This is a genomic window from Paenibacillus terrisolis, from assembly GCF_056171975.1.
The window spans coordinates 517263-614180 of record NZ_JBKFGG010000001.1 but is presented as its reverse complement, the minus strand read 5'-3'; the positions used below and the strand labels follow the sequence as shown (position 1 = coordinate 614180).

Below are 96918 nucleotides of genomic sequence, written 5' to 3'. Positions count from 1 at the left end.
TTTGCCATACCTATAAAATAGTATATCAATTAACCTGTCGCATTCCAACAACGGGTAGCTTGACAAGTATTAGCTGGTTTTATTGTGTTTTCAAATTTGAAGATTTCCAATATGTCATAGTTTTTGATCGAAATATTAATCCCATACTCAGGCTTGCTAGTCTGACCAGGATTGTCATAGTTTCGGTCAACGAAAACCTCGTTCGGAACTTTCCAGGCTTCAGAGGGGATTAGAAAGCAGTCAGGCATATGACCTTCTTTGAAAATCAGGAGCGTCATGTACAAGTTATGGTTATCAATATTGAATTTACTCTTTTAAGCAAAAACGTACCCATTTCCCCACAGAGATTTAACTTGTACTTCCAGGAATTTTCCATTCTTGTCATTTACAATGAAATCAATGCCTCGATCATCTACCTCAGACGAAAATACTTCAAGACCATAAGATGCAAACTCCATTTTGGCAAGGTATTCAGCATGCCGTCCCAGTTGCAATGAATTAAGATCTCCCCAATTCTTATTTGGTATGTACAATCAATCCTCCAAAGTATTGACTTTTCGACTAAAGTAGCTACTCCACTCGGACAAGTCCTTCTTCATTCACCCAGTAGATTTGAAAGCCCATGGCCTCTTTAAGCCATTCGATGCGTGGAAGTAAGTTTCCATATGTAGAAAACCCATCTGGCAAAGCAATACCGAGTTTAACTTTGGGGTTTTCTCCGTGATATAACACTAGGTCGAAAACTGCCCCGGAAAACCAGTGGCGGGCCTGTGTGTTTGGGCTCTTTTCGGGATATCCTTTAACGCTTATCCAAAGCTCATCCCCAACGGAACTAAGGGCAATGATGTCCTTACCGGATGTACGGGATGCCGTATCAGCGACGCTATGGATTGTAAAATCGTTTAATAACAGGAAGTTTACAACCTTGCTTTGAACATTGCCTTCCCAAAACCATGGTCGAACAAGAACATTTGAGAGTTCTTCTTTCTTTGGAGCCTTTTTATTAGCGTCTAGCAGACTGTTAGTTAATTTGGTTTTATGGCAATGGTCACATATTCCATGATGGCGGTAAATAGTCGAATTTCCGGAGAGTGAACGACAAATTGAGTAAACTGTTTGTCTTGGGACCACACCAGATGAAGCAGACAAACAGTCATCACAAAGTTCCGCATTCAATAAAGCAGCAATTATTTTATCTTTGTTTGCCATGTTTAGCCTCCATGCCGTGTTTATAAAATTATTATATCATAATAATTTGTAAAAATTACCCAGAATAATGTTTCATAGCAGCTTAATAACTGTGTTTAACCAGATAGAGTTAGACATTGTTGTTAAGCCAAAAAATTGCTAGACTAGATTACATTTTTTTGTGGTATTTTAAATAAAAAAGGAGGCTGGTTATGATAACCTTTGAACGCGCTAGAGCGTCTGTTGGTCTATCGAACTTCGTTGAATTCTACAAGGATTACCTTCAATATTTCGATCATCAAACTTCAAAGAATAAGGAGTGTTTAGCAAAAAAATTGCTCGAGTTGAATCCAAGAGCCTCGTCTATCGCTGCTCAAAACACTAGGATCAACTATACAGTTGCAATTTTCTCGAATCGGTGGGATAGGGAAATGTTAAAAGGTGCAATCGAGTCTGTTCATCCGAGCATTACAAACGGGATTAAAGTAAAAGCAAGATGTCTACTAAGTAGTCAGCAATAGTTAGGTAGTCATTTGCTACTATGATGTGGAATTTCTTTTTTAAATAGGAGAGCCCCTTCCGCCAATAAACGGCGGAAGGGGTAGCGCTGTTATCAAAGATAGATCAGGAATGCAAAGTTAGTGGCTAACCAGTAGGTTTGAGTTGCTCCTTTCGTCAACGTAAATACAAAATTGTTGTCAGAAAGTAACGAGAAAACAACTTGCTAATGTATCCGTTAATGAACAAATTTAAAAAAATGTTTCCATTTGGTTACATCCGTACTATAATATTTTTTGGAGGTGTACTATGAACTCTATTGGCGGTTTTATAAAAGATAGACGGCTTAGTAAGGGCTGGTCTAAACGAGCTTTGGCTGAGAAAGCAGGTATAAGCCACTCGGAAGTTCACCGCATTGAAAACGGTGAGCGAGTAAATCCTTCCGTTCCTGTTCTTAATGCACTTGGGGAAGCCCTCGGCGTACCGAAAGATGATTTGCTTCGCCTTGCCGGATACAAAAGCGACGAGGGTGACATCTCCATGATAGAGCGTGTGTTTCCTGACCTTAAGACGGAGAAGCAACAAAAAACCGTCCAAAAAATAATCGACGGATTGGCACGTAACGGTGATATGGATGACGTCGATTATGACAGGCTCGTTGACCAAGTGGAGATGTTTTTCGACTATGTTAAAAAGAAGAACAATACCTATTAGACCACGATTTGCTTATATCGCAAAACGAGTTTACGAAGACTGGCGCATATCGGTGTCACTGAACTTCCGATCGACCCGGTCAAGATGGGTGAGTTCTATCCAGAGAATCACATCATATACCGAACTCAAGATGAATACAGGTGAAGCTGATCCTCTGGTTTTTTAAGAGAAATGCCCGATACGATATACTTGAGAGTTTGTACATACGGGCAGAAGTTCCATATCGACGTCGAAACCAGACGTAGCTGTCTTAACCGCAACTTTTATATTTGTTTAAGAAGGACGAACCAACCCAACGTCACAGCTTTCTCCCCGATGTTGGACGGCTTACCGCAAAAGTACGAGGACTACGCCGAATATGACTACTGGAACTATGTGGTCGCTTCTATTGGTGAACGTGAGAAGAACACCGAACTCAGCTCAGCCCTGATGAACAGTATTGCGCTGTATGATAGTGTTGATATGCTGTTAATCATTGACATAAAAAACAACAAGGAGAAAACGGATAAATACGGCGTGACAATACTTCGCTATCTCGAAAAATATAGAATGACACGCATTGAGAGCTTTTCCTCTCTTAGTATAGAAGCTTTTAATATGTTGTGTTCGAAGGAGAATAAATCATGGCAAAACTGACTATTTCACAACTCGAGAACCATCTTCTTAAAGCAGCAGACATTCTGCGCGGTAAGATGGATGCTTCCGAGTTTAAGGAGTATATTTTTGGTATGCTCTTTCTCAAACGATTATCTGATAATTTCACCGTTAAACGGACAGAACTTTTAAAGGGTTTTCAGGCAAGGGGATGGTCAACTGAACGTATTGTACAGGAACTCGAAGAACCTATTAATTACGGAAATGTTTTTTTTGTGCCGTGGGAGGCTCGTTGGACGTGCGAGGAACACGAACTCGGCACGGCGGCAAAGCCCGAAAAATGGACGGGCATCCTGCATCTTAAAACGGAGGTTGCCTCCAAGCTGAAGCGTGCCCTTACGAAGATTGAAAAGAGCAACCCCACACTCGAGGGTGTTCTTTCAAATATAGATTTCGGGAAAAGAGTAAAATCCAAGCAGATAATCAACGACGCGAAACTAATTAAGCTGATTGGTCACTTCAACAAATATCGTCTGACAAACGAAGACTTCGTATTCCCCGACCTCTTAGGCGCGGCATACGAATACATGATTAAAAACTTTGCCGACAGCGCGGGCAAAAAGGGCGGAGAATTCTATACCCCGTCTCCGGTAGTGCAACTTATGGTGCGCCTGATTAAACCAGCGGCAGGTAATCGTGTTTATGACCCGACGGTCGGCTCTGGCGGTATGCTTATTCATAGCAAGCATTATGTCGAGGAGAACGGCGGCGGAGCCGACGATTTATCGCTGTTCGGGCAGGACGACGCTGCTTCCGTATGGTCAATCTGCAAGATGAATATGATAATGCACGACATCAAGGATGCGGATATTCAACACGGTGACACCATAGGTGAGCCGCATTGGATGGATGAAAAAGACCCGTCCCTAACGCGCCAGTTCGACCGCGTAATCGCCAATCCACCGTTCTCGCAGAACTACTCCCAAGTGGGAATGAAATTGCCGAATCGCTTCCAGTACGGCTTTGCGCCTGAAACGGGCAAAAAAGCCGACCTTATGTTCGTGGAACATATGATAGCGTCAACCAGAGACGACGGCATTATGATAACGGTTATGCCCCACGGCGTACTTTTCCGTGGTGGCTCGGAACAGCGTATCCGCAAAGGAATTCTGAATGATAAGCAGGACATCGTGCAGGCAATTATTGCTTTACCTCCGAACCTTTTCTATGGAACGAGCATTCCAGCGTGTCTGCTTGTGATAAACAAAAAGAAGCCAAAGCGATTGAAAGGCAGCGTCCTTATCATCAACGCCGATGCGGAGTTTGGCGAAGGTCGCAATCAGAACTTCCTGCGACCGGAGGATATTGAGAAGATTGTCTACGTCTTTGACAACTTTCTCGAAGTGCCGAGATATTCAAGCATTGTGCCGATAAGCGAAATCACCGACGAGAAAGGAAACGACTGCAACCTGAATATTCGCCGCTATGTTGATAATACCCCACCCGCAGAACCCCACGATGTGAAAGCACACCTTTTCGGCGGTGTACCAAGTTCTGAAATAACTGCCCTGAACGGTCTGGTCACTAAGTACGGCATCGCCGAAAGAGACCTCTTCACCGACCGTGGAGACGGCTACGCCGACTTTGTCCACGCCGACAAAATTGCTATTAAGGAAGCTATACAATCGAACGCGGGCGTGACTGCCGCCAACGGCAAGGTTACTGATTGCGCCAACGGTTGGTGGGTGCAGGCCGCCGCCGAAATCTCACAAATTGGCAAGACGGTGCAGGTATACGAATTCAAGCGGAAGTACACCGAACAACTGCGTGAAATGCTTGAACCGCTCGGCGTGTTGGACAGATTCCAATGTATCGGTGTGTTCGCCAACTGGTGGGAACACAGCTATACCGTGCGGGAATCCACTGAAATTGAGTCGGATGGTGACAGCAATACCAAGGTGACCGTCAAAGAGGTCATCTCCATCAAGAATGTGTTTAAGACCGTCAGCTCAGAGGGTTTTGTCGCTGCGCTTGTTTCCGACGAAAAGATAGCAAAGGAACACTTTTCCACCGAACTGGATGCCCTTGAAGTTTTGGAGCGCGATGCAGAGAACGCTGCCGTAGAGCTGCAAAGCTACGCCGAGAGCATCGACATGGGTGAGGGCGATGACGATTCCGAGGGCGAGGAAGCGGATGAAGCCAAGGAAGTCAAAGTTTCGGACGTTGAAAAATACCTGAAAGCTCTAGGGACGGAGGAAGCAAAAGTGTCCTTAAAGAAGATTAAGGACTTGAAGTCCGAAAAGAGCAAAGCAAACAAAGCCCTGAAAAAGGCACAAACCGAACTGCAGCAGAAAATCGACGCAATCCGCAAGGATCTAACCGTCGAGCAATGTGAGACGCTCGTGATGGAACTTTTACGCGAGGGCTTCGTTGCCGAACTAGATAAATATTTGAAAGCCGAACTCGACAAAACGGTCAAAGCCGTGCAGCACCTTTGGGAGAAGTACGCTGTATCAGAGAAACAACTTACGGAAACACGCATCGCCGCCGAGGATAAGCTGAACCGTTATTTAAGGGGGTTGGGGTATTATGGGTGAGTGGAAAACTGTGCGGCTAGACGAATATGCTGATACAGACTCTGGAGGAACACCGTCTAGAACCGTAGTAGATTACTTTGGTGGCGATGTACCTTGGATAACCACAAGCGAGCTCAAGGATACTTATATCGGCCAGACAAACGAATGCATAACGACAAAGGGGCTAAACCATTCTTCTGCTAAGCTATTCCCTAAAGGCACGCTACTGATGGCTATGTATGGTGCAACTATCGGTAAGCTTGGAATTCTAAATATCGACGCTGCCACTAATCAGGCTTGTTGTGCAATTTTCTGCAAGCCAACGCTCGACAGCAAGTATTTGTACTATCGTTTGTTGTCTATGAGAAATACCTTGATTGCATTAGGCAGTGGCGCGGGTCAACCCAATATTAGCCAAACGATAATTAAGAGACTGCATTTCCGACTACCAGATATTGACGAACAACGGCGCATTGCCGCTGTCCTTACCGCTGCAGATGAAGCCATCGCCGCAAGTCGCGTTCTGGTGGAGAAGTACGCGGCAGTGAAGCAGGGGCTTATGCAGGATTTACTCTCCGGCAGAGTTCGATTGGCGGGATTTACAGATGAATGGGAATCGTTGAAAATTGGAAATCTCCTCGACTTCAAGAACGGCCTCAATAAAGGTAAGGAGTTCTTTGGGACTGGTACCCCGATTGTCAACTTTTTGGACGTTTATGCGAAGCCCAGTATTCGCGCCGCAAGCCTTGTGGGTAGAGTAAACTTGAACAAGGATGAGATAAAACGGTTTGAGGTCAGAAAAGGCGATGTGTTTTTCACCCGAACTTCCGAGACAGTAAACGAGGTTGGCTATGCGAGTGTCCTACTTGATGATGTTGAAGATGGAGTATTTAGTGGGTTCGTACTGAGGGGGCGACCGAAGAATGACAAACTTGATATTTTTTATTGTCAGTATTGCTTCTCTACGCCGGAAATCAGGCGAGCGATAATAGTAGGCGCTACTTACACCACACGCGCACTTACAAGCGGAACATATCTTTCAACAATACCGATTCTGCTGCCAAATCCCTACGAACAACGCGCTATCGCCGAAGCAATAATGGCCGCAGACGAGCGACTAACCGCCGAGCAGGAGCGGCTGAGAAAACTTGAGGATATCAAACGCGGTCTTATGGACGATCTTCTGACGAACAGAGTTAGTACCGATAAATTATAAGGAGTGGGAGGGATCTGAGATGGCAAACGTAAAAGCGAACAACGAGCTTACATATGTCGAAGAGCCATTCCTCGCCCACCTTGAAAAGGTAGGCTGGACTGTTGAGCGTTGGAAAGGTGGTAAAGGCTGCCGCGTTGATTTCGGCGACATGATACTAGAGAGCCATGCGAAAGGCGCTCTCCTCGACTTGAACCCTTGGCTGACTGATAGCCAAGCGGACGACCTTATCACGGATTTGTATAGCTTTGAAAGTCTTTCCCTCATAGACCGTAACCGCGAAGGCGACGAGCGTTTGGCGGTCGGTCTTTCTGCATATAACGAGGAAACTGGCGAGGATAATCAGCCTGTGCGACTGATTGACTACGCCAAGCCGAAAAACAACAGCTTTCTCGCCGTGTCGCAGTTCCGCATCCAACGGCTCGAAAAGGAAATCATTCCCGACATCGTGCTTTTTGTAAATGGTCTGCCCCTTGTTGTCGTGGAGTGCAAATCGTCCACACTAAAAGAACCGTTCTTTGACGGCGTAGCGCAGATTGAACGTTACAAGCGGGACTTTCCCGACTTGTTCAGCTATAACCAGTTTGTCATCTCTACTTGCCGCCAGATGGCGAAGTACAGCACCATTACGGGTAGTGTGGATAACTACCTCGAATGGAAGGAACCATATCCGTTTCCTCTTTCGGATATTGACCCATCCGGCGGTATCGTACCGAGCCAAGAGAAACTCGTGTGGGGTATGCTGTCGCTCGGTAACTTCCTCGACATTGTCCGTAACTACACTGTTTGGGACGGAGTAATAAAGAAAACGCCGCGATATATGCAGTATCGTGGTTCGCGAAAATTAGTGGAACGTATTCGCACCGACCGCAAGGGTGGCACGATTTGGCATACGCAAGGCTCAGGTAAAAGCTTATCGATGATGTATGTCATTCGGCAGATGTACCATTCCGATGACTTAAAGGATTGGAAAATCGTACTTATCGTCGACCGTGATGACTTAGAGAAGCAACTGCGCCAGACGAGTGCGGTTTTGGGCTATACGGTCAACGTAGCGAAAAGTATTGAGGGTGCGAAGCAGCTTATCGCTTCCGAAGCGAGCGATATTACTCTCGCTATGATTCATAAGTTCGGTGAAACGGCTGAAAAGGATGGCCAAAAGAAAAAGGTCTCCGTTTTCCCTGAACTGAACAAGTCCGATAAAATCCTCGTAATGATTGACGAGGCGCACCGCAGTGAGTACGGGGAACTTGCCGCTGGTATGATTAAGGCGATGCCGAACGCTGTCCGGGTTGCGTTCACAGGGACACCGATAACGGCGACTACTAACACTTTCGGCGGTGTATTTGATACATACAATATGCGCCAAGCTATAGAAGACGGCGTGGTTGTGGAAATTCGCTACGAGGGTCGGGCTGCGAACAGCACCGTCATTGATGAGGAAGCCATGAACGGCAAGTTTGTGGACATCTTCGGTTATGCGGACGATGATGAAAAACAGGACATCATGCGCCGATATACCCTCAAGGGCTATATGGAGGCTGATGCTGTTATCCGAGCCAAAGCCGCCGATATGCTAGAGCATTACATAGGAACAGTATTTCAGAACGGCTTTAAGGCTCAAGTCGCAGCGTTTAACCGCGAAGCTGCGTACCGATATAAAACGGCGTTTGAAGAATTGCTTATGACCAAGATTACCGCTCTCAAAGCGGATAACCCCGACGGCATTAACATTGCCATATTGGAGAAATTGAAAGTCGAGTGCATCATCTCGTCCGGCACCGACGACGCAAACCGTCATCGGCACTTGAAGACTCTCGTGGACAGTACTGATAAGGACGCGATTGTCGGGGAGGAAGGCAGCTTCAAAACGCCGTTTTCCAAAGGTGGATACACGGGTATCGTCGTTGTGTCAGATATGCTGTTGACTGGCTTTGATGCACCTATCGAGCAGGTTCTTTATCTCGATAAGAAACTAACTAACCATAACCTTTTGCAGGCAATTTCCCGCGTCAACCGCACTTGCGGCAAGGATAAGACCTGCGGCTATGTCGTTGATTATGTTGGTATTACCCAGCACCTCAAGGAAGCCCTTTCGGAATACGCCTCGCTTGAGGGAGTTTCTGAAGAGGATAAAGACCCAATGTTATCTGTTGCGGAGGACGTTGACCGCCTTAACTCCGCTTACAACGAAATTCTGACTTTTGTCCGTGATGAGGTCTGCTACGATATTTCCACCCAGACCGAATCCGTTATAGAGGAGCTTGTTGCGGTTGAAGAGCTGCGTGACGAGTACAACGACCTTTTCAAAAAGCTGTCGAAGTATTACGACCGCGTTCTGCCGAACCCTGTGGCGCTCCAATACCGTGATGGCTACAAGCAACTGACGTTTATCCGTGAGTCGGTGGCAAACCGCACCCGCGACCCGCGTTATTCCATGAAGGACGCCAGCGCCAAGGTTCGGGCAATCATCGAAGAGTACCTCGCCGTCAGCGGCGTGGGCGTAGAAGTGCCGCCTATTGATATCCTCTCCCCCGACTTCATCGCCGGGGTTGAGAAACCTGACAAGACCGACCGCGCCGTGGTGGGCGAACTGGAATACGCCGTCCGTGAGTATATTATTGAAAACACGCCGCGTGACCCGGAACTGTTTGAGCGCTTTAGCGAGCACCTGAACGAGATGTTGGAAACTCTGAAAGGTAACTGGAAGGAACTTCGCAAAGCACTCGAAAAGTTCATCAAGACCGACCTCTTCAACGCACGTAGCGCTGAAAATACATACGGGTACGAAGCTGTAAAAGAGATGCCATTTTTCTCGTTGCTCCGAAAAGAAGTCTTCGGTGACAAGAAGTTTGAGGACTTGACCCAAGTTGAATTCAATGCCCTAAAATCGCTGGCGGACGACTGCTTGTCACGGCTTAAGACGGACACCGCCAAGCGGGACTTCTGGGACCATGATATGCAGATTCGGCAGACCAGGGCTGAAATTCGCTCCAAGTTATTGGATATGGAAGTAACCGCACCGAGTATCGGCAGCAAGATTAACGACATCGTCCAGAAAATTATCGAATTGGGGAGGAAGCATTACAAATGAACGAAATCCCCTATGAAATAGTACGCTCCAATCGAAAGACACTGGCATTGACTATCGACAGTGAGGCAAAACTTGTAATCCGTGCCCCGATTCAGTTAGGCGAGGATGTTATCCGTGACTTCATTAAAAAGAAAGCACGGTGGATAACCGATAAACAACGGCATGTGAGCGACTACGCAACGAAGCAGAGCGCGTTTGTCTTGGAAGATGGTGAGAACGTCCTGTACCTCGGGAAGTCCTATGCCATCCTACGCAAAGCCGTGCAGGAAGTCGCAACCGAGGGCAACTTCCTGCTTGTGCCGGAGGACATGATGCTTGAAGGCTTTGCAGAGTGGATGAAGACACAGGGCGAAAGAGTTATCAGCGAACGGGTGGACTACTATGCCAACCTGATGGGTGTAAAATACGCCTCTGTTAAAATGTCGGAAGCAAAACGCCGATGGGGTTCGTGCGGAGCGTGGAATACTTTGAACTTTGCTTGGAGGCTCGTGATGTGTCCTCAATCGGTCATTGATTACGTGGTGGTTCACGAACTTTCCCACATTACTTATAAAGACCACAGCTCAAAGTTCTGGACGCGAGTTGCGACCGTAATGCCAAGCTATAAAGAGGCGCAGGATTGGCTACGGTTAAACCGTAAGTTAATGGAAGTAATATAGCAAAAGAGCTAACTTAATGTTAAGGAGGAGATGTTATGAGTTTACAAGTTTTCAGCAAAGAGGTCGACGTAGCTGTAATAGGTCTTACAAATTCCGGAAAGTCTACTTTTATTACGTGTATGATTGACCGAAGCAAATTTGGTGATACTGAACTTCTTAAAAAGTTGTGCGACAATGACGGAGGGTTGACGAAAGTTACAACTTTTTATGCTTTGACTGAATGCGATTCGGCTTCTGTCGACAAAGTGGACTTTCACGACGATTTCGTAGAGGAAAACCCCAATAAGACAGTTGAAATCTTAAGGAAACTAAAAATTGATGTGCAAGGCGCCGCGGACAAAGAGGAAGAAGCTAATCAAATATTGTCTGCGTTAGATGAATTTCGCAAACAGCTCGAGGGCGATTTGGCGTATACTATTCAGACGATAAATAAAAAAGATGCGGATAAAATAATTCGTTATATAAAAATCAAGGTTCCTGCAACACAGCACGCTCTAGAACTAATGAGCAACTATGGATTTGATACAGTAGTACTACGGGACACAAGAGGGTTTTTGGATGATAGTATGTCATCGGGTAAAAAATCTCCTAATTTAGCCGATAGCGGGTTGGATGGAATACAGGCGTGCGTATTAATGAATGGACGTGACTCGGTTATGCCAAATTTGGCACGCGACATGTATGGCGATTTTGTTAAGTCTATATTTGAATCCGTTCCTACATTTATCATTGAACAAAGCGGTTATTTAACCAGTAAATTAGAAGACTGTGCTGATGAGAATAGTCTGGCTAAAGCATACAACGATTCAATGGAAAATCCGAAAGTAGTAAACCATAACTTTACAGAAATCAGAAAATTCCTTGAGCATTTAGGGGTTGTCGACAAAGATGGCGAAGCAACAAACCAACTCATCCAAGCCAATAAAAGACAGCTTTTGTTGCCGGAAATTATAGAGCTAAAGAACAAAGAAAAAAATTATGATTCTGAAGACTATAAACTCTATATCGTATGCGAGATGGAAGTGTTCAAACGTCTATTAGAAAGCCTCTCCGACTTTCGAGAATTGCTGAGAAAAATAGTTTTTTTCTTTGATGACGAAGGTAATGTTTCTGGTTTTCAAAACAAAGTTTTAGAAACGTTTGAAAAGCTGCACTTCTCTGACATTGTAACCGATTATTTAAACGGCGACAGAACCAGTAGCGTCTATGTTAGGCCCATAACGAATGACTTCCATATGACAAGTCGTCTGGACGACTTAATAAAGAGATCCCTGTTAGGCCCACGTGGAGGAATCACTGCAAAGACCAACGGTTACTACGATTATGGTCATACTGGGACATTTGCAGTAACAGCATGGAAAGCCTTGAATGAGATTATCGTTGACTTTGATTTAGTTGACAAATATACGGATTTGGCAGAGTTAATCGTAAACTCTATCGAGGCGAAAGAACGCAATAACAAAAATGTTGTCAATACCTATATACTTGAAGTGAAGCAATGCTTGAAGTATGTGTTGCAGAATTCCTGCACGGATACCAGAGCTACTTTTTCAGGTTATTATTTCGTATCAAGGTATAAAGTAGTTGATTCTATAAAAAAAGTGAAGGAGCAATGGAAAAGCTACGAGCCGAAATTTGGGGTTAACGCAATAGATGTTGTGTTTCTTGAAAAAATAAAAAAAATTATGACAGAAGAGCATCTTGTAGATCAGGTTAATTTAGCGAGAGTATCACAGCTTTACGTTGCGTTCCGAAATGTGATAGAAGTATTTTTTTCCTGTGTGTCAAACAGTCACAATTACCTCGGCATCAGCAACGAAGTAAGCGTATAAAAAATGCTACTATAACCAAGCATCTCACTATCATTGTGTGTCGATCTATGTGATAAACAAGGACGTGTTTAAGCTGATTTTTGAAGCTATGCAGCAGGAGCAGCGCTAAAATATTATGATGAGCGAGGATATAGAATATTCGCCATTGGTGGCGGCAAAAGTTGTGGATAACGCATTACAATGGCTGCCGTTTTCTTTTGAGATAAAACTGCCTGCACTGGCTTGTGATATGGGGACGGATTGGGGACTAACGTCAACCAAGCAGAGCCATAGTGATATTGAGAAAACCTTTATAGAATAAGGCCTCTTTCGATTATAGAATAATAGAATCAAATCGCCTATGTTCCCGCATACGGTGCATGTGGAGTGCCTAATATTGATGGAATGGGGGAGCGAGCCTAAATAGGCTACGCTCCTTGTTATATGAAATGTATAATGGACTTAATATAGTCCGGGAGTGTGTCAACACTACTAGGATCAGAATAAATACAGTGGATTAGCAAACAAATCACTTAAGTGCTTGTTAGAGGTTAAGTTTAGTGGTAATCAAAGGTGAGGGTTATGTTATGCCAAAAAATGATAATATGCTAACAATTCTATGGATGTTGAATTCGGGAGAGAAATGGACTGCAAAGCAAATATCGGAAAAGTTAGAGATAAATATAAGAACAGTTTATCGGTATATTGATGCACTATGTGCCAGTGGCGTCCCTATCATCTCCGACACAGGGCACAATGGCGGGTATAGCTTGCTGCACCATTTTATCAAATCTCCTCTGCTATTTAGCATTGATGAAAAAAAGACACTGCTTCATGCTGCCCTATTTGCAAAAGAAGCCGGATATCCTTTGAGTGAGGCATTAGAGAAGGCAACATCCAAGTTGAAAATGTATTCGAATCAGGAGCAGGAAAGGCTGCTAAGCCATCATTTAGCCGAATTTGAAGTAATAAACCGCAGGGGATACCCCGCTGTTCAGCCGGTATTGCGGGAATTGGAGCACGCTGTAGCAAATGAATGGTCTGTAGAAATTTCTTATCGTAACCGTCATGAAGAGCAGTCTCCCAATAGGGTAATAGACCCCTATGGCGTGGTTAATTGGAACAATAAGTGGTACACAATTGCATTTTGCCACCTGAGGAATGAGATCCGCAGCTTTCGGGTAGAACGAATTCTGAACATCACACGCACGTCGTTCTCATTTAGGCGTCCCGATGATTTTTCAGCGCGTACTTTTTTTATGAAAAACCTGTTACCAGATGTAGTGGGTGGATCCGGATTAATTTCTTTAATTATTGGCGGCAGGGCAGAGGCGTTGGATGATTTATGCCTACATTGGTTTTTGGAGCATCATTTGCAGGAGCGGACATCAACGCAAGCCATTTTTTTGCTTGAGGAAGAATCACTGTATACGCATGTTCCGAATATAATTCTTCCCTATGGGAAATCCATTCAAGTTTTAGAGCCACAGAATCTAAAGAATAAGCTTGTGGCGGTTGCTTCGGAGTTAATGGAATATTATCAAGTTTAACAACTTCACTGACAGCGGTTGTCAGTGAAGTTGTTTTATTATAATGATAACCACTCATTAAAGATGAATGGTTGCTGTTACCTAATGAACTTGATAAGGAGCGCTTAGCAATGAATAATACCGTATATCTTTATGTATTTGATACCATGTCCGATTGGGAAATAAGTTATTTAACCGCCGAGTTGAACTCTGGAAGATACTTCAGAAAGGGGCTGGCTCCAGTAAAAATAGTCACCGTTGGAATAGAAAAGACTCCAGTAACTACCATGGGCGGACTTACAATAATGCCGGATGTTAAAGTGGATGAGTGCAGCATTAAAAGCATAGATGCACTGATTTTACCTGGCGGAAATACATGGACAGAGGCTGTTCACATACCCATATTAAAAATTGCCGAGATGTGTTTGAAGGAAGGGATAGTAGTTGGAGCAATTTGCGGTGCTACCTTAGGACTTGCTCAAACAGGATTGTTGGATTCACGTTGGCACACAAGTAATGATCTGGCCTACCTTAAAATGATTTGCCATTCTTACACGGGCGAACAATATTACAAAATGGAATCTGCTGTCACTGATGGGAGATTGATCACTGCACCCGGAGTAGCTCCATTAGAATTTTCTGTTCATGTTTTAAAAGCGCTAGATGTATTTTCATCCAAAACATTGGACGCCTGGTATTGTCTTAATAAAACTCATGAACCTAAATATTTCTACGAGTTAATGGATTCAATCCAATGACAGTATAGGGATATAAGCATGGGGAGTGCGTGGCGCTGCTATCCCTTGAGGAATAGGATAAACAACAGCGTTTGACAACCTTTTGACAACACATTTAAAAGCCGACCGAGAATTAGGGATTAATTTACTTCTCGAGCGGCTTTTATTTGTTCTCCCTAATATCATTTGCTATGAAACCTAAGATGGAAAACGCCCCCTGATTAAAATCAGTAAGGGGGCGTTTCATTCATTTAGGAATCTAATTCACCTGGCTTGCCGTTATTCGAACCTTTGCCGTTTTTGTCCGGTATTACTCCGTTAGGTCCGCCCATCGTCATGTTGATGTCGAGAACCTCCAATACCGGCTCTTTCCAAGCCTTCTTATCCTCCATTTTTATCACCTCCTTTCCGTGGTAATCGGCAGTCATGACTAGAATTGTTGCAAGAATCGGTATGCGATCAAGCCTTGCATCATTAATCGGACGTGAGGATTATAAGCCATTTCCGGCTTCGGGGATGCCCCGACAAGCGACATGGATTCCCGAATCTGCGCCACGTTAAGATAATGGGAAGCGGCGGGATCTTTGCACAATTGCTTCAGTTCGTCCAAGAAAGCTCCCCACTTCGGAAGCATCCGGTGAATCCAATCGGCACCCTGTATTCCGCTGATCCGTTGATTCATCCGAACTTCATCGGGCAGGCGGCCCTTGGTCGCCCGGCGAAGAAGTGACCGGTCGATGCCGTTCTGAACGTACTGTTCGACGGGGAGAGACAGGCAAAAGCGAATAACTCTCGGATCGCCGGTCGGATCTCGTTCCCAGAGACGATAGCGCAAGGAAAATTTTGTGCTCGAAACCCCCTGATGATTAGAGACCGACAGATCGCGAAACTGATATTCCCTCGCCTGAAATTCATTCATGGAACTTTCGGAAAGCCCGACATCATGGGAGATGAGCTTCTCGAATGTTTTCGTTTTTGCGGCAAATTCAGGATGAATAAGCCGCGGTCCCACAGACGGACGGTTTGATGACAAAGATCCGGCAATGCTCGGGAAAGCCTGCTTGCCGATCGCCCGCAGAAGCCGGGATCTTCGGTATCCCATCCGCCGGCTGTAGAGATTAAGCTCCCGGTACAGGCGCATCAAACGCAGCCTGCGAAGCAGCAGCGCGTAATAATCGACGGCGGGCCCCCATGATATCGTATAGTTTCCTCTGGCCCCATTCAGCAGAACCCCAACGTCCTGTTGTGCTGCCGCCTCGAGAATTCCTTTTAACCAGAAGGAATTTTCAAGAAACTTATAGGGCCCTTCCATAAGATCGATCAAGTCGTCAATTTCCGCGTACGAGTCCCGTCCCGGGAAGTCCAAGTAATTTTCGGCGATGTTGCCTACGTGCTTTGCCGTAGCTTGTATATAAGGACTTTCGTCGGCTGCAGCTCGTTTAGAAGTCCAATCCGTAAAATCCGCAGGCGGTACATAGCTGTAGCCGTACAGCTTTTTCCCCCGATCCCGGAGTGAGCTGGCGGCGAAGCTTGCTACGGCGCTCGAATCCAGCCCGCCGCTTAAACTGATGCCGACTTGCCTGAAAGTCCGGAGTTTCGAGTCTACAGCTTCCTGAAAAACATGACGGAAAGCCTCTTCGTATTCGCCGTTTGATCGAAAGCGAAGCTCTGAACCGGGAGGCAGCAGCGCATCGTATTGCTCCAAAACGACTGCTCCGTCCTGAACGGTGAAGGTATGAGCCGGAGGGAGCAGTTCTATGCGGTCATAAGCCGTAGCGTGAACTTCTACGCAATCCTGAACAAGCGGGATGGCCAGGAATTCGGCAAACCACGATTCGTTCAATTTGGCCTGGATGTCCTGCATTGCCAGAAGAGGCCGCATCGTGGTGCAGAAGGAAAACCGCCTATGATCACGATGATAATAAAGCGTTCGGTTGCCCAGCAAATCCCGTGCTCCGAACAGCAAGCGCCGCCGTTCGTCCCACAGGACGAAAGCGAAGTCTCCTATTAGGTAACGCGGGGCTTCCTTGCCCCATCTGAGATAAGCCAATAAGATAAGCTCGCTGTCCGTGATCCGGCTCCGGCGATTCCGGTCAACCTGCAATCGCTGGAATAAATCGTCCCGATTGTCTATGATCGCATCCGCGGTGATGGCCAGTCCGTATGTCCTATCATAATAAGGCAGGCTTTCGAGAACAGACTCGGGGGTAATCCATTGTGCATGGCAGCCGAAGCTTACTGTCTCCCCGTGCCATATTTGCACGGTATCGGCAGGATATTTTTGCAATTCATGCATCATTGTCTCCAGCACCGAAGTAACGGGAGGCCCGCTACCGTATCCATAGACGCCAGCAATAGCGCTCATTAGTCCACCGGCTTTCTTCGAAAAATTCTTGGACTCATTGTAACCATCCTAGTTAGTGAGGGCAATCAATCAATAGGACCAAATCTCCTTGAATGCCTGAACCTCCCAATCGGCCATAAAGTTGGAATTAAATCCTACTCCGGGTCGTAGCTCACTGATCGGCTCTGTACTAAGATAAGGGTGTTATAGAGGTTGTTCAAAAAGTCATCTTTCCAAGACGAAGCAGTACATGAAGTAGATTCGACGTCGAATCTTGAATTCAGCCGGGCCTTCCGTTGCTCACGTAGGTCTGCCAAGCTTATGCTTCCGAAGCCGTTTTCTTCGAAAACGTGCAGCTCCGCTACTCAGTCCCTAGCTTTATCCAACTAAAAGCGTTTTGAAAAAACGCTGCATCGTAAGCATAAGCTTCGGTCCTGTAAACCTGACTTTTTGAACACGCACTTAAAGGAAAAATTGGCGCTCTTGCACAAGCACTACGCAAACAAAGGAGATGGGATGGGACTTATGCTGTTTAATAAAGCGAAAGCGGTCATGTCGAGATTGAAAGGATACGCGATTTTCGGAAAAGTCCAACCTTCGCTGAATATGCTGCCCCGTGTAAGAGGCAAAGTATATTTGAACAAGTTCGGCGAGCTGCAGGTCGGGAAACGGCTGCATATTATCGGCAGGCCGTGGGGAACCCAGCTTACGGTGCTGAAAGGAGCGAAGCTGACGATCGGCGACGACGTGCTTATTAACGCGGGGGTCGGCATTGCGGCCAATCTAGAAGTATATATCGGGAACAACGTAAAGATCGGCCCCCGGACAAGCATATTTGACAGCGTCTATCACGCGGTGGAGCCGGCCGGCGAAGAGAAGGACCTGCGGAAGAAAATAACGATTCATGATAACGTCTGGATCGGGACGGGAGCCTTAATATTACCCGGCGTTACGATAGGCAAAAACGCAGTCGTCGCGGCCGGCAGTACGGTGAAGAAAGACGTGCCGGCCAATACGCTTGTTTCCGGTACCCCGGCCAAAACGATAAGAGAATTGTCAATTCCTGACGGATGGATAAGAAAATAATTGAAATAAGTATGTCGAATGAGGAAAAGCAACCCATCCAAAAAATAGGAATCGTTTCATAGAATACCATTTTGAAAATGAATACGAAAGACTTATATAAACATGTCTTTTTCCTCTCATTTTTTTATGACAGAAATGTAATACTCTAATACAAACGATAGTCTTAGCGCACTCGCCCCGAGATCAGACATGCATAAAAAAGGCGGGCGTCGGCCCCGTAATCACGTGTGGACGTATGCCGTCAGCCCAACATGGATGGAGGTAAGTGAAGATGAACCACAATGAACTCCAAAGCATGAAGAAGGAAAGGCTGAAGCAATTTCTGGCGCGTTTGGCGAAGGACCCGTCGCTGGAAAGAAGAAACCGTAAGCTCCCGGCGATCTCCGAGTTGTTGCAGGCATCGGGCATGCCGTACTCTAACGGACCTCTGGACACCTCGAAGTTGCTGGGATACGCACTTCGGCAGAATGGCATCTCTGCCGGCCCGGAAGAAATGATGGAGCATGTCATGCAAGGCGGGACGGTCGAACAATTTTTGAATTCGGCTGAAAGAAAGAGTAGTTATGCAAACCTGCATTTAACTACGCTGCCTGGGATGACATGACATTTTTATGCCCAAAAGTTCTCGAATTGAATAATTATATATAAAACAATTATTCGATATGAATAGATAAATCGAACCATACTACAAAATCGCGGAGGAACCGCTCTTGGAACTGAAACTTTATTGGCTTGTCGTAAAGAAGAGGCTGTGGATTTTAGCACTTATCGTCATCGTAAGCTGTGCGGCTGTCGGCTACTTTACCGTTTCCTACATGACGCCGCAGTATGAAGCGCAGTCCTTGCTGATCGTGAATGACTACAAGGACAGCAACTCCTTGGTGAAGTCGATGGACGTCGGCTCGATCAATTCAACCGTGCTGCTGATCAAAACCTACAAAGAGGTTATTAAGACGCCGCGGATTATGAAAGACGTCGCTCAGGCATATCCGCAGTTGAATGCGACGTACGGCGAGCTTATGAGCAAAGTATCGGTCGGCACAGTCAGCGAGACGCAGGTGATGTCCATTACGGTACGGGATGACTCATATGAGCGGGCAGCGCGGATAGCGAACGCGGTCGCCGCCGTTTTCCAGAAGACGGTGCCGGAGCTGATGAAGGTCGACAACGTCGCGATCCTGAATCAAGCCGATCCGGAGGAAGCGCACGGTCCCGTCTCTCCGAACATCGTCGTGAACGTTGCGGTCGCCTTTATTGTGTCGTTCATGGCAGGTTTAGCCGTCAGCTTCTTGCTTGAATTTCTGGACGACACGGTGAAGAACGAACGGGACGTGATCGAAGCATTGGAGCTTCCGGTGCTGAGCTCGATCGCGAAGATGAAGCGAAAAGATATGAAAGACAACGGCTCCAACGAGAAACCTATGTCAGGGAGGGAGAACCATGTTTCGCTCGGATCCTAACTCGAACCGTCTGCTTATCATGAACGCCAATCCGGCATCGCCGATCGCCGAGGAATACCGCATTTTGCGAACGAATATCGAATTCTCCGCCATGGACAAGGTGATGAAGGTCATCACGGTTACGTCTTCCGATGCCGGGGAAGGGAAAAGCACCACATCCGCCAATCTGGCGGTCGCTTTCGCGCAGGCGGGTAAACGGGTGCTGCTGATCGATGCCAACCTGCGCAAACCGATGCTGCATCACATCTTTGCGGTCGGCAATCATGAAGGCTTAACGAATTTGCTGGTCGGCCAGTTGGACGGAGCGGATGTCATTAAGCTTACCGATACGGACAATCTGGCGATCCTGCCTTCGGGACCTACGCCTCCCAATCCGGCGGAGTTGTTGTCATCGAGCCGGCTGGAAGAGCTTCTGCACCGAGTGCGGGAGGAGTACGACGCAGTCATTGTCGACACGCCTTCGATCATGAACAGGGTGGACGCCCAGTTAGCGGCGAGCCTAAGCGACGGTGTCGTCTTGGTCGTCCATTCCGGCAAGGCCAAGAAAGAGACAGTACGCAAGGCGAAAGCCAATCTGGAACACGTGAAGGCACGAATTGTCGGCGTTGTGCTGAACAGGACGAAGCCGAAAAAACAACCGCTATACGGCTAAACGGCCAATATCCGGTTTTCCTTCCCGGCACTTGTCTTTTTGAACAACCTCTTTAAGACGATTCGAAGGAAAGGTAATGTCTCCCGCACCTTTATCACTGGAGGCACTCGGTCATGCTGTGGGCCTAACAGGCCTTAGACGTTTAGCGTCGAGGGTGTGACGTGAGGGGGGGTCAGATGCCCCATTTCAGAAAGCAAGAATGCTCGGACCGCAAGATTTCTAAAGGTCCGAGCTATGCTTTCCGGATTGGCTTGGAGAGCATAGCTCGCATTTTTAGCATCCTAGATTTTGCACAAAATAAAAAAAATGGATATGGAGAGTGGTTCGATGAAAAAAGTGAGAAAAGCCATTATTCCAGCAGCAGGACTAGGTACAAGGTTTTTGCCGGCAACGAAAGCGATGCCGAAAGAAATGCTCCCGATTGTCGATAAGCCCACGATTCAGTACATCGTAGAAGAAGCGATCGAGTCGGGCATTGAGGACATTATCGTCGTAACGGGGAAAGGGAAACGGGCAATCGAGGATCATTTCGATAGTGCCTTTGAATTGGAGTACACGCTGGAGAAAAAAGGAAAGCTCGATATTTTGGAAAAAGTTCGCAAATCCTCAAACGTCAATCTTCATTACATCCGGCAGAAAGAAGCGAAAGGGCTTGGCCACGCCATATGGTGCGCGCGCAACTTCATCGGTGATGAGCCGTTTGCCGTACTTCTCGGCGACGATATCGTGGAAGCGGAGATTCCTTGCACCAGGCAGCTTATCGAGCAATATGACCAAACCGGTTGTTCCGTGATTGGAGTTCAGCCGGTCAGCCCGGAACAGACCGACCGCTACGGCATCGTCGATCCCGGACAAACGATGGGACGCCTCGTGCAGGTGAACCGCTTGGTGGAGAAGCCGCCGAAAGGAGAAGCCTTGTCCAATCTTGCGATCATGGGCCGTTATGTGCTCACGCCGGAAATATTTGAATATCTCGGCCGGCACGAGATCGGCGCAGGTGGTGAAATCCAGCTAACCGACGCCATCCAGAAGCTGAACGTGGATCAGGGTGTATACGCCTATGATTTTCAAGGGAAACGTTACGACGTTGGCGAGCGGCTTGGCTTTATTATGACGACCGTCGATTTCGCGCTCAGAAATAATGAGTTGAAACATCAACTGATCACGGAGTTGAACGAACTGCTTGACCGTGTACATGAGGAAAAAATTCATCAGATATGAGGGGGAAATAAATCATGCAACTGAAATATCGTGAAGAAGCGGTGTTGAACTTTCGTACCTCTGATCGTTACTCTGATTACTATCGGGTTGCTACACCCTATTTTATCGTCAAGCGATTGTTTGACATTGTCGGCGCATCGTTAGGCCTGATCCTGCTAAGCCCGCTGTTCGTCTTGGTCGCGGTCCTGATTAAACTGGAGGATCCGAAAGGATCGGTGTTCTTTTACCAGACGCGAATCGGCAAAGACGAAAAGCCGTTCCGGATGTTTAAATTCCGTTCGATGGTGATGAACGCGGAGGAGCGGCTTAAGAGTCTGCTCGACAAAAATGAGATTAGCGGCGCAATGTTCAAAATGAAAGATGATCCGCGGATTACGAGAGTCGGGAAGTTTATCCGCAAGACAAGCATCGACGAGTTGCCGCAGCTCTACAATGTGCTTAGAGGCGACATGTCGCTGGTGGGGCCAAGACCCCCTCTCGTACATGAAGTGGAGGAATATACGGAAAACGATAAGCTGCGTCTGGCCGCTACGCCCGGCTGTACGGGATTGTGGCAGGTAAGCGGACGCAACAACCTCAGCTTCCATGAGATGGTCGAACTCGATTTGACCTATATTAAAAACCGCAGCATTCTAGGCGATCTGAAAATTATATTCAAAACATTCAGACTATTATTGGGAGCCAGTGATGCTTTCTGAGGTGGGGAACCGATGAAGAAAATCGTATTTATCACCAATCGCCTGCCATTCCCGAATACGGACGGCAGAAAAAACCTGCTTCAGCAATACATCGAGCAAATGAAAGAGATTTATCCCGATTGCGAAATTATCAATCTATCGTTTGTAGACGATCGAAAATATTTGAAGGACCGTCCGTCCGTCATCTCCCGTCTCGTCTGTCTGGAGAGTCCGGGTATGGCGGAGAAGCTGTACAACGTCCTTGTCTATTCGCTGCTGCTGCGGCTTTGGCCGCTTCAAGTATCGGCGTATTACTCCCGGGCTACGCACCGGAAGATCAAAGCATTGATTCGCGAGGAGCAACCGGATGTCATTCTGTACGATATGGTGAGGGTGGCCCAATATTTGACCGATGGAGCGGGACAGAAAGTGCTCAGTTACGACGACTTGCTTTCCCTGCGCTATGAGCGGCAGTTGGAATGGTTCCGGTATATCCCTTCCGTCTTCGGCGGTTTCGCGGACAAGCTGCCGGCTGCGCTCAAGCGGTTCGCCGATTTGAAATTTTTTCAGAAGCGGCTGATCGCTTACGAAAGCAAGCTGCTCGGTGAATACGAGAGGAAGGTGGCGGCCAACTTTCAGCATCTTGTTTTTACATCTCCAAAGGAAGCGGAAACGTTTGGCCATACGATCCGCCACCGTTCCTGCCTCGGCATTCCGATGCGCTTCGATCCGGACAAGGCAGCGGGGAGAGGCGCTCGGTCCTACGACCGGAACAAGGTCGTGTACGTCGGCAAGATGGACATCCCCCACAACAGCTCGGCCGTCGTCTACTTCTGCGAACGGATATGGCCTGACGTAAAGCGCAAAGCGCCGGACGCGAAGTTCTATATTATCGGCAAAAACCCGAGCCCCCAAGTGGTGCGGCTGCAAGAGGTTTATCCCGATATCGTCGTGACCGGCGAGGTGGACGATGTGAAGCGCGCGATGGGAGATGCGGCCGTCATGATCGCTCCGCTGCTGTTCGGCACCGGCATCAAGACGAAAATCGTCGAAGCAATGTCGCTCGGCGTTCCCGTCGTGACGAATCCGATCGGGGGCGAAGGCATCGACGCCGTCAACCGGGAGGATTTATTCGTCTGCGAGTCCGACGAGGAGATGGCGCGGATGGTGCTGCTCTTGCTTGACAACGAAGAAATGAACGAGAAGTTATCGCGCAATTCGATCGGTTATGTGTCAAGGCGCTTCAGCAGTTCGGCAACACGTAAAAAATGGGAGTTGATCTTATCTTAGGAAAATTGCGCGTGGGGCAGGTGGCAGGCGTTCGAAATTTAGTTATGGCGATGTTTTTTTTATCTTTGTCGCTGCTCACCTACGACAGCTTGCCATATATCCCGTTTACGGTCTATCGGCCGGTCGCGATGTTTCCGATGTTTGCGGCCTCTTTGTTGATCCTGTTTACCGACTTCAGGTTCAAAAAAGGGGATTTATTTTTACTGTTTTTTTTCATGTATAGCATCGGCCATTCGCTGGTTGCGGCCACGATGAACGGTGATCTTGGCAGCAGTTTTTCGCATGTCGTCACGCAAGTGTTCGGCTTGTCCATGTACCGGGTATCGGTATACGCGGCCGAGCAGATCAAGCAAGAACCGGAGCTGCTGGGAAGCGTCGCCCGATGCGTTGCGGTCGCTTTCGTGCCGCCGCTTATTGCCGGTTTCATACAGCTTGCGGATGCATTTATCGTGAAGAACGGATTTTCCGCTGTATTGACCGGATTGTTCTCCGAGAAGGTGTATACGCGGCGGATCCAAATGCTGTCGGGCGAGCCGTCCTGGGCGGCAATCCATATGCTGAGCGGCGGAGTACTGATGTTCTTCCTGTATAAGCGGGGATTTCGCAAGCAGTTTATCCTGCTTGCCTCCACGGCACTGCTGCTGATGCTGTCGTTCTCTTCTTACGCTTATACGGTGCTGCTGCTCGCGCTATTGTTCTACGTATTGACGACCAGCAAAAATAGAGGCCGTATGATTGTTATTCTGGGAGTATGCGTACTCGTAATCGGATTCGGCGCGCCGTACCTGATCAAAACGTTTCATATCAGCGGCTACTTCACGGATCGGTTCCAGTTTAACTTCACTCAGCTATGGCAGAACGATAACTCCGTTTTCGTTCGCATCGCGTATCCGGCGATCGGCTTCATTGAATTTATCCGGCACCCGATTTTCGGCTTGGGCGGGGGCTTCTATTATATGGAGGCGTCCGAATTACTTCAGCAATATTTCAGCAGCGGGCTTCATTTTTCGGAAGTGTATTCTTTAGTAAATCTTCATCCCGAAGCGGCGACTTCCCGGGCGTTGATCTCGAAGGTGTTCGCTGAAGAAGGATTAATCGGCGTCATCCTTTTCGGAGGGTTCCTTACCACCGTATTTCGCAGTTGCGGAACGAATCCCTTCGCGAAATTCGCCTTTGCCCTATGCTTGTCGCTTGTGATGAATTTCGATTCCTACGCATTTTTGAATTTTTGGCTGTTAATCGGCTTCATCCGTGGCGGATTGTTCGATATGGAGACGGTGTTTGAAGAAGCTCCTGCGCTAAATCCGGTATAGGTGAACAGGCTAGGCTCGCCCGGGAAACCTGTCGACGGCGAAAGGAGAAGTGAGCTATGAAAACCATGAAAATCGTAATAGCTAACAGTTTGTATAGCCCGTATATGATTGGCGGTGCAGAAATTTCAACCCAAATTTTAGCTGAGACGCTGACGGATGTCGCAGAGGTTCATGTATTGACGACGGGCGGGCAGAAAAGAAGCGGCGGCGTAACGACCGATTGGGTAAACGGGGTGAAGGTACACCGCGTTCCGCACAATAACTTGTACTGGATCGGTGCCGGGGAGGGCAAAAGCACGCTGCAAAAAACGGCCCGCCGGCTCATCGACCTCTACAATCCGGTTCAGATCCGCGCGGTGGCAAAGCTGATTGCGGAGATCAAGCCCGATCTCGTCCATACGCAAAATTTATCCGGCTTCGGGGCCGGCATTTGGTCAGCCTGCCATCAGGCGGGCGTGCCGATCGTTCACACGCTGAGAGATTACTCGTTGATTTCGCCCGTCAGCTCGCCGATCTCGAATACGAGGTTGGCTTCGGTTTATAAAAGAACCTCGCTTGGTTTCAGCAAAAGAGTTTCGGCCGTCGTAGGCATTTCTTCGCATATTTTAAACCGGCATACCGGCCTGGGCCTGTTTCCGAACGCGGCGAAGAGGGTCATTCCGAACGTTGTCGACGGAGACATTGCCATGGCCGCAAAGGATTTCACCGTAAGGCCGCTTCGCGTCGGCTATTTCGGAAGAATCGAGGCGGAGAAAGGCGTTCGCGAATTGGTCGAGGCGGTTCGCATGCTGCCGCGCGAAGTGGTCGGAACGCTGTACGTATGCGGGGAAGGCAAGCTGAGGGAAGAACTGGAGGAGGTGTGCCTAAGCGACGATCGGTTCGTCTTTACCGGCAAAGTGAAGCCGGCCGAGGCGCGGGAGCTGATGGGCCGCATGGATGCGACGGTGGTTCCCTCGATCTGGGAGGAGCCGTTCGGCAGGGTCATCATCGAATCGTATCAAGTCGGTACGCCGGTGTATGCCGCTGCGGTCGGCGGAATCCCGGACGTCGTGGTGAACCGCGGCCACCTGTTTGCCCCCGGCAGCGCGGAGGCGATCAAGGAGAAGCTGGAGAGCCATTATGCGATGCCGCCGGAGCGAAAAAGCGAGCTGCAGCGCCAATGCCTTGCGCACTGCCGCGGGTTTACAAAACAGTCGCTGCTTGAGCGTCATCTGGAGCTTTATCGTTCACTGCTATCTCCGGCAGGCGAAACGGCGGTTTTCGGTGCGGCTTACTCCAACGCAAGCGGTCACACAATAAATGCAGATATAGGCAGGTAGTTTATGGCACAATTGGCGATTCAAAAGCGGCTGAAAGGCAGCGGCATCGTCCGGACGATTATGCATACGAGCGCGGCCAATCTAATGGTCATGGTCTTGACGACGCTGATTTCGATCATTACGGCCAGAATGTTCGGCGTCGTCGGCAAAGGCGAATTTACGGCAATCCAGTTCTATGCCACATTCCTCGCCGGCATGATCGGCTTTGGGCTTCCAACCTCGCTTATTTATAACATGAAGCGGAGCAGGGGCATGGGAGGGGAATTGGTCAAGGCCGGATTTCTGTTCCAAATTCCGGTCAGCATTATCGTCGGGATCATATCGTGGACATTCATGCCGGTGTGGCTCGGCAATTACCCGGCCGACATCATCCAGACGGCAAGGGGTTACACCGTTCTTATGCTCCCGATGCTGCTTGCGGTCAACCTGATCGCCGCGCTTGCGCAAAGCACGGATCATTTCAACGTATACAACGGGGTAAGGCTGTTCGTTCCGCTGTCCAATCTGGCGGGCATCTCCTTGCTGTATGCCGCCGGCATGCTAAGCATCCATGCTGCATCCACCGTCTTTCTCGTCACCACGTTTCTTGTCGTTGCGTGGTCGCTTTATCGACTAAGGAACGAGCTGAGGATCGGCTGGTTCCGCCGGATGGTGGACAAGGCAGCGGCAAAGCTGCTGTTCGGTTACGGAAGCCGGGTGTTTGGCGTAGATCTGATCGGCACGCTGTATTCACAGTTCGACAAGATCATCATCCTGTCGCTGCTCAGCTCGCGCGAACTTGGGCTCTACAGCGTCGTTTATGCGTTGTCCCGCGTATTCAACACGGTGCAGATGGCGATATCGAGCGTGATCTTCCCCAAGCTGACCGGACTCGATAAAGACAAAATTATTGCGACGATTGGCCGGGCGTTCCGTCTCTCGCTGATGCTGATGACGATCGTGGTCATTCCTTGCATGCTCATCGGAAAGGTTATGATGGGCCTCTTGTACGGCAAGGAATTTCTGGAGGCAAGCACCGCTTTCTATCTGCTGTCGATCGAATGCATTATCGGGGGAGGATCGTGGATATTGGCCACTTCGTTCAACGCTTTGGGTCGTCCCGGGCTCGTATTGATCAGGCAAATCATCGCGCTGGCCATTACAATAGGGCTGTTCTTCCTGTTCACTCCGATGTTCGGGCTGAACGGCATCGCGCTTGCGCTGCTTGTCGGCGGGCTGGTACGAATGGTCATCACGATCGTGGCGATGCGAGTGGCCTTTGGGGTGCGAATCCTCGGCATGCTGTTCGATAAAGACGATTTTCGGTTCCTGATCGACCGGTTGAGAGAGAAAAACGTGATTAAAAGCAAAGAAAAAGCAGGTGGAGTCGATGGGTAAACCAACTGTATACATGTGGCCTAAAGTCAGCCCGTACAACAAGTATTCGGAACTGCTGACCAAGTCTGTCGAGGACAAAGGGCTCCATGTAGAGCATTACGACAAGAGAAGCATGTTGAAGCCGGTCAAAGGCGACATACTCCATATGCATTGGCCCAGCTATTCCTATCGTGCTTCCTCGTTCCCGCTGACGGTCGCGAAATCGTTCATGTACGCCGCTCTGCTGTTGTTCTTCAAGCTGCGCGGCGTTCGTCTGTATTGGACGGTGCACAATATATGGCCGCATTCGAGCGGTAAAACGAACTGGGATTATTGGATGCGCAAATATATATTGGCCGTCTGCAACAAAGGGTTTGTACTCAGCGAGTCCGTGAAACGGGAAGCGGTCGCGATATTCGGGCTGCGCCCGGACAAGCTGGTCGTCACACCGCACGGCCATTACGTCGGCGCTTACGCCGTGAACGGAATCGATATCCGCAAACGATTCGGCATTCCGCGCGAGCAGTTTTTGTTCCTGTTCGTCGGGCGAATCAATCCGTACAAAGGAATCGAAAACTTGGTTGAGGCGTTTAGGGCTTTGAAGCTCGATTACGTCGGGCTGCTTATCGCGGGCAAGGTGGACGACGGCTACAGCCTGGACTTTATCGATCAGTTGAACGACCCCAGAATTAAGGTGTATCCGCATTTCGTAGACGATAACGAACTTGTCGACTATTTGGAGGCCGGCGACATCATGGTGCTGCCGTACAATCAAATCACGACTTCGGGCAGCGCCATCCTGGGGCTGTCGAATTATAAGCCGGTCGTTGCGCCGAGGCTCGGCTCGCTCTCCGAATACATTTCCGAAGGCTGCGGCATTTTGTACGATCTGGACGATCCGGAAGGACTTCGCAAGGCGCTGGAGCAATCGGTCCATTTAAATATGGAGGAAACGAGGAGGCAAATCGCCAAGAAGCTGGCCGAGCTGGACTGGGGGAAAATAGCCGATCATATGATCCAAATTTATACCGGAACGAAACAAGCCGGAACGAAACGGTGCGAGGTGAATGCATGAAAGCGACGGTTGCGATTTGCACCCATAACAGAGCGGCGGATGTGGAGGAAGCGATATTCAGCCTTATCCGTCAAAATTTTACGGAGCTGTTCGAGGTCATCGTCGTGGACAACCGTTCCACGGACCATACGAGGCAGGTCGTTCAGGCCGCCGAACGGCTCACGACGATTCCGATCGTGTACGTTTATGAAGAGCGGCTTGGCTTATCCGTTGCGCGAAATCGCGCCATCCGGGAGGCTAAAGGCGAATTCGTCCTGTTTTTGGATGACGACGCGGTGGCTAGCGAAGGCTGGATATCCGGCATCGTTTCTTTGTTCGAATCCGATCCTAGGATCGGCTGCATCGGCGGCAAGATCGAACCGGCCTGGGAAGGCGGGGAGCCGGATTGGCTGCTTCCGGAAAATCGGACGCTTTATACGATTTTGGATTACGCTGACGAGATTGTAGAGATGCCTAAGCCGGCGATGCCGTTTGGCGCTAATGTGTCGTTTCGCAAGTCGGTGTTCGATACGATGAAGCCGTTCCGCGAAGACCTGGGAAGGGTAGGGAGCAACCTGCTCTCCAGCGAGGAGACGGAGCTGATCGATCGGATTCGCGGCAGCTATACGATATACTATACGCCTTACGCATGGGTACGGCACAAAATCCCGCGCAGCCGGATTAGCCGGAAATGGCTGCTGCGGCGCATTTATTGGCAGGGCGTCAGCAAGGCGGTCAGCTCGGAACGGAAAGCGGGTCTGTTCATGAAGTCGCTGCTCAAGGTGCCGATCTTTATGCTGCTTGCGATCTGTTTCTTTTTCGACAGGCGCCGGATTTTTCGAAACGTCAGCAAATTGATATATAACAACGGTTTAATCAACGGGGTACTGCGGACAAATCATTGAAGGAAATTTAAGGGAGGTGGGAGGAAAATCGTGCACAGAACAAGCGCGTGGTTATCCCTAACGCTCGTCGCGGGCATGTTTCTCCTATTAGGAATGTCCGGCAGCATTACATCTCCTGAAATTCAAGTCGACGATTTTACGGATTGGAGCCACGTTTATACTCATTCGAACAGTTTGTCGCTTGTAACCACAGAAGATGATGTTGACGGGACTCGTGTAAAAAGCGGAGGAGTGCCCGGCGAATCGATCGAATACCGGATGGATACGCCAATGAGGACCTTTTCTGTATATGCGTATGTCAAGGCGGGCAGCGATGCGTATAACGGCTTGAATTTCTATGTGTCGAGCGACGGGAAGGGTTATGAACAGGTAACGCCCGCCCTTTACAGGGACGGAGACCGAATCACATACGAAGGGCGCGACTTTCCTTGGTCGACCCGGTATTTCAAGATTGAGTATTCCGGCGGCGATCCCAGGCAAGCCCCGTCTTTGGCCAAGGTCGTGCTGAACGGGGCGAACAGCGTCAAATCCAGCTTGCCCTCGGGCGATGTCCCTTATGGCAGCATGGTCAGGCTGATTCGCGGACATGAAGGAGATACCGTCTATTATACGCTGGACGGAAGTGATCCGCGGTTTTCGTTGACGCGCAAACATTACGACGCTCCCATCGAGGTGCTGGAGGAGATGACAATCAAGGCGACAGCCGTCAATCATTCGGCTTCCGGCAGGGCGGCGGCCAGCCGTGTCTCCGCTTATCACTACGTGCCGGACGGCACTCTTGAACTGGGCGACGGATTCGAGGACCCGCTCGATTCCTTCGATTTAACGTCCAGCCGCTCAAGCGTATACGTGCTTGGCGATAATCCGTCCATTTATGGCGGGGATACGGGCAGAGCGGTGCGCACGACAACGAAACCGGGATATCTGTTTTACCGGACGGACTACGATATGTCCTCCTTTTTGGTTCGAGGCTACCATTTTACAGGTTACAAGATCGAAGAGCCCCAATTCTCCGTTTCTAAAGACGGAAAGACGTATGAGGAGGTTGCCGTCGAATCCTATACGATCGGCAAAGCGGTTTCTAACTGGCAGCAGTACGCGTACGAGATGGACTTGCTTCCGGCCGGGACGAAATACTTGCGCATCCAGATGAATGGTTCCACCAAGGCGTGGACGCCGCAAATTTCAAACGTGCAGGTCAACCTCAACACGGCGTCGTCCACGATAAAAACAACGAGGGACGATAACGGCATGAAAGTCGAGTTGTCCTCCCTTTCGGAAGGAACCAATATTTATTACCGGCTGAACGAAGAAGACGCATTCAAGCCGTATGTGGAGCCGTTTCGGCTTACGTCCTATAGCGAACTGGAAACTTACGCGGTAAAGAAAGGGAAAGAACCTAGCCCGGTTCGGAATTACGCCGTCAACGGCAGCGTCAATATTCAGATCGACCGTTTCGGCCAGATGGCGAAAGCGAACTTCTCCGGCAAGGTCAAAAGCGTGGACGATCTGAAGGCCGATGCCCAGCGTGATGAGGCCTATTACGGCGGCTTGGGCCCGCCGACGGATTTAGACGCTTACGGCGGATTGGCCGGAAGCAGCGACAAGTACGGGCTTAAAGCGACGGGTTTCTTCGACATTCAACAAATCGGCGATCGAAAAGTGATGACGACCCCCGAGGGCAATCTGTTTTTCAGCCTTGGGGTGAACACCGTTACGCCGGCCGAAACCTACACGATGGTGAAAGGCCGGGAGGAGATGTTCGAGGAGGTTCCTTCCTATAACAGTATCTTTAAGCAGGCATATATAAGCGAAGGCAACTATTCGTTTTATGTGCAGAACAAATATTACAAAGACGGTGTCTTTCCGACGGAGCATTCCATCTATCTGGAGGCGACGGACCGGCTTAAGAAATGGGGCTTCAACAGCGTCGGCGGCTATTCGCCGACAAAGTACAGCGCCGAGAGCAATACGCCGTATACCCTGATGATTCCGGTGGATAGTATGGATTGGGCTAAAATCGACGGTATTCAAATTTTCGATATCTTTGCTCCGGAAGCGGAAACGGTGCTCGAGAAGGCGATTGCGGATACGGTTGAGCCGAACAAGGACGATAAAATGCTGATCGGCTACTATCTTGGCAACGAGTTCGAATATCACAAGTTCTATTCGGACGTTCCCAAGCTGAAGGCAAGCAAAGCCGCGATCAAAGGGCGACTGGTCGACAGGCTGGAGGCAAAATACGGGAGCATCAAGGTGTTCAACCAAAACTGGGGGACGAAATTCGATTCGTTCGAGCAAGTGAAGGAAGCGGGGCTTACGCTTAACACCTCGCAATCGTGGAAGGATATGGATGAGTTCTTTGAATACTACATCGATACGTTCTACGGCACGATGGCGGGCCTGATTCGCAAGTATGATCCGAATCATCTGCTGCTCGGCGATCGCTGGATCACGTCGACGTTTCATAACGATAAGATTCGGGGACCGCTTGCCGAAATTGCCGGCAAATATATGGATGTCATCAGTATTAACTATTACAGCTATAAGCTGGAAACGGATTTGTTTGAAGAAGTGGTTGAGAAATCGGGCGGCAAGCCGCTTCTGATGAGTGAATTCGGATACGGCACGTCGGAGCAAGGGTTGAATGCGCTGCTGCCGAATTCGGCGCAAAACCAGTTCGAAAGAGGCATGCGGTACCGGAACTACGTAGAAGGCGTCGCCAGCCTCAACTATGTCGTTGGCGCGCATTTGTTCAACTACGTGGATCAGGCAGGTTCCGGCAGGTATTGGCAAACCTATTGGGGCGAGCATTACAATTCCGGTCTCGTTAACGTAGCCGACCGTCCTTACAAGGATTATCTCAAAGGCATTATGGATACGAATTACGATATCTATAAGATCATGCTGAGAGAACGGCCTAAGTTCTATTACGATTTCAGCAAGCCATAATTCATCGATGAGGGAGAAGAGAGAACGATGCCAAAAGAGAGGACAGACATGCAAAGCACCTCGGATGCCCATCCGATGGATGGACGGAAAAATGAGCTTCGCCAAATCTTGAAAGTCATTCCGCCGGGCTCGAATATTTATTTCCTCGATGTTCCCGTCCATAGCAATGGCGGCGACTTGCTCATCATGAAAGGGACCGAGGCTTTCTTCAAGGAATACGGCATTCATGTCCGTGCAAGGTACAGCGTGCTCGATTTCCCGGATTCATTGCTTATTCCGAGAGACCATATTATCGTGCTTCACGGCGGAGGGAATTTCGGCGATTTGTACCCGCAGCACCAACGGCTCCGCGAGAAGATTGTGGCCGATTATCCAGACCACCGTATCGTGATGCTGCCGCAGACCATTTTTTATAAACTGGAATCGGAAGTTGACCGAACGGCACAAATTTTAGGCAAGCATAAGGATGTTCATCTATACGTCCGCGATATGCCGTCCTTCAAGCTGGCTTCGGAGAAATTTGGCCGCTGCTTCGTTTACCTGTCACCCGATATGGCTCATCAATTGTGGCGAATCCGGCATACAGGCAGACCGACCAAGGAACTGCTGTGCTTCCTTCGCACCGACATCGAGAAGACGAAGGAGCAGGAGAGGCTGGAGGCAGAAGGACGCGGCGATTATTTGGACTGGTCGTCGCTGTACGGCCGATGGGAGCAGAAGTCGATCAAGCTGATCGCTCGCTTGATTCGAAGAGGCAGTCCGCTTCCGATGTACGCGATCTGGGCTAAATACACCGACTATCTGGTGAATAAAGCGATCAAGCGTTTCGGCAGCTACCGAAGCGTGCAAACGTCCAGGCTCCACGGTCATATTTTATCCTGTCTGATGGATAAGCCCAATACGTTGTTCGACAATTCCTACGGTAAAAACTCGAATTATTATCAAACCTGGACAAGCGGAATTGAAACGGCAAACCTGGTCGTGGAGGAGCAAAGCCCAGCAAAGTTTAAGGAGGGATCGGCATGAAAATTGTTCTTCTGTCCGGAGGCTCGGGCAAGCGCCTGTGGCCGCTGTCGAACGATTCCCGTTCGAAGCAGTTCCTGAAGGTGCTGAAAAACGCCGAGGGCGGGTTTGAATCGATGGTGCAGCGCGTATGGGGACAGATCTCGAATGCCGGATTGGGCGGCAACGCCTATATCGCGACGAACAGGCCACAGGTCGAAATGCTCCACAGCCAGCTTGGAAGCGATATCGAAGTCATCGTTGAGCCGGAAAGAAGGGATACGTACCCGGCGATTGCGCTTGCGGCGACTTACCTGTATTCGGTGGCGGGCGCCGGGCTAAACGAGACTGTCGTCGTCATGCCGGTGGACCCCTACGTTGAAGAGTCGTTCTTCCATAAAACGAAGGAACTGGAAAAGGCGCTCACGCGGTCGGGTGCGAATATCGCGTTGGTGGGCGTGAGGCCGACTTATCCTTCGGAAAAATACGGCTATATCGTACCTCAAGACGGAACGGCGCAGGATGCGACCTGTATTCAAGTAAACAGCTTCCGCGAGAAGCCCCGCAAAGAAGAAGCGGCTGCCATGATTGAACAAGGCGCTCTTTGGAATTGCGGGGTTTTTGCCTTCAAGCTGGATTTTCTGATCAATATCCTCATTGCTCGCGGGTTGCCGATCCAATACGAGGAGATGGCGCGCCAATACGGCAAAATGAAGAAAACCAGCTTCGACTACGAGGTGGTTGAGCAGGCTAGCCGGATCGTTGCCATTCCTTACGACGGCGAGTGGAAGGATCTCGGCACGTGGAACACGCTGACCGAGGAAATTGAAGATCCGCTGATCGGCAAAGGCATCATTGCCGAAGGCGCCGGCAATACCCACATCATTAACGAACTGGACATTCCGATCACGCTGCTCGGCGTCTCGAATGTCGTCGTGGCGGCCAGCCCGGACGGCATTCTCGTATCGGACAAAGCAGCGAGCCCGCTCATCAAGGACGTCATGAAGCATACCGACCAGCGGCCGATGTGCGAGGAGCGCCGATGGGGCTCCTACCGGGTGCTCGATTATTGGAAATATCCGGACGGCAACGAGGTGTTGGCCAAACGGATCATGATCTCGCCGGGTAAAAACTTGAGCTACCAATACCATCTGCTCCGCGACGAGGTATGGACCATCGTGTCCGGCAACGGGATGATGGTGCTGAACGGAAAGCAGTTTCCGGTAAAGGCCGGCGACGTGCTCGCGATCGGCAAGGCCTGCAAGCATAGTTTGCGCGCGGAAACTGAGATGGAAATTATCGAAGTGCAGACGGGGACGGAGCTTATCGAAGAAGATATCGTCAGGCTCGCATTGGATTGGAACGAGATTACGGCGACAATAAACCAAACGATGGGGTGATCGAGGATGAAAATTACAGTTATCGGCACGGGCTATGTGGGTCTTGTATCGGGCGTTTGCTATGCGGAGCTCGGCAATGAAGTCATTTGCGTCGACAAGGACGCGGATAAAATCAAGATGCTGCTGGAGGGAACCATTCCGATTTACGAACCCGGCCTGAAGGAGCTGGCGGACAGAAACCGTTCCGAAGGCAAGCTTGCTTACACGACCGCCTTGGACGAAGCGGTTCGCCTATCCGACATGATTATTCTGGCCGTCGGGACGCCTCCGATGCCAAGCGGAGAGGCGAACCTGACCTACATCCAGCAAGCCGCTTTGGAAATCGCCGATGCGATGAACGGCTATAAAATCATTGTGATCAAGAGCACGGTGCCGGTCGGCACGAACGAGCGGGTAGCCGACTGGATCCGCTCGCACACGTCCGAGCCGTTCGACAGCATTTCGCTGCCGGAATTTTTGCGCGAAGGCTCCGCGGTCAAAGACACGCTCAATCCTGACCGGGTCGTCATCGGCGCGGAGGACCGGGATGCCGCGGACGTGATGGTACGGTTGCACCGGTCGCTCACCGATCGGATTGTCGTGACCGATATCCGCAGCGCGGAGATGATCAAGTATGCGTCGAACGCTTTTCTTGCGACGAAAATCTCGTTCATCAATGAGATTGCGAACATTTGCGAGAAGGTCGGGGCGGACGTTACGAGGGTCGCGGAAGGGATGGGTTACGACAAGCGGATCGGCTCATCGTTCTTGAAGGCAGGCATCGGTTACGGCGGCTCCTGCTTTCCGAAAGACACCCGGGCGCTTATCCAGATCGCCGGCAACGTCGATTACGAGTTCAAACTGCTCCGTTCCGTCGTGGAAGTGAATCATGATCAACGGATGAATGTCATCCGCAAGCTGGAAACGATCTTCGACGGCGAGCTGCGGGGAAGAACGATCGGGATTTGGGGGTTGGCCTTCAAGCCCAACACCGACGATGTCCGCGATTCGCCGGCCTTGGAGATCATGCAGTATTTAGCCGATAACGGCGTAAAGGTAAAAGCTTACGATCCGATCGCCATGGACAATTTTAAAGTCTATTACGGCAAGGAAGGCGTTGTCTGGTGCGAACAGGCGCTTGATGCCGCTCAGGATTCGGATGCGCTGTGCTTGCTGACGGAGTGGGATGAATTTGCGGAAACGGATTTGAATCTTCTGCAAGAGGCCATGAAGCAGCCGATTTTGATCGACGGGCGCAACGTGTTCAAAGAAGAGGATTTGCTCGGCACGGCCTTCATTTATTATTCCGTCGGCCGCCCAAACCTGGATCAAGGCATCAAACAACAAATTCCGGTTATGCAACTGTAATCTGAACGATAGCGGGGTTGGGGCGCTCATGAATAAAGCAATGAACATCGATGTAAGCCGTCTTTCCGGCGAAATGTCTTTTTTGCTGCTTCTGCTGAGAAACGAACCGGCTTTAGACGAGGAAACGGTAAAGCGTCATACCTCGAACTTGGATTGGAACGCCTTCATGGAGCTTGCGCTGCATCACCGCGTCTATCCGACGCTGTACCTGAAATTGAATCGTTTTGCTTCGATGGTTCCTGCCGATACGATGAAGACGCTCCGCGGTCATCATCATGCCAATACCTTCAAGATGCTGGAGCTGACGAAGGAGATGAGCCGCATTAGCGAGGCGCTTGCGGAGAAGGGGATCCGCGCGATCCAACTGAAGGGGCCGGTGCTGGCGGTTCAGCTCTACGGCGACCTGTCGCTTCGGACTTCGAAGGATCTGGACATCCTGATCGATCCGGATGATGTCGGGCAGGCGGAGGCCATCATGGCCGAGCTTGGTTATGAGGCTACGGATAAGCACGATTCCGATCCCCATTGGAAAAGAAAATACCACCATCTCAGCTTTGCGCATAAGGAGCACTGGGCGAATGTCGAGCTTCATTGGCGGCTCAATCCGAATCCCGTCGACAAGCATTCGTTCGGGCAGCTGTGGGAGCGTAGGGAGACCGTCCCGGTGGGAGGATTGCTGTTTTATTCCCTTGGGAAAGAACACCTTCTTGATTATTTGACCGATCACGGTGCCAGACACGGATGGTTTCGTCTGCGCTGGCTGGTCGACATTGCTCGTCTCGTTCCGCATATCCGCCCCGGGAAGATGGATGTGTATTTCGAAAAACACGGCGGAAGGGCCTTTGCCGGGCAGGCGTTCCTGCTTGCGTCCGCATTGCTGCGGGCGGATATTCCCGCTCTGCTGCTTCAAATGACGAACGGCAGGAAGGCGCGGCGTTTCGCCCGGAACGCAATGTTTTTTATATCCAGAATAGTGAAGCTTAACCCGGTACCCGAAAAAAACGCACTGTGGCCGTATTTGAAATATACGCTGTCGCTGATGACACCGAAACAAAGATGCATGTACTTGCTTAAAGCTTTGGAGCCGAACGCCCGGGATCGGGAGCAACTGCCGCTGTCCAGACCGTTTCATTTTCTTTATTTCCCGCTGCGCCTGTTCTTGTGGATGTGGCGGCATGTGATCAACGAATGAATGATACGCTTTCAATAAGAGTGAGAGTTCAAAAAGTCGGATTTTGAGCACCGAAGCGTATGCTTTCGATGTGCGTTTTTTCAAAACGCTTCAGTTGGATGAGGCTAGGGACTGAGTAGCGGAGCTAAACGTTTTCGGAGAAAACGGCTTCGGAAGCATAGGCTTGGCGAACCTACGTGAGCAACTGAAATGTTTCCGCAGGAAACATACTTCGGAAGCATAGACTTGGCCCGGCTGAATTCAAGATTCGACGTCGAAAATGCTTCTTGACCAGCTTCGTGATCAGAAGACGACTTTTTGAACAACCTCTAAAAGGAGTGATTTTCGTGTATTACTACCGGTTGTTCGGCCTGAACGTACGAAGTGAGATCGATTTGCCCGAAGGTTTCGATCTGCAAGAGACGAATATACCGATGGATGTCGAGATCCGGCTTAAACCTAGATTGAACGATTTCGAAGCACACGAAGATCAGGCCGGTTTTCAGATCACGGACGGAGAGGTACGGTTCAGCCTGCCGGAAACCGCCGTTTACCGGATTGCGGGCGACAGCCGGATCGAAGTAACCCCATGGCCCGGAGCGGACGAAGCGAAGATCAGGCTGTATCTGCTTGGAAGCTGCATGGGAGCGCTTCTTATGCGAAGAGGAATCCTCCCTCTGCACGGCAGCGCAGTTGTCGTGGGCGGCAAAGCGTATGCGATCGTCGGACAATCCCGTGCCGGCAAATCTACGCTTGCCGCAGCGTTTGCGAACACCGGCTACCCGATAATGACGGATGATGTCATTGCGGTATCCGTCTCTTCTATGCAGGAGGCTTCGATCGTTTATCCGTCTTACCCGCAGCAGAAGCTGTGGGAGGAAAGCATAGAACAGCTGGGGCTTGCTGCCGGTGAGTACACGAGCATCTATCAGAGAGTCAACAAATATGCCGTTCCGGTCGGATCCCGGTTTCATCCGGAGCCGCTGCCTCTTGCCGGCGTTATCGAGCTGGTGAAGTCTCCGGAGCCCGAGCCGGTTATCCGCACCTGCAGCCGCCTGGAAGGACTGCATATTCTGAATGTCCATACTTACCGAAACTTGCTTGTTCCTTTGCTAAATTTACAGCAATGGCATTTTCAAGCCATCACCCGGGTCGCTTCCCAGCTTCCGGTTTACCGGCTCAGCCGCCCGGAGAAAGGCTTTACGGCCTTTAACCTGGTGAACAGAATCGTCAACTTATAATTGGGGAGGTGAATCGTCATGAGTGTGAATTACAGTGCCGTCAATGAGCTTGTCACACAGTCGGAAGGTTATCTCGTAAGCGATATGAACGGGGAAAAAGTGATGCTGAGCATCGAGGACGGCAAATACTTCAATCTTGGGGAGACCGGAGGACGGATCTGGGAGTTTTTGGCGCAGCCGATCTCCGTGCCCGCGCTCGTAAGCCGGCTCGTCTCCGAGTACGATATCGAGTCAGCCATTTGCGAACAGCAAGTTCGCTTGTTTCTTCGGCAGATGGAATCCGAAGGGCTTGTACAGGTGAAGAGGGGGTAGCCTCTTGTACAAAAAAGCGGGAAAAACGTTAAGGAAAATCCGGAGGTTTATGTCCTATTCCGCGAAGACGAAGGGGATGTATATCGAAGCTCACTTCTATCTGGCGTGGGGGAGATTCATCAAGCTGCTTCCATTCGCCAAAGTCGCGCCAATGCTTGGCGAGCATATGCGGGAGACGTCTTACGCCTGCACGCCGGAGCAGGAGCTCCTTCAACGGCAGGTGTCCAAGGCCGTCCATGCGATGAGCCGTGTCACCTGGTGGGAAAGCCGGTGCCTGGTGCAGGCGGTGGCAGCCATGAAAATGCTGGAGCGGCGAGGGGTTTCATCCACGCTATATTTGGGCAGCGGCCGCGATGACTCGGGCAAGATGATCGCACATGCCTGGCTGCGCAGCGGTTCGTTTTACGTGACCGGAAACGAGGCGCTTGAGCGGTTCTCCGTAGTCGCGGTATTCGGCAAAAACGAAAAAACCGCCAATCGGCGGATGAGAGCAAAGCCTTACAGTTAACAGCGGAATCGTCCGGCAGGGCAAGAAAGTCCGCGGGTTGGAGATGGCTTATGAAATATCTCTTCTATTACATTCAAAAACTGCGCAAAGTATCAGGCTGGCGCTTGTATATAAATATGGCGACGACGATCGCCATCAGCAGCTTGGATGGCATCGGCATTTATTTAATTGTTCCGCTGCTCGGCATGATGGGCATGTTTCAGGCCGATTTGGGCTCGGTGAGCCTGTTGTCTTCGCTGGAGGCGTTCGCGGATCATCAGTCGATTGCGCTAAACCTGCCGTTCGTGCTTGCCATCTATGTGCTAATCGTCGGAGGCCAGTCGTTCCTGCAGCGGTTCCAGACGGTGCAGAACGCGCGGATTTTGCAGCGATATGTCCGCACGCTCCGCTTGGAGATGTACCGGGGGCTGCTTTTGGCAAAATGGGAGTTTTTTCACCGTAAGCGAAAATCCGATTTTAATCACGTGATGGTGAACGAGCTTGGGCGGGTCAGCTACGGCACCTCTTTGCTGATGCAGATGTCGACGGGCATCCTGTTTACCGTGATCCAGATCGGGCTTGCGTTTTGGCTATCTCCGCTGCTGACGTCGGTCGTCATCGGGAGTGGAGCCTTCCTGGCTTTATTCTCCCGGAAGTTCGTCCGCAAGGCGGAAAGCATCGGCGAGAAGACGACGGAGTTGTCCCAAAGCTTTATGGCCGGGATCAGCGACCATTTCAACGGGATTAAAGACATCAAGAGCAATCGGCTGGAGAAATCTCACCTTGCCTGGTTTGACAATCTGAGCAGGGAGCTGGAGACCAACGTCGTCGGCTTTATTAAGATCAATTCGCTCTCTCAGCTTACGTACCGGGTCGCTTCGATCGGACTGATCGCCGGTTTTGTCTACTTGGCGCTCGAAGTATTTCATACGCCGGCCGAGCAGCTCCTTCTGGTTGTACTGATCTTCTCGCGGCTATGGCCGAGATTTATCGGGATTCAGTCGAATTTCGAGCAGCTTGCGTCTAGCTTTCCCGCATTCAAAGAGATGCACAAACTGCAGCAGGAAGCGGACCGGAACAGGGAACTGGTAGACTCCGGCTCCCCGGGCGAAGGAGAACGCTGCCTGCCGGCCCTGGGAATCGAATGCAGGCGGGTCTATTACCGTTACGACTCAAACGAACCCGATTATGCGCTGCGCGATATTAACGTCAAAATTCCCGCAAACCGGATGACGGCGATCGTCGGCAAGTCGGGCGCCGGGAAAAGTACGCTTATTGATATGTTGATGGGGCTCATCAAGCCCGAGAAGGGCGAAGTGCTGCTTGACGGCGCCGTTCTTAGCGAAGAGCTGCAGCTTAGGGCTCTCCGAAGCTCGATTGGTTACGTGGCGCAGGACCCATTCCTCTTTAACGCGAGCATCCGGGACAATTTGAAACTCGTCGCGCCGCAGGCTGAAGACAGCGAGCTGTGGGAAGCGTTGAAGTTTTCGGCCGCCGAATCGTTTGTGCGAAAGCTGCCGCAAGGGCTGGATACCGCTATCGGCGACCGGGGCATCCGCTTGTCCGGCGGCGAGCGGCAGCGGATCGTACTCGCGAGAGCCATCTTGAAACGCCCTTCGATTCTGGTGCTGGACGAGGCGACAAGCGCGCTGGACAGCGAGAACGAGCGGCTCGTTCAGATGGCGCTTGAGGGCCTGAAAGATAAGATGATGATCATCGTGATCGCCCATCGCCTGTCGACGATCCGCCATGCGGATCAAGTCATCGTCATGGATCAAGGGGAGATTATTCAGCAGGGCGGCTACCAGCAGCTTTCGCAAGAGACGAAGGGAAAGTTCAGGCAGTTGCTGAACTATCAGTCGGAAACCGTGACGGCGGGAGATGAGATGGCATGAGCGTAATCGTCGGATTCGTGCAGAGGGACAACAAGCCGCTCCATTTGCCTGGCGGCCCGGAAGCGTTGCTCGAGGCCATCAAGCTGTATCCCGGCGACGGCTTCGGTGCCTGGGACGACGGGCGTGCGATGCTCGGCTGCCGGGCGCAGTGGATCACGCCGGAATCGGTGCATGAGCGGCAGCCGTACCGCGACGGCCCGTCCGGGCTTGTGATCGTCGCCGATGCGATCATCGACAATCGCGCGCAGTTGTTCGACCAGCTGCAGGTGGAACGGGAGCGCAGAAGCGGGATGACCGACAGCGAGCTTATCGTCCGGGCTTACCGGAAATGGGGGATGGAAGCTCCCCGTTACTTGATCGGCGACTTCGCCTTTGTCCTGTGGGACGAGGATAACCGGCTGCTGTTTGGAGCGAGGGACTTGCTCGGCAGCAGAACGCTGTATTACCGCAGCGGGCCGGACGGTTTCTCCTTTTGCAGCGTCATCGAGCCGCTGTTCTCTCTGCCAGGGATGCGGAAGAAGCTGTGCGAGGAGCGTTTCGCCGAATTTTTGGCCATTCCGACGCTGCTTGATGCGGTCGATCTGCATACGACCTATTACGAGCAGATTAAGCAGGTGCCGCCGGGCCATGCGTTTCAGTGGTCGGATGGGTCGATTGCCGTACGGCCATACGGAAGCGTAATCCCGGAGCGGCGGATCCGGCTCGGGTCCGACGACGAATATGTGGAAGCGTTCAGGGACATTTACAGCGAAGCGGTCCGCGCGAGGCTCCGAACCTTCAAGCCGGTGGGCGTTACGCTCAGCGGCGGGCTCGATTCCGGCTCGGCAGCCGCGTTTGCCGCCGGGCTGCTTGCGAAGCAAGGAAAAAGCCTGCAAGCCTACAGTTATATGCCTGAGCCCGATTTCGTCGATTGGACGCCGAGAAGCGTCCAGGCGAACGAAAGCCCAACGATTCGTACGGTCACCGATTATATTGGTCATATTCAGGGGAACTATCTCGATTTTGCGGGCAGAAGCTCCTATACCGAAATCGATGAATGGATCGGGCGGATCGAAGGCCCTTACAAAAACTTCGAAAATTCATTTTGGATTAAAGGCATCCATGAAGAAGCTTCGCGCCAAGGGCTTGGCGTCCTGCTCACGGGAGCGAGAGGCAACTATTCCGTCTCCTGGGGTCCGATGGTTGCCTATTATAGCCTCTTACTGAAGAAACTGCGATGGCTTCGGTTATACCGGGAAATGACGCTGTGCGGGAAGCAGCTCGGCACCGGTCGCAAACGGATTGCGCTCGCCGTCAAGCAACAGGCTTTCCAAGGCAAGGGGGAAGCTTTCGTATCGGACGTGCCTTCCATGATCGCACCGGCGTTTGGCAGCCGTACGGGCGTGTTCGAGAAGCTGGCGAATTATGATGTCGGCCTGCGTCCTTCGGAGTACAACCTGCTGAAGGACCGGGAAAACTATTTCGGCAATTTGTCCGTTCTCGGCATGCAGGGCACGATCTCGGCGAAGGCGTCATACCGGCTGGGCATTTGGGAACGGGACGCGACCAGTGATGCGCGCCTGATCCGGTTCTGCCTCTCGATTCCGGTCGAGCAGTACGTGAAAGACGGCTTCGGGCGGTCGCTTATCCGCCGGGCGACCGCAGGGATGCTGCCGGACGACGTCCGTTTGAACCAGCGGACCCGCGGCATTCAAGGAATGGATTGGGTGCACCGGATTATACCGCAATGGCCGGCCATTCGGGAAGAGCTGAACGGGCTCTGCAAAGACGAGAGGGCTGCCCGCTACATCAACGTGGGGAGGGTGAAACAAATCATAAGCCAAACAGAGTCTCCCGTTAAGCCGGAGTATGCCAACGACCCTCACCTGAAAGTGCTGATGCGGGCGTTGATTGCTTATCGTTTTTTGAAAACATTGGAATAGAAAAGCTGGAAAGGAGGTGAAACGAATGGAAAAGAAACAATGGATAGCCCCTTCCTTAGAAGTGCTGCCTGTTTCGGAAACAATGGCAGGACAAGGTCTTACGAATATTGATTTTACTTACGTTGACGGCAAACTTGTAGACATCGACGTGTCCGACTCGTAGAATTTATTCCTTGTGTGTTGGTTGATTAAAAGTGCCCCGGGAGGAAACGCGAATAGCCTTCGCTTTCCCTCCCGGGGCAAAGTATTTTTATTTCCGCTACTTTCGAACGGACATGCGGGAAGTGTCTTATTTCTCGGATGGAGTGTCGGACTCCCTCGACCGGTCGCGCAGCACGCGGTTGAGCAAGCCGCGAATCAGTTCGATATCTTCTTTCTCCAGCGGGATGCCGTCCCAATGGAGTTGCTCGTAATTGAGATATTCTTTGGCGTTGTGGTTTGGTTCGGGAGGATCCGGGGAATCGGTCAAGCCAAGCAAATAGTCGGCCGAAGTGTGCAGTTTTCTCGAAATAGTCTGGATCGACTCTATTGTAGGTTGCCTGTATCCGGATTCATAGCCGGCATACGTGCTTTTGGCCACGCCAACGAAATCCGCCACCTCTTGCATCGTCAATTTCCGCTTCTTCCTTAGTTCTTTAAGCCGCTTAGCAAACATGCCCTTACCTCTCCCAAATCATTTTCTCCGTTTGCGTTTTCTTCTGTAACATGATTATAACATGATCGTAATTGTGTTGATATAATTCGGGCATGAAATATATATCCGAAATCTTCCTACTCATAGAGCCATAAATCCCTAAATATAGTCTGGTTTGATCAAGATTCGTTTCCAAACTAACATTAAAAGGGATCGAGGCCAAAATTAAAATCGGTTTCAATAACACGAGATAAATGAAGGATTAAAGGTGATTTTGATGCAGCCGCATTTTTGAGTAGCGGTTGAGGAGATAAAAAAATGGCATGGGGATTTGATGCGGGTATTTCAAGCTTCTCAGCACTTTGATATGTCCAAATTCAGATATATCTTTGATTTGAGGTTGCTAATATGACTCGGTAGAACCTTTCCCTCGATGCACTTGTAAAATAAATGCATGGTCTATGGGGAGGCATATGATTCAGGGGACGGCTTGCTTTCTCTTAAATTAATGGACACCGTCCCCTTGTATCTATTTTCAGCAATCAATTCTACTTTCTGTTTTGAAGGGACTTCCGTCGTTTCTTCAAGATTCCGATTCTCATGTCGTTCCGATGTTCTTAAAGCAAATGTCCGCCAGATACTTCAATGTCCTGGGCTGTAACCCAGCCGAAATCATCGGACAATAGGTTCACAATGACCTTCGCAAGATCTTCGGGTTGGCCGATTCTGCCAAATACAGATTGATCTGCCAGCGGCTGGATGAATTCAGGATGTTTATCGAATGCTCCATCGCCAAAGTTGCTGAGCGTAGGACCGGGAGAAACTGCATTGACCCGAATTTTGCGAGGTGCAAGTTCTTTGGCAATGTAGCGAGTCCAAGTTGAAAATGCTGCTTTTAATGAGCCGTAGGCGGAGTATCCCGGAAAAGATTGGTTCTTGGATGAACTCGTGGTGTTTACGATGGCTCCGGCATCATCCATGAACCGGACGAGGTGTTGTGTTAAAAAAACGGGTCCTTTGAAGTTCGTATTAAGGATCTTGTCGAAGTACTCTTCGCTCATCTCATTGAACATCATTGGCCCACCAACACCGCCATTATTGACTAAGTAATCAAAAGACGTTCTGTTCCAAATTTCTTTGAGGCTCTTTTTCACTTCTTGAACGAAACCTTCGAATGTTGGTATTTGAGTCAGATCCAACTTCAGGGCTACAGCCCGAACTCCATTATTCTTCTCAATTTCCTTAACGACGGCTTCAGCGCGATCCTCATAGGAGTTGTAGGTGAGAATGACACTAATTCCGCGCTGGCCAAGCTCAAGCGCGGTCGCTTTTCCAATGCCATTACTTCCGCCTGTTACGATTGCAATTTTCATAAGATCCTCCTTTTTTGTGTTCGATCTGGATTCTATGTTAGTCGTTCCTGCTGAAACAATCTAGATTTAATAATGCCTTTTGATTGCCTAAAACCACCGACACTCATTTCTGACCACTCTAATTCTCCCCTGATTTCATTTTATAAAGAGCCTAAAAATGCCAAGTTGTTTCAGGGTTGTGTTGAGGAATAGAAAGTCGTGTGGTAGAATATGCGCATGAATAAAGCATTGGATGAGATTATTGATTTAATGAAAAGTGCAGGCACTCGACCCATTGAAACCGGTGTACCGGGGTTAAGTATGATTAAGGGAGACATTCCCACACATCAACTCGCAGCGCTCTACGAGCCTCGGATTGGTTTTACGGTTCAAGGTACAAAGATTCTTTCAATCGGGGGGCGCAGCACTACCCTGGAAGGGCCTTCATATTACGTGTTACCGGTACATGTTCCCGCAACGGCGAGTGTACATCCGGACCGTGATGGCCGTCCTTACATGTCCCTTGGTCTTGAGTTGAATCAAAACGTTCTTCAGAGTTTATTAAGAGATCTTCCTGAAGATCTAATACCAACTACTCCTGAACATTTCGCGGCTTGTGAAATGGATATTGAATTTATGGAGGCATGGCTGCGCTTATTGCGATTAACGAAAACATCAAGAGATATTCCGGCTCTCGCACCAGCTTATGAACGCGAAATCCTTTATCGCGTTCTGATGGGACCACAGGGATGGTATCTGAGGCAGCTTGGCCTGCGAGAAAGTAATTTCTCTAAGATTTCTCAGACTGTAAAATGGCTTCGCGATAATTATACGAGGCCAATAGACATCGGTGAGATGGCATCAAAATCGGCTATGGCTGTAAATACCTTTCACCGTCAGTTTAAACGGGCAACGGGATTAAGTCCGATTCAATTTCAAAAGCAATTAAGGCTTTTGGAGGCTAGAAACCTCATTGCATTTGAGGGCTATGCAGTAGCCAGCGCCGCATATCAAGTTGGCTATCAGAGTCCCTCACAGTTTAATCGAGAGTACTCCCGCTTCTTTGGTTCATCTCCAGCTCGGGACACTGAGAAACTAAGACGTATCGAAAGCGCGAGGGACTAGCTAGTCGCTTCTATCGAAGTAGGGACGCTGGGGGAATGATCCTGGCGTCTTGACGGAAAAAGTTAGAAAGGAAGTGGCGTATGGTTACCATTTATGATTGGTTTGGCTATGAATTGCCGATAAAGGAACGCTATCAGTTAATAAAGGATGCCGGATTTGATGGCGTTTTACTGTGGTGGAGTGATGGCTTTGGCCGTGACAGCTATGGTCGGGGCGATTATCGTAACGGACCGCAAATGGCGCGGGAAGCAGGTCTTTTTATAGAAAATATCCACACACCCGTCCAAGATCAAAACAACCTCTGGCTTGACAATCTGGACGGTGAAGCCTTAACCGATTGCTATTTGCAGTGTGTTGCAGATTGCGCTGAATTTGGGATTCCGGCCATGGTGGTGCACCTGCCGGATGATAACCATCCATACAACGCATTGGGATTGGATAGAATCAAGAGGATCACTGAAAAAGCTGAACAGTTTGGCGTCAATGTTGCGATGGAGAATTTACGGAATCTTACCAATTTGGCGTATGTGCTGGAGCAAGCAGATTCTTTGCGTATCGGATTCTGTTATGACTGCGGACATCACTACAGCAACCATTCGGCCGGTGATTTATTATCCATGTACGGTTCCCGGCTGATGGCTCTTCATTTACATGATATTGGCGGAAGCCATGCCCAGCACCAGCTACCCTTTGACGGCCCGATTGATTGGTCAACCACCATGAAAAAAATTGCGGGAACGGGTTATTCAGGAGCGACTGCACTAGAGGCCATGAATTGGGATTATGAAGATTTATCGGCTAAAGAGTTTTTACATAAAGCGTTTGAACGAGCAAAAAGGCTGGAAGCATTAAAACTATAGTTTTTTCGCCAAGGCCTCACCAGGTTCAAGCGTTCGCTAAAGTTTTTTATTCGACCGATACTTAGAATCCTGCCGGTAACCCCTTTTATTTTGCCCGCTGAGCGTTCGGATAGGGAAGAAACCTCCCCAGCCAAACGCTCAGCAGGGCAACAAAATTTCAATTTTTGTGCCCAGCCCTACTTTGGATTGGACCTGAATTTCACCGCCGTGCGCCTCCACGATAGCTTTGGCAATGCTCATTCCGAGCCCGGAGCCAAACGTCGATTCTTCCGTATTTGTTCCCCGGTAATAGCGATTGAACAAATGACGCAGCGTTTCCTCGTCCATGCCTTTTCCGTTATCAATGATTCGTATGCAGGCCTTGTCGTTCATCCTGCCGACAGAGACAGTGACGGCCACACCCGGCGGGTTATGCTTCACGGCGTTGGACAGCAGGTTGTCCATTAACCGCTGCAGCCAAGTTTCGTCGGCTTGTACCAGGAGAGGACGTTCTTCCCCGATGTAGTGAAACTGATACTCGGACATGGTGGCATCGTTGACGTACTTCAGCACGGAGTGGCGCACGAGATGGGCCAGGTCTATCTCCCGAAGCTCCATGATCGAATGGCCCTGCTTGAGCTGATGAATCATGGAAAAATCGGAGATCAGTTCAAGCATATAATCCCCCTTTTCCCGAATTGTCGAACCCATGATCCGCATCTCTTCCCGGCTCCACTCCTCAGGCATGCTCTCCAGTATATACCCGTAGCCTTGAATCGTGGCCAGGGGTGTGCGCAGATCGTGGGAGATCCCCGACATCCACTCCGCTTGCGCCTTCTCCAGCCTCTCGCGTTCCTTCTCGGTTTCTGCCAATTGATGGGTCATCTTATAGAAGGATTCAATCACTTCCTTGTAAAGTTTATAGCTGGTCCGCATCGAGCCGTTGCGGCGGAACACCTTGCGTTTGTCCTTGGCGGTCAGCACTTCGTCATATTGCCCTTTGCGCATGCGTTCGAACCAGCCGGCGAACAAAATGAGAGGCTGACCATAGCGATAACCGTGCCAGATAGAGACCGGAACCGCCAAGAGCAGGATTAGTCCTGCAAACCATACGAGATTACGCGTTGCCGTATCCAGCGCGGGATGCTTCAGTGGACCTCCCGCTGCATTGGGCGTATAGAGAATCCAGGTCATCCCGCTCAGCTTGTCCCGATGGGCGACTATATTCGTGTCATAGTTGCCGGGCGATTGCTGAATGGACAGGATATCCAGTGGACGATACGCCTTCTGCACGTATGCTTCATTGCCGATGCCTTGTACGGTCTGTCCGGCGGAGTTGACCACCTGCAGATAGCCGCCGGTGTCTTGCAGTCTCTGTTCCAGAAGGGGAACGGCGTTACTCTGTACCAATCCCTGCTGCCCGTAAGAGTCAAACAAGGCCACAAGCCGGTCAAGATCAGGACTATGGTAGCCTAACATGTACAGATGCGGTTCGTTAAAAGTAAAACTCAGCTCAGTGTTCACGGTAAATGTTCCAAACGTCCGTGTCTCTTGAATATCGAGCAGCTCGGCGGTGGAGTAAGAGACCGGCAGCGCAGGATGCGAATTTGTATTAATGGCGTAGGTCACGGTTCCTTCGGCATTGACAACCTGCAGCCACATTCCTTTCTCCTCGATGAGCTTGACCCATTTAGGGGAGATCTGAATCGTCCCGTCCTTGGAATTGGCTTCTTGAGCAATCAGTTGCAGAGCGCCAACAGGGAAGTTCCGGCGCAACTCATTATTCTTCATGTTCTGGAAGTACATGATGCAGGCAACCAGAGTAATGGCCAGAATCAGCAGGGAATAGAAAATCAATTGATACGTGAAGTGAAAGGCCATGCGCTGTTGTATTTTCATGGCTTCTGCGGCTCCTTCACCAGCTTGTAACCGAGCCCCCGTACGGTAACGAGCAGCTTCGGATTGCCGGGATCGATCTCGATCCGCTCTCGTATGCGCCGGATATGCACCATCACGGTCGAGTCATCGCCCTGCCCGTTAATCCCCCAAACCTTGTCGTAGAGCTGTTCTTTGGAAAATACGATTCCGGGATGCCTGCAAAAGTGCAGCAGCAGTTGGAAGACCTGGGCGGGACACGGAACAGGTTGTCCTTCTACAGCCAGCTCACCCTCCGACTCGTTCACGGTAAAACGGCCGAACCGGTAAATCTCCGAATCAGGCTGCTTCACAGAGCCAGTTGCAGGTATTTCCGGCTCCAATCGGCGTATACGAGCCTGAATTCTTGCGGCCACCTCCAGGGGATTGAAGGGCTTCGTGATATAATCGTCTCCGCCCATGGCGAAGCCTCGAAGGACATCCAGATCGGTAGCCTTGGCCGTCAGGAAGAATATATGCGGATTCCCGTATTCGCGGAGCTTGGAGCAGAGCTCCAGTCCGCTGCCGTCGGGGAGCATAATGTCGAGCAGAATGATATCAGGGGCAACGCGTGCCGCTACGTCGAGCGCTTCCGCACAAGTGGATGCCGCGTACAAGTGACGGAAGCCTTCCCTGCGGAGCACCATTTGGAGCATCGTAACAATCGAGGACTCGTCATCGACGATGGCGATTTTTATATCGGATAGACTTTTCATGGTTATCACCCTTATTCATAGTAACATGCTCACATTAACGGAACCTAAACGCCGGGAGCAAAATTAAGCTGTTGTTCATCGATTCGTTTAGGTTCTGTTTCAGTGACGCAGGTAGGATAGGAAATGTGAAGCACAAATCTTTTTATTCCTGGGAGGAAGACACTTGATTATTACAACAACCGCAATCATTGAAGGTTCCCCGGTCAGGCAGTATATCGGCGTGGTCACCGGCGAAGTCATCATGGCTGCCAATGTTGGGCGAGACCTTCTCGCTTCATTTACCGATTTGGTAGGCGGGCGTTCGAAAGCCTATGAAACCAAGTTAAGGGAGGCGAGGGACGAAGCTTATAAGGAAATGACGCAGCAAGTATCGCAAATGGGAGCCAATGCCGTGATCGGCGTCGCTATCAATTACGAGGTTGTTCGTCAAGGCATGCTGATGGTCGCTGTCAGCGGAACAGCAGTCATTATCTAAGCTTCAGCCAAACACCACTGGTATCCGGATCAACTTCATCATTTCAACGAAAATTTCAACGAAAAGGGGCTTTACGCAAATGAAAAAAACGGGCGCTTTAATTCTTTCCCTATCTTTGCTGGCATCCGGATTCTCATCCGTTCATGCAGCTGAAGCAGCTTTATCCGTATCGCTAAACGGAGATCAGATCCAGTTCAGCAGTTCTGCACCGATCGTAGAAAAAGGAGTAACACTCGTCCCGGTGCAGCCTGTTTTGGAGAAACTGGGCTTCAACTTGAAATGGGATGAATCCTCCCGTACCCTCAGCGGCACCCGAAATGGCCTTGCCTTATCCCTGGTAATGGGCAGTAATTATGCAACTGTGAACGGCAAAGCCGTTAAGCTGGATGCGGCGCCTAAGCAAATCCGTAACGCAGCGTATGTGCCGCTCCGCTTCGTCGCTGAAACGGCAGGCTATCAAGTAGCCTGGAATAAATCGCGGCTCCAGGTTAGTCTCACCTCCAAGCAGCCGGCCAATGAAGCGGCATCAATCAGACCACAAGACGACTTATACGGAGCCGTAAATGCAAATTGGCTGACAACCACGGAATTGCCGGCAGATAAAGTAATCATGGGCGGCTTGGTGGATCTCGATACTAATGTGAAAAAGCGACTGTCCACGGATATGGCAAAAATGGCAGCCAAAGGACGAGATAAAACGGATGACGAGATCGGCAACATGGTTAAATTTTATAAACTTGCCGCCGACCGAGAACAACTTAACAAACAGGGATATGAAGCCATTAAGGCGGATATCGATAAAATCAAATCGATCAACAGTTTGGACGATTTTGCAAAGGAACAAAAAGACCTCTATTTTAAAGGGCTTGCTCTGCCGTTTAGTTTGAATCTTTTGTCCGATATGAAGAATGCCACTATAAACGAACTATACATCGAGGCTCCTATACCTGCGATGCCGGATAAGAGCTACTATTCTTCGGAAAATCCCCAAAGCGAAGTGTATTTGGGAGTATACAAGAAAATGCTGGCGGACCTGCTGGTGATGGTTGGGGAAACCGAAAAAGACGCGGATCGAATTGCCGGTGAAGCCGTAGATTTTGAACAAGAGTACGTGCAATATACATTAAGCTCAGCGGAAGCAAGCAATTTTGAATCGTTTTATAATCCCAAAACCATGGATGAGTTAAAAGCTTACAGCAAAAATATTGATCTGGAAAAATTCTTGATAGATGTCGTCGGCAAAGCCCCGGAGCATATTTCCGTCATGTCCCAAGCGTATTTTGAGAATCTGGATAAGATTATTAACGAGGGAAATTGGGAAAAGATCAAAAGCTGGACTTATGCGACCTTTGTTTTGAAATCCTCCTCTTTGCTATCCGATGATTTTGTAGAAACATCCACTCAATTGAGCCGGGCATTGTCCGGTCAGGAAAAAGCGGCATCCACTGAAGAAACGGTTTACAATACCGTTAATTCAGCATTCAAGTATGTTGCCGGAAGCTATTACGGGAAGACGTACCTTGGGCCGGAAGCAAGGCAAGATGTTACGGACATGGTTCAGCGTATGATTGGAATTTACAGAAACAAGCTGCTGAACAATGACTGGATGTCCGAGAAGACCAAGACGGAAGCGGTTAAAAAGCTGGATAACTTGAAAATACACATTGGCTATCCCGACAAGCCGAATGACATGTATTCGTTGTTGAAAGTAGATGCAAATAAGACATTGTTTGAGAACAATCGATCCATCCAAACCATTATAACTAAAAACAATTTTGCCCAATTTGATCAGCCCGTTGATCGGGACGAGTGGAGAATGGCTCCGAATTTGGCGAATGCGTCCTATCAACCGCTGACAAACACAATTACGATCCCTGCTGCGGCCCTTCAAGCGCCATTTTATGATAAAAATCAAAGCGCAAGCCAGAACTATGGAGGGATAGGTGCTATTATTGCGCACGAAATCTCTCACGCCTTTGATACAAATGGAGCGAAATATGACGAGATTGGAAATATGGTCAATTGGTGGACAAATGAAGACTTCGAGAAATTTGAAGCAAAGGCAAAGGCAATTGTTGACCAATACAACAAGGCTGAGTATCTGGGCCAAAAAATCAGCGGACAAATGACGGTATCGGAAAATATTGCGGACATTGGCGGACTCATGGTTGCTCTTGAAGCGGCAAAACAACTGCCGGATGCAAATCTGGAACAGTTCTATAAATCATGGGCAACCATTTGGAGACAGAAGGCTCGTCCTGAAATTGAACAATTACTTCTAACCATCGACGCTCATGCGCCCAATAAAGTTAGGGTAAATGAAGTCGTGGCTAATACCGATGATTTCTACTCAACCTTTGATGTAAAAGAAGGCGATGCCATGTATATAGCTCCAGAGGACCGAGTGACTCTTTGGTAAAGCACTGTACTGAAAAATAGAATGAGGTGATTTGATTATGAAAAATCGGACTGGGCGAGGGCTGCGGACTGTGCCGGCAGGAGTGCCGTACCATCGGGTACTTGTCAGCGATAAGCGTAGAATAGGACGCGACATACTTGCTCTTTTACTTCTCATCGGCGGATTGTTTTTCTTTAGCTTGTTGTCCCCTATAATCGGAGGCGTAATCGACACCCACGTCTTTGGGCGGGATAATCCCATGTCTGGCGGTACGGACTTCACCCCGGTTTACGTGGCTAGTAATTTTGTTGGGGTCGCTTTGCTCATCCCGTGGAGCATGTTGATACAGCGCTGGCTTTATGGCGTAAAGGGAGCCACGCTGCACTCGGTACGCTCAGTCTTCCGACTAGCTGTGTTCGGTCGCGCGGTGTTGATTATTCTTCCCATTTGGACGATCTATATGGTCTTCTTCAACTGGTTCTCGTCGTACAACACCACGGAATTTCGGGTCGCTGATTTACTGGCTATCTTCGCGGTAAGCGTGCTGCTGGCGCCGCTCCAAAGTGCCGGTGAGGAGTATACCTTTCGGGGGCTGATATTCCGGATCGCTTCCAGTTGGGTCCGTGGTCCGAGAGCGTCGCTTATCGTCGGCATCGCGGTCTCGAGCGTGTTGTTCGCCCTCGTGCATTCGTCGACCGACCCGTGGTATAACCTGTATTACTTAGTTCTCGGCGTCACGTTTGCAACGATAACCTGGCGAACAGGCGGTCTGGAGAACTCGATTGTTATCCATGCAGTTAACAATACGCTCGCCTATATCTTCGTTATACTCCTGCGCGTCGAGTATTTGACCGCCATCGACCGTTCGGCTGGAATGGGCTCAAAGATCATGCTGATGCCTTGTGCGGTGCTTGTGTTTGTCACCATAATTATATGGTTCGGCACCCGTCGCACCGGTCCTGACCTGACACCTCAGAACATGACTTCAGTCAATGAAATAAATTGAAAAACTCCGTAACCCAAGAGGTACTGGTTCTCCGGATTTCCGGGGAGCAGTACCTTCTTTGCGGCCCGTATATTGTTGAATCCCATTCGATTGTAATCTGCCCCGCGAAAACGCCGAATCTGCCATTTGCATTCTTCGGAATTTTTGCTATCTTTTTCTCGTGTCAGCGGCCCATATTGTCAAGGCAGGATATAATGATTTGGAAATATAGCGGATTCAGTTCAGGCAGGCGATTGAGCGGTTTATCCCTCATTGGCCTGCCTTTTTTTCTTTTCAAGCTTCACCGGTTCCCGTTCCAATGATTCGATATTACAAAAATACAAATATTCTTAGATTTATATAAGAGACCGCTTTCACTTATTGCTAGCATGTGAGTGGAGCATAGCATTTTATAAATACGGTAAGGGGGATGACGCGAGATGCATTATACCGATCTTGCGGGAAGTTGGACGTTAACCGAGCGAAGAACGCAAAGGAAATATCCGGGACAACTTCCGGGCAGCAACTATATTGATTTGTTGAACCATGGGGCCATTGAAGATCCGTTCTGGGGTTTGAACGAGAATGAGGCTCGGAAAATCTCTGAGAAGGAGTATGTTTACTCCCGTCATTTTTCCATCGACGACGAGTTGTTGAAATGCGATCGAGCGGTGCTGGAAATCGCCGGACTCGACACGTTTGCCACTGTGAGGCTCAACAACCGGGAGATCGGTCGGGGCGATAACGCTCACCGTGAGCTCCGTTTTGAGATCAAGCCATACCTGGTTGACGGCCAAAACTACATCGAAATCGAGTTTGCGAGTCCCATTCCCTACATTCGGAAGATGGGACGGGAGATGCCGCTTTTCCACATGTCGTTTGGAGAAATTCCGTCCTATGTCCGTAAGCCGCACTACCATTTCGGCTGGGATTGGGGGCCGTGCTTGCCTCCGGTCGGCATCAGCGGGAGAATCGGCATCCGGGGCGAGAAACAGGCCCGTCTGGAGTGGGTGAAGGTGAAGCAGCGCCATGCGGACGGCAAAGTGGCTTTGCGTATTACCGGCAGCGTGGAGCGGCTAGGCGAATCTCAAAATTCCACGGCTTGTCGAATTAAATTAGTCTCGCCAAACGGTACGGCGCAAGAAGCGGTTGGCATTTTGGGCAAGGGGCTTTTGGAAGCCGAACTGATCGTAGACAAGCCCGAGCTTTGGTGGAGCAACGGGCTGGGCAAGCAGCCGCTGTACGAGGTGGAGGTTTCCCTTTATACGGAAGGCACCAGTCAACCGCTGGATGTATGGAGACGTCAGATTGGCTTGCGGACGATCCGTTTGGATACGTCGGCCGATGCGTATGGCAACAATTTTCGTTTCATTGTCAATGACGTGCCGATTTTCGCCAAAGGGGCGAACTGGATTCCTTCCGACAGCTTTGTAACTCGAACGACAGCGTCGGATTTGGAATTCTATCTTCGCAGCGCCAAAGAGGCCAATATGAACATGATGCGGGTGTGGGGCGGAGGCTACTACGAATCCGATGCGTTCTACGAGCTGTGCGACCGGTATGGATTATTGGTGTGGCAAGACTTTGGATTCGCCTGCAATGAATATCCGTTGTCCAATGCCGCATTCATGGAAAGCGTGCGGCTCGAGGTAGAAGGTCAGGTTCGCCGGCTAAGTCACCATGCCAGTCTGGCTCTATGGTGCGGCAACAACGAGGTTGAACCGTTTTACCTGTTGATGAAACGGAAATCGGTTGCCGTGCATAAGCAGTTCTTTTTCGAGCAGCTGCCGGCCTGGATTTCGCAGCACGATGAAGCGACGCCGTACTGGCCGGGGTCGCCGAGCTCCGGGGGGCCGCAGGCCAAAGCATCGTTGCTTCACAAGGGAGACAGCCACCTGTGGCAAGTATGGCACGGGATGAAGCCGATTGAATATTTGGGAGAAATGCCTGCGCGCTTCTGCTCCGAATTCGGCCTTGAATCCATGCCCGCTTTGTCCACGATCCGCAGTTTCACGGATGCCCAACCCATTTCCATTTCAAACCCGGAAATGAAAGCGCATCAAAAATCTCCGGCCGGAAATGAAAAGATGCTGTTCTACATCTTGTCGAAATACAGGAATCCCGCAAGCTTCGAGGATTTCATTTATTTGTCCCAACTGATTCAAGCGGAGGCGATACAGGCTGCAACGGAAGGATGGCGGCGAAAGACGGGCCAATGCAACGGTGCTCTGTATTGGCAATATAACGATTGCTGGCCGACCGCCTCATGGTCCGGGGTGGACTACGAAAAGCGCTTCAAGGCACTGCAGTACAAGGCGAGACATTTTAACAACATGCTTTGCGTATCCGCCCATATGCGTAAAGACGCAGCTGAGGTATACGTTATCAACGATTACGCGGCATCCTTTCGCGGAAGGCTGCATTGGAAGCTAACCGATTTCGACGGGACAATCCTTGCCTCGTCCGAGCTTGAAATTTTGGCGGAACCGACGGGAGCCACGCCGGTCCTTTCTCTGGATTTTGGACGCATTCTCGGGCGACGGGCGAGAAACGATTTGGCGCTGATTTTGACTATAACGGACGAGAACGGCGCCATCCTCTCCAAGCAGAATAAGCTGCTGGTGCCGGACAAGCAGGCACTGCTGCGCAAACCGCGCATTCGTCAGGAGCTTGCTCTCGCGGACGGAAAAGCGACGCTGTCGGTGGCATCGGACACCTACGCCCGTTATGTGCGCATCGAGATTGATGGCCTCCATGCGCCGCTCTCGGACAATTACTTCGATCTGGAAAGCGGCGAGTCAGCAGCCGTGACGTTCCCTCTGGAGAAAGGGATGGATGCGGAAAGCCTGACCGGACGAGTGCGGATCAAGTCTTTGGCGGATGTCAACTACGAAAGCAGCCCGCTTGGCGATAAAATGCGCAGTCTGCTGTTCCGCTTGCGGCCGATTAACTTTTTAACCTGGATAATCTACAAATTCGTGTAGAGGGGGATTCATTGTGGAGACGACGAGATCCGAGAGACTCTCCTATTATAGCTACTCGTTTGGACAAATTATGATTTATATGCTGATCAGTTCCTTTCTGCAGCTGTATTTGACGGACATTGCCATTCCGGCCGCGGCTGTGGGCACGATTTTACTAGTTACCCGCATATGGGATGCCCTCTGCGATCCGCTGTTTGGCACGATCGTCAACAAAAGCAGTTTTAAAAGCGGAAAATACACGCCTTGGTTGCGAGTATCCGGTATCCTGATCGCGGGGTTTACGGTCCTCTTGTTTGCAGTGCCCGCATCGCTGTCCCAAGATTTGAAAGTCTGGCTCGCATTCCTCCTGTATATGGCGTGGGGAATGAGCTATACGCTGTGCGACGTTCCTTATTTCTCTCTGGTTACGGTCATGACCGGAAACGTAACGGAACGCAATACGATTTTGTCGCGCGGCCGCTTGCTTTCGCTGATCGGAACCGCCGTCATCGCTGCGGTGTTCCCCCTGGTTTACCCGAAAGCGGGCTGGTTCTGGAGTGTTTTGACCATCGCGGTAATATCTTTCGCCTGTATGTCGCCGCTAGGCCGGGTTGCGCGGGAGCGTCATCGGAATACGGAGCCTGTTCCTCCGCTGAAAACCCTGTTGAAGGCGGCAGCGCGAAATAAATATCTGATGGTCTTCTGCTTGTCGTTTATCGTTGCGAACCTGACCAATACTCTGTTGACGATTAACGGATATTTCGCGATTTATTGCTTGGGCGGTCCGGAAATGATCGCGGTCACGATGACCATTCCGATGCTGTTCGCCGGCCTGTTTTGCGCCATGGTACCCGTTATTATCAAGAAAATGGATAAATTCAATCTATATATGATTGCAACGGCAGTGGGTGTGTTGACCAGCATCGTCATGTATTTTGCAGGTTATGACAACTTCGCGGTCTACATGGTCCTGTCGACGATCCGTATCGTAGCGACGACTTATACCAGTTCCTTTATGATTTTGTTTGTCATCGATTGCGCGGAATATGGAAAGTATAAAACGGGAGAAGACTGCACCGCGATTGCCGTATCGCTGCAAACGTTCGCGGCTAAAACATTGGGAGCGCTCTCGGCTGCCATCGGCATGTTTATTTTGGGCATGAGCGGCTTTGTGGATGGAGCGTCGGCGACGCAGCCGCCCGCCGTTATAGACACGCTTTGGCTGCTCGTCTCCATTCTCCCGGCAGTTGGACTTGCCGTCTCCTTTTTCATCTTGCTGTTCGGATACAAATTGCGTGACAAGAAAGTTCAGATCATGTCCAAGGTCAATCGGAACCTGATGAGCAGAGAAGAGGCTGAGCTTATTCTGGCAAGGAAATAAACATCGTGATTTAGAGGGGCGGGGCGGCTGGAACCGCTGCTGCAAGAGGCTGAGCTTCTTCCTTGATAATGTCCCGAATCTTCTCCGTGGACAGTTGCCCGTACCGATTGGCCGTGAGAAGGTTGTTATCCGGTTCCTTCATATTCCATACGTTAGCTGCGACATAGTTTCTGGGGCTGCTTTGGTAGGCCTTATGGAAGTCCTTGGAGAAATAGGACAGGCTGCCATAACCGAGCATTTCGGCGATTTCGGTGATGGAATAGTTGCTGTTAAGCAGCAGCCTCTTAGCTTCCTCCAACTTGACGCTCTTCACATATTGGGTGAGAGATATGGCTGCTTCGGATTTGAATAAAGCCGATAAGTAGTTAGCATGCAAGCCTAGCGCCTGGGCGATATCTTTGACGCGGCATGGCTCGAACAGATGGCTGTGGATGTATTGGATGGTCCGCACGACAGGCAGCGAATAAGACTTGAGCCGTTCTTCCTTGACGAGCAGCGAGTAGTGGCGGATAAGGTCAACGTTCAATTCGCATACGGATGCCGGAGTATTCATTTTTTCCAGCTTATTGATGTAGTAGTCGCTGAGCGCAAAGCATTTCTCGGGTTCAACGCCTGCATCTGCAACCGCCCTGCATACCACGGTGATTACGCAAATGACATTATTTTTAAGCGAACGCAGGGAATCATCGGCAAGCGGATACGTATTCAAGATGTCCGGCGTTAAATGAGCGAGGAAATCCAGGTCGCCCTTCAGCACAAGATCTACGCAATATCGCTCGAACTCTCTTGAGAGATGATGGTATCCGGCGATTTTCATTTGTTTGATTTCCCATTCCGCGGTTCTTTTTGCCATATCTGATTGCCTCCGTTCGCTTTTGTTAAATGAGTCAAGATGAGATTGGAATAATGCAAAATTCCTTGCTTTATTACAACTATCATACAGAGGAAGCTGGTATGATGCAAACAGAAATCGGTAGCAATAAATGGTTAGAAGAATAAGAAAAAACCCGGTTATAAATCATGAAATCCATGAACTGATAAGGAGGAGCATTCATATGAAGCCGCAGGGTCATTCCGTAATGGGAGCCAGTCCTGAGCATTATGAACATCTAGGCATCTTGCGGAAAGAAATCCGGCCATGGGAGGACGGATTCCGTACAAAGGGCGAGAAGGGCACATACGAGTGGTGGTATTTCGATTCGCAGATGGATGACGGCTCCACGCTGGTCATCGTGTTCTACTCCAATAAGTGGACACTGGCGCCAAGACGTGGGCCTTCACCGCAAGTGACCTTCGACTTACATACGGCGGAGGGACAACATTATTCCGAGAAGCTCGAGTTTCCCCTTTCCCGGTTTAACTCTTCTAAGGACTGCTGCGACGTTCGGTTGGGCGATTGCTCTTTCGTCGGCGACTTAAACGAATATCATATTCGGTTTAAACACGGGAATTTGGAAGCGAAAGTAAGTCTTGCAGGCAATGTCCCTTCCTGGCGTCCGGAAACGGGCTATTTCTATTTTGGCGATCAAGAGCAGCATTATTTCGCTTGGCTGCCTGCCGTGCCTGAAGGAAAAGTAGAGGCCGAAGTAACGGTAGACGGATTGACATCCCGTTACACCGGAACCGGATACCACGATCATAATTGGGGCAACATCTCGATGATGAGCATTATGCGGCATTGGTATTGGGGACGAGCGAAGGTGGGGCCTTACCAGATCATCTCTTCTTATATTACCGGGGAGAAAAAATACGGAAGCCGCAAATTCCCCATCTTTATGCTGGCTAAGAATGGCGTCATCCTTGGTGACGACGCTGCAAACTATTTGCGCTTCCGGGAAGAGGACGCTTATATCGACGAGACGACCGGACAGACGTTCTACAATCGTCTCATCTACGATTACAATGATGGCCGCCAGCATTACCGGGTCACTTATCGGCGGGAGAGGGATATTGAATTTGTTCGGGCGCTGGACACCTTGTCCAAGCCGCTGCAGTTGATTGCGAAAATGGTCAGCTTGGACGGCGCATATATCCGCTTTACCGGCCTTGCCACCGTCGAATGCTTCGATGGAGAGCGGATCGTGGAGAGCGTGTCGGCTCCGGCGATTTGGGAGCTTACTACGAAGCTTTAGCTGCGAGGAGAACAAATGGCATGAAGCTGTACCGATTAACAGAATACTGACAAATAATGTGCGGAGAAGCCTCACCATTATGGTGAGGTTTTATTATGGCTTAAGCCAGTTGTACCCGAAGCGCAGGAAACAGAAAACCGCCCGCTATGCGGGGGTGAGGCTTAGCTGATGCAGACGTTATATATAGGATTCTTCCAACCTCTATTATAACGAAACGAAAAGGGGGGAATGGCAGTACCTCGTCAACTTAAATATAGACTCTTCATACCGCTTTTCGACGATGGAACCGCACTAAATGGAAATTCTCCCGTTAATCGCCCCCTTATTGAATCTGGTCGAACAATAACTGGAAATCCTCCAGCTAAATCATCGACTTAGACCGCAGACTGCCTCGTTTGCCGAAATTAGCTGGAGTATTTCCAGTTAAATTGCCGTGAATCCCCATTTTGCTTAAATTAGCAGGAGCTTTTCCCTTTATTGGATCGTAAATAAGCTAACTGAAGATTTCAAAAAGATGACTCCTACATTTTCTGTCAGAACATGGTATGGTAAATAAGGACGAATTCCATATAAATCGGAGGGTTCTTATGTTAATTGATATTCATGCTCATGCGGCAGGCGATTACGGCACAGTAGATTCCATAAAAAATATGGCCGAAAAGTACAATCTGGAGAAAATTGTTCTGTGCACAAGCCCCAAGAATATTCAAAATCTTCAGAAACCTCCGAGTATGCCCTTCAAACAGAAGCCCGACAGCATATATATGATGAATCGAATGAACCGGCTGGCCTATAATCATTTCTTCAAGGAGAATGGGGACGGCAATCAGTTTGTCTACGATTTGAATAACCGGCTCCCCGAGCTGGTTATTCCGTTTCTCTGGGTAAACCCGCTTAATTCCGGGCACATGGATAATCTGGAAAACAGTATCCGCACATATCAACCCAAAGGAATCAAACTCCATCAAGCATGGGATTCCTTTAAAATTGACGGTATAGCCTTTAAAAAGCTCGTCGATATTGCCTCGTCGCATCATCTGCCGGTGTTCATTCATTTATACTCCAAAAAAGAAGTCCTGAAACTGCTGCGCTTTATAAAGGAAAACCCAAACGCGGTTTTCATTATCGGGCATTTGACCGGTACCGACCTTTTCAGCGAAAGCGGCGTAAACCTAAAAAATGTCTACTTTGATACTTCAAGCTCCAAGAGAATTCAGGGCAGCGATATTAAGCAGGCCATCGACGCTTTCGGGTATGAACATATCGTTTTCGGTACGGATACGCCTTATGCCGGCATTGAGGAACAGATTGACAGAATTGAACAGTTGAATCTGTCCGATCATGTAAAGGAGCATATTTACAGCCTGAATGCAAAATATATTTTAGCTTTAGACAAATAGAAGGAGGCTACAATGGATTATAACGATTTGATATCGGGCATGAAGCGTTTTGGCGCCACGGATGGGGATGTATGTGTGAATGGCTTGGGAATCGCTGCAAACATGATTCATGAGAATGTCGTAATTACACCCGGTTGGGAGCCGGAAACAGTGCCCGGTCTTGGCAAAGCGGAGCTGCTCAGCTCAGCCGGATTATTTTCCTCCTTCAAAGTATGGAACATGAAGAGCGATGACATCGAAATGACTTTTATCAAAACCGGGTTTGGCGCACCCGTGCTCATGGACGCTTTATTGTCTTTGGGTGTTTCCAACTGTAAAAAAATCATCTTTGTAAGTTCCGTCGGCGCTTTGGACAGTCAAATAGGCATAGGCGATATCGTTATCCCCGAGTACTCCATTTGCGGTGACGGTGCAAGCCGGTACATCGCCTCAGACCAACTCGAAACGGATGTTTTTGGCGAGAAAGCTTATCCCGATACGTCCTTGCTCAGGCAGCTTAAGATAGAAACAGAGAATATTTGCAAAGAACATCACGTCAAGTGGCATATGGGCAAAACTTTCTGCACGGACACGATCTTTGCTCAATTTGCCCATATTGACAGCATTATTGGCACGGGATGCAATACCGTTGATATGGAAACGGCCTCAGCATTCAGGGCGGCGAAATTGATGAAAAAAAACCTAGTCGCCCTATTCAGCGTTTCCGATAATACGATGGCAAACAAATCCCTAATAAGCGGAAGAACGCAGGATGAGATAGATTACCGCAGATTCGTCAGGGGAGAGATTCTGCCTAAAATTATACTCAATCTCATCCAAGCGGATTAAGGGAAAATGGAGGGTAACGATGGGAAACACGGATAAGTTTGAAATGATAGCCAATATATATGACACCTCTGAAAGAATTCAAATTGCAAAGGTATCATCAAATGCCATTCGTGAATATTTAGCTGATGCTAAAAGGAAGAACGCCATTGATTTTGGATGCGGAACCGGCCTTGTCGGAATGAACTTGATCAACGAATTTGATTCTATGCTTTTTCTGGATACGTCACCAAACATGATCCATCAGATAGATCAAAAAATTTCCGGTTCCAATATACAGAATGCGGCAACGTTATGCTTTGACTTTGAAAAAGACAGTCTTGCGGATTTACATGCCGACTATATTTTTATGTCCCAGGTTCTTCTCCATATTGCGGATGTTGAACTGGTTCTAGCAAGATTATATGAGGTTCTAAATGAAGGCGGACATCTGCTGATCGTTGATTTCGATAAAAATGAAAACGTTGTTTCGGATATGGTTCATAACGGATTTGATCAGACAGAATTAACGGATATGATGACAAAAATAGGATACAGAGATGTTCAATCGAAAACTTTCTACTCCGGAAGCAACATATTCATGGGGCAGGATGCATCTATGTTTATTCTTGATTCACGGAGATAGAGCATCCGTCAGGACATGTGGTGGCCGCAACCCTGCTCGCGAAGGCAAAAAGAATGGACATACAAGAAGAAGACGCCCGGGTTCGTTCAGCCTGAGCGTCTTTTTGGCCTGCTTATCTTTACGAGGAGCGAATTTTTGCCTAATAGCTCGAAAATCCATTGAATCTTCTGAGGATTTGAATAAATTCCTGAAGCTGCGCATCATCCCAGTTTGAGATTCGTTCGAAAAAAACGGACCCTTTTTCATTGAGGGCATGTGCTGCCTGTTGCTGTCCTTCCTCAGAGAGCGAAAGAAGAATGGCTCGGCCATCATGAGGCGAAGCTTCTCTTTTCACATACCCAAGCGACTCCAATTGCTTAACAAGGCGGCTTACGGAGCTCCGATCCATCGCGGTTGAATCGGCTAAGGCCGCAGCACTTGTCGGCCCATAAGAGTAGAGCCAACGAATAATATGGAAAGCGGCAGGCTGTAAAGACGAATCGAATCGGACAGCAGCCTTGACGTTTAGGGCATGCGCAGCGCTGATCAGAGCATTAAGCTGCTCGCCTAAAGCGATCTCCAATTGCTCTCTCGGCTCATTATTGTGTTGATTATGCTCCATTATTATTCACCTTTCCGTTATACAAAAATAATCCGTCCATTTGATTGACATATATCCATTAAATCAGTATAGTGGACATATGTCAATCAAAATAATGACTTGACACCGTTTCTTCGGATTTCTTTTTCAAAATATTGTATCACATAAGGAGAATGTTCATGCCGAAAAATCCAGTTGTTGTCATAACCGGTGCCACGAGCGGTATGGGACAGATTGCGGCTATTGAACTGGCGAAACGGGGGTTCCGCCTGGTTCTGACAGCCAGAAGCAAAGAGCGTGCGGATGCAACGAAGAAGCTCATTCAAGAAACCACGGCTTCGGCTGAGGTAGACTTTTTTTTCGGAGATCTGTCGTTAATGAGCGATGTCATTCGAGTTGGCCAAGAAATTGCGGCGGCGTACCCTGTTATCGATGTGCTTTTGAACAATGCGGGAATTCACGCCTTTAAGCAACGCGTCACCTCTGAAGGATTTCCGGAAATGACCGCTGTCAACTATTTGGCGCCCTGGTTGTTGACGCATGTCTTGAAGCCATCCTTACGGAACGCGGGAAAGGCCCGTGTGGTTAACGTGGCCTCGGAAGCCGCGCGCAACCACGGCGTACTAAAGCTGCCTGAGGATTTAACTGATGCGGAACCTTTTACTGCCCGGGGTTCGTCTTCGATTTATGGGAAAACCAAGTTGTTGAACATCATGTTCACGATGGAATTGGCTCGGCAATGGGCGGGTACAGGGATCAGCGTGAATGCCCTGAATCCGGGATTTAATGTCACCGGTTTGGGACGTGAACTTAAGTTTGCCTCTGTCATCGAACGAATTTTGAACCTCTTTCATATTGGAGATCCCCGAAGAGGGGCTGAAATCATGACTCGCTTAATCGTAGACGCAAAATATCAAGTGACAGGAGGGTACTTCAACGTCGGGACCGGGAACCCGATTAAGCCCGTACACCCCGGGGGAGATGCCGCTATGCAAAAGAAGTTATGGAACGCGACTCAAGACCTGTTATCTCATCATATGTTATTATGACTTTATAAAACCGTTATGGCAGCGCAGAAGCCGGAAGAGAGCAATCCCGTACTCTTTTCCGGCTTTTTGTATGTTGGTATGCAATTATTGAATCTTAGTAGCGGACCTATTGTGACATGGAACTTTTAAAACTATACTGATCGCGGGTGATACGATGATTCTTAAACTTGAACAGGACTTGGCCAACCGGGATATTGAAATATCGATCCGATACGCAAGGATGAACGGAGAGCTGGAGCGTCTTGTTACACTGATACACTCGGTCAGTAAACGGCTTAAATGCGATTGGGACGGCAATGAGAAGCTCGTAAGCACCTCCGATATTTACTATATCGAAAGCGTTGATAAAAGAACGTTCGTGTATTGCGAACATGCGGTTTACCGTACGGAGTTCCGTTTGTACCAACTGCTCGAAGAATTGGAAGCGCTGGGGTTTGTCCAAATCAGCAAATCCTGCATCTTGAATATTAATATCCTGGATACCATCAAACCTCTGATAAACAGCCGAATGGAAGCTACCCTTAAAAACGGCGAAAGGCTCTATGTCTCCCGAAAATACCTCGCCAATATCAAACGGGAATTGCAGAAAGGGGTTTGATGATGAAGAAAAAAGTCGTGAATATCATGGTAACCACCGGGATTTCCCTTGTCGTCCTTGCTTTGATCGGCAGTTTATACGGAGCGAGATTCCTTTTTATCAACGGCGTTTTTCAGACTCTTGGGGCGAACGTTGTCATTCATCTTGGATTGATGGTCACTGCCAAGTTTGAAAGCAAATACACCATACTGGGAGTACTGGCGAACATCAGTTATACCGTCGTTGTACTGATTATCTTCGGAGCCATATTCAGCTGGTATGACAGCACTCCCATTTGGATCCTGGTTATCATGGCGGTGGTGGTCTATCTGTTTGGGGGGTTGCTCAGTATTTTTCGCATCCGAGAAGATGTAAGAGTCATCAATGATTTGCTGCAAAAGCGCGACAGTAAAATAACCGAATAGGGAGATGGAACCTTGGAAGCCATTTTGAAAGTGGAAGGGGTTACGAAAGACTTTGGCAAAGAGCAGGTTGTGAAGGGAATATCTTTATCGATTTTTGAGGATACATTTACCGCCATCCTTGGCCCGAGCGGCTCGGGCAAATCCACCCTTCTGAACATTTTGTCCGGCCTTATACGGCCTACGGCGGGGAGGGTGCAGTACGGAAACGAAGCGATTTCCGCCTATTCGGAAGCTCAGCTTGCGGATTGGAGACGGGCCGAAGTGGGCAATGTCTTTCAAAACTATCTGCTGCTGAACAATCTGACTGCGGAAGAAAATATTAAAATCGGGATCAACCCCGGCAGGACGCCGCTTGCCTTTGACAGACTGACCCGTATTCTTGAAGTTGACGATAATCTGGATAAGTTTCCGGCCCAGCTCTCCGGCGGACAGCAGCAGCGCGTCGCCATCGCCAGGGCCGTCATCAAAAGCCCACGACTGCTATTTTGTGATGAAGCCACCGGTTCACTGGATGAGGTCAACAGCAAAAAGGTCGTAAAATTTCTGCATGATCTGAAATCCACCTTTGGCGTAACGATTTTATTTACCACGCACAACCCGCAAATCGCGGAAACGGCAGATCGGGTATTAACCATCAAGGACGGCTTGCTGCAGAGCGATATGATCAATGATAATCCCATATCGGCCGGCGCAATGGTGTGGGGGTAAAGCATGAGATTATTGGCATATAAACAACTGACAAAACAAATGATCCGTAACAAAGTCTCCGTGACCCTCCTGCTGTTATTGACTATTTTAACCTCGCTCTCTTTTTTCTTTGTGAAGTTTTCCATTGATGGGAACATGTCTGTGCTGGATTCGCTGCCTTCAATGACGGAGAATCAGCAGTTATATCAAAATGCCCTGAATGCCAATAATTCGCTGGCCTATACTTTTTTCGCTTCCCTTACAGGCCTGACCGCTTTTGTATTTGTCATGTTCTTTTATCGATTTTTTCGATCTGCCAAAAGGCAAATCGGATGTCTGAAATCATTGGGCTTCAAAGATCGCGTTCTGCGCTCCTATTTTGTCATATTCACGGCCATTCTTTCTGCGGTCGGGGGCTTATTGGGATTGCTCGGCGGTTCTTTTCTCTCCAGTGTCCTGATTGATGCAAATACACGAACTTATTCAGTGACAGGTTTGATCAAAGGCGTGAGTATACCGAGTTTCATTGTTGGCGTTGTCGTGAGCGCCGCCGTGTTCTGCCTGGTTGCCTTTCTGTGCTATTTGTTTGTCAGCGGCAGAGAACCCGGAGTGTTCATCGCCGGAAACCGGAACAACAAGATTTTTTCCGGCGGGCTGCATGCTGCTAATTTTGTGGCCAATCATATTCCCGTCAAAAAGAAGTTTCCGCTGCGCATCGCCTTGCGCAAGCCTCTTGCGGTCTTGTTGATTTTCGCGGCAGTCATGGCGTTTAGTGTCTGCATGATTTTGGGGCGTTCTCTGAATATCAGCAGCCAGAAGGTTTTTGACGCTCAGACGATCGGCCACAACTATGAATATGATACCCATTTTTCCGATTACCGCACGGAACCGCTATCAACGGCTGGGGTGGTGTATCTTGATAGTCCGGCCGAGCTTTTGGCCGGCGGACGCAACACGGTGCAGACCCTTGTGGGCGTGTACAACCTAAACCATGTATACGAACTGCAGGATGCGGAAGATAAGCCCCTCCCTGTGCCGGCTGCGGGTTCCGTATACATCAATCCCGGTCTTGCGGAAATTTACGGCCTGGGAGCGGGTGACACGCTTGCCATTGACATGGCCGGCACAAGCCATAGCTTTACTGTGGCGGGAATTGCCGCCAATGCCAAATCTGCAAGCGTGTATGCTGCGGGGAATGAGCTGTCCGCCATTTTGGGTTTGCCTTCCGGTGCCTATAACGGAATTTTAAGTATGGAAAAGGCGAGGGGCGGCGGAACCATAATTACAAAATCCCAGCGTATTGATCTTCTAAACCGCAACGCGGTGTCAAACCAAATCAGCGCCGTTATCAATCAAGTGACGGGCGGTATTGTCGGGTGTATTTTGATATTTCTTGCCCTGTACATCAACTTCCAGGACAATACTCGCGATATGCTGATTCTGCACCTGATGGGATACCGCGTAAAAGCGATCCGCAAATTGCTGATCGATATCTACAGGCCGGTGGTATGGGCATTTTTCATCCTTACCCTTGTACCCGGCATCTTGATGGCGCAAGCCATTCAAAAATCACTGTCCGTATCCACCGGCGACTATATGCCCTTTGGAACGAATCTCTTTGTGGTTCTGCTGATCTTTATTCTCTTGAACCTCATCTATTGGCTGGTTCAGGCCGTATTTACTTTAGGCATTAAGCAGGCCGTTGCGAAGGAAGAAGTTACGGAATACATTTATGCCGAATAACTTGGCGGGATGTTTTGAATCACTTTTCCTATCGAGAGGCACACATTGTCTTTTAAAAATTCATATGCTATCTTTAAATATACTACTTGAACGGAGGGGTTACGTGTGTTGAATTTTTCCCGATAAAGAGAACATTGCACTTACTCGCAGTATTCTTTTAAATCTGCCTATAGCAGGTAATCGGGATAAGTCTGTCCATACGTGATCCTCATTTATTATATGTGTCAACACTAAACCTCCCTAATTGTAAGGAACGGTTAATTTTGTGTTGACATCCATAGAATGCGATCGCATGCTTTTCCCGATTATTTTTAGCATAGGCAGTAATTTGCCTGTGCTTTTTATTTTCTCTAGAAAGAGAGTTTTCAAAATTGCGCTAAATAAGAGTTGATTGGCAATACTTCATTTTAATGTTGAACCATTATGAATTAAGTTAAATCGTAAAGGAGAATACCTATGACACAAAATATTGAAAATAAACGAGTATGGTTTATCACTGGAGCAAGTAAGGGACTTGGTTATGCTTTTACATGTGCCGCCTTGAAAGCCGGAGATAAAGTTGTAGCAGTTGCAAGAAATATTGACAATTTAGAAAAGCTAAAAGATGCGTATCAAGAAACCTTGCTGCCGTTAAACCTCGATGTTACAGATAGGGAGGCTGTTTTTTCTACGGTTAAATCAGCATTTGAACATTTTGGCAGGCTTGATATTGTGGTTAATAATGCGGGCAGCATGACGTTAGGAATGATTGAGGAACTGAGCGAATTTGATGCCCGAAAAATAATGGACACAAACTTTTTCGGGGCTCTTTGGGTCTGTCAGGCGGTGATGCCTTATTTGAGGTCCCAACGTTCTGGACATATCATACAGATTACCAGTATCGGTGCCATTATTTCGGGTCCGATGTCCGGTATTTACAGTGCGAGTAAATTTGCTCTGGAGGGAATGAGTGAAGCTTTAGCAAAAGAAGCCGAACATTTTGGTGTGAAACTTACCATGGTGGAACCGGGAGGCTACTGGACAGATTTGTACATTTCGATGAATTACAGCAATCCAATAGATTCATACGGGACACTTCGTGAAGAATTGGCTAAACAGTATGCCGAAGGTTCGGTAGATAGTGATCCTTCCTTGGCGGCGGAAGCCCTTATGAAATTAGTGGACAGTGATAATCCTCCTCTGAGGCTGATCCTGGGCAGCGCAGTTTACGATTTAGCGATGGACACATTAAAGTCACGGATAGCTGCTTGGGAGGAATGGGAAGCCGTCAGCCGTGCATCTGAAAAAGCGATTCCTGCCCCTGAGGGATATGGAGTACCTGAGGAGTAAAGCTGGAGTGACGTAGTAAAATCATGCCGAGCGGGTACCTAGAAGTCCATAAGTACTATCCGACAAGCAGTGAAATCAAAGCGGATTCCGTACAACGGATATAATTTTAAGGTCAGCAGTGCAGGCAGGCGATTGAGCGGTTTAACCCTCCGTCGCCTGCCGAATAAATTGGGAGAGGTTTCGAAGAAAAACAAATATTTAGGATGAATCATGGAACAATTTCAAAAACAGTACCTTGGTTAAAATCAGTCACATTCATAGAGCCATAAACCCCTAAATATAGTCGTGTTTGATCAAGATTCGCTCCCAAACTAACATAAAAAGCGGATTGAGACCCAAAATTATAATCGGCTTCTATAACGCTAAAATCATTTAGTTTACAATCTGTTCTTACTCGGGTATAAGCTAACGCTCCTCTGACCGGAGGCGGAGATCCTTCATTCCGGGCAAAATCGGTAAACACAACGCTTCCCGCTAAACCGGGGATATCATTTCCCATATATGGCTGGACTCCTGTAAGTGCAGTCGCTCCAAACATACCGGGTCGGGGATCTTGATGATAATAACAGGTCAGAGGCGGAATACGAAGCATTGAAGTTTTTACAGCGTCATCGTAATAGGCCATTATTTTCTCATTCAAAGTCGGATTTGCAGAGCAGCCCCGTATAACCGAAGTAGGAAAAGCACCTTCCCACCCTCGCCAGCCAAAGTTAATGAGTCCTTCTTGTTCGGATTCGGTGTTTCTTAAAGAAGCATGAATAAGCTGAGTAACCGGTATTGGTTTATAATGTACGAATGAGAAAATCGATTCTACCAGATCCTGTCCGACATTTCCCACATATTTGATATACTGATTATAAAATCTTTGATATGAAATGCCAGGTGTGTTACGAACCCCTTTGGCAATTACCGTGAGCGTTTCCTGAATAGGTGCGGGAAGTTCATCGAAACGAGTAACAACGGGTGGATTATCGATAAATGTGTTCTTAAATATATCCATTTCTATTATTTTACCGGCGATTTCCATATCATCCTGGCTTAGATTAAATGGATCGTAGCCTGATCCGCCATCCCCGGTCGTTAAAACAAGTCTTCCCGTTTCAGGTGAAAAGTTTAAGCTATTGACACCGTTATGATTAAAAAACGGTCTTCTTAAATTAAGCAATGTCCGCCGTTTTTGAGGTTGACCATTCGATTGTAAAATCCATTCTTCAACCGTATCCATATGATCGTAGTTAACTTCTCTATTTATCCACTTTTGGTTTAAGGTTCTGGGGTCACATGGGTTAGGCTTGAAAAATTCAGGAAGACCTTGTCTTGAAACTTCCGAACTAGGAAGAGCGCCTGGGCCTTGTGTTCCAGCAACTGAATAATGAAGATAAAACAAACCGTTATAATTAAATTCGGGATGAAAAGCCAGCCCTAGCAATCCCCGTTCATCATATCCACCACCGGAAAAACCTAGTTTTAGGATTCGCGGGCGAATATCCAGAAAAGTTTCGATAACATCGTTTCCTATGTAAAAAATCTCTCCTACCTGGGTTGCCATAAATAATCTTTCCATGGAGTCACCCGGAAGTATAGCTGTTTTCAAAACAGTGGGCATATTTATTTTACTAACGATCGGCTGCAAACTAACTTTAACTTTTTTTAACAACTAATTTACACTCCTTCTATTGTTTTCATTTATAAAAATATGATTAGAACTGTTCTATTAGTACCGATTGGGGCAAAGCTTGATAAAAATCCGGATGTGAGACTGGAATGATTTATGCATATTGTCAGTTAATGTTTTGGGAGTTTACCTAATGGGAATTCCTTTTCTATAATGGCAGCTTTTCCAAGCCTCTTTTGCAGGAGGAGGGCAAGGAATACGCTTCCGTGCTGGAACAGGTACGTCTCGCCCCTTCCGCTTCGAACCTTCAGCCTTGGCGTATCGTGCGGAAGGGTGGATGCTATCATTTTTACGAGGCCAAAACGAAGGGCTACAATGACCATGCATCTTATGATATCCAGCAGGTGGATATGGGAATCGCTGCTTGTCATTTTCACTTATCTGCGATAGAAAAAGGATTGAATGGAGAATTTGGGCAGCAGTCTGAGCCTATTACAGGCGCACCTGCAAATGTCCAATACCTTTTTACATGGGCCGCAAAAGCATAATCCGAAATAAAAGGAAGAATAACCATGAAAATGGACCGCCTCTACGCCATCACCGTCTACCTTCTGAATCATGGAAAGGCCTCCGCGAGCGAACTTGCGAGGCGTTTTGAGGTATCGGCGCGAACGATACAGCGCGATATCGACGCCTTGTGCCGCGCGGGAATACCGGTTGCTGCCACTTCGGGCGCAGCCGGAGGATACGAGATCATGGATACTTTTCGGATGGGGCAGCACGCAGCGACTAGGGAGGATTATTCGCATATTCTCACCGCGCTTCAGGGACTTGCCAGCGCTACGAACGATCCGAAGGTAAAGGCTACTTTCGAAAAGCTCGCGTCTTTATCAAAAGCGGGAGAGAACGGCATGATTCTGGACTTTTCGGCCTTGCGCGAGAGCGACGGGATGATGCTGCAGTCGCTCCAATCCGCTGTGCTGGCAAAACGGGCGGTTAGCTTCACTTATACGAACGCGGGCAATGTAACGCGGACTCATACGGTCGAGCCAATAGCCGTGCTTTATAGGTGGTATGCTTGGTATCTTCTTGCCTATTCCACGGTCGCCAAAGACTATCGCATCTATAAGCTTGTACGTATGAGCGATGTCCAGGCAACGAACGTTCCCTTTTCAAGGGAGCATGCCAGCGCCGACATGATCCTTCGCGCCGTCGATGAAACGGACACGCGCTCATATATGAACGTGACGATACGCTGCAAAGCGGAAGCAAAAGCGCGGGCGGCCGAATACCTTCGCGGAATCATCACCGGGGAAATGGATAACGGCGATGTTCTGATGACGCTAAACGTGGTTGAAAATGAGCAGTTCTGGTTTGGCATGCTGTTATCCCTCGGCGATAGCGTGGAGATATTGGAACCGGAAAGCTTGCGGCTCCGTGTATTGAACGCCGCCAAAAATATGGTTGCTTTATATAACAAACTATGACATTCTGTTGTCGTAGTTGCTCCGTTATGATGGCTTTATAAATAACGGAGGTGTTTGTATGAGTGAAATTAAGAGAAGCGACATGAATGAAGAATTTGTTTATTCCGGTATCGTGGAGGCGGGAGATTTCGTTTTTTTGAGCTTTTGCGTAGGAAATGTCGGTGCCGCTTTTGAAGACCAGGTGAACGGTGCCATTGACGATATGGAACGGCGGCTGCAAACCGTCGGGCTGGCCCTGGATTCCGTCGTTAAAATCGATGTTCTCCTCAGGGATGTTTGGAATATTCCGGATATGGAAAAGGTATTTGCGAAACGGTTTATCCATGGGTATCCGGCAAGAAAAACGATTTCCACCGAATTCGCGCATGAAGGCGGGTTAAAAGGTTTACAGGTCCAAATCGATGCGATTGCTTATAAAAAATAGAAACAGGTGTTCAAATGATCATGTTGACTAACCGCCAGGCACGGCAATTTTTGCTGTTGAAGCACGGGCTGCTGGGCGAATTTAAATTTACGGGAAAGCAAGGCATTCTGGATTTTGTTCGCCAGGTGGGCTGTATTCAATTCGATCCTATCGATGTTTGCGGAAAAAATGCCGAGCTTGTGCTGCAGTCGCGAATCAAGGGATTCACCAAGGAAATGCTCGATGAGCTGCTCTATAAAGATAGAAGCTTAGTCGATTATCCCGATAAAAACCTTGCTATTTTCCCGGCTCCGGACTGGCCCTATTTTGAGCGGTACAGGCAAGCCGCCCGGCAGCATGCCGAACAATATCCCGAGATGCGGGAATTAACGGAGCAAGTGCGGAATCATATTCATAATCATGGCGCGCTTAGTTCGGATGATTTAAAGCTGGACGGAGATTTTTCCTGGCGGTCGGCCATTCACTGGAGCGGCGGGAATAATTCGACCCGTTCGGTGCTGGAACAAATGTATTCGACGGGCGAGTTGATTATCCACCATAAAAAAGGCACGCGAAAATATTATGATATCGCCGAGAAATACATACCGGCTCATTTATTGGACATGCCGGAGCCGCTGCCGAGCGAGCTTGAACATCAGAAATGGCGGGTATTGCGCCGAATCGGTGCGGTTGGCCTGCTGTGGAATCGGGCATCCGATGCGTGGCTGAATATATGGGGCCTCAAATCGGACGCACGTAACGAAGTTTTCCGCCAGTTATTGAATGAAGCTAAGATTATTGCGGTCACCGTTGAACAAGTGAAGGGTACGTTGTATTGCCGTGCGGAGGACCTGCCGCTTATTGATGTCGTCCTGAGCAATCCGGAGCCGAAACCCCGCTGCGAGCTGATTGCCTCGCTGGATAATTTGATGTGGGACCGGAAGCTGATCAACGAATTATTTGGCTTTGATTACACCTGGGAAATTTACACGCCTGCAATCAAACGCAAATTCGGATATTATGTCTTGCCACTGTTATACGGAGAGAGCTTCATAGGGCGAGTCGAGGCCGTCGCGGATCGAAAAGCCAAGAGGCTTATTGTCAGAAATGTCTGGTACGAGAACGGCGTGAAGCAAACGAAGAAATTGGAAACGGCAGTGGATCGTTGTATCAAAAAGTTTGCGAGATTCAATGGGTGCGAGACGATTTCGACTCAAAATGGCGAAAATGATTAACGAAGAGCCGTCCTGATAAGGACGGCTCTTTCATTTTCAAGCGGCTTTTATACTGAATGATCTAAGAATTAGAAGATAAAACCTTTAATTTGCAAAGTGAAATGTATTCGCTTACATTCTATAATTTTCTAATAAAGGGGGTGAAAGTAAAATGATATCAATCTATGACACGGGATAAGCGAAGATGTGCCCGAATAGGGAAACATTCATAAAGAAGCGGGACGCCGGCTAGTCGGCAGTGACCAATAAAGTATTCGAGGAGGAGTATTATGTTTAAGTTAAACAAGAAAATCTTGACCTTATTCATTACGGCTTCCATGAGTTTTGGCTTGTTTGGAGCAACCTCAAATGCGGCGACGGACTATTGGCAAAATTGGACGGATGGCGGCGGGACGGTCAATGCGGTCAACGGATCCGGCGGGAATTACAGCGTGACCTGGCAAAATAGCGGAAATTTTGTGGTTGGTAAAGGCTGGAATACCGGATCGCCCAATAGAACCGTCAACTATAATGCCGGCGTCTGGGCGCCGTCCGGCAACGGATACTTGACGCTCTATGGATGGACAAGAAACTCGCTCATTGAATATTACGTCGTGGATAGCTGGGGCACTTACAGACCTACGGGAACGTATAAAGGCACCGTAAACAGCGATGGAGGCACCTATGATATCTATACGACGATGCGGTACAACGCTCCATCCATCGACGGCACGCAAACGTTTCAACAGTACTGGAGCGTTCGCCAGTCGAAGAGAACGACAGGAAGCAACGTGGCTATCACGTTCGGGAATCACGTGAACGCTTGGAGAAATGCGGGAATGAATCTGGGAAGCAGCTGGTCTTACCAGGTGCTCGCGACAGAAGGGTATCAAAGCAGCGGAAGATCTAACGTAACGGTATGGTAATCGGTTAATCGTTGATATTGTTGAGGCCGTTCGGTTCGGTCTCACGGCCGACGGCCTCAATCATCCCTATTCGGATAAAGGAGACCTATCAATGAGAAGGCTATTTCTTTTCCTTGTAATAGCAATCATGATTGTTGTCAGCGCTTGTTCGCAAGAAAAGCTTGGAAGCATGGATAATATGGTGCTCGTTAAAGGCGGGACCTTTATGAATACAAAGTCCAACTATTATGGAGAAAAAGTAACTCTAGGGAGCTTTTATATCGGCAAATATGAAGTAACTCAAAAAGAGTGGATGGATGTCATGGGAAGCAATCCTTCGGCATTTATAGGCGGCGATTTGCCGGTAGAAATGGTAAGCTGGTACGACGTTGTCGAGTACTGCAATCAAAGGAGCATAAGAGAGGGCTTGGAGCCTTATTATCATATAGACAAGAGCAAGAAAGACCCAGGCAATAAGAGCGAAACCGATAATATGAAGTGGACCGTTACGATCGATAGGGAAGCTGACGGTTATCGGCTGCCAACGGAAGCGGAGTGGGAATACGCAGCGGGCGGAGGCCGGATCAGCAAAGGCTACATTTACAGCGGAAGCGATCAAGCGGATGAAGTGGCCTGGTACTGGAGAAATGCCGGAGACGAGTTTCTATCCGGAGATTGGAACTGGCCCGCCATAGAGAACAACCATGCGAGAACCCAATCAACCGGTACTAAGCAACCGAATGAGCTGGGACTCTACGATATGTCCGGCAATGTGAGAGAATGGTGCTGGAACTGGTACGGGGACGAAATGAACAGTCAGAGCGGTTCTTTCCGGAGTGTGAGGGGCGGGGGGTGGATCGGTGACGTCACCAGCAGCGAGGTATCTTTTCGGGGGAAGTTCGAAGCGAACGGGTTCGGCCCCGATCAAGGTTTTCGCGTGAGCCGGAACGGATAAGCAGCATTTGCTTCTGACGCTCAACCCCGAAAATTGGATTTGAGTCCAGGCCGTTTAACGTAGTAAGCTAGAGGAAGAATCATGAAGGGGAAGTTTTCGAGCCCTTGTCATCCATCTTTCTATCGGGAGTTGTCGAACCATGAATTTGGAATCGGTTATGTTGGAACTGGAAGCGCTCGGCAAGGACAGACTCAAAAAAATGTACCTCTCGAATGGCGCCCGGGAACCGTTGTTTGGTGTAGCTACGGGGGAGATGAAGCCTCTCTTTAAGAAAATCAAAATCAATCAACCGCTGGCTGAGCAGCTTTACTCCACGGGGAACTACGATGTCATGTACTTTGCCGGCATCATTGCCGATCCGGCGGCGATGACGGAAGCGGATTTTGAACGCTGGATCGATGGGGCTTATTTCTACATGCTCTCCGATTTCGTTGTTTCGGTAACTTTGTCCGAAGCGCCTATTGCGCAGGAGGTGGCCGACAAATGGATCGCCAGCGGCGAAGAACTGAGAATGTCGGCGGGCTGGAGCTGTTACTGCTGGCTTTTGGGGAGCCGGCCCGACGTTGAATTTTCCGAAAGCAAACTTGCCGAAATGCTGGAGACGGTGGAAAAGACGATCCACGCCGCTCCCGATCGAACGAAGTCTGCGATGAATAATTTTGTCTACACGGTGGGAGTGTCCTATTTGCCGCTTCATGAAAGGGCGGTCGAGACCGCAAAGGCCATCGGCCCGGTAGAAATCAAACGGGACAAGAAGAGCAGCTTTCTGGATGCCTCCGCAGGTATTCAAAAGGCCGCAGACAAAGGGCGGCTTGGCTTCAAGCGAAAACATGTGAGATGTTAAATCCGAGTGAAAGAATAGATGGTGCCAGAGGTCTAAGGGGTAACTCCCTAACTCTGCACCATCTTTTTTTATGGGTTCTATTGCCGCTCCCCGGTATCCCTTGATGCACGGCGCAGGTCTGCATGCGGGCCAGGCCCGCCGGCGGAGCGGTCAGCCGGATTGAGCTCGACATCGAGGATTAGCTGCTCGTGCGCAGCCAGGTTCAAGACCGTCGGGTTCGGGTTCGGCATATAGCGGTATCAAATGACCTTATTTCACTCCGAAACCGCGTTTTCGAGAGAATAGCGGTGCAAAATGGTCCTATTTTAGGCAAAATGTCCAAAACCGTGGGGAAAAGGAACTCTTCTGCAGAAATAAGGCCATAAAACGGCGCTATTCATTCAGAATGAGGTATCTCCATTTGAAATAAGGCCATATAAGACCGCTATTTCACGTGTCGGAGGGATGTGTGGAGGAATATGAGAATTCGGATAGGTTATGTTTAAGGTTTGAGTTGTCCGTTTTGCGCATGAACCCGGTTCACCGGCGCTTCCCGGAAATCGGTTGACTCGACCCTTAGGGTGGACTTTATAATGACGTTGAAGGTGGGATAACGGTGAACAATCGAATAAAAATCAGCGATTTTGTCGCACTGACGGGGAGCACGCTTAAGACCATTATCTATTACCATAAGATCGGTTTACTGCCGGAACCGGAGCGCTCCGCGGGAGGATACCGACTGTACGGGGCCGCGGAACTGAGGCGTATGCAGATCATCAAGCACTTAAAAACCTTTGGACTGGATTTGAAAAGGATCAAAGAAATACTCGGGAAGTCATCGGGTGACAAGACTTTACGAGAAGTTCTGGAATCTTTGCGAGTCGATCTGCTAAGCGAGAAGAACAGGCTGGAGGAGCGGATTGCGCAAATTGAGTCCATACTGGGCGAAGACAAAGCATTGCTGGCCGAGGATGCTTGCGACTCTCCCTCTTTTCAGATGATCGCGGACATATTGAAGCCCGAGCAAATGGAGAATTATGCGCAAACCATCCCGGAGCTTTTTGAGGGGCAGCGAAAATGGTTCGGCGTTTTGGATGACTTTCAATGGGGAGAGGATTACCGGGATACCTTTAGAGAAATAGCCGAGTATTTCCGGGCTCACCCTGAGCAATATCACATGGCTTTAGATTATGGCGTGCGTCTGTCCAATCTGTCTCAGCTATCCGAAGATGATCCGGAAATTGAAAGTCTGGCCCGGGAATCCACGGACTTCATTAAGAGCATACCCCAGCTAGAGGCGCTGTTGTGTCATCGGCAAGGGATGAAGCAGCCTTTTGCAAATGTATACAACGATATGGCGGCCCATATCTTTTCACCGGCCCGGATGAAACATATGCAGCTCTTTCAGAAGTATCTCAACACTTAATATAATATCATCATAACAATCGTCATTACGACGAGGATCGAGGCGGTTACAGTGGAAGACAATACGAAAAGCAATGTAAAACTGTCCAAACGAAAGGCTTATCTTTTTCCGGTGATCATGATGATCGTAATGGGGCTCATCATCTTTCTGCCTGCCGGTTCATTCGGGTTTTGGCAGGCCTGGATATGGTGGCTCGGTCTAACCGTATTGATGATATTCACGGCGGCCTTTTTTTTGAAAAGAAGTCCCGAGCTGCTTTCAAGAAGAACCAAGTTTAAAGAAAAGGAAGCTTCGCGCAGACCCCCTGCCATTTTCAATTTGTATTATCTTAGCTTCATTGTTCCGGGGGTGGATTTCCGCTTTCATTGGTCGTCTGTGCCTGAATGGGCCGTTATAGCATCGAATATTCTTGTGTTCGTAGGTTATATATTTATTATTTATGTCTTCCGTGTAAACAGCTACGCTTCAACGGTTATCCAGGTTGAGCAGGAGCAAACGGTAATCACAACCGGCCCGTATGCTTTTGTGCGGCACCCGATGTATTCGGGAATGTTGTTCATGCTGTTGTTTTCTCCTCTGGCTCTCGGGTCCTACTGGGCAATCATTCCTTCGCTTATGATCATTCCAGCCTTAATCCTGAGGATCAAAATCGAAGAAGAAGTGCTGCGGCAAGAACTGCCGGGATACCGCGATTATTGTTTAAAGACACGTTACCGGCTGATTCCTTTACTCTGGTAACTACCCGAAAAATAGAACATCTTAAGGCGCTGTCTTATTCAAAGGCAGCGTTTTTTTTGAGAAGGGAAAAAAAGGTACAGCGTTAATATTTATGAAATAAAATTATGCGAAAATAGCAATGCTCGCTATAATAAGAGAATATGTTCTTTTGCTCATTTCTTGTTTTCTATAGACTGCTTCGAAAGATGGCTTGGAGGGACGAAGGTGGGGACGGAACGTTCTGGGATAAATACAGATAAAGAGACGATGAATGACTTGCACATCCACGAAATACAAAAGGAATATACGCGGATCGATAACGACTGGCTTTCGCTGCACTATAAGACGACAATCGGGTTGGCGATATTTGCTTTTCTCGTCGAATGTGTCATGGGCGGGATGATCACTCACTCCGATATGCTGAACACGACAGTGCCCAGATACATATGGAAATTTGTGATTGTTCCTAGCGGAATGAACCTTGTCTGCATTGTGATAGATACTCTGGCGATGAAGTCAAAGCGTCTCACGCAAACTCAGAAGATTTATATGATTTCGCTTGTCTTCGTGGGGATCTGTTTTGTTCTCTTTACGGTGCACAGCGCTTTTACGACGACCTACTATATGTTTGCGGTAGCCATTATGATGACGACGATTTATGCGAGTTATCGCGTGACGAGTATTACGGCGGTGCTCAGTATTGCCTCCATTGTCGTCTCGGAACTGTTCATCAAGTGGGATTTGGACAAGATCAGTATTTTCGAAAGTACGCTTCGGATGAGCAATTTCTTTATCTCTCTGTTCATTTTGGTCGCCTTTTCCATCGCCTGCATGGTGGTTATCCGGTTTGAGCAGAAGAAAAATGAAGCGAGCATTCAAATGGAAAAAGAACGGCAGCAGCTGCAGCGAAGTCTTCAAGTGGATGAAATGACGGGCATATTTAACCGAAAAGCGCTGCACGACGGACTCAAGAGTATGGAAGACGATGCGGCGGAGAATACATACATACTTGCAATAGCGGATATCGACAATTTTAAAGGCATTAATGATAATTGGGGCCATCACCTCGGAGATCGTTGTTTGATTGCATTTGCCAAGATCCTGAAGGAAAACTGCGAAAGCTCCACACCTTTTCGTTATGGGGGAGACGAGTTTTGTTTGCTGTTCCGTAATGTAGATATGGCGAAGGCGACCTCGATCTGTGAACGCATAAAGTCTAAAGTGAATGACCTTTCTTTTGAGGATCAGCCCACGTTGAAGTTGACGGCAAGCTTTGGACTATCGGCTTATTCGGAGCATGTCGATACGGTTCGGCTCTTCACTCATTCGGACCGTGCCTTGTATAAAGCGAAGGAAGTGCGCAATGCGGTTCGCGTATTTGAGAAGGAAGCTTGATGGGCGGCAAATCTATCAGAGAATTTAGCCAGCAGACCAAAGATGACCCCATGTACCGAACGGGAGTCATCTTTTTTGATCTTCTAGACGCCTAATTTACAGATATTGACTTTGACGCAGGGTCAAGTGATATATTCAAAATATCATGGGTAAAGGAAGTGGATCTATGGAGTTGATCAAAATCACCGATTTAACCAATCAGCTTGGCTTAACTTCCCGAACATTGCGTTATTACGAGCAGATGGGGCTTATTCAAAGCGTGCGCCTGCAGTTTGAAAAATACCGCTTTTATGACCATGAAAATATGGAACGGATTAAGCAGATTATGGTGCTCAGAAAAATGCAGATTCCAATTAAGGATATCATCCATATATATCAAAGCCAGGACATGGCGGTGCTTGTGGAAAGCTTCGTGAACCGCATCAATGCGCTGGACAACGAAATCGAAGCCCTAAGAGAATTGAAGGACATCGTTGACGAATTTTTGCAGGCCATGCTGAAAAGCGGAATCAAGCATATTTCGGCTCTGCCGCTTTTGTATGAAAAAATAGACACCCAGCTCGAAGCGCAGGAAGTCCTCCGTAAAGATAAAAAAGAAACTAACTTAGAGAGACTTTCGGCCCTTTCCGAAAAGGTGTCCGATCCACCGGATTTAATCATTATAGATTTGCCTCCCATGCGCGTCCTTTCGTCAAGGCTGAAAGAATCCGGAATATCCGGTGTCGAGGGCTTTTGGGACTGGCTGGGACAAAGCGGAATACCTTATGGCACGCCCGGAAGTCATAAGCTGTTTGAATACCAACAGGACGATGCCCAAACCGTTATCATTCAGAATATTGATAGCGATTTCAATAATAACGAGGGCCCTTACGCGGATTACGAATTTGAAGGGGGGCTGTTTGCCGTAGGCGGTGTTTACGTGGAGGATGATATTGCTTCATTTTTCCGAAGAATGATCCATTCCTTTGATGATAATCCGTATTATGAAGTAGACTACCGTCACGGAGGACGCTTAAGACATGAATCCCTGGTGGAAACGGTTATTTCGCCAGACAGCAAACGCGAAAAAATCAATATCTTCCTGCCTGTGAAGCAGCGCTTGCCGGACGCAGAGCATTACGGCCCAAATGAGCGGATTTCAAATATAAGCTTTGCTGAAATAGATCAAGCTAATCCGGTACTGTATGAATACATCGTTCCTTTAACGGATGTCACCCTTATCAATTATCCTGATTACAAAGTGCTTGAAACGGGAGAAGCGGAATTTGTTTGCTGGATCGCCGCAAGAAAGCTTTCTACCAATGTTTCGGTAAAAATACCTTTTCGGGTGGATATTGAATTTAAGGTGGAGAATGAGAGTGAACGGTTTGGCTTTGGAAGCGATGAAGGCAGTATGCGCTTTTACCACGGAAATCATTTGTTCGGCATCAATATGGAGAACAAAGCGGACAGCAGGCTTTCAAAAGAGGCGCTCTGCTTTAACCAGCCTATTTTGGGGGATTATTTCAGCTATCCCGAGCTGGGCGGCATTAAATATAACGAGTACAATACCTTGACTTGGATTGTCGGTGAAAATCACTTCGCTGTGGTTATCAATGGGGAAGTAAGGTACTGCGGAGTCAATTTCCCTTATATGCAGTCTGATCTATACCTGCAAAAACCAGAAACGATAGTTATTGGTTCTGACGGGCAGGGGAAAAAATATTTCAGAGCGATAACCGTCTCGCAGTTGAAAACGACACCTAAAATTAAAATTAAGCAAGGGGAGCTTATTATGGCTGCAAAACAAAGCAATAACCTGATACCCCATATACATCAGCTTATTACGATGCATTACGGCGAAAATTACTGGTTTAACGGCTGCGCAAAATATGTGATGGAATGCTTGGGCGAAAAAGATTATGACTACAGCTTTTTTGCCGGCCTGACGGGTGATAATTTTGCGCAAGTTTACACTTTTGATCATTTCCGCGGTGACGGAGCGACCGACTATGTTCTGAGCGACAAGGGCAATACGGATTTTATCGAAAATATCTTTGCGGCCTGCGGATATTCGAGCACTTTTGTTACGGTTAAACAGCTGGATAATAATAGGGAAATGTACCTGCAGACATTAATAGCCTATATAGATAAAGGAGTACCCGTTATTTTTAACCATTGGGGGGATATTCCCCGAAACAGGTGGGGATGGGGAGTATTCGTCGGCTATGAGAATTATGGGAAGACCTTGCTTTATTTGAATGCCGAAATGACGGAACCGGATAAAATTTCATTGGATGATTTGCTTCCGAATGAGTATATAGCCGGGCAGGAGGCTTGTAACGGCTGGATATTTGTTGGCGAAAAGAAAAAGAACGTCGAATTGGCGGAGCTTTACCGTAATCGGATTCTGACATTGCCCCAGCTTCTGACGAAAAAAACGGAGGGGTATTGCTTCGGCACGGAAGCTTTCCGGTCTTGGGCGGCAGACATTGAGGCCGGGAGATTTGATCATGTGAAACCTGAAGAATTCGACGATTGGCCCATGTACACCGTATATGTGTGCAATCTGGCAACGAACAGCAGCTGCTGTCATGAATTTTTGGATAAGGCGCAGAAGCTAAATCCGGATTTATCATTCATAGGTGAACTTCGCGTTTTATATGAAAAAATGCGTTTGATGTGGAATGAACAAGACGGCGAAGATTTGGAGGCCATCGGCGGCGGCTTCAACATCACGCTTGAAGCCTTGCAAGACGGGCAAAGACGCATGCGAATTGCCGCGAAAATCCGTGAATTTGCGGAATGCACAGATAAAGTGATAGCCGTTTTAAACGGAGTATAGCAGCAACTTTAACACTATCCAGAGTCAAATTTATAACGGGGAGATTGCCGGTCATGGCAATCTCCTTTTTCACACCTTAAAGCCGGGATAGCTGCCGGTCAGCAAGGGAATGTTGAGTATTAGACAAAATTTCCCTCCAGTGAATCCCGCAACTGCTTGATATCGCTAATGGGGGGCAGCCCAAACATTCGGGCATATTCCCGGCTGAATTGAGAGGGACTTTCGTATCCTACCTGAAAAGCGGCGGATGCCGCTTCGGGTTCGCCGGATAGCAGCAGCCGGCGCGCTTCCTGCAATCTGACCAGCTTCTGATATTGCAGAGGGCTCATGGCCGTGACCTTTTTGAATTGATTATGCAGCGACGAGGTGCTCATATTCGCGGATTTGGCCAATTCTTCGATTCGCAGTGTTTTGGCAAAATCATGCTGAATCAGCTGAATCACTTTGGCAATGCTTTGCGCATGGCTGCCAATCATGGCAAATTGCTTGATGTGGTAACCCTGGTCTCCCTGCAAAATTCGGTAAAGGATCTCGCGAATCATAAGTGGGGACAGGACGGGAATATCTTCCGGCGTATCCAAAAGACGAACCAGCCTTAACACGGAATCAAGCAAAGCGAAGCTCGTTTTTCCGACATGCAGCCCTCTGCCGATGTCCGTTCTGCTGCCGTCTCCGCCAGGTTGGCTGGAATCTTTGAGTATATCGAGGATTTCATCCGTGTTGAAATTGATCTGGGCGCACAAATACGGTTCTTGCGGAGTGGCGCTGATAATCCGGCCCGAAACCGGTAAGCGAACGGATGCTACCAGATAGGAAGAGGCATCATAACGATAGCTTTCCTCCCCGAGCAAAACGATCTTTGCGCCTTGTGCAATCAGGCAAAGAGACGGTTCGTAAATGGAATGCAAAGGCTCGTATAAGCTCGAGGCCCGAATGATTCGCAAAGAGGGATTAGCCGTAGTATGCGTCCCGTCCGATTTGGCATGGGAAGCGAGAAGAGAAATTAATTCCTGCTGATGCTCGGCAAATTTGCGGTCAAGCCGTTTGTTTTCCATACCGGGGTTCCTTTCGTTGATTTATAGTAATAAAGATTATCATGCTTTGTAGGAATAGGCAAGAATCCAACATGAATGAAATACCTTCCGGCATGATCGCGGAGATATAATGTTCTCGTGATCAGATGCAAGCTGCATGGCGCAAGAATGATGAAAGGAGGTCATTAATTTGAGTTCTTATTCTACAGAAATTCCTTTGCCGATCCAAAGATTTGTGGACTTCACCAATGCGGGCGATACGGATGCGTTTATTGCACTGTTTACGGAGGACGCCTATTTGGAGGATTGGGGACGCGCATTTACCGGCCGCGAAGGAGCGGCTTCCTGGAATCAAACCGACAATATCGGCCAAAACAGCCGATTTGCAATAACGTCCTTCAGAGCGGGGAATCAACCGGACAGCTATATCCTTACCGTCAAAGTGTCCGGAAACGGGTATAACGGGATAGGCGATATCGCCCTTACGCTTAAAGGAGACCATATTGCTCGAATGGTGATAGCTTGAACATGACAAAAGGCTGCGATGTTTTAGTTAAAACTAGAAATCAGGGTTTGACGGCGGATCGAGGTGGTAGGGGCGTTCTTTTTCGGCTAACGAACCGTAGCGCTCTTATTAGCCTCCCAAAAAAGAGATTCATGTTCTAACGGACCCAGGATTCCTTATTCGTCCCAAAACAGCTCCAAAGGCACCTTTTGAGGTCAAATAAGGGCTGTGGGGTCCGTTACATTTCTCAAGCGCTGGATTTAGCCGAAATAACGGCATTATGATTCGTTAGAAGGTTGATGTTTGCTGCATCTTCTTGTCCAGCGCCGATTTCGGCATAGAGCCATATTTATTAAGGAGGAAATTTAAAATGAATACAACCGGCAAACCAAGAGTGGCGATCGTCACAGGTGGATCACGGGGAATCGGACGAGCTATCGCGGAGCGTCTTGCGGCAGACGGACAGACTGTGGTTATTGCATATGCCAGCAACACGGCGGAGGCGGATAAAACGGTACAGGACATCAGAAGTAAAGGCGGTAAAGCCATAGCCGTAAAGGCGGATGTCAGCGATGAGGAAGCGGTGGCGCAGCTTTTTGAAAAAGCGGGGAACGAGCTTGGAGGCGTCGACGTCGTCGTCAATTCTGCGGGAATTATGGTGCTCGACACGGTTGCCAATTTCGATCTTGCCAAACTTGATCAGATGCACCGCGTAAATATCCGCGGCTCATTCGTTGTCAATCAACAGGCTGCCCGTCATGTTCGTTCCGGCGGTGCCATCATCAATCTTTCGACGTCGGTCAAGAAGCTTGCGCTGCCAACCTATGCGGGTTATGCGGCCAGCAAAGGGGCCGTCGATGCCATTAGTCTCGTTCTCGCGAAAGAACTGCGCGGAAAAGACATTACCGTCAATGCGGTCGCTCCCGGACCGACGGCGACGGATTTGTTCCTGGTAGGCAAGGACGACGAGACCATTGACCGGATGTCCAAGATGAATCCGATGGAGCGTTTGGGAACGCCCGAGGATATCGCGGAAGTTGTTTCTTTTCTGGCAGGACCCGCCAGATGGATCAACGGACAGACCGTTTATGTCAACGGCGGTATGGTATAAAAAAACTCATAATGAAATTACACAAGAGGGTGCCCTAAAAGTCATTACTGATGACTTTTGTGGGACACCCTCTAAAACTTATCATAACAACAGAACAAAAAACTGCGGGATCGCTGTCAGGTATCGGGTCGCTTCATCCCTCCGACACTTAAAATAGCGGCATTTATGGCCTTATTCCGCTGGAGAGGCCTCATTCTGAACGAATAGCGCCTTTTTTTGGCTTTATTTCTTCAGAAGAGTTCCTTTTTTCCCCGGTTTTGAACGTTTTACCGAAAATAGGGCCATTTTGCACCGCTATTTTCAGGAGAATGCGATTTCGGAGTAAAATAAGGCCATTTTATACCGCTATTCGAGAAATCGCCGTTTATTGTTGGTTCCGGGCCAGGACAGCCCCTTTCAGTGACCGCCGCCCCTGCGTGGCAAAGCATGCCGGGTGACTCTCACTTACCCGGTCTTCTGGCTTGATTTGCTTAGAAGCGGCAATAGACCCAATAGAAAAAATCGTTTAGCTTATATACTTCGAGTAGAACTCACGGACGCGCTTTTCATATTCGTCAGGGTCTACGTCAAGGGCCTTGCCGTGCCCCGCGCCGGGGACCACCCACAGTTCTTTTTCGCTTTTGGCGGCATCGTACAGTTCATATACCATGGAAGTCGGGACAAATTGATCCTCGCTTCCATGTATGAAAAAGATAGGAGTTTTCGATTTTTTCACTTGTTTTAAAGAGCTGGCCTCCTCAAAGCTGTAGCCTGCGCGGATTTGGGTTTCGATGCTGGCCAAATCAACGGTCGGAAAGGTAGGGAGGTAAGAGAACTGCTGTTTGATTTGAAAATCGAATTCATCCTTAGCCGATGTATATCCGCAATCCTCGATGATCGCCTTTACGTTATTCGGCAAATCCTCCTCGCCGCTCAGCATCATGACGGTCGCTCCGCCCATGGATACGCCGTGCAAAACAATTTCGGTATCCTTGCCCAGTTTATCGATCAGCAGATCCATCCATTTCAGATAATCCTTCCGGTCCAGCCAGCCCATTCCTCTGAACTGTCCTCCGCTGTCTCCGTGCGCTCTCGCATCGGCTGCGAACACATTAAACCCCTGCTCATGATAAAACTTGGCATAGAGTCCTGTGGATTTGGCATCAAGGGTGAAGCCGTGAGGCAAAATAGCCAGCTTATTGGATTTCGTTTCCGCGGGGATAAAATATCCTACCAGGTCCAGTCCGTCGTCGGACGTTAAATGCATCGTTTCGTAGCCCATTTTTTCAAATTCCTGTCTGCCTAAATCAACCTTGTCAAACGAGGACTGCGTATATTTGGCATCTCCCAGCCTAATGTCATTGATGTCGCTTGTGGCTCTGTTGATCGCTAAATTAAAAGTTTGGTTTGCCCCAATAGAGAACAGGACCAGGGCAAGGATAAGCAGTGACGCGACAATGCCCGTTATGATCTTGAATCTTTTGGATCCAACTATGGATTCTCTCATGAATCCGCCTCCTATATCGAATGAGTAATAGGCCTTTTTGATTGTCGACAATTTAGATTATACATAAATACGACCGATGGTCAATATTAATTTATACCGAAGGTCATATTTTTGAAATGTATTGATATCGCTTTATTTATGGGGATATAAGCCCGTCCCAATAAAATTATCAAGGAATAAAGAGCAAGATATATTTTGTTTTTTGATTTTAAATTAAACCAATGGTCATTTTATGATTTTAATAAATAAGCCGTTGTGATATTATGAATACGATAAAGGAGGTTGCAGCCCGTGAATAGAGAAGAAAAAAAACAGGAGACCGTCAATCGCATCACGGATGCGGCGCGGCGGCTTTTTTCCGAGAAAGGCTATGAATCAACCACAGTTGCCCAAATTACGGAAGCGGCCGGAGTTGCCAAAGGCACGTTTTTTAATTATTTCAAAACCAAAGAGGAAGTGCTGATCAAGCTGCAGAAGACTTTGTTTTTTAACGAGATATCCGGCTTAAGCGGGAAATCGGGTCCCTATGCACCGCGAATTTTGGCTCTGGTCAAGGAATTGGGCGACTCGATGGACGAGAATCGGACTTTGATGCGCTTATCGCTGCAGAATTTTTTGTCCACCAGTTCGTTTGAAGCGGGCCGATGCGGGCTAATGAACAACGTGGACTCCCTTGAACCCGTATTTGAAAAAGGGCAGCAAACCGGCGAATTTACGTCAACAATTCCCGCTTCCGTCATGGCGACCACGGCGATGCGCATTTATCTGGGCGCTTTGATGATCTGGAGCATGGAGGTCAAACAGGAGGGGCTTGGCGAACAAATGTTGTTGTCCTTTCAAATCTTTTTGGAGGGAATCGTGAAAAAATCCTGAAGAGGAGCTTGTCCGAACGGCAAATCCCAGCGAGTTGGCGTGAACCGGGGCGGGAGGGGTCATACTACGCAGAACAATCAACGGCGATTTCTCGAATAGCGGTATAAAATGGCCTTATTTCACTCCGAAACCGCATATTCCTGGAAACAGTGGTACAGAATGGTCCTATTTTCGGTAAAACATCCAAAATCAAGGGGAAAAGGAACTCTTCTGAAGAAATAAGGCCATAAAACGGTGCTATTCATTCAGAATGGGGCTCCCCAGTGGAAATAAGGACAAAAAAGACCGCTGATTTAAGCGTCGGAGGGATGCGGTGTTTGGGGACGTCGTTGACAAGAGCAAATTAGACCAGACCAAACAATTGGTTCTAACGCAAATCCTCGAAGTCGATCCGGTATTTGGCAACGGTCTGGCAGGGTCTTTCTGTTCTTTTGCTATGATAAGTTTTAGAGGGTATCCCAAGAGCCATCATGGATGACTTTTGGGATACCCTCTTGCGTTTGATGCGCTTGGGCTTACGCTTTGCTGTTGTCCGATTGGGACAGCTTATTGAATATGACGTCTCTGGAGAGCGCGAACAGGCCGTAAACCCCCGAGTTTTCTTCCAACTGCGCGGGCACGACATCCACCGGCATAAAAGCATTTTCCTTGACGATCCGGTTGATGACCGGCAGGATTTGAGCGTTAAATACGGAATACTCGCCGCCGAAAATGACCAAATCGCAATTCAGGAGGGAAACGATATTGGAGATCGTTCCGCCGATGATCAGAGAGATGTCGTCGATGCACTCGATAAGGAAAGAATCCCCGTTTTGCCACACCTTCACCAGGTCTTTGAAATTGAAATTATCCAGCGTTTTTCCCAGCGCGGCGAATGCATCCGCCGTTTTCTTGGGAGCTTCCTTTCTGACCCTGGCGATCAGCCCGTTGATGTTGGTTGAAGCGCCCAGATTGTTGAAGGAATGTCCGCGCACCGCGGTCACATCGTTATCAATGGTGATTTCGTGAGCGATTTCCCCCGCACTGTTGGAGGTTCCGCTGTAAATAGCCCCGTTCAAAATCAAGCCGGCCCCCATGCCTAAGCCGCCGCTGATATAGACCAGGTCCTTCGAATCTATTCCCGCGCCGTAGGTAAACTCGCCGAGCGTCGCCGCATTGACGTCGTTGGATACGAGCACGGAGGTATTGAAGTGAGATTCCAGTTGCTGCGAGAGATCGCCCATGTTCCAGTTGGCGAAATTGGCGTTGGCCAGGAAGCTCCGTTTCTCGGGATCATAGACCCCGGGGCAGGAGATCGCGATGATGGCCAGATCGTTATAGGTCAGGTTGTTGGATGACACCAAAAATTTGACCGCGTTCAGTACCAACTCCAGTCTCGTCGGGTAGGGCGAAGGATCGGGGATGTTTATGGCAAATTTGTTCAGTATTTTCCCGTCCAGATCAGCCAGAACAAAGAGGGGATCCTCAAAGTTCAACTCGATGGCGACAATATACTGATACGTGTTATTAAACTTCAGCAAAATCGGCTTTCTGCCGCCGGAAGCCATGGAGACCCCGGTTCCAACCTCTTGTATAATTCCCTTGCTTAGCAAAGAAGCGATATTGACCGTCACGGCAGCTTTACTGATGCGTAAATCCCGCGCAAGCTCAGCTCTCGAAATGAGGTGCCTGCTGTAGATGTGGTCCAGGATGACTCTTTGATTGATGGACCGGATGTGCGTTTGGTCTACCGCATACTTCATAATCATACATACCCACTTCTATATAGAGTTAGTAAACATTGTAAACCTACCTTGATACTAGCATAGCAAAAATTTAAATACAATGTATTAAATAAAGAATATTAATGTATCAAATAAACAACTTTAATTAGCCGGGAAAAGGCCCGAAAAGCCGCAATGCCTTATCAGACATGACTTTTTTGTGGTTTGACAATTTTAAAAATCCATAGTAATGTATTTGCAACTTAAGTTAGTTCGCAAAGTAAACAAACTAACATGGGTGGTCATTTATATTTATATATCAACCATATTTTAAGTTTGAGAGGAAGAGGTGCAGCAGTATGAAGATTTGGAAACTGGCAGTTTTGTCCATGGTTTTGATTGTGGGATTGGCGGGATGCAACTTTAGCTCCACGTCCCCGAATGCGGGCTCGGATTCGAACTCGAACAGCAATACCGGCACGAACACAAGCTCGAACTCGGATGCGGACAAAGCATCCAATGACGGTACCATCACGGTCTATGATACGAACGAGATCAGAACCCTGGTGCAGTGGGACGCTTCCGACAGCAACTCCTTCACGATTCTGAACAACGTGTCCGAAGGGCTTTACCGGCTGAACGCGCAAAATGAGCCGGAACCGGCGCTTGCCGAAAGCTACAAAGTATCGGATGACAAGCTGACTTACACCTTTACCTTGCGCAAAGACCTCAAATGGAGCAACGGCACTCCGCTCACAGCGAAGGATTTTGCGTACGCCTGGTTGAAACAGATGAGCGTTGATGCCACCAACGGATATTCCTTTATCATGACCGACTATATCGTAAACGGCGCCGAATATCTCGACAACAAAGCCGCCGCGGCCGATGTAGGCGTCAAAGCGCTGGACGACACTACGCTTGAAGTCAAACTTAAACAACCTACGCCTTATTTTGTCAGATTGACGGTACTTCCGATGTTTTTCCCTCTAAATGAAGAATACGTAAAATCCCAAGGAGACCAATACGGTCTGAAAGCGGACAATATGATCTACTGTGGACCTTATGTCCTGGCTTCGTACGATCCCGCGAGCGGCAGCACGCTGAAAAAGAACGATGGCTACTGGGATGCGGCAAACGTTCAAGTACCAAACGTGAGCGTCCGCATTATCAAGGACCAGGCTACCGCCATGAATGCTTATAAATCCGGCGAACTTTCCAGAGTCACCCTGTCTTCCGCCGATGTTCCGGGCCTGAAGACCAATCCGGAATTCAGCTCGACCAGTGAATTCAGAACGACATATCTCCAGTACAACTTGAAGGATAAAGCCCTTTCGAACAAAAATATCCGACTTGCGCTTGGCTATGCGATCGACCGGGACACTTTGGCGGGCACGATTCTGGGAGACGGCTCGGCCCCGGCCACAGGGCTGATTGCCAATTTGATGTACGGCGACGGCACGAAATCGTTCCGCGAGTTGAACGGCAAGCTGAGCACCTTCGATGCGGCCAAAGCCAAAGATTATTGGGATAAAGGGGTTGCCGAGCTTGGCAAAGCGCCTTCCATTACCTTGCTGACCGAAGACGATTCCGTCACCAAAACGGTAGCGACCTATGTGCAGGATCAGTTCAAGCAATCGCTTGGCATCGACGTGAAAATCGACTCCAAAACGAAAAAAGCCAAAAACCAGCTGATGGACGACAACAACTACCAAATGGCTATCACCGCTTGGGGAGCCGACTATGACGACGCCATGACTTATCTGGATCTTTGGACCAACGGCTCGCCGTACCGCGGCAATTATACGAGCGATGCTTACAACGGCCTGATCGCCGACGCGAAGCAGCAAACGGATGACGCCAAACGTCTGCAGGATATGCTGGACGCGGAAAAACTTCTTCTGACCGACGACGCGGTAGTTTCACCGCTGTTCTATAGAGGTTTTGCATACATGACGAAACCAAACGTGGCTAATCTGGTAACCCATCCGTTCGGTACGCCGATCGAGTTCAAGTACGCTTCCTTGAAATAAGCCGCAACAACCTTTTAACCATAGAAACAAAGCTTGAGGAGGGGATTTCCCCTCCCTCTTGCTTTATCGAAGCAAAAAAGGAGGAAGCAAAGGGATGGCCTCTTATATAGGCAAACGGATTTTATATCTGCTGATCACGTTATGGATCATTCTGACCGCCACCTTTTTCCTGATGAAAAAGCTGCCCGGCACGCCGTTCGACTCCGAACGTTTCGCCCTGCTGCCGCAGGCCCAGCAAACGCAGTTCCTGGCGAAATACGGCCTGAACGATCCGGTTATCGTGCAGTACGGCAAGTATCTTTTGAACATTTGCAAGGGGGATTTGGGGACTTCCTTTTTCTATGCGGGCAGCCCGGTTACCGGAGTCATTTTCGGACGGATCGGCCCGTCTGCGCTGATCGGCACGCAAGCGATTCTTCTCGGCGTCTCCATCGGGCTGGTGCTGGGGATCGTCGCCGCCTGGTGGCATAACAAAGGAATTGATTATCTCACGATGATCCTGGCGGTGCTGGGGGTGTCCGTGCCGAACTTCGTGGTGGCGGCTTTGCTGCAGTATTTTGTCGGGCTCAAATGGGGCATTCTTCCGGTTGCGTTCTGGGAGAGCTGGCAAAACTCCGTCCTGCCTTCCATTGCGTTGTCCTTTGGCGTAACCGCCATGATCGCGAGGTTCATGCGGACCGAAATGCTGGATGTGCTGTCGCAGGACTACATTATCACCGCGAGAGCGAAGGGGCTCAGCCAGTTTAAAGTGGTCATGCGGCATGCCGTACGGAACTCCATCATCCCGGTCATCACCATCCTGGGGCCGATTATCGTGAATTTGCTGACCGGTTCACTGGCCGTGGAAAACATCTACAGTATTCCGGGCATCGGGAGCTTGTTCGTGGACTCGATCAAGACCAACGATTATTCCACGATCATGGGAATCACCATTTTCTACAGCGCGTTCTATATCTTCGTCGTCATGATCGTCGATGTCCTGTATTCGATTATCGACCCGAGAATTCGCCTGGCGGCTGGAAAGGGGGACTGATGTCCAAATGGCAATAAAAACGGATATACCTTTGGAGCTGTTTGAGAAAGCATCCGTCAGCGACGACGAAAAAGAGCATATCGCCGCTCCCAATCTTTCCGCGTTTCAGGACGGATGGCTTCGGCTGCGAAAAAACAAGGCGGCCGTCGCAAGCTTGGCGGTGCTGATCGTCATTTTGCTGCTCGCGATTTTCGGGCCGGTCTTATCGAAATATTCCTATTATGTCACCGACTATAAACATGTATTTCAAAAGCCGACGGCTGGGCATCCCTTCGGAACGGACCAGTTCGGCCGGGACCAATGGGCCCGCATCTGGCAAGGGACGCGAATTTCGCTGCTGATCGCTCTGGCGGCGGCATTTATTGATTTGTTCATCGGAGTGACTTTCGGAGCGGTCTCGGCTTTGTTCGGCGGCAGGGTTGATGCGGCCATGCAGCGGATTATTGAAATCCTGGTCGGTATCCCGCAGCTTATTATTGTTATTTTGCTGATGATGGTATTGCCTGCGGGCGTCTGGACCGTCGTGCTGGCGCTCTCGATTACCGGCTGGGTCAACATGGCGCGGCTGGTGCGGGCGCAGATTCTCAAGCTGAAAAACCTGGAATTTGTGATGGCGGCCCGGGTTCTGGGCACAAGCCGCTGGGCGATCATTCAAAAGCATCTTATTCCAAATACGGTCGGGGTTATCGTCATCAACGTGATGTTCACCATTCCTTCCGCGATTTTTACCGAAGCGTTCCTGAGCTTCATCGGCATTGGTCTTGCGGAGCCGAAGGCTTCGCTTGGCGTCTTGATCAACAATGGATATCAGGTTCTGCAAAATTATCCGCATCTTCTGATCTTTCCTGCGATCGTCATCGTCTTGATCATGGTTTGCTTCAGCATTTTGGGCGACGGGCTGCGCGATGCGCTGGATCCCCGAATGAGAAGGTAGGGGGGCTTAACATGGAGAATCATCTTTTGACAGTTGAAAATTTGCATATCGATATCAAAACACAGCATGGAGCCGTGAAGGCGGTCCGTGGAGCGGAATTCGCTTTGAAAAAGGGCGAGACGCTGGCGATCGTTGGTGAATCCGGCTCGGGGAAATCGATTTTGATGCGGGGGATTATGGGGCTGCTGCCTCCGGGCGCCAAAATTTCCGAGGGCTCGGTTTACCTGGAGGACACCTGTCTTTCCGGACTCCGGGAGCGTCAGATGCGGAAAATCCGCGGCGCCGACATCTCCATGATCTTTCAGGATCCGATGACTTCGCTTAATCCGACGATGACCATCGGTAAACAGATTATCGAAGTGCTGCGCGAGCATCGCCGCGATCTTTCGAGAGAGCAGCTCAAAGAGAGTGCGATCCAGCAGCTCGGGCTGGTGGGAATCTCGAATCCGGAAACGAGATTCGGCCAATATCCCCATCAGCTGTCCGGAGGCATGAGGCAGCGGGTGATCATTGCCATCGCGCTTGCGTGCAGCCCCAAAGTGCTGATCGCCGACGAGCCCACGACGGCCCTGGATGTGACCATTCAGGCGCAAATCCTCGATTTAATGAAGGATTTGCAAGGCAAAATTGACACTTCGATCATTATAATCACGCATAATTTAGGAGTCGTTGCCAACATTGCCGACCGGGTAGCCGTGATGTACGGCGGCAAGCTGGTGGAGATCGGCAGCGCACGCGAACTGTTCTACGAAACCGCTCATCCTTATACGAAAGGACTGCTTGCGTCCATCCCGAAAATGCATGAGTCAGGCCAGCAGTTATCGTCCATCCCCGGTACGCCGCCCGATTTAATGGACCCTCCGAAGGGCTGTCCTTTCGCGGCCCGCTGCGAGAATACCATGAAGATTTGCCAGCAATATATGCCGGATTACACGCCGTTATCGGACACCCACGGCGCTGCTTGCTGGCTGCTGGATGAGTACGCCAAAAAACAGGCGGCAAAAGGCGGTGAATATCATGGCTAAACAAGAACAAGAGGTCCTGCTGCAGGTCAAAAATTTGAAGAAGCATTTTAATGTAGGCAAAAATAAACAGCTTAAAGCGGTGGATGGCGTCAGCTTCGATATTTACCGGGGCGAAACCTTCGGTCTGGTCGGCGAGTCCGGCTGCGGAAAATCCACGCTGGGCCGCACCGTCATTAGATTGTATGAAACCAGCGGCGGATCGGTAGAGTTTGAAGAAACCAACGTGCACGGAAATCTGACCGCTGCGCAAAAACGCGAGCTGTCGCAGCGTATGCAGATGATTTTCCAGGACCCGTATGCTTCTCTGAATCCCCGCATGAAGGTCATGGACATTATTGCCGAAGGGATCGACGCGCACGGGCTGGCGACATCTTCCGAGGAGCGCTCCCGGATGGTGGTGGAGCTGCTCGAGACCGTCGGGCTTAGCCGGGAGCACGCCAACCGGTTTCCGCATGAATTTTCCGGCGGACAACGGCAGCGGATCGGTATTGCCCGGGCGCTTGCGGTCAATCCGGATTTCATCATTTGCGACGAGGCCATTTCGGCGCTGGACGTTTCCATCCAGGCGCAGGTCATCAATCTGCTGAAGGCGCTGCAGGAGAAACGGAATTTGACCTATCTGTTTATCGCTCACGATCTGTCCATGGTCAAACATATCAGCGACCGTGTCGGCGTCATGTATCTGGGCGCGATGGTGGAGCTTGCGGAGAGCGGAGAGCTGTTCGAAAATCCTTTGCATCCATACACGGAGGCCTTGATTTCCGCGATTCCGCTCCCTGACCCGGATTTGGAGAAATCGCGCAGCCGCGTAGCGCTGGAAGGCTCTCTGCCAAGCCCAATGGATTTGGGGGATAGCTGCCGTTTCTGCTCGCGTTGTCCTAAGGTAACGGATGTTTGCAGAGAAAAGGCCCCGGAAATGAAAGAAGTGAAACCGGGCCATTGGGCTGCTTGTCATTTCGTGGAGCAGAAGTAATAAAGGCGGGGCTTGCCGATTTATATAAGTTGAACTAAATAGAACAATTTACACGGCTGCCTTTGCAGCGAATTGCTGATTCAACTTATATAATAACCTTGCCATAGATAAAGTAACGCGTACTGGAGGAAAACAAATGCTGCTTTCGAATGCCTTGCGAAAGGCGATTCACGATAGATTCACGGAAGATCTGCCGCCTGGGCCCCTAAATGAAGAAATTCTGAGCCGGCTTGAGGAATGCGATGAAGATACTCGGGCGGTGATGGAGTTTTTTTACGGTACGATGCCGGCGGCGGATCTCGGCGATTACGACTTTTCGCTGTACCGGAAATTTGCCGATTTCGGCTTGCTTCTGGCCGAAACCTCTCCCTGGCACAAGCAAATCCCGGAGGATATTTTCCTGAACTTTGTGCTGCATTACCGGGTTAACAACGAAGCCATCGAGGACTGCCGTCCCTTTTTCCATAATGCCCTTAAAGACAGAATCCGCGGGAAAGGGATGAAGGAAGCGGCGCTTGAGGTAAATATCTGGTGCGCGGAGCATGTGACTTACCGGGCAACGGATGAAAGAACCGCTTCCCCGCTGACCGCGCTGCGCTCCTCTTACGGCCGATGCGGAGAGGAATCGACTCTGGTCGTTACGGCCATGCGCAGCGTCGGCATCCCGGCGCGCCAGGTTTATACGCCGAGATGGGCTCACTGCGACGACAATCATGCCTGGGTGGAAGTGTGGTGCGACGGGGCATGGTATTACCTGGGCGCTTGCGAACCGGAGCCCGTACTGAACCGGGGCTGGTTCAACAACGCGTCCGCCCGTGCGATGCTGGTGGATGCCAAGGCATATCTTCCGATTGCCGGGGAGGAGACGATCAGCGAAAGCGGCCATACGTTTATCATCAATGAACTCGGCCGCTATGCGGAATCCAAAAGTTTCACCGTAAACGTAGTGCAGGATTCGCTGCCCGTTCCCGGCGTGACCGTGCACTTTGAGATGCTGAACGGTTCGGAGTTTTATCCGCTGGCGTCTATTGCCACGGGCGAAAGGGGAACCGCCGGCTTGACCCTGGGACTTGGCAGCATCCATATTCACGCCGTGAAGAATGGATGTTTCGTCGAAGCGGTCGTAAATACGACGGAAACGGATGACTTTACGCTGGATTTCTCTCAGGCCGTTTCGTCCGAGCCGGTGGGAGAGACCGATTTCAACTTCATCGCTCCGAAGGACAGCGCGAGGAACCAAGTCCAGCTAACCGATGAACAAAAAGAGCAGCGGC

The 96918-nt window shown here is 49.0% G+C and carries 82 protein-coding genes and 1 pseudogene (1 of these 83 cut by a window edge); 70 read left to right on the top strand and 13 right to left on the bottom strand.

The window, feature by feature from the left end; translation table 11 throughout:
• Positions 1 to 570 precede the first annotated feature (570 nt).
• Entirely contained in the window at positions 571 to 1209 is a 639-nt protein-coding gene (locus ACI48K_RS02635; RefSeq protein WP_475026019.1) for a hypothetical protein, read from the bottom strand.
• A 786-nt stretch (positions 1210 to 1995) separates the two neighbouring features.
• On the opposite strand from ACI48K_RS02635, the gene ACI48K_RS02630 reads away from it, so the two are divergent.
• The 9 genes from ACI48K_RS02630 to ACI48K_RS02590 all read left to right on the top strand — a co-directional run bounded on the left by ACI48K_RS02630 (position 1996) and on the right by ACI48K_RS02590 (position 14634).
• Positions 1996 to 2400, top strand: a complete 405-nt coding sequence (locus ACI48K_RS02630) for a helix-turn-helix domain-containing protein (RefSeq protein ID WP_475026018.1) — start codon at positions 1996 to 1998, stop codon at positions 2398 to 2400.
• 623 nt (positions 2401 to 3023) lie between these two features.
• Entirely contained in the window at positions 3024 to 5591 is a 2568-nt protein-coding gene (locus tag ACI48K_RS02625; protein ID WP_475026017.1) for a type I restriction-modification system subunit M, read from the top strand.
• Positions 5584 to 6786, top strand: coding sequence for a restriction endonuclease subunit S (locus tag ACI48K_RS02620; protein ID WP_475026016.1), 1203 nt, complete (start codon positions 5584 to 5586; stop codon positions 6784 to 6786). Before ACI48K_RS02625 ends, ACI48K_RS02620 begins: the two co-directional genes overlap by 8 nt.
• Positions 6787 to 6805: 19 nt before the next feature.
• Positions 6806 to 9877, top strand: coding sequence for a type I restriction endonuclease subunit R (locus tag ACI48K_RS02615; protein ID WP_475026015.1), 3072 nt, complete (start codon positions 6806 to 6808; stop codon positions 9875 to 9877).
• On the top strand, positions 9874 to 10536 hold the full coding sequence (locus tag ACI48K_RS02610) for a M48 family metallopeptidase (protein ID WP_475026014.1): 663 nt from the start codon (positions 9874 to 9876) through the stop codon (positions 10534 to 10536). Before ACI48K_RS02615 ends, ACI48K_RS02610 begins: the two co-directional genes overlap by 4 nt.
• Before the next feature lie 35 nt (positions 10537 to 10571).
• Entirely contained in the window at positions 10572 to 12368 is a 1797-nt protein-coding gene (locus tag ACI48K_RS02605; protein WP_475026013.1) for a hypothetical protein, read from the top strand.
• Positions 12369 to 12483: 115 nt separating this feature from the next.
• Entirely contained in the window at positions 12484 to 12669 is a 186-nt protein-coding gene (locus tag ACI48K_RS02600; protein ID WP_475026012.1) for a hypothetical protein, read from the top strand.
• A gap of 265 nt (positions 12670 to 12934) precedes the next feature.
• Positions 12935 to 13897 carry a helix-turn-helix transcriptional regulator gene (locus tag ACI48K_RS02595; protein WP_475026011.1) on the top strand — a complete coding sequence of 321 codons (963 nt, stop codon included), beginning with the start codon at positions 12935 to 12937 and terminating at the stop codon, positions 13895 to 13897.
• Positions 13898 to 14007: 110 nt separating this feature from the next.
• Entirely contained in the window at positions 14008 to 14634 is a 627-nt protein-coding gene (locus ACI48K_RS02590) for a type 1 glutamine amidotransferase family protein (protein ID WP_475026010.1), read from the top strand.
• Between the two features lie 230 nt (positions 14635 to 14864).
• Here the strand turns inward: ACI48K_RS02590 and ACI48K_RS02585 are convergent, their stop codons facing one another.
• Positions 14865 to 15005, bottom strand: a complete 141-nt coding sequence (locus ACI48K_RS02585; protein WP_475026009.1) for a paeninodin family lasso peptide — start codon at positions 15003 to 15005, stop codon at positions 14865 to 14867.
• A 38-nt stretch (positions 15006 to 15043) separates the two neighbouring features.
• Positions 15044 to 16978, bottom strand: a complete 1935-nt coding sequence (locus ACI48K_RS02580) for an asparagine synthase-related protein (protein WP_475026008.1) — start codon at positions 16976 to 16978, stop codon at positions 15044 to 15046.
• Positions 16979 to 17482: 504 nt separating this feature from the next.
• Here ACI48K_RS02580 and ACI48K_RS02575 point away from each other — a divergent pair.
• The 23 genes from ACI48K_RS02575 to ACI48K_RS02465 all read left to right on the top strand — a co-directional run bounded on the left by ACI48K_RS02575 (position 17483) and on the right by ACI48K_RS02465 (position 43182).
• On the top strand, positions 17483 to 18043 hold the full coding sequence (locus ACI48K_RS02575) for an acyltransferase (RefSeq protein ID WP_475026007.1): 561 nt from the start codon (positions 17483 to 17485) through the stop codon (positions 18041 to 18043).
• 271 nt (positions 18044 to 18314) lie between these two features.
• A complete protein-coding gene (locus ACI48K_RS02570; RefSeq protein WP_475026006.1) occupies positions 18315 to 18647 on the top strand; it encodes a hypothetical protein in 333 nt (110 codons plus the stop codon).
• A 106-nt stretch (positions 18648 to 18753) separates the two neighbouring features.
• Positions 18754 to 19503: a YveK family protein gene (locus ACI48K_RS02565; RefSeq protein ID WP_475026005.1), complete on the top strand. Its 750-nt coding sequence runs from the start codon at positions 18754 to 18756 to the stop codon at positions 19501 to 19503.
• Positions 19484 to 20155 carry a CpsD/CapB family tyrosine-protein kinase gene (locus ACI48K_RS02560; protein WP_475026004.1) on the top strand — a complete coding sequence of 224 codons (672 nt, stop codon included), beginning with the start codon at positions 19484 to 19486 and terminating at the stop codon, positions 20153 to 20155. The genes ACI48K_RS02565 and ACI48K_RS02560 overlap by 20 nt, the downstream gene beginning before the upstream one ends.
• Positions 20156 to 20482: 327 nt before the next feature.
• Positions 20483 to 21376, top strand: a complete 894-nt coding sequence (gene galU / locus ACI48K_RS02555; RefSeq protein ID WP_475026003.1) for a UTP--glucose-1-phosphate uridylyltransferase GalU — start codon at positions 20483 to 20485, stop codon at positions 21374 to 21376.
• A gap of 14 nt (positions 21377 to 21390) precedes the next feature.
• Complete coding sequence (locus ACI48K_RS02550) at positions 21391 to 22074, top strand: sugar transferase (RefSeq protein ID WP_475026002.1); 684 nt, start codon at positions 21391 to 21393, stop codon at positions 22072 to 22074.
• 12 nt (positions 22075 to 22086) lie between these two features.
• Positions 22087 to 23343, top strand: a complete 1257-nt coding sequence (locus ACI48K_RS02545; RefSeq protein WP_475026001.1) for a glycosyltransferase family 4 protein — start codon at positions 22087 to 22089, stop codon at positions 23341 to 23343.
• Between the two features lie 11 nt (positions 23344 to 23354).
• Positions 23355 to 24656 carry an O-antigen ligase family protein gene (locus ACI48K_RS02540; RefSeq protein ID WP_475026000.1) on the top strand — a complete coding sequence of 434 codons (1302 nt, stop codon included), beginning with the start codon at positions 23355 to 23357 and terminating at the stop codon, positions 24654 to 24656.
• A gap of 56 nt (positions 24657 to 24712) precedes the next feature.
• A complete protein-coding gene (locus ACI48K_RS02535) occupies positions 24713 to 25975 on the top strand; it encodes a glycosyltransferase family 4 protein (RefSeq protein WP_475025999.1) in 1263 nt (420 codons plus the stop codon).
• A 3-nt stretch (positions 25976 to 25978) separates the two neighbouring features.
• Positions 25979 to 27352 (top strand): lipopolysaccharide biosynthesis protein, encoded by a 1374-nt coding sequence (locus tag ACI48K_RS02530; protein ID WP_475025998.1) that lies wholly within the window; start codon positions 25979 to 25981, stop codon positions 27350 to 27352.
• Entirely contained in the window at positions 27345 to 28406 is a 1062-nt protein-coding gene (locus tag ACI48K_RS02525) for a glycosyltransferase family 4 protein (protein ID WP_475025997.1), read from the top strand. Before ACI48K_RS02530 ends, ACI48K_RS02525 begins: the two co-directional genes overlap by 8 nt.
• The gene (locus ACI48K_RS02520; RefSeq protein ID WP_475025996.1) at positions 28403 to 29290 is read left to right on the top strand and encodes a glycosyltransferase; all 888 of its coding nucleotides are present in this window, start codon (positions 28403 to 28405) and stop codon (positions 29288 to 29290) included. Before ACI48K_RS02525 ends, ACI48K_RS02520 begins: the two co-directional genes overlap by 4 nt.
• 30 nt (positions 29291 to 29320) lie before the next feature.
• Positions 29321 to 32242: a chitobiase/beta-hexosaminidase C-terminal domain-containing protein gene (locus ACI48K_RS02515; protein WP_475025995.1), complete on the top strand. Its 2922-nt coding sequence runs from the start codon at positions 29321 to 29323 to the stop codon at positions 32240 to 32242.
• Positions 32243 to 32269: 27 nt separating this feature from the next.
• Positions 32270 to 33268, top strand: a complete 999-nt coding sequence (locus ACI48K_RS02510; protein WP_475025993.1) for a polysaccharide pyruvyl transferase family protein — start codon at positions 32270 to 32272, stop codon at positions 33266 to 33268.
• Positions 33265 to 34644, top strand: coding sequence for a sugar phosphate nucleotidyltransferase (locus ACI48K_RS02505; protein WP_475025992.1), 1380 nt, complete (start codon positions 33265 to 33267; stop codon positions 34642 to 34644). Before ACI48K_RS02510 ends, ACI48K_RS02505 begins: the two co-directional genes overlap by 4 nt.
• 6 nt (positions 34645 to 34650) lie before the next feature.
• A complete protein-coding gene (locus ACI48K_RS02500; protein ID WP_475025991.1) occupies positions 34651 to 35991 on the top strand; it encodes a UDP-glucose dehydrogenase family protein in 1341 nt (446 codons plus the stop codon).
• A gap of 28 nt (positions 35992 to 36019) precedes the next feature.
• On the top strand, positions 36020 to 37183 hold the full coding sequence (locus ACI48K_RS02495) for a nucleotidyltransferase domain-containing protein (protein WP_475025990.1): 1164 nt from the start codon (positions 36020 to 36022) through the stop codon (positions 37181 to 37183).
• 326 nt (positions 37184 to 37509) lie between these two features.
• Positions 37510 to 38403 (top strand): aldolase, encoded by an 894-nt coding sequence (locus ACI48K_RS02490; RefSeq protein WP_475025989.1) that lies wholly within the window; start codon positions 37510 to 37512, stop codon positions 38401 to 38403.
• A gap of 12 nt (positions 38404 to 38415) precedes the next feature.
• Positions 38416 to 38715 (top strand): lasso peptide biosynthesis PqqD family chaperone, encoded by a 300-nt coding sequence (locus ACI48K_RS02485; RefSeq protein WP_475026049.1) that lies wholly within the window; start codon positions 38416 to 38418, stop codon positions 38713 to 38715.
• Positions 38716 to 38764: 49 nt separating this feature from the next.
• A complete protein-coding gene (locus ACI48K_RS02480) occupies positions 38765 to 39223 on the top strand; it encodes a lasso peptide biosynthesis B2 protein (protein WP_475026048.1) in 459 nt (152 codons plus the stop codon).
• Between the two features lie 50 nt (positions 39224 to 39273).
• On the top strand, positions 39274 to 41097 hold the full coding sequence (locus ACI48K_RS02475; RefSeq protein WP_475025988.1) for an ABC transporter ATP-binding protein: 1824 nt from the start codon (positions 39274 to 39276) through the stop codon (positions 41095 to 41097).
• On the top strand, positions 41094 to 43019 hold the full coding sequence (locus ACI48K_RS02470) for an asparagine synthase-related protein (RefSeq protein ID WP_475025987.1): 1926 nt from the start codon (positions 41094 to 41096) through the stop codon (positions 43017 to 43019). The genes ACI48K_RS02475 and ACI48K_RS02470 overlap by 4 nt, the downstream gene beginning before the upstream one ends.
• A 25-nt stretch (positions 43020 to 43044) precedes the next feature.
• Complete coding sequence (locus tag ACI48K_RS02465; protein WP_475025986.1) at positions 43045 to 43182, top strand: paeninodin family lasso peptide; 138 nt, start codon at positions 43045 to 43047, stop codon at positions 43180 to 43182.
• Positions 43183 to 43308: 126 nt separating this feature from the next.
• Here the strand turns inward: ACI48K_RS02465 and ACI48K_RS02460 are convergent, their stop codons facing one another.
• Positions 43309 to 43674, bottom strand: coding sequence for a helix-turn-helix domain-containing protein (locus tag ACI48K_RS02460; RefSeq protein ID WP_475025985.1), 366 nt, complete (start codon positions 43672 to 43674; stop codon positions 43309 to 43311).
• A 596-nt stretch (positions 43675 to 44270) separates the two neighbouring features.
• On the bottom strand, positions 44271 to 45026 hold the full coding sequence (locus ACI48K_RS02455; RefSeq protein WP_475025984.1) for an SDR family NAD(P)-dependent oxidoreductase: 756 nt from the start codon (positions 45024 to 45026) through the stop codon (positions 44271 to 44273).
• Between the two features lie 216 nt (positions 45027 to 45242).
• Here ACI48K_RS02455 and ACI48K_RS02450 point away from each other — a divergent pair, with 216 nt between their 5' ends.
• The gene (locus ACI48K_RS02450; protein WP_475025983.1) at positions 45243 to 46130 is read left to right on the top strand and encodes an AraC family transcriptional regulator; all 888 of its coding nucleotides are present in this window, start codon (positions 45243 to 45245) and stop codon (positions 46128 to 46130) included.
• 80 nt (positions 46131 to 46210) lie between these two features.
• Positions 46211 to 46990, top strand: a complete 780-nt coding sequence (locus ACI48K_RS02445; protein WP_475025982.1) for a sugar phosphate isomerase/epimerase family protein — start codon at positions 46211 to 46213, stop codon at positions 46988 to 46990.
• 138 nt (positions 46991 to 47128) lie between these two features.
• Here the strand turns inward: ACI48K_RS02445 and ACI48K_RS02440 are convergent, their stop codons facing one another.
• Entirely contained in the window at positions 47129 to 48868 is a 1740-nt protein-coding gene (locus ACI48K_RS02440; protein WP_475025981.1) for a HAMP domain-containing sensor histidine kinase, read from the bottom strand.
• Entirely contained in the window at positions 48865 to 49599 is a 735-nt protein-coding gene (locus ACI48K_RS02435; protein ID WP_475025980.1) for a response regulator transcription factor, read from the bottom strand. The genes ACI48K_RS02440 and ACI48K_RS02435 overlap by 4 nt, the downstream gene beginning before the upstream one ends.
• Before the next feature lie 163 nt (positions 49600 to 49762).
• Between ACI48K_RS02435 and ACI48K_RS02430 the strand changes: the two genes are divergently transcribed.
• From ACI48K_RS02430 to ACI48K_RS02410, 5 genes are all read left to right on the top strand, one after another.
• A complete protein-coding gene (locus ACI48K_RS02430) occupies positions 49763 to 50074 on the top strand; it encodes a YbjQ family protein (protein WP_475025979.1) in 312 nt (103 codons plus the stop codon).
• A gap of 79 nt (positions 50075 to 50153) precedes the next feature.
• Positions 50154 to 52493, top strand: a complete 2340-nt coding sequence (locus tag ACI48K_RS02425) for a M13-type metalloendopeptidase (RefSeq protein WP_475025978.1) — start codon at positions 50154 to 50156, stop codon at positions 52491 to 52493.
• A 238-nt stretch (positions 52494 to 52731) separates the two neighbouring features.
• Positions 52732 to 53478 carry a lysostaphin resistance A-like protein gene (locus tag ACI48K_RS02420; protein ID WP_475025977.1) on the top strand — a complete coding sequence of 249 codons (747 nt, stop codon included), beginning with the start codon at positions 52732 to 52734 and terminating at the stop codon, positions 53476 to 53478.
• A 419-nt stretch (positions 53479 to 53897) separates the two neighbouring features.
• The gene (locus ACI48K_RS02415; protein ID WP_475025976.1) at positions 53898 to 56441 is read left to right on the top strand and encodes a beta-mannosidase; all 2544 of its coding nucleotides are present in this window, start codon (positions 53898 to 53900) and stop codon (positions 56439 to 56441) included.
• Between the two features lie 13 nt (positions 56442 to 56454).
• On the top strand, positions 56455 to 57801 hold the full coding sequence (locus ACI48K_RS02410; RefSeq protein WP_475025975.1) for an MFS transporter: 1347 nt from the start codon (positions 56455 to 56457) through the stop codon (positions 57799 to 57801).
• 10 nt (positions 57802 to 57811) lie between these two features.
• On the opposite strand, the gene ACI48K_RS02405 is transcribed toward ACI48K_RS02410, so the two are convergent.
• Positions 57812 to 58654 carry a helix-turn-helix transcriptional regulator gene (locus tag ACI48K_RS02405; protein ID WP_475025974.1) on the bottom strand — a complete coding sequence of 281 codons (843 nt, stop codon included), beginning with the start codon at positions 58652 to 58654 and terminating at the stop codon, positions 57812 to 57814.
• Between the two features lie 202 nt (positions 58655 to 58856).
• Here ACI48K_RS02405 and ACI48K_RS02400 point away from each other — a divergent pair, with 202 nt between their 5' ends.
• The 4 genes from ACI48K_RS02400 (at position 58857) to ACI48K_RS02385 (ending at position 62783) form a co-directional block, all read left to right on the top strand.
• A complete protein-coding gene (locus tag ACI48K_RS02400) occupies positions 58857 to 59933 on the top strand; it encodes a hypothetical protein (protein ID WP_475025973.1) in 1077 nt (358 codons plus the stop codon).
• Positions 59934 to 60520: 587 nt separating this feature from the next.
• Positions 60521 to 61333, top strand: a complete 813-nt coding sequence (locus ACI48K_RS02395; RefSeq protein WP_475025972.1) for an amidohydrolase family protein — start codon at positions 60521 to 60523, stop codon at positions 61331 to 61333.
• Between the two features lie 39 nt (positions 61334 to 61372).
• Positions 61373 to 62161, top strand: a complete 789-nt coding sequence (locus ACI48K_RS02390; protein WP_475025971.1) for a phosphorylase family protein — start codon at positions 61373 to 61375, stop codon at positions 62159 to 62161.
• A 19-nt stretch (positions 62162 to 62180) separates the two neighbouring features.
• Positions 62181 to 62783, top strand: coding sequence for a class I SAM-dependent methyltransferase (locus ACI48K_RS02385; RefSeq protein ID WP_475025970.1), 603 nt, complete (start codon positions 62181 to 62183; stop codon positions 62781 to 62783).
• Positions 62784 to 62922: 139 nt separating this feature from the next.
• On the opposite strand, the gene ACI48K_RS02380 is transcribed toward ACI48K_RS02385, so the two are convergent.
• Positions 62923 to 63384 carry a MarR family winged helix-turn-helix transcriptional regulator gene (locus tag ACI48K_RS02380; protein ID WP_475025969.1) on the bottom strand — a complete coding sequence of 154 codons (462 nt, stop codon included), beginning with the start codon at positions 63382 to 63384 and terminating at the stop codon, positions 62923 to 62925.
• 158 nt (positions 63385 to 63542) lie between these two features.
• On the opposite strand from ACI48K_RS02380, the gene ACI48K_RS02375 reads away from it, so the two are divergent.
• The 6 genes from ACI48K_RS02375 to ACI48K_RS02350 all read left to right on the top strand — a co-directional run bounded on the left by ACI48K_RS02375 (position 63543) and on the right by ACI48K_RS02350 (position 69173).
• Positions 63543 to 64412 (top strand): SDR family NAD(P)-dependent oxidoreductase, encoded by an 870-nt coding sequence (locus tag ACI48K_RS02375; RefSeq protein ID WP_475025968.1) that lies wholly within the window; start codon positions 63543 to 63545, stop codon positions 64410 to 64412.
• Between the two features lie 154 nt (positions 64413 to 64566).
• Positions 64567 to 65010, top strand: a complete 444-nt coding sequence (locus tag ACI48K_RS02370; protein ID WP_475025967.1) for a LytTR family DNA-binding domain-containing protein — start codon at positions 64567 to 64569, stop codon at positions 65008 to 65010.
• The gene (locus ACI48K_RS02365) at positions 65010 to 65414 is read left to right on the top strand and encodes a hypothetical protein (protein ID WP_475025966.1); all 405 of its coding nucleotides are present in this window, start codon (positions 65010 to 65012) and stop codon (positions 65412 to 65414) included. The genes ACI48K_RS02370 and ACI48K_RS02365 overlap by 1 nt, the downstream gene beginning before the upstream one ends.
• Positions 65415 to 65426: 12 nt before the next feature.
• The gene (locus tag ACI48K_RS02360; RefSeq protein WP_475025965.1) at positions 65427 to 66122 is read left to right on the top strand and encodes an ABC transporter ATP-binding protein; all 696 of its coding nucleotides are present in this window, start codon (positions 65427 to 65429) and stop codon (positions 66120 to 66122) included.
• Between the two features lie 3 nt (positions 66123 to 66125).
• Positions 66126 to 67844 carry an FtsX-like permease family protein gene (locus ACI48K_RS02355; protein WP_475025964.1) on the top strand — a complete coding sequence of 573 codons (1719 nt, stop codon included), beginning with the start codon at positions 66126 to 66128 and terminating at the stop codon, positions 67842 to 67844.
• A 456-nt stretch (positions 67845 to 68300) separates the two neighbouring features.
• Positions 68301 to 69173, top strand: a complete 873-nt coding sequence (locus ACI48K_RS02350; protein WP_475025963.1) for an SDR family oxidoreductase — start codon at positions 68301 to 68303, stop codon at positions 69171 to 69173.
• Between the two features lie 208 nt (positions 69174 to 69381).
• Here the strand turns inward: ACI48K_RS02350 and ACI48K_RS02345 are convergent, their stop codons facing one another.
• Positions 69382 to 70779, bottom strand: a complete 1398-nt coding sequence (locus ACI48K_RS02345; RefSeq protein WP_475026047.1) for a PQQ-dependent sugar dehydrogenase — start codon at positions 70777 to 70779, stop codon at positions 69382 to 69384.
• A gap of 245 nt (positions 70780 to 71024) precedes the next feature.
• Here ACI48K_RS02345 and ACI48K_RS02340 point away from each other — a divergent pair, with 245 nt between their 5' ends.
• The 12 genes and pseudogenes from ACI48K_RS02340 to ACI48K_RS02285 all read left to right on the top strand — a co-directional run bounded on the left by ACI48K_RS02340 (position 71025) and on the right by ACI48K_RS02285 (position 82937).
• Positions 71025 to 71336: a nitroreductase family protein gene (locus ACI48K_RS02340; RefSeq protein ID WP_475025962.1), complete on the top strand. Its 312-nt coding sequence runs from the start codon at positions 71025 to 71027 to the stop codon at positions 71334 to 71336.
• A 24-nt stretch (positions 71337 to 71360) separates the two neighbouring features.
• Entirely contained in the window at positions 71361 to 72275 is a 915-nt protein-coding gene (locus ACI48K_RS02335) for a helix-turn-helix transcriptional regulator (protein WP_475025961.1), read from the top strand.
• A gap of 58 nt (positions 72276 to 72333) precedes the next feature.
• Positions 72334 to 72699 (top strand): RidA family protein, encoded by a 366-nt coding sequence (locus ACI48K_RS02330; protein WP_475025960.1) that lies wholly within the window; start codon positions 72334 to 72336, stop codon positions 72697 to 72699.
• Between the two features lie 14 nt (positions 72700 to 72713).
• Positions 72714 to 73913, top strand: a complete 1200-nt coding sequence (locus ACI48K_RS02325) for a winged helix-turn-helix domain-containing protein (RefSeq protein ID WP_475025959.1) — start codon at positions 72714 to 72716, stop codon at positions 73911 to 73913.
• Between the two features lie 269 nt (positions 73914 to 74182).
• Positions 74183 to 74818, top strand: coding sequence for a glycoside hydrolase family 11 protein (locus ACI48K_RS02320; protein ID WP_475025958.1), 636 nt, complete (start codon positions 74183 to 74185; stop codon positions 74816 to 74818).
• A 91-nt stretch (positions 74819 to 74909) separates the two neighbouring features.
• Positions 74910 to 75752, top strand: a complete 843-nt coding sequence (locus tag ACI48K_RS02315) for a formylglycine-generating enzyme family protein (protein ID WP_475025957.1) — start codon at positions 74910 to 74912, stop codon at positions 75750 to 75752.
• A gap of 139 nt (positions 75753 to 75891) precedes the next feature.
• Positions 75892 to 76596, top strand: coding sequence for a DNA alkylation repair protein (locus ACI48K_RS02310; protein ID WP_475025956.1), 705 nt, complete (start codon positions 75892 to 75894; stop codon positions 76594 to 76596).
• A 595-nt stretch (positions 76597 to 77191) separates the two neighbouring features.
• Complete coding sequence (locus tag ACI48K_RS02305) at positions 77192 to 78001, top strand: helix-turn-helix domain-containing protein (RefSeq protein ID WP_475025955.1); 810 nt, start codon at positions 77192 to 77194, stop codon at positions 77999 to 78001.
• Between the two features lie 51 nt (positions 78002 to 78052).
• Positions 78053 to 78739, top strand: coding sequence for a methyltransferase family protein (locus tag ACI48K_RS02300; protein WP_475025953.1), 687 nt, complete (start codon positions 78053 to 78055; stop codon positions 78737 to 78739).
• A 204-nt stretch (positions 78740 to 78943) separates the two neighbouring features.
• Positions 78944 to 80113 (top strand): GGDEF domain-containing protein, encoded by a 1170-nt coding sequence (locus ACI48K_RS02295; RefSeq protein ID WP_475025952.1) that lies wholly within the window; start codon positions 78944 to 78946, stop codon positions 80111 to 80113.
• Positions 80114 to 80258: 145 nt separating this feature from the next.
• Positions 80259 to 80483 (top strand): annotated as a pseudogene (locus ACI48K_RS02290) (MerR family transcriptional regulator); the annotation flags it as partial.
• Between the two features lie 123 nt (positions 80484 to 80606).
• Positions 80607 to 82937, top strand: coding sequence for a hypothetical protein (locus ACI48K_RS02285; protein WP_475026050.1), 2331 nt, complete (start codon positions 80607 to 80609; stop codon positions 82935 to 82937).
• A 119-nt stretch (positions 82938 to 83056) separates the two neighbouring features.
• Here ACI48K_RS02285 and ACI48K_RS02280 read toward each other — a convergent pair whose 3' ends face one another.
• A complete protein-coding gene (locus tag ACI48K_RS02280; RefSeq protein WP_475025951.1) occupies positions 83057 to 83992 on the bottom strand; it encodes an AraC family transcriptional regulator in 936 nt (311 codons plus the stop codon).
• Positions 83993 to 84161: 169 nt separating this feature from the next.
• On the opposite strand from ACI48K_RS02280, the gene ACI48K_RS02275 reads away from it, so the two are divergent.
• Positions 84162 to 84497, top strand: a complete 336-nt coding sequence (locus ACI48K_RS02275; RefSeq protein WP_475025950.1) for a nuclear transport factor 2 family protein — start codon at positions 84162 to 84164, stop codon at positions 84495 to 84497.
• Positions 84498 to 84846: 349 nt separating this feature from the next.
• A complete protein-coding gene (locus ACI48K_RS02270) occupies positions 84847 to 85587 on the top strand; it encodes an SDR family oxidoreductase (RefSeq protein ID WP_475025949.1) in 741 nt (246 codons plus the stop codon).
• Between the two features lie 505 nt (positions 85588 to 86092).
• Here ACI48K_RS02270 and ACI48K_RS02265 read toward each other — a convergent pair.
• A complete protein-coding gene (locus ACI48K_RS02265) occupies positions 86093 to 87073 on the bottom strand; it encodes an alpha/beta hydrolase (RefSeq protein ID WP_475025948.1) in 981 nt (326 codons plus the stop codon).
• Positions 87074 to 87364: 291 nt separating this feature from the next.
• Between ACI48K_RS02265 and ACI48K_RS02260 the strand changes: the two genes are divergently transcribed.
• Entirely contained in the window at positions 87365 to 87946 is a 582-nt protein-coding gene (locus tag ACI48K_RS02260) for a TetR/AcrR family transcriptional regulator (protein ID WP_475025947.1), read from the top strand.
• Positions 87947 to 88461: 515 nt separating this feature from the next.
• Here ACI48K_RS02260 and ACI48K_RS02255 read toward each other — a convergent pair.
• Complete coding sequence (locus tag ACI48K_RS02255) at positions 88462 to 89694, bottom strand: ROK family protein (protein ID WP_475025946.1); 1233 nt, start codon at positions 89692 to 89694, stop codon at positions 88462 to 88464.
• 314 nt (positions 89695 to 90008) lie between these two features.
• On the opposite strand from ACI48K_RS02255, the gene ACI48K_RS02250 reads away from it, so the two are divergent.
• The 6 genes from ACI48K_RS02250 to ACI48K_RS02225 form a co-directional block, all read left to right on the top strand.
• Positions 90009 to 91679, top strand: coding sequence for a peptide ABC transporter substrate-binding protein (locus ACI48K_RS02250; protein ID WP_475025945.1), 1671 nt, complete (start codon positions 90009 to 90011; stop codon positions 91677 to 91679).
• A gap of 94 nt (positions 91680 to 91773) precedes the next feature.
• Positions 91774 to 92712 carry an ABC transporter permease gene (locus ACI48K_RS02245; RefSeq protein WP_475025944.1) on the top strand — a complete coding sequence of 313 codons (939 nt, stop codon included), beginning with the start codon at positions 91774 to 91776 and terminating at the stop codon, positions 92710 to 92712.
• Positions 92713 to 92719: 7 nt separating this feature from the next.
• Positions 92720 to 93646: an ABC transporter permease gene (locus ACI48K_RS02240; protein WP_475025943.1), complete on the top strand. Its 927-nt coding sequence runs from the start codon at positions 92720 to 92722 to the stop codon at positions 93644 to 93646.
• Between the two features lie 11 nt (positions 93647 to 93657).
• Positions 93658 to 94671 (top strand): ABC transporter ATP-binding protein, encoded by a 1014-nt coding sequence (locus ACI48K_RS02235; protein ID WP_475025942.1) that lies wholly within the window; start codon positions 93658 to 93660, stop codon positions 94669 to 94671.
• Complete coding sequence (locus ACI48K_RS02230) at positions 94664 to 95644, top strand: ABC transporter ATP-binding protein (RefSeq protein WP_475025941.1); 981 nt, start codon at positions 94664 to 94666, stop codon at positions 95642 to 95644. Before ACI48K_RS02235 ends, ACI48K_RS02230 begins: the two co-directional genes overlap by 8 nt.
• Positions 95645 to 95780: 136 nt before the next feature.
• Positions 95781 to 96918, top strand: the 5' portion of a protein-coding gene (locus ACI48K_RS02225) for a transglutaminase domain-containing protein (RefSeq protein WP_475025939.1). The gene runs 1424 nt beyond the window's last position; 1138 of the gene's 2562 nt are visible here — the first part of the coding sequence; it begins with the start codon at positions 95781 to 95783; its stop codon lies beyond the right edge, outside the window.

Bases quoted from the DNA above. Each gene is read 5' to 3' on its own strand.
- ACI48K_RS02635 (WP_475026019.1), bottom strand. From the start codon at position 1,209: ATGGCAAACAAAGATAAAATAATTGCTGCTTTATTGAATGCGGAACTT.
- ACI48K_RS02630 (WP_475026018.1), top strand. From the start codon at position 1,996: ATGAACTCTATTGGCGGTTTTATAAAAGATAGACGGCTTAGTAAGGGC.
- ACI48K_RS02625 (WP_475026017.1), top strand. From the start codon at position 3,024: ATGGCAAAACTGACTATTTCACAACTCGAGAACCATCTTCTTAAAGCA.
- ACI48K_RS02620 (WP_475026016.1), top strand. From the start codon at position 5,584: ATGGGTGAGTGGAAAACTGTGCGGCTAGACGAATATGCTGATACAGAC.
- ACI48K_RS02615 (WP_475026015.1), top strand. From the start codon at position 6,806: ATGGCAAACGTAAAAGCGAACAACGAGCTTACATATGTCGAAGAGCCA.
- ACI48K_RS02610 (WP_475026014.1), top strand. From the start codon at position 9,874: ATGAACGAAATCCCCTATGAAATAGTACGCTCCAATCGAAAGACACTG.
- ACI48K_RS02605 (WP_475026013.1), top strand. From the start codon at position 10,572: ATGAGTTTACAAGTTTTCAGCAAAGAGGTCGACGTAGCTGTAATAGGT.
- ACI48K_RS02600 (WP_475026012.1), top strand. From the start codon at position 12,484: ATGATGAGCGAGGATATAGAATATTCGCCATTGGTGGCGGCAAAAGTT.
- ACI48K_RS02595 (WP_475026011.1), top strand. From the start codon at position 12,935: ATGCCAAAAAATGATAATATGCTAACAATTCTATGGATGTTGAATTCG.
- ACI48K_RS02590 (WP_475026010.1), top strand. From the start codon at position 14,008: ATGAATAATACCGTATATCTTTATGTATTTGATACCATGTCCGATTGG.
- ACI48K_RS02585 (WP_475026009.1), bottom strand. From the start codon at position 15,005: ATGGAGGATAAGAAGGCTTGGAAAGAGCCGGTATTGGAGGTTCTCGAC.
- ACI48K_RS02580 (WP_475026008.1), bottom strand. From the start codon at position 16,978: ATGAGCGCTATTGCTGGCGTCTATGGATACGGTAGCGGGCCTCCCGTT.
- ACI48K_RS02575 (WP_475026007.1), top strand. From the start codon at position 17,483: ATGCTGTTTAATAAAGCGAAAGCGGTCATGTCGAGATTGAAAGGATAC.
- ACI48K_RS02570 (WP_475026006.1), top strand. From the start codon at position 18,315: ATGAACCACAATGAACTCCAAAGCATGAAGAAGGAAAGGCTGAAGCAA.
- ACI48K_RS02560 (WP_475026004.1), top strand. From the start codon at position 19,484: ATGTTTCGCTCGGATCCTAACTCGAACCGTCTGCTTATCATGAACGCC.
- galU (WP_475026003.1), top strand. From the start codon at position 20,483: ATGAAAAAAGTGAGAAAAGCCATTATTCCAGCAGCAGGACTAGGTACA.
- ACI48K_RS02550 (WP_475026002.1), top strand. From the start codon at position 21,391: ATGCAACTGAAATATCGTGAAGAAGCGGTGTTGAACTTTCGTACCTCT.
- ACI48K_RS02545 (WP_475026001.1), top strand. From the start codon at position 22,087: ATGAAGAAAATCGTATTTATCACCAATCGCCTGCCATTCCCGAATACG.
- ACI48K_RS02535 (WP_475025999.1), top strand. From the start codon at position 24,713: ATGAAAACCATGAAAATCGTAATAGCTAACAGTTTGTATAGCCCGTAT.
- ACI48K_RS02530 (WP_475025998.1), top strand. From the start codon at position 25,979: ATGGCACAATTGGCGATTCAAAAGCGGCTGAAAGGCAGCGGCATCGTC.
- ACI48K_RS02525 (WP_475025997.1), top strand. From the start codon at position 27,345: ATGGGTAAACCAACTGTATACATGTGGCCTAAAGTCAGCCCGTACAAC.
- ACI48K_RS02520 (WP_475025996.1), top strand. From the start codon at position 28,403: ATGAAAGCGACGGTTGCGATTTGCACCCATAACAGAGCGGCGGATGTG.
- ACI48K_RS02510 (WP_475025993.1), top strand. From the start codon at position 32,270: ATGCCAAAAGAGAGGACAGACATGCAAAGCACCTCGGATGCCCATCCG.
- ACI48K_RS02505 (WP_475025992.1), top strand. From the start codon at position 33,265: ATGAAAATTGTTCTTCTGTCCGGAGGCTCGGGCAAGCGCCTGTGGCCG.
- ACI48K_RS02500 (WP_475025991.1), top strand. From the start codon at position 34,651: ATGAAAATTACAGTTATCGGCACGGGCTATGTGGGTCTTGTATCGGGC.
- ACI48K_RS02495 (WP_475025990.1), top strand. From the start codon at position 36,020: ATGAATAAAGCAATGAACATCGATGTAAGCCGTCTTTCCGGCGAAATG.
- ACI48K_RS02480 (WP_475026048.1), top strand. From the start codon at position 38,765: ATGTCCTATTCCGCGAAGACGAAGGGGATGTATATCGAAGCTCACTTC.
- ACI48K_RS02475 (WP_475025988.1), top strand. From the start codon at position 39,274: ATGAAATATCTCTTCTATTACATTCAAAAACTGCGCAAAGTATCAGGC.
- ACI48K_RS02470 (WP_475025987.1), top strand. From the start codon at position 41,094: ATGAGCGTAATCGTCGGATTCGTGCAGAGGGACAACAAGCCGCTCCAT.
- ACI48K_RS02465 (WP_475025986.1), top strand. From the start codon at position 43,045: ATGGAAAAGAAACAATGGATAGCCCCTTCCTTAGAAGTGCTGCCTGTT.
- ACI48K_RS02460 (WP_475025985.1), bottom strand. From the start codon at position 43,674: ATGTTTGCTAAGCGGCTTAAAGAACTAAGGAAGAAGCGGAAATTGACG.
- ACI48K_RS02455 (WP_475025984.1), bottom strand. From the start codon at position 45,026: ATGAAAATTGCAATCGTAACAGGCGGAAGTAATGGCATTGGAAAAGCG.
- ACI48K_RS02450 (WP_475025983.1), top strand. From the start codon at position 45,243: ATGAATAAAGCATTGGATGAGATTATTGATTTAATGAAAAGTGCAGGC.
- ACI48K_RS02445 (WP_475025982.1), top strand. From the start codon at position 46,211: ATGGTTACCATTTATGATTGGTTTGGCTATGAATTGCCGATAAAGGAA.
- ACI48K_RS02440 (WP_475025981.1), bottom strand. From the start codon at position 48,868: ATGAAAATACAACAGCGCATGGCCTTTCACTTCACGTATCAATTGATT.
- ACI48K_RS02435 (WP_475025980.1), bottom strand. From the start codon at position 49,599: ATGAAAAGTCTATCCGATATAAAAATCGCCATCGTCGATGACGAGTCC.
- ACI48K_RS02425 (WP_475025978.1), top strand. From the start codon at position 50,154: ATGAAAAAAACGGGCGCTTTAATTCTTTCCCTATCTTTGCTGGCATCC.
- ACI48K_RS02420 (WP_475025977.1), top strand. From the start codon at position 52,732: ATGTCTGGCGGTACGGACTTCACCCCGGTTTACGTGGCTAGTAATTTT.
- ACI48K_RS02415 (WP_475025976.1), top strand. From the start codon at position 53,898: ATGCATTATACCGATCTTGCGGGAAGTTGGACGTTAACCGAGCGAAGA.
- ACI48K_RS02405 (WP_475025974.1), bottom strand. From the start codon at position 58,654: ATGGCAAAAAGAACCGCGGAATGGGAAATCAAACAAATGAAAATCGCC.
- ACI48K_RS02400 (WP_475025973.1), top strand. From the start codon at position 58,857: ATGAAGCCGCAGGGTCATTCCGTAATGGGAGCCAGTCCTGAGCATTAT.
- ACI48K_RS02395 (WP_475025972.1), top strand. From the start codon at position 60,521: ATGTTAATTGATATTCATGCTCATGCGGCAGGCGATTACGGCACAGTA.
- ACI48K_RS02390 (WP_475025971.1), top strand. From the start codon at position 61,373: ATGAAGCGTTTTGGCGCCACGGATGGGGATGTATGTGTGAATGGCTTG.
- ACI48K_RS02385 (WP_475025970.1), top strand. From the start codon at position 62,181: ATGGGAAACACGGATAAGTTTGAAATGATAGCCAATATATATGACACC.
- ACI48K_RS02380 (WP_475025969.1), bottom strand. From the start codon at position 63,384: ATGGAGCATAATCAACACAATAATGAGCCGAGAGAGCAATTGGAGATC.
- ACI48K_RS02375 (WP_475025968.1), top strand. From the start codon at position 63,543: ATGCCGAAAAATCCAGTTGTTGTCATAACCGGTGCCACGAGCGGTATG.
- ACI48K_RS02370 (WP_475025967.1), top strand. From the start codon at position 64,567: ATGATTCTTAAACTTGAACAGGACTTGGCCAACCGGGATATTGAAATA.
- ACI48K_RS02365 (WP_475025966.1), top strand. From the start codon at position 65,010: ATGATGAAGAAAAAAGTCGTGAATATCATGGTAACCACCGGGATTTCC.
- ACI48K_RS02355 (WP_475025964.1), top strand. From the start codon at position 66,126: ATGAGATTATTGGCATATAAACAACTGACAAAACAAATGATCCGTAAC.
- ACI48K_RS02350 (WP_475025963.1), top strand. From the start codon at position 68,301: ATGACACAAAATATTGAAAATAAACGAGTATGGTTTATCACTGGAGCA.
- ACI48K_RS02345 (WP_475026047.1), bottom strand. From the start codon at position 70,779: ATGCCCACTGTTTTGAAAACAGCTATACTTCCGGGTGACTCCATGGAA.
- ACI48K_RS02335 (WP_475025961.1), top strand. From the start codon at position 71,361: ATGAAAATGGACCGCCTCTACGCCATCACCGTCTACCTTCTGAATCAT.
- ACI48K_RS02330 (WP_475025960.1), top strand. From the start codon at position 72,334: ATGAGTGAAATTAAGAGAAGCGACATGAATGAAGAATTTGTTTATTCC.
- ACI48K_RS02325 (WP_475025959.1), top strand. From the start codon at position 72,714: ATGATCATGTTGACTAACCGCCAGGCACGGCAATTTTTGCTGTTGAAG.
- ACI48K_RS02320 (WP_475025958.1), top strand. From the start codon at position 74,183: ATGTTTAAGTTAAACAAGAAAATCTTGACCTTATTCATTACGGCTTCC.
- ACI48K_RS02315 (WP_475025957.1), top strand. From the start codon at position 74,910: ATGAGAAGGCTATTTCTTTTCCTTGTAATAGCAATCATGATTGTTGTC.
- ACI48K_RS02310 (WP_475025956.1), top strand. From the start codon at position 75,892: ATGAATTTGGAATCGGTTATGTTGGAACTGGAAGCGCTCGGCAAGGAC.
- ACI48K_RS02285 (WP_475026050.1), top strand. From the start codon at position 80,607: ATGCTGAAAAGCGGAATCAAGCATATTTCGGCTCTGCCGCTTTTGTAT.
- ACI48K_RS02280 (WP_475025951.1), bottom strand. From the start codon at position 83,992: ATGGAAAACAAACGGCTTGACCGCAAATTTGCCGAGCATCAGCAGGAA.
- ACI48K_RS02270 (WP_475025949.1), top strand. From the start codon at position 84,847: ATGAATACAACCGGCAAACCAAGAGTGGCGATCGTCACAGGTGGATCA.
- ACI48K_RS02265 (WP_475025948.1), bottom strand. From the start codon at position 87,073: ATGAGAGAATCCATAGTTGGATCCAAAAGATTCAAGATCATAACGGGC.
- ACI48K_RS02255 (WP_475025946.1), bottom strand. From the start codon at position 89,694: ATGATTATGAAGTATGCGGTAGACCAAACGCACATCCGGTCCATCAAT.
- ACI48K_RS02250 (WP_475025945.1), top strand. From the start codon at position 90,009: ATGAAGATTTGGAAACTGGCAGTTTTGTCCATGGTTTTGATTGTGGGA.
- ACI48K_RS02245 (WP_475025944.1), top strand. From the start codon at position 91,774: ATGGCCTCTTATATAGGCAAACGGATTTTATATCTGCTGATCACGTTA.
- ACI48K_RS02240 (WP_475025943.1), top strand. From the start codon at position 92,720: ATGGCAATAAAAACGGATATACCTTTGGAGCTGTTTGAGAAAGCATCC.
- ACI48K_RS02235 (WP_475025942.1), top strand. From the start codon at position 93,658: ATGGAGAATCATCTTTTGACAGTTGAAAATTTGCATATCGATATCAAA.
- ACI48K_RS02230 (WP_475025941.1), top strand. From the start codon at position 94,664: ATGGCTAAACAAGAACAAGAGGTCCTGCTGCAGGTCAAAAATTTGAAG.